Origin of the sequence: Mesorhizobium sp. M1D.F.Ca.ET.231.01.1.1 (assembly GCF_003999155.2) — a bacterium.
Classification (GTDB): domain Bacteria; phylum Pseudomonadota; class Alphaproteobacteria; order Rhizobiales; family Rhizobiaceae; genus Mesorhizobium.
In genome coordinates this window covers 509,420-624,762 of the sequence record NZ_RZOZ02000002.1, presented here as the reverse complement: position 1 = coordinate 624,762, position 115,343 = coordinate 509,420, and the positions used below count along the sequence as shown (strand labels likewise).

At 59.6% G+C, this 115,343-nt stretch carries 89 protein-coding genes and 17 pseudogenes (1 of these 106 cut by a window edge); 44 read left to right on the top strand and 62 right to left on the bottom strand.

Annotation, left to right across the window (positions count from 1 at the left end):
• The 6 genes from EN874_RS09405 to EN874_RS09380 all read right to left on the bottom strand — a co-directional run.
• Positions 1-289, bottom strand: partial view of a prolyl oligopeptidase family serine peptidase gene (locus EN874_RS09405; RefSeq protein WP_126097363.1) — the 5' end (the start) only. The gene continues 1,874 nt to the left of window position 1, outside the view; only the first 289 of its 2,163 coding nucleotides appear in the window; the start codon lies at positions 287-289; its stop codon lies beyond the left edge, outside the window.
• A gap of 213 nt (positions 290-502) precedes the next feature.
• Positions 503-1,417: a hypothetical protein gene (locus EN874_RS09400; RefSeq protein WP_126097364.1), complete on the bottom strand. Its 915-nt coding sequence runs from the start codon at positions 1,415-1,417 to the stop codon at positions 503-505.
• Positions 1,418-1,782: 365 nt separating this feature from the next.
• Positions 1,783-2,457: a hypothetical protein gene (locus EN874_RS09395; protein ID WP_127275150.1), complete on the bottom strand. Its 675-nt coding sequence runs from the start codon at positions 2,455-2,457 to the stop codon at positions 1,783-1,785.
• A 108-nt stretch (positions 2,458-2,565) separates the two neighbouring features.
• Entirely contained in the window at positions 2,566-2,988 is a 423-nt protein-coding gene (locus EN874_RS09390) for a hypothetical protein (RefSeq protein WP_126097366.1), read from the bottom strand.
• Between the two features lie 334 nt (positions 2,989-3,322).
• A complete protein-coding gene (locus EN874_RS09385) occupies positions 3,323-3,640 on the bottom strand; it encodes a hypothetical protein (RefSeq protein WP_126097367.1) in 318 nt (105 codons plus the stop codon).
• A 29-nt stretch (positions 3,641-3,669) separates the two neighbouring features.
• Positions 3,670-4,779 carry an XRE family transcriptional regulator gene (locus EN874_RS09380; protein WP_126097368.1) on the bottom strand — a complete coding sequence of 370 codons (1,110 nt, stop codon included), beginning with the start codon at positions 4,777-4,779 and terminating at the stop codon, positions 3,670-3,672.
• A 140-nt stretch (positions 4,780-4,919) separates the two neighbouring features.
• On the opposite strand from EN874_RS09380, the gene EN874_RS09375 reads away from it, so the two are divergent.
• Together EN874_RS09375 and EN874_RS34355 are read left to right on the top strand one after the other, a co-directional pair.
• Entirely contained in the window at positions 4,920-5,594 is a 675-nt protein-coding gene (locus EN874_RS09375; protein ID WP_126097369.1) for a hypothetical protein, read from the top strand.
• A gap of 453 nt (positions 5,595-6,047) precedes the next feature.
• Positions 6,048-6,365, top strand: coding sequence for a hypothetical protein (locus tag EN874_RS34355; protein WP_245458613.1), 318 nt, complete (start codon positions 6,048-6,050; stop codon positions 6,363-6,365).
• A 719-nt stretch (positions 6,366-7,084) separates the two neighbouring features.
• Here the strand turns inward: EN874_RS34355 and EN874_RS09365 are convergent.
• Together EN874_RS09365 and EN874_RS09360 are read right to left on the bottom strand one after the other, a co-directional pair.
• The gene (locus EN874_RS09365) at positions 7,085-8,278 is read right to left on the bottom strand and encodes a TlpA disulfide reductase family protein (protein ID WP_245458614.1); all 1,194 of its coding nucleotides are present in this window, start codon (positions 8,276-8,278) and stop codon (positions 7,085-7,087) included.
• A gap of 110 nt (positions 8,279-8,388) precedes the next feature.
• Complete coding sequence (locus EN874_RS09360) at positions 8,389-8,664, bottom strand: hypothetical protein (RefSeq protein WP_126097371.1); 276 nt, start codon at positions 8,662-8,664, stop codon at positions 8,389-8,391.
• A 331-nt stretch (positions 8,665-8,995) separates the two neighbouring features.
• On the opposite strand from EN874_RS09360, the pseudogene EN874_RS09350 reads away from it, so the two are divergent.
• A pseudogene (locus tag EN874_RS09350) lies at positions 8,996-9,317 on the top strand (hypothetical protein); the annotation flags it as partial.
• Here the strand turns inward: EN874_RS09350 and EN874_RS09345 are convergent.
• From EN874_RS09345 to EN874_RS34920, 4 genes and pseudogenes are all read right to left on the bottom strand, one after another.
• A pseudogene (locus tag EN874_RS09345) lies at positions 9,314-10,213 on the bottom strand (aldehyde dehydrogenase family protein); the annotation flags it as partial. The pseudogenes EN874_RS09350 and EN874_RS09345 overlap by 4 nt on opposite strands.
• A pseudogene (locus EN874_RS09340) lies at positions 10,204-10,829 on the bottom strand (type II toxin-antitoxin system HipA family toxin); the annotation flags it as partial. The pseudogenes EN874_RS09345 and EN874_RS09340, both read right to left, overlap by 10 nt.
• 269 nt (positions 10,830-11,098) lie before the next feature.
• On the bottom strand, positions 11,099-11,650 hold the full coding sequence (locus tag EN874_RS34925; protein WP_335930839.1) for an insulinase family protein: 552 nt from the start codon (positions 11,648-11,650) through the stop codon (positions 11,099-11,101).
• A 49-nt stretch (positions 11,651-11,699) separates the two neighbouring features.
• Positions 11,700-11,756, bottom strand: a pseudogene (locus EN874_RS34920) (hypothetical protein); the annotation flags it as partial.
• A gap of 604 nt (positions 11,757-12,360) precedes the next feature.
• Between EN874_RS34920 and EN874_RS09330 the strand changes: the two are divergent.
• The 6 genes and pseudogenes from EN874_RS09330 to EN874_RS09310 all read left to right on the top strand — a co-directional run bounded on the left by EN874_RS09330 (position 12,361) and on the right by EN874_RS09310 (position 17,122).
• Positions 12,361-12,699: a helix-turn-helix transcriptional regulator gene (locus EN874_RS09330; RefSeq protein ID WP_167498459.1), complete on the top strand. Its 339-nt coding sequence runs from the start codon at positions 12,361-12,363 to the stop codon at positions 12,697-12,699.
• Positions 12,689-14,005 (top strand): HipA domain-containing protein, encoded by a 1,317-nt coding sequence (locus EN874_RS09325; protein WP_126063913.1) that lies wholly within the window; start codon positions 12,689-12,691, stop codon positions 14,003-14,005. Before EN874_RS09330 ends, EN874_RS09325 begins: the two co-directional genes overlap by 11 nt.
• A gap of 1,200 nt (positions 14,006-15,205) precedes the next feature.
• Positions 15,206-15,391, top strand: coding sequence for a hypothetical protein (locus tag EN874_RS34350; RefSeq protein ID WP_245460175.1), 186 nt, complete (start codon positions 15,206-15,208; stop codon positions 15,389-15,391).
• Between the two features lie 54 nt (positions 15,392-15,445).
• A pseudogene (locus EN874_RS34345) lies at positions 15,446-15,979 on the top strand (IS21 family transposase); the annotation flags it as partial.
• A 10-nt stretch (positions 15,980-15,989) separates the two neighbouring features.
• A pseudogene (locus tag EN874_RS34340) lies at positions 15,990-16,300 on the top strand (ATP-binding protein); the annotation flags it as partial.
• A 192-nt stretch (positions 16,301-16,492) separates the two neighbouring features.
• Positions 16,493-17,122: a hypothetical protein gene (locus tag EN874_RS09310; protein ID WP_126097373.1), complete on the top strand. Its 630-nt coding sequence runs from the start codon at positions 16,493-16,495 to the stop codon at positions 17,120-17,122.
• 403 nt (positions 17,123-17,525) lie between these two features.
• Here EN874_RS09310 and EN874_RS09305 read toward each other — a convergent pair whose 3' ends face one another.
• Complete coding sequence (locus EN874_RS09305; protein ID WP_126097374.1) at positions 17,526-17,999, bottom strand: hypothetical protein; 474 nt, start codon at positions 17,997-17,999, stop codon at positions 17,526-17,528.
• A gap of 98 nt (positions 18,000-18,097) precedes the next feature.
• Positions 18,098-18,553 (bottom strand): transposase, encoded by a 456-nt coding sequence (locus tag EN874_RS09300; RefSeq protein ID WP_281015810.1) that lies wholly within the window; start codon positions 18,551-18,553, stop codon positions 18,098-18,100.
• A gap of 793 nt (positions 18,554-19,346) precedes the next feature.
• Between EN874_RS09300 and EN874_RS09295 the strand changes: the two genes are divergently transcribed.
• The gene (locus tag EN874_RS09295) at positions 19,347-19,862 is read left to right on the top strand and encodes a DUF2285 domain-containing protein (RefSeq protein ID WP_245329899.1); all 516 of its coding nucleotides are present in this window, start codon (positions 19,347-19,349) and stop codon (positions 19,860-19,862) included.
• A gap of 787 nt (positions 19,863-20,649) precedes the next feature.
• Here EN874_RS09295 and EN874_RS09290 read toward each other — a convergent pair.
• The 7 genes and pseudogenes from EN874_RS09290 to EN874_RS09260 form a co-directional block, all read right to left on the bottom strand.
• Positions 20,650-22,125, bottom strand: a complete 1,476-nt coding sequence (locus tag EN874_RS09290; RefSeq protein ID WP_126102500.1) for an NAD-dependent succinate-semialdehyde dehydrogenase — start codon at positions 22,123-22,125, stop codon at positions 20,650-20,652.
• A gap of 405 nt (positions 22,126-22,530) precedes the next feature.
• A pseudogene (locus EN874_RS34915) lies at positions 22,531-23,256 on the bottom strand (pitrilysin family protein); the annotation flags it as partial.
• Positions 23,257-23,805: 549 nt separating this feature from the next.
• Positions 23,806-25,110: pseudogene (locus EN874_RS09280) on the bottom strand (pitrilysin family protein); the annotation flags it as partial.
• Between the two features lie 1,950 nt (positions 25,111-27,060).
• On the bottom strand, positions 27,061-28,389 hold the full coding sequence (locus EN874_RS09275) for a HAMP domain-containing sensor histidine kinase (RefSeq protein ID WP_126063917.1): 1,329 nt from the start codon (positions 28,387-28,389) through the stop codon (positions 27,061-27,063).
• Entirely contained in the window at positions 28,386-29,045 is a 660-nt protein-coding gene (locus EN874_RS09270; protein WP_024505389.1) for a response regulator transcription factor, read from the bottom strand. The genes EN874_RS09275 and EN874_RS09270 overlap by 4 nt, the downstream gene beginning before the upstream one ends.
• Positions 29,046-29,664: 619 nt before the next feature.
• A pseudogene (locus EN874_RS09265) lies at positions 29,665-30,097 on the bottom strand (helix-turn-helix domain-containing protein); the annotation flags it as partial.
• 244 nt (positions 30,098-30,341) lie between these two features.
• Positions 30,342-30,800 (bottom strand): response regulator transcription factor, encoded by a 459-nt coding sequence (locus tag EN874_RS09260; RefSeq protein WP_224570033.1) that lies wholly within the window; start codon positions 30,798-30,800, stop codon positions 30,342-30,344.
• 754 nt (positions 30,801-31,554) lie between these two features.
• Here EN874_RS09260 and EN874_RS09255 point away from each other — a divergent pair.
• On the top strand, positions 31,555-32,676 hold the full coding sequence (locus tag EN874_RS09255) for a DUF418 domain-containing protein (RefSeq protein ID WP_024505387.1): 1,122 nt from the start codon (positions 31,555-31,557) through the stop codon (positions 32,674-32,676).
• Between the two features lie 794 nt (positions 32,677-33,470).
• On the opposite strand, the pseudogene EN874_RS34335 reads toward EN874_RS09255, so the two are convergent.
• Positions 33,471-33,687, bottom strand: a pseudogene (locus EN874_RS34335) (transposase); the annotation flags it as partial.
• Positions 33,688-34,211: 524 nt separating this feature from the next.
• On the opposite strand from EN874_RS34335, the gene EN874_RS09250 reads away from it, so the two are divergent.
• Positions 34,212-34,424: a cold-shock protein gene (locus EN874_RS09250; RefSeq protein WP_008874821.1), complete on the top strand. Its 213-nt coding sequence runs from the start codon at positions 34,212-34,214 to the stop codon at positions 34,422-34,424.
• 228 nt (positions 34,425-34,652) lie between these two features.
• Here EN874_RS09250 and EN874_RS09245 read toward each other — a convergent pair whose 3' ends face one another.
• The 6 genes from EN874_RS09245 to EN874_RS09220 form a co-directional block, all read right to left on the bottom strand.
• A complete protein-coding gene (locus EN874_RS09245; protein ID WP_024505385.1) occupies positions 34,653-35,123 on the bottom strand; it encodes a MucR family transcriptional regulator in 471 nt (156 codons plus the stop codon).
• A gap of 894 nt (positions 35,124-36,017) precedes the next feature.
• The gene (locus EN874_RS09240; RefSeq protein WP_081714429.1) at positions 36,018-36,560 is read right to left on the bottom strand and encodes a tetratricopeptide repeat protein; all 543 of its coding nucleotides are present in this window, start codon (positions 36,558-36,560) and stop codon (positions 36,018-36,020) included.
• Positions 36,561-36,613: 53 nt separating this feature from the next.
• Positions 36,614-38,677 carry a type III secretion system export apparatus subunit SctV gene (gene sctV, locus EN874_RS09235; protein ID WP_024505383.1) on the bottom strand — a complete coding sequence of 688 codons (2,064 nt, stop codon included), beginning with the start codon at positions 38,675-38,677 and terminating at the stop codon, positions 36,614-36,616.
• A gap of 232 nt (positions 38,678-38,909) precedes the next feature.
• Complete coding sequence (locus EN874_RS09230; RefSeq protein ID WP_024505382.1) at positions 38,910-39,800, bottom strand: hypothetical protein; 891 nt, start codon at positions 39,798-39,800, stop codon at positions 38,910-38,912.
• 117 nt (positions 39,801-39,917) lie between these two features.
• Positions 39,918-40,160, bottom strand: a complete 243-nt coding sequence (locus EN874_RS34330; RefSeq protein ID WP_224570034.1) for a nodulation protein NopA — start codon at positions 40,158-40,160, stop codon at positions 39,918-39,920.
• Between the two features lie 71 nt (positions 40,161-40,231).
• Positions 40,232-40,561: a hypothetical protein gene (locus EN874_RS09220; protein ID WP_081714433.1), complete on the bottom strand. Its 330-nt coding sequence runs from the start codon at positions 40,559-40,561 to the stop codon at positions 40,232-40,234.
• A 1,348-nt stretch (positions 40,562-41,909) separates the two neighbouring features.
• Here EN874_RS09220 and EN874_RS09215 point away from each other — a divergent pair.
• Complete coding sequence (locus EN874_RS09215) at positions 41,910-44,024, top strand: hypothetical protein (protein ID WP_245454733.1); 2,115 nt, start codon at positions 41,910-41,912, stop codon at positions 44,022-44,024.
• Positions 44,025-44,549: 525 nt separating this feature from the next.
• On the opposite strand, the gene EN874_RS09210 is transcribed toward EN874_RS09215, so the two are convergent.
• From EN874_RS09210 to EN874_RS09155, 12 genes are all read right to left on the bottom strand, one after another.
• Positions 44,550-45,353: a hypothetical protein gene (locus EN874_RS09210; protein WP_024505378.1), complete on the bottom strand. Its 804-nt coding sequence runs from the start codon at positions 45,351-45,353 to the stop codon at positions 44,550-44,552.
• A 356-nt stretch (positions 45,354-45,709) separates the two neighbouring features.
• Positions 45,710-46,747 carry an EscU/YscU/HrcU family type III secretion system export apparatus switch protein gene (locus EN874_RS09205; protein ID WP_024505377.1) on the bottom strand — a complete coding sequence of 346 codons (1,038 nt, stop codon included), beginning with the start codon at positions 46,745-46,747 and terminating at the stop codon, positions 45,710-45,712.
• Entirely contained in the window at positions 46,744-47,562 is an 819-nt protein-coding gene (gene sctT / locus EN874_RS09200) for a type III secretion system export apparatus subunit SctT (protein WP_024505376.1), read from the bottom strand. The genes EN874_RS09205 and sctT overlap by 4 nt, the downstream gene beginning before the upstream one ends.
• An 8-nt stretch (positions 47,563-47,570) precedes the next feature.
• Positions 47,571-47,846: an EscS/YscS/HrcS family type III secretion system export apparatus protein gene (locus EN874_RS09195; RefSeq protein WP_024505375.1), complete on the bottom strand. Its 276-nt coding sequence runs from the start codon at positions 47,844-47,846 to the stop codon at positions 47,571-47,573.
• A gap of 2 nt (positions 47,847-47,848) precedes the next feature.
• Entirely contained in the window at positions 47,849-48,514 is a 666-nt protein-coding gene (gene sctR / locus EN874_RS09190) for a type III secretion system export apparatus subunit SctR (protein ID WP_029354851.1), read from the bottom strand.
• Positions 48,507-49,535 carry a type III secretion system cytoplasmic ring protein SctQ gene (gene sctQ / locus EN874_RS09185; RefSeq protein WP_095769044.1) on the bottom strand — a complete coding sequence of 343 codons (1,029 nt, stop codon included), beginning with the start codon at positions 49,533-49,535 and terminating at the stop codon, positions 48,507-48,509. The genes sctR and sctQ overlap by 8 nt, the downstream gene beginning before the upstream one ends.
• A gap of 89 nt (positions 49,536-49,624) precedes the next feature.
• The gene (locus EN874_RS09180) at positions 49,625-50,137 is read right to left on the bottom strand and encodes a hypothetical protein (RefSeq protein ID WP_032899688.1); all 513 of its coding nucleotides are present in this window, start codon (positions 50,135-50,137) and stop codon (positions 49,625-49,627) included.
• Positions 50,113-51,471, bottom strand: coding sequence for a type III secretion system ATPase SctN (sctN, locus tag EN874_RS09175; RefSeq protein ID WP_024505372.1), 1,359 nt, complete (start codon positions 51,469-51,471; stop codon positions 50,113-50,115). Before sctN ends, EN874_RS09180 begins: the two co-directional genes overlap by 25 nt.
• A complete protein-coding gene (gene sctL, locus EN874_RS09170) occupies positions 51,468-52,091 on the bottom strand; it encodes a type III secretion system stator protein SctL (protein ID WP_024505371.1) in 624 nt (207 codons plus the stop codon). The genes sctN and sctL overlap by 4 nt, the downstream gene beginning before the upstream one ends.
• Positions 52,088-52,774 (bottom strand): nodulation protein NolU, encoded by a 687-nt coding sequence (locus EN874_RS09165; RefSeq protein WP_269470858.1) that lies wholly within the window; start codon positions 52,772-52,774, stop codon positions 52,088-52,090. Before EN874_RS09165 ends, sctL begins: the two co-directional genes overlap by 4 nt.
• A complete protein-coding gene (sctJ, locus tag EN874_RS09160; protein ID WP_024505369.1) occupies positions 52,719-53,582 on the bottom strand; it encodes a type III secretion inner membrane ring lipoprotein SctJ in 864 nt (287 codons plus the stop codon). Before sctJ ends, EN874_RS09165 begins: the two co-directional genes overlap by 56 nt.
• A gap of 9 nt (positions 53,583-53,591) precedes the next feature.
• Complete coding sequence (locus EN874_RS09155; RefSeq protein ID WP_024505368.1) at positions 53,592-54,101, bottom strand: nodulation protein NolB; 510 nt, start codon at positions 54,099-54,101, stop codon at positions 53,592-53,594.
• Positions 54,102-54,288: 187 nt separating this feature from the next.
• Here EN874_RS09155 and EN874_RS09150 point away from each other — a divergent pair, with 187 nt between their 5' ends.
• On the top strand, positions 54,289-54,987 hold the full coding sequence (locus EN874_RS09150) for a secretin N-terminal domain-containing protein (protein WP_024505367.1): 699 nt from the start codon (positions 54,289-54,291) through the stop codon (positions 54,985-54,987).
• A 301-nt stretch (positions 54,988-55,288) separates the two neighbouring features.
• Complete coding sequence (locus tag EN874_RS09145) at positions 55,289-57,223, top strand: HrpF/NolX family T3SS translocon protein (RefSeq protein ID WP_127427540.1); 1,935 nt, start codon at positions 55,289-55,291, stop codon at positions 57,221-57,223.
• A gap of 1,137 nt (positions 57,224-58,360) precedes the next feature.
• Here EN874_RS09145 and EN874_RS33660 read toward each other — a convergent pair.
• Positions 58,361-58,561, bottom strand: coding sequence for a hypothetical protein (locus EN874_RS33660; protein ID WP_024505365.1), 201 nt, complete (start codon positions 58,559-58,561; stop codon positions 58,361-58,363).
• A 100-nt stretch (positions 58,562-58,661) separates the two neighbouring features.
• Between EN874_RS33660 and glyA the strand changes: the two are divergent.
• The 9 genes and pseudogenes from glyA to EN874_RS09090 all read left to right on the top strand — a co-directional run bounded on the left by glyA (position 58,662) and on the right by EN874_RS09090 (position 69,832).
• Positions 58,662-59,982, top strand: a pseudogene (gene glyA, locus EN874_RS09130) (serine hydroxymethyltransferase).
• Between the two features lie 57 nt (positions 59,983-60,039).
• Complete coding sequence (gene metK / locus EN874_RS09125; RefSeq protein WP_063169265.1) at positions 60,040-61,215, top strand: methionine adenosyltransferase; 1,176 nt, start codon at positions 60,040-60,042, stop codon at positions 61,213-61,215.
• 100 nt (positions 61,216-61,315) lie between these two features.
• The gene (locus EN874_RS09120) at positions 61,316-62,329 is read left to right on the top strand and encodes an adenosine kinase (protein ID WP_126063919.1); all 1,014 of its coding nucleotides are present in this window, start codon (positions 61,316-61,318) and stop codon (positions 62,327-62,329) included.
• A gap of 65 nt (positions 62,330-62,394) precedes the next feature.
• The gene (gene tdh, locus EN874_RS09115) at positions 62,395-63,429 is read left to right on the top strand and encodes an L-threonine 3-dehydrogenase (RefSeq protein WP_126063920.1); all 1,035 of its coding nucleotides are present in this window, start codon (positions 62,395-62,397) and stop codon (positions 63,427-63,429) included.
• Positions 63,430-64,143: 714 nt separating this feature from the next.
• Positions 64,144-64,312: pseudogene (locus EN874_RS34325) on the top strand (transposase); the annotation flags it as partial.
• 812 nt (positions 64,313-65,124) lie between these two features.
• Complete coding sequence (locus EN874_RS09105; protein ID WP_024505585.1) at positions 65,125-65,811, top strand: response regulator transcription factor; 687 nt, start codon at positions 65,125-65,127, stop codon at positions 65,809-65,811.
• Positions 65,812-65,882: 71 nt separating this feature from the next.
• Positions 65,883-67,304 carry a type II and III secretion system protein family protein gene (locus tag EN874_RS09100; protein WP_050580548.1) on the top strand — a complete coding sequence of 474 codons (1,422 nt, stop codon included), beginning with the start codon at positions 65,883-65,885 and terminating at the stop codon, positions 67,302-67,304.
• A gap of 12 nt (positions 67,305-67,316) precedes the next feature.
• Positions 67,317-67,877, top strand: coding sequence for a CpaD family pilus assembly lipoprotein (locus tag EN874_RS09095; RefSeq protein ID WP_063169261.1), 561 nt, complete (start codon positions 67,317-67,319; stop codon positions 67,875-67,877).
• Between the two features lie 83 nt (positions 67,878-67,960).
• Positions 67,961-69,832, top strand: coding sequence for an acyltransferase family protein (locus tag EN874_RS09090; protein ID WP_127427541.1), 1,872 nt, complete (start codon positions 67,961-67,963; stop codon positions 69,830-69,832).
• Positions 69,833-70,314: 482 nt separating this feature from the next.
• Here EN874_RS09090 and EN874_RS09085 read toward each other — a convergent pair whose 3' ends face one another.
• Positions 70,315-71,454 (bottom strand): porin, encoded by a 1,140-nt coding sequence (locus EN874_RS09085; RefSeq protein ID WP_126063922.1) that lies wholly within the window; start codon positions 71,452-71,454, stop codon positions 70,315-70,317.
• Positions 71,455-72,136: 682 nt separating this feature from the next.
• On the opposite strand from EN874_RS09085, the gene EN874_RS09080 reads away from it, so the two are divergent.
• Entirely contained in the window at positions 72,137-72,493 is a 357-nt protein-coding gene (locus EN874_RS09080; RefSeq protein ID WP_024505577.1) for a hypothetical protein, read from the top strand.
• A gap of 470 nt (positions 72,494-72,963) precedes the next feature.
• A pseudogene (gene hemN, locus EN874_RS09075) lies at positions 72,964-74,290 on the top strand (oxygen-independent coproporphyrinogen III oxidase).
• 234 nt (positions 74,291-74,524) lie between these two features.
• On the opposite strand, the gene EN874_RS09070 reads toward hemN, so the two are convergent.
• From EN874_RS09070 to EN874_RS09025, 10 genes are all read right to left on the bottom strand, one after another.
• Entirely contained in the window at positions 74,525-76,168 is a 1,644-nt protein-coding gene (locus EN874_RS09070) for an MFS transporter (protein WP_126063923.1), read from the bottom strand.
• A 173-nt stretch (positions 76,169-76,341) separates the two neighbouring features.
• Positions 76,342-77,325 carry a beta-ketoacyl-ACP synthase III gene (locus tag EN874_RS09065; RefSeq protein WP_126063924.1) on the bottom strand — a complete coding sequence of 328 codons (984 nt, stop codon included), beginning with the start codon at positions 77,323-77,325 and terminating at the stop codon, positions 76,342-76,344.
• Complete coding sequence (locus tag EN874_RS09060; protein ID WP_126080683.1) at positions 77,322-78,587, bottom strand: adenosylmethionine--8-amino-7-oxononanoate transaminase; 1,266 nt, start codon at positions 78,585-78,587, stop codon at positions 77,322-77,324. Before EN874_RS09060 ends, EN874_RS09065 begins: the two co-directional genes overlap by 4 nt.
• Positions 78,587-79,222 (bottom strand): dethiobiotin synthase, encoded by a 636-nt coding sequence (bioD, locus tag EN874_RS09055; RefSeq protein ID WP_063169254.1) that lies wholly within the window; start codon positions 79,220-79,222, stop codon positions 78,587-78,589. Before bioD ends, EN874_RS09060 begins: the two co-directional genes overlap by 1 nt.
• Entirely contained in the window at positions 79,219-80,358 is a 1,140-nt protein-coding gene (locus tag EN874_RS09050) for an 8-amino-7-oxononanoate synthase (protein ID WP_024505572.1), read from the bottom strand. The genes bioD and EN874_RS09050 overlap by 4 nt, the downstream gene beginning before the upstream one ends.
• On the bottom strand, positions 80,355-81,323 hold the full coding sequence (gene bioB / locus EN874_RS09045; RefSeq protein ID WP_245454882.1) for a biotin synthase BioB: 969 nt from the start codon (positions 81,321-81,323) through the stop codon (positions 80,355-80,357). The genes EN874_RS09050 and bioB overlap by 4 nt, the downstream gene beginning before the upstream one ends.
• 174 nt (positions 81,324-81,497) lie before the next feature.
• The gene (gene nadC, locus EN874_RS09040; RefSeq protein ID WP_024505570.1) at positions 81,498-82,379 is read right to left on the bottom strand and encodes a carboxylating nicotinate-nucleotide diphosphorylase; all 882 of its coding nucleotides are present in this window, start codon (positions 82,377-82,379) and stop codon (positions 81,498-81,500) included.
• 1 nt (position 82,380) lies between these two features.
• A complete protein-coding gene (locus EN874_RS09035; RefSeq protein WP_024505569.1) occupies positions 82,381-83,922 on the bottom strand; it encodes an L-aspartate oxidase in 1,542 nt (513 codons plus the stop codon).
• Positions 83,919-84,893 (bottom strand): quinolinate synthase NadA, encoded by a 975-nt coding sequence (gene nadA, locus EN874_RS09030; RefSeq protein ID WP_126063925.1) that lies wholly within the window; start codon positions 84,891-84,893, stop codon positions 83,919-83,921. Before nadA ends, EN874_RS09035 begins: the two co-directional genes overlap by 4 nt.
• 62 nt (positions 84,894-84,955) lie before the next feature.
• Positions 84,956-85,918: a hypothetical protein gene (locus tag EN874_RS09025; RefSeq protein WP_126063926.1), complete on the bottom strand. Its 963-nt coding sequence runs from the start codon at positions 85,916-85,918 to the stop codon at positions 84,956-84,958.
• 171 nt (positions 85,919-86,089) lie between these two features.
• On the opposite strand from EN874_RS09025, the gene panB reads away from it, so the two are divergent.
• The 4 genes from panB (at position 86,090) to EN874_RS09005 (ending at position 89,374) form a co-directional block, all read left to right on the top strand.
• Positions 86,090-86,926, top strand: a complete 837-nt coding sequence (gene panB, locus EN874_RS09020; protein ID WP_126063927.1) for a 3-methyl-2-oxobutanoate hydroxymethyltransferase — start codon at positions 86,090-86,092, stop codon at positions 86,924-86,926.
• Positions 86,923-87,831, top strand: coding sequence for a pantoate--beta-alanine ligase (panC, locus tag EN874_RS09015; protein ID WP_024505565.1), 909 nt, complete (start codon positions 86,923-86,925; stop codon positions 87,829-87,831). Before panB ends, panC begins: the two co-directional genes overlap by 4 nt.
• Before the next feature lie 98 nt (positions 87,832-87,929).
• On the top strand, positions 87,930-88,649 hold the full coding sequence (locus EN874_RS09010) for a LuxR family transcriptional regulator (RefSeq protein WP_126057768.1): 720 nt from the start codon (positions 87,930-87,932) through the stop codon (positions 88,647-88,649).
• A 92-nt stretch (positions 88,650-88,741) separates the two neighbouring features.
• Positions 88,742-89,374, top strand: coding sequence for an acyl-homoserine-lactone synthase (locus EN874_RS09005; RefSeq protein WP_126057769.1), 633 nt, complete (start codon positions 88,742-88,744; stop codon positions 89,372-89,374).
• Positions 89,375-89,740: 366 nt separating this feature from the next.
• Here the strand turns inward: EN874_RS09005 and EN874_RS34320 are convergent, their stop codons facing one another.
• A complete protein-coding gene (locus EN874_RS34320; protein WP_063169245.1) occupies positions 89,741-89,989 on the bottom strand; it encodes a DUF6074 family protein in 249 nt (82 codons plus the stop codon).
• Positions 89,990-90,632: 643 nt separating this feature from the next.
• On the opposite strand from EN874_RS34320, the gene EN874_RS34315 reads away from it, so the two are divergent.
• Both EN874_RS34315 and EN874_RS08990 read left to right on the top strand, forming a co-directional pair.
• Complete coding sequence (locus EN874_RS34315) at positions 90,633-91,058, top strand: hypothetical protein (protein WP_245513518.1); 426 nt, start codon at positions 90,633-90,635, stop codon at positions 91,056-91,058.
• A 301-nt stretch (positions 91,059-91,359) separates the two neighbouring features.
• The gene (locus EN874_RS08990; RefSeq protein ID WP_063169243.1) at positions 91,360-91,605 is read left to right on the top strand and encodes a hypothetical protein; all 246 of its coding nucleotides are present in this window, start codon (positions 91,360-91,362) and stop codon (positions 91,603-91,605) included.
• A 189-nt stretch (positions 91,606-91,794) separates the two neighbouring features.
• Here EN874_RS08990 and EN874_RS08985 read toward each other — a convergent pair whose 3' ends face one another.
• The gene (locus EN874_RS08985; protein WP_024505560.1) at positions 91,795-92,184 is read right to left on the bottom strand and encodes a hypothetical protein; all 390 of its coding nucleotides are present in this window, start codon (positions 92,182-92,184) and stop codon (positions 91,795-91,797) included.
• Between the two features lie 707 nt (positions 92,185-92,891).
• On the opposite strand from EN874_RS08985, the gene EN874_RS08980 reads away from it, so the two are divergent.
• Complete coding sequence (locus tag EN874_RS08980) at positions 92,892-94,091, top strand: cation:dicarboxylase symporter family transporter (protein WP_306462679.1); 1,200 nt, start codon at positions 92,892-92,894, stop codon at positions 94,089-94,091.
• A 6-nt stretch (positions 94,092-94,097) separates the two neighbouring features.
• Here EN874_RS08980 and EN874_RS34310 read toward each other — a convergent pair whose 3' ends face one another.
• The gene (locus tag EN874_RS34310; RefSeq protein ID WP_245454735.1) at positions 94,098-94,667 is read right to left on the bottom strand and encodes a hypothetical protein; all 570 of its coding nucleotides are present in this window, start codon (positions 94,665-94,667) and stop codon (positions 94,098-94,100) included.
• 611 nt (positions 94,668-95,278) lie between these two features.
• Between EN874_RS34310 and EN874_RS08970 the strand changes: the two genes are divergently transcribed.
• Complete coding sequence (locus EN874_RS08970; protein WP_126059319.1) at positions 95,279-96,280, top strand: zincin-like metallopeptidase domain-containing protein; 1,002 nt, start codon at positions 95,279-95,281, stop codon at positions 96,278-96,280.
• 157 nt (positions 96,281-96,437) lie between these two features.
• Here the strand turns inward: EN874_RS08970 and groL are convergent, their stop codons facing one another.
• The 3 genes and pseudogenes from groL to EN874_RS08955 form a co-directional block, all read right to left on the bottom strand.
• Complete coding sequence (gene groL, locus EN874_RS08965; protein WP_126057772.1) at positions 96,438-98,093, bottom strand: chaperonin GroEL; 1,656 nt, start codon at positions 98,091-98,093, stop codon at positions 96,438-96,440.
• Between the two features lie 65 nt (positions 98,094-98,158).
• A pseudogene (gene groES, locus EN874_RS08960) lies at positions 98,159-98,452 on the bottom strand (co-chaperone GroES); the annotation flags it as partial.
• A gap of 62 nt (positions 98,453-98,514) precedes the next feature.
• A complete protein-coding gene (locus EN874_RS08955) occupies positions 98,515-98,862 on the bottom strand; it encodes a hypothetical protein (RefSeq protein ID WP_063169239.1) in 348 nt (115 codons plus the stop codon).
• 1,010 nt (positions 98,863-99,872) lie between these two features.
• Here EN874_RS08955 and EN874_RS08950 point away from each other — a divergent pair.
• The 7 genes and pseudogenes from EN874_RS08950 to EN874_RS08920 all read left to right on the top strand — a co-directional run bounded on the left by EN874_RS08950 (position 99,873) and on the right by EN874_RS08920 (position 107,840).
• Positions 99,873-100,196, top strand: coding sequence for a DUF736 domain-containing protein (locus EN874_RS08950; protein ID WP_024505644.1), 324 nt, complete (start codon positions 99,873-99,875; stop codon positions 100,194-100,196).
• Positions 100,197-100,377: 181 nt separating this feature from the next.
• Positions 100,378-100,647 (top strand): helix-turn-helix domain-containing protein, encoded by a 270-nt coding sequence (locus tag EN874_RS08945; protein WP_024505645.1) that lies wholly within the window; start codon positions 100,378-100,380, stop codon positions 100,645-100,647.
• Positions 100,648-100,715: 68 nt separating this feature from the next.
• The gene (locus EN874_RS08940; RefSeq protein WP_245455338.1) at positions 100,716-101,192 is read left to right on the top strand and encodes a S26 family signal peptidase; all 477 of its coding nucleotides are present in this window, start codon (positions 100,716-100,718) and stop codon (positions 101,190-101,192) included.
• Positions 101,180-101,863: a lytic transglycosylase domain-containing protein gene (locus EN874_RS08935; RefSeq protein ID WP_024505647.1), complete on the top strand. Its 684-nt coding sequence runs from the start codon at positions 101,180-101,182 to the stop codon at positions 101,861-101,863. The genes EN874_RS08940 and EN874_RS08935 overlap by 13 nt, the downstream gene beginning before the upstream one ends.
• 178 nt (positions 101,864-102,041) lie before the next feature.
• On the top strand, positions 102,042-104,012 hold the full coding sequence (gene rlxS, locus EN874_RS08930; protein ID WP_024505648.1) for a relaxase/mobilization nuclease RlxS: 1,971 nt from the start codon (positions 102,042-102,044) through the stop codon (positions 104,010-104,012).
• Positions 104,013-104,367: 355 nt separating this feature from the next.
• Positions 104,368-105,354, top strand: a complete 987-nt coding sequence (locus tag EN874_RS08925) for an ATP-binding protein (RefSeq protein ID WP_126057775.1) — start codon at positions 104,368-104,370, stop codon at positions 105,352-105,354.
• Positions 105,355-105,371: 17 nt separating this feature from the next.
• Positions 105,372-107,840: pseudogene (locus EN874_RS08920) on the top strand (S8 family peptidase).
• Positions 107,841-108,072: 232 nt separating this feature from the next.
• On the opposite strand, the gene EN874_RS08915 reads toward EN874_RS08920, so the two are convergent.
• Genes EN874_RS08915 through EN874_RS08900 form a run of 4 tightly spaced genes read right to left on the bottom strand, consistent with a single transcriptional unit; the run spans position 108,073 to position 110,997 of the window.
• Positions 108,073-109,602, bottom strand: coding sequence for an E2 ligase fold family C protein (locus tag EN874_RS08915; protein ID WP_126057776.1), 1,530 nt, complete (start codon positions 109,600-109,602; stop codon positions 108,073-108,075).
• A 3-nt stretch (positions 109,603-109,605) separates the two neighbouring features.
• On the bottom strand, positions 109,606-110,094 hold the full coding sequence (locus EN874_RS08910) for a Mov34/MPN/PAD-1 family protein (protein ID WP_126057777.1): 489 nt from the start codon (positions 110,092-110,094) through the stop codon (positions 109,606-109,608).
• Positions 110,091-110,708: a putative metal-binding protein gene (locus EN874_RS08905; RefSeq protein ID WP_126057778.1), complete on the bottom strand. Its 618-nt coding sequence runs from the start codon at positions 110,706-110,708 to the stop codon at positions 110,091-110,093. Before EN874_RS08905 ends, EN874_RS08910 begins: the two co-directional genes overlap by 4 nt.
• Positions 110,701-110,997: a DUF2604 domain-containing protein gene (locus EN874_RS08900; RefSeq protein WP_126057779.1), complete on the bottom strand. Its 297-nt coding sequence runs from the start codon at positions 110,995-110,997 to the stop codon at positions 110,701-110,703. The genes EN874_RS08905 and EN874_RS08900 overlap by 8 nt, the downstream gene beginning before the upstream one ends.
• Positions 110,998-111,308: 311 nt before the next feature.
• On the opposite strand from EN874_RS08900, the pseudogene EN874_RS34050 reads away from it, so the two are divergent.
• From EN874_RS34050 to EN874_RS08890, 3 genes and pseudogenes are all read left to right on the top strand, one after another.
• Positions 111,309-111,548 (top strand): annotated as a pseudogene (locus EN874_RS34050) (hypothetical protein); the annotation flags it as partial.
• Positions 111,537-112,460 (top strand): annotated as a pseudogene (fni, locus tag EN874_RS08895) (type 2 isopentenyl-diphosphate Delta-isomerase); the annotation flags it as partial. The pseudogenes EN874_RS34050 and fni, both read left to right, overlap by 12 nt.
• Positions 112,461-112,975: 515 nt before the next feature.
• Positions 112,976-115,282: a S9 family peptidase gene (locus EN874_RS08890; protein WP_127427542.1), complete on the top strand. Its 2,307-nt coding sequence runs from the start codon at positions 112,976-112,978 to the stop codon at positions 115,280-115,282.
• The last annotated feature ends 61 nt before the right edge of the window (positions 115,283-115,343 follow it).

Sequence of the window (115,343 nt, the reverse complement as noted above, 5' to 3'; positions counted from 1 at the left end):
CGGCAAGGGTGGTCCGGCGCCACAGTCCGCGTGGATTTCCGGCATCTCGCCAGTAATTGTGGAGGTACTGACCATGGCGCGCGATCAGGGGAAGGTTGTCGCGATTGTCGAAAATGGCTGTCAGAGCCGCGCGGTCGCGCTCGAACTGCGTTCCACCGAAGTGCTTTAGGGTCTTTGCCGACTGGCCGGCGGCCCAGGCAAGTGCCCGCTCGCCCTCTACATTTTCAAGCCAGAGATAGGGATCGTCGTCGGGAGCATCCAGCGTTGGACGGACATCAAATGCGTTCATGTCCGAACGACCTGAGGAATGAAAGTGGAATGGCTTCCGTTTGATCGGGAACGCTCAGTGTTGGTAGCGGCGCCCACATGTTCGAAAAGCGTGATCATTGATGAGTTCTTCCAGTCGGTGCGGCATCGCAGTGCTTTTGCGCATAGGACCGCAACCGACGTGCCAACTGGGAAAATCGTTTCGGAACAATGCGATCGCTCTGGAAGCGTTGTGTCACATGTCCGACATCGTCGAGAATCCGACAACGAGTGCTCCTCCTAATCCCGGGTCAACTCCGGCGCCAGTCGGTGACACCGTGCAGAATTCGAGCAGACGAGCGCCCCCAAGCTCGCGAAGCGCATTGAAATACGTGAGCACTGTCAGATACGGATCGGCGGCATCTTCCCCTTCTTGCGTCGGGCTGGAAGTCAATGCCTGCGCGCCTGCCAGCAGGGTCTGCATGCTCCGAAGAAAGAGGAGTTTAAGCCCGCGACCCTGACTCGCCACACCGACGTAGAGGCGGGCTGGCTCTCGTGCCGATGGCACAGTGCTGGCGAAGAAGCTGTCGGTACGGTGGATGCCGGGTGGCGGAAATACGGCCGTCTCCGAACGATCGAACAAGGCTGCGATCTGTTTCTCCGCCCTTCGGACGGTCGCGGTCGAGGCGACGATTTTTGGACGAATGAGTCCATGAAGACCCGGCCGCGACGACAGCAGGTCGATCGCTGTTTCGTAGAGTGCGGCCGCCGTTCCAAGCGGGCCAGAGATCAGGTGCAGTTCGTCCTGGATGACAAGATCCGGCGGATCGAGCCGATGCCCGTTTCCGAAGGGGCGACCTTCGCCTGGCTCAGACGCGCCGAAGAACCCCTTGTCCGGATCATGCCGATCTACGTGTCCAAAGAATGCGCCGCTCTTGCCAATCCATGGAAGGGAGGCAAATTTGTCCACCGTGGCGATGAGAAATGCGGGAAGACGGCGGTAAATTGGCTCGTCCACCACGAGCACCGGCAGGTGTCGATCCCGCGTGAAGTCGCATTCGGCGTTCTCGCATTTGAGCACTAGATTCTGCGGAGCTGTCCTGTTGGGCGTGAAGTGGAAGCTCTCTGGCTTGAAGGGCTCACCACACCAGGGACATGCCTTCAGTGGCACCGGGGTTTCGTCTTAGGTCTGCTCTGGTACCGCTTCAGCCAGGTCGTCGCGGCGTCCTTGCCGGAAGAATTTCGCGGCTGGATTGTTCGGTGAGGCTGCGCCGCCCACCCAGAGTCCAATCTCGATCGGCCATTCGCCAAGCGTCTTCCGGCCATTGTCATCATGGGTCCGCAGGAGTTCGAGCGCGCAGACGAGACCAGCGGCGTGAGCAGGCGTAACGTGTAGCGCATGATGACGCTGATGCCCGCACCCAGCACGCCAGATCCGCGGAGCCGCCTCGGCACAATCGCATAGGCGGCAAGTCCAAGATATGCTTCCGTCTTGCCGCCGCCGGTCGGAAAAAAAGCAGGTCGACGATCTCGCGCTCACCACTGTTTCGGTCGGTCACGCCAACGAGATTGAGGAGGACGAAGGCTAGCTGGAACGGCCGCCATGTTGGCGGGTCTACATCGCCCGGCAGCTTCTTCTGCCTCGCGCCGGCGGTTGGCCATCGCCATCGCCGTATTCATCAGGCCGAATGCTTCACGCGCCATCGTATCACGCTTAAGGAGATCTATCCCATCGCGAATCCTGCTGCCGGCGGTGTCAACATTTTCCAGAAGCGCCTGGCCCGTCTTTAGCCGTCTCGGCGCAAGCCCTGTCATCAGTCCTTCCTGACTCCGCCGCCACTCGGCGTAAAGTTCAGGCAGTGAATCCAAGGCTGCACTGACCGCTTCGGCTCCGGAAACGGCAGCCCGAGCGAGAGCCTCCATGCCGAACTCGACGCCATCGCTCCTTGCCGGGACGACACGTTCCACCTCCTGCTGCGGAAGGAAATCGGTCCAAACACGCGTCACGGGGAGCGGATCGTTCGTCGCGTCAAGCCGTTCTTGCCAGCCTGCAGATGTGTTGCGACCAACGGCATATTCGCGGACATCGCGATAATGGAGATCGCCCAGCCTAAGGTCGAAATCATCGGACTGGTAGGTGGACAGGTCGCTGCGCGGATAAAATCCATCCGCACATTCGAGCTCGATCCGGGTCTGGAACGCGTAGGCCACGTCCTTGTACGGAGCCTTTGTGCTCCGTCGACGGTTTACCAAGAAGACGGTGATGACGCGCAGACGCTCTTCAGCCCCCTCCGGAGTCTTTTGACGGAGCACACGGTGTCAACGGCGACTTCGATGCCGCCGCCCGGCCTCTGAGTCAGCGCTTTCCGGCAGCAGGATTCCGGACTGGTTCCGAGTGACGTCGAGGACGATCGCGGCTTCGCCGGGAACCCGAACCCAACGGAGGTTCTCGGGCTTTTCTGGCTTTGGCTTGCCCTTTCCCGACAGTTCGGGAATGAGGAGCGCATCGGGCAATGGGGGCTCCGTCTTATAGTTCCCCCATGTTGCGCGCAGCGTGACTTGACTCACCGTTTGCGGAAGAACCACCGTCAACCCTATCGACGACGGAAGAAACCTGTCCCGCGGTGGTTGGTCAGTCGAATCCTTCTCCTCGACCTCCCCCTCGACAGCGGAGTCCAGCATCTCACTGGCGAGAAGGTCGTCGGCGGTTTCTTCGATGGTTTCCTCGCCGTCAGGTATCACAGGCGCAACACCGTCGTAGGCGGGAACGATAAAGCCCCCGGCGTCCCAGCGATTGCTTCTCGGTCAAACTTCGCGTGCGAGATTCTGATCAAGGTCAGGATTCGGGCCGACTAGGTCGCGGCGGAGGATGTCGATCAGCTTGTTTCGTACCTCGAGCGAATTCGTCATGGTGTCGGTCTCTCAAGGTAAAGCTGCGCAGCGTCTGGTCGAGCCATTTTTGGGTATAGGCATCTTTAACAGGACCTTCGGACGATGGCCGATATCGGCGAGGAGCCGCTCCAACGAGACCAGTCTGTCGCGCAAGCCGAGGCGCAGCCCAACGCGAAGACTCGCCTTATCCGGACCGCAAAGGAGCCAAGCGTCGCTGCGCGTGATGGTGTGTCCAGAGCATCTGCTCTCCGGCGTCCAGAAAGCGCATATGGTCGTCACGCAATAGCGCGCTCGCGCGTTCAATGTCGCTGACCGGATGTACGGCTTTAAGTGTCTCTCTCAGAACATTAGCTTCGATCTGCTGTTCGGGCCGCCGCCTCTGGAGCCCTGTCTGGGTTTCGATCTCACACATCTCGACCGTCTCCACCGGGTACCCGCTCGTCAGCGCCTTCCATGCCGACACACGCCAGCACTCGATGATGACGTTGGTATCGACCAGCAACGAACTTCGGTGCCGCGGCATTCACCCGCCTACAACTCGTATGGCGCTTCCACGCTGTGAACTGCAAAGAGGTCCGCAAGATCGTCGATCGAGATGCCGAGCAGGTGCAATACGCGCCTCATCGCCACACGACCCTCATTGACAGCCTTGCCGATCACCTCGACGAACGTCGGGGAGAACAGCGGAAGCAGCGGCTCTTCGGCGGGCTTGCTACGGCCGTTGTTGCGAAGGCGATCTTCGGCGATACCCCTGCCAATATCCTTGTCGATCCAGTCAAGGCCGACCAGCCGCCAGCGCAATGCGGAAGCCGTGACCCTCAATTCATCTGCGACCGCGTTCAGCCGTACGATGAGTTCGTCGCCTGCCAATTCGGACCAATCGCCAACCTTGCCAAGCACAGTTGAAGGCATGAGGAGAGCCGAGGCGAAATTGTCGGCGAGTTGCTCGACCCGGCTACGTTTCTTGGGCACGACATCTTCGACATGATCCGGCGGCATCGCGTCCCAGGTGAGGATGTGGAAAAGCTCGTGAGCGAGGTCGAAATGGCGGCGACCCGCAACCTCGCGGCGATTGATCAACACGACATCCAGTTCCGGCAGGCGGCAGGCGGCGCCCGACACGCCTTCGATCGGATCAACCATCAGGACCAGCATTCCGAGATCCCGCTCCATGACCTCGGCGAGGCGAGCGGCAGGCACGTTTCCTAGCTTATATTCGCCGGCGAACCGGTCGCCCGCAGCCGATGCATCCTCGTAGCTGGATTCTTTTGAAAGACCGAGCGAGCACCTCAGCAGCGGAGCTTCCCTGCCCACTTGTGGCGCGAGCGTACGGAATGCCGCGATCACGCGGCCCGCGTCTTCTTCGTAACCCAGTAGGGCACGACCGATGACGCCGTTCTGACGCCAGGAGAACTTACCTTCGCCGACGAGCAGAAACGGATCGGTGAAAAAGTCCAGCGGAACGCGAAAGATTTCGACGGCGCGAACGAGTTCCTCGGCCGAAAGTCGCCGCTCGCCCGTCTCGATGGCGGAAATGGTCTGGCGGTCCTTGAAGCCGAACAGACGCGCGGCCTCCTCCTGCGAGAGGTTGCGCTGTCTGCGCAGCGCTTTCAAACGGATGCTGATGGTGGGAGTCGACATGTCGCACCTCCGCAATCGCTATAATCTTGCGAATTTTGAAATGCAAGGATATGTCGCGATTTGGACCAGCAAAGCCCCCGTGAGGATCGTGGCTGGCCGTTGATCGGAAACGAATCGGAGGCACCTTCAGGTAACGCACGATGAATTTCACCATTTCCCTTTCTGATGCAGCTCGTCACACTATTACGCTTGCCACACTGGAAGCCTATGTTCTCGGAGATGGTCGTCCGCGCCGAACAAAGCTGGAAACGCTGGGGTATCTTTGGGGCTTCAGTCGCGAGGACTCGAAAGGAACGACCCATTTCCATGTCGATCTTATGAGTCTCAGCATTTCAGCCGAGCGATCACGGAACAGCGTGAAGCCCAACAATCAGGCTGTCCGCCTGAAGAGCGAACTGATGGATCGATGGGCACCACACTTGACGCTCATCGGTGATTTCCACAGTCATCCCTATGAAAATCTTGCCGAGGTACGGGACAGTAGTGGATTCGAGTTTTCGGATGCTGACGAAGCAGCATTTCTAGACGACGACTTCCTGTGGGAGCGGGCTAACAGCCAGCCAATCATGCTGGCAATGACAATCTGCAAGCTGGCGCGGGTCCATGAAAAGCATGCCGCTGAGACCATACGCTCGAACATTGCGCATTTCGACGTGGGTGAATTTCGGTTCTGGTTGAATGCCGCTGTTGGATTCCTAGACGCCTCCGGGTCCAGACGCTGCACTGGGAATCGGCCTTCAAACGTGGAACTCAGAATTGATTCTCGCTTCTACAATTTCTCGAGAGACAGGCTCGTCGTTGCTACCGTGCATTGATTTCCTCGCCTTCTCCTATGGGACCTTAAGTTTCGTGCGGAAAAAACGATTATCAAGAACTCGCCGACGTAAGTCCGGAAATTGGCACGCTACAGGGAGGCCTTACGGTTGGAATGATAATGACACTAGAGCTCATCTTATGACTTGCGAGTCGGTTTCCGATGTAACTACGCGAAATATCAATTCGTCACAGCTATGTCCCTGTGGTTCATGACGGCGGTTTCGGGGGACTATTCTTTTGCAGAACGCTTCTTCGACGCGACACCGCCGAGTGGAAAAATCTCTGAGCGTGTTTCCGCTCCAGAAGAGACGTTGGTTGGAGCCGACGCAAGCATTCTAGACTTCATCCGAGACGCCGACCAAAGGCCGTGTCGGCTAGTTGTTTCCTGACGCCAGACCGAAGGTCTCGTCAGCATTTCAGACATGCAGAAATTGCCAGTGCGAGCAGCGTCCATGGCGGATGCGATAAGGAGACGCTTCGAAACGCCGGGCCGCTGGCTGGAGAAGCTTAGCGCCGAAAGAAGAAAGAAGATTTCTCAAGTGATCGCCGATGCGAAGAGTGATGATGGATTTGTGGACGAGATCCTATTCACTCAGTTCTGCGACAAATCTGATGTTGTTCGAAAAGGAATAGAGCTCCCCCGGAGCGCGACATCGGCCGCCGACGTGTTCCGGCGAGCTGAGAAACTTAGAAATGCTGTTGCGCATGGAAATGACTGTGCCTGGCTCCTTCCGCCGCGAAAAATATCGCAGTGTTGGTCACAGATATGATGATTTTCAAAAGGGAGATTGATGGATAGAAGGCTTGCTCTGCACAGTTGCCTTTTTGGTGCGTTGGGAGACTGTCGACAGCGCGGCCCTTGCGTGTTGGATAAAGCCGCAAACCGGTTGCAAGAAATTCCGTTCGGATCGACGAAAATGACGGTGGCCGCCATCCCATGCACCTGCATCATGCCATTCAAGGCCGAGGCTCTGGTCGAGGTCACCTCATTGAGGATGACGGCGGCCTGAATTGCCTGGATCAAGCAGCCAACCGTGGTACGCGACACCTCATTTATTGAATTGAGGGTGGGTCCGGTGTTCCGGCATTGAAGTCCTGATATCAATTGTGCGACAGGCTGCCTCATCGAACCGCTGGCGGAGGCAAGCGTGGGCTGCAGTACCAGATCACAGGCATGCCGCCAGCGAGGCCCTCCCATGTGCTTAATGGCCATGCCGCCAAGATCGAATTCGCTACCGGCATGAAACCTTGGTGTGGTGGAGGTGTTGAGAGGCACCTGCGCCAGGCTGGCGAACGGTTAGTAGCGGGCAAAACCCGTAGCTCAGCTCATAGCCCGCCTAAACAAAGGCGGGCATCGTACAAGGCCGCAGTCCTTCGGACTTAGGTCCAAAAGAGCGGCCCAGGTGATTTCGCAAGCCGGGCGGGGTTTGCGCCGTTCGCATCAAGAGCTGTCCGCCCGGCCAGTTCTGTCCCTCACATAAGCTGGCGGTCAGCCGCAAACGGTATACCAGCTGTCGAATCGGCCATTGTTTGGAACCGCACACAGAGCGCCGTAACAAACCTTCTCACCCTTGAAGTAGGCCAGGAACTGCAGCAAATGGGATATTTCGCGCTGTTCATCTTCGTCCCGGATAAGCTCCGGACCGCCCTGCGACTTCAGTGCCAGTTCGATCAACTCGATCGCCCGATCTTTGTTGCCGCTCTCGTGATAGTAGAGGGCTGCCAAACGATAGGGCAGGAGCTTACGTTTGTCGCTTTCCGGGGGATTCAGTGCCAGGATGTGTTCGGACAGCTGTTTTCCCATCGCCAAGCGCTCAGCAGACGGAAAGTGCGAATGGTCATAGTTCGGAAAGAAGAGCTCGTCTAACGCCGCAACCATCCAATTCTCGGAGTTTCTGTTGATCGCGTCGCGAACGAATTGGCGCATGACGGGCAAGCCGACCTGCATGTCCTTCATTTTGTGAAGCAACAGATTCACATGAGAACGGCGGAAACCGAGGTTGTCCGGCATCAAGGCGATGCCTTCTTCGATCGCCGAGAGCGCCGTCCTCCAATTCTTTTTCTCCACCGCCGCCCGATATCTGTCATTGATCGGCTTCTTCAGCGCTTGTTCGCGCGCTATGGGTTCGCCTTCCGCGATCCGCTCCGCATCGGCGGATTTTGCTTTATCGCTGGTGCGCCAGCTGCCGTTAAGCACCTTCGGCAAGACCTCATCGAGTTCCGTCGGTGCACCAATAAAGGCGATGCAGCCGTCTCGGTCGACCACGAAACTGGTGGGAATCCAGAAAGAAAAGCTGGGCTCCATCCAAAGCTTGTCCATTTCGCCTGTCGAGTCGAATGCGATCCGATAGTTCAGATTCGGGAACTTTTCCGTCAACCAAGCGTCCAACGTGCTTCGGGCCTCATCGGCCGTTGGAGCGCGTTCACTAGCCGCGACTCCTACGATCTCAACGCCGCTTTCCCTGTATTTCTCCTGCAGCTGCATCAGATGGGGCATCCCGTCCACACACGAACCGCACCAAGTTGCCCAAAATTCGACGATGTACACTTTGCCAGGCTCGAAGCTGGTGAGGGGCTCGCCACGCAGCCAGGTTTCCGCTTGAATCGAAGGAGCCGGGGACTCGATCTGCAACACCACGTTGTTCTCCAAAGCCGTTGTCAAAGGTTGTGAGATTTTCTGCACGAGCTTATTTCCCTCTCAGAGACGGCACACGGTTCAGGGGAGAGAACATCCTCGTCTGCTCCATTGCATACCGTCCTGCTGCAAGCGTTGCAAGGTCCATGCCAGCGGGCTCAGCGCGCAAGTGCATGAATATGCTTTGAAAAACCTCCGTAGTGCCCGGATGGCGGTTGGATTGAACCTGACAAATTTCTGCCTTTGTCAGGTTTTGAACGCGCATTGCCCGTGTTTCGCGCCGCCAGAAAAGCGTGGCCCATCCGCACGATCCTGAAGCCCAAACCGTCGAACCCGTGCGACACCGCCGCAATCATGTCGCGCCATGCATCGATGCCAAGCGCCTCGGCGTTGAGCTCGCAGCACGCCAGAGACATCATCGACGAGACGTTCAAGCTCTACCCGGGAACGGGAAAACGGCCCGAGGTTTGGCCTTGGTCGGGACGGCCGAACGGCAATATCGCCGAGAGGGAAAGACGCAGAAGAAGATCATCACACCCGGCGAGCCGAAAGTGTCGGCAAGCCATCGCAGAAGGCAGCAAACATGCAGGCCCAGACGTATCGCTGGGCGATCTGAGGGAGTGGCATACGTCGCGCGCCTGGTGCAGAAATTGCTCGCATCATGCCGAAGTAAGGTCGGCCGCGCTAATCCGCCGGTATGGCAAAGGCGCGCTATTCAGCACGGTCGAGGGCACTTGGTTGCCCGGGAATTGAACCGGCTCATCACTGGTCAGTGACAATGCCAGCGAGTTCATCTCGAACGCCATCCTCTCCTGCGCGGATCAGAACCGGTCGAATGGCATTCCATGCGCATGGCAAGCATCGCTATCGCCTGTGGCGCGCCGACTGCAACACCGCGCGGCCGCACTCCCAAATCGCCTGGCAGACATCGGCCGAGTTCGCCACCACCTTCAACCCGCGACGGTCGCTCGCGCTGCGCTATGCGAAAGGTTCCGCGCCAGCGCCCGTCGCTTCACCCGCCCAGCAGCGCACAACCCACGCCGGAAACGAACCCAAAACTGGAGAAACTCGGGGCGACGTCATTTAGATTCCACCCATGCAGAGGTACTTCATTCCGAGGTAGTCTTCGAGCCCGTGGCGGGAACCCTCCCGCCCGATGCCGGACTGCTTCAAGCCGCCAAAGGGCGCCGCTTCCGAAGACATACGCCCGTATTGATGCCAATCATGCCATCCAATGCCTCGGCCACGCGCCAGACACGCCTCAGGTTCGAGGCATGGAAATAGGCGGCGAGCCCGTAATCGTGTCGTTTGCCTCACAGATGACCTGATCCGCATCGTGGAAGCGGATGATCGGCGCCAACGGCCCGAAAGTCTCCTCTTGCGCAACCGCCATGATGCTGGAGATCTCGGTGAAGACTGTGGGTTTGAAAAAGGTGCCATCCTTGCCGATATGTTCGGCCGCGCATCGAATTATCCCACCTTTGGCAACGGCATCTGCGATGTGGGACTCGATCTTGGCCAAAGCATGCATGTCGATGAGTGGTCCGACGTCCACTCCCGGAGCGAAGCCGTCGCCAACCGATAAGTGCCGGACTTTCTCCACGAACTTCTCGACGAACTCATCGTGAACGCTCGATTGGACGTAAAGCCGGTTCGATGAAACGCGCAAGTCTGGCCGGCATTGCGGAACTTCGCCTGGATCGCGCCGTCAACCGCAGCGTCAATATCCGCGTCATCGAAGACGATGAAGGGCGCATTGCCGCCGAGCTCGAGGCTGACCTTCTTGATCTGGTCCGAGCGCTGGCGCATGAGCAGTCGGCCAACCGCGGTGGAGCCTGTAAAGCTGATCTTTCGGACCTTGGCATTGGAGCAGAGTTCGCGGCCCCACGCGACCACCTTCGGTCGCATAGACCCAGGTTGACGACGACGTCAGGAAAAGCCGGCTTGCTGCGCGAGGGCAAACATTGCACCTAGCCGTGCCACGCCACGATCAGATCGAGCGCGGCTTCGTTGCGTGCGGGTTCTGTGGTCAGTGGAGGGCGGAGGAAAAAGCGCTCGGCGTGCTCGCCCTCGCGATACCGCTGGTTCGCGCCGGCAAGCGCCCATGTCGCGTCGGCAGCGCCCTGGGCGCTGCCGTATTGTTCTATGAGGCGGTTCGCGATTGCCTCGCGCATCGTCTCGCCGATGGATGCCGCGTGTTCGCTGCGCAGGCGGAAAGCTTCGAGGAAGCGCTGGCGCATCGAGGAGACGTCGATCCGGAATTCTCCCATTCCATCATCGACAACCGCTTGAGCGACTGATGGGTGGTCGGGAGCTGCGTTCTGAATGATTTCCAGCAAGCGCAAGCGCGTGCGCTGTATTCGTCGCCCGCTCAGGAACAGGCGGCCATCCCGGGTCGGGCCGAGAAGCACAGCGCTCGCCGCCGAGAGGTAAGCGTTGGGATACAGGTATTTGGCGATGGCGTGCTTGAGTATCATGGCCTCGATATCCTCCCCGGCATCGAGATAGATGCCGCGCATTAACTGGACGAGCTTGCCCGTTTCAGCCTGATAGTGGCTGCGGGTTTTATCGATGTTTTCACAACGAGGTGAAGGGCCATTTCTAAAGTTCCCTGAGATACGGGAAAGCTAGCATAATCATCATATTCAAGAGTTTCTAACTTTCCCGTATTTGGTATACGCAAAAGTTAGAATACTTTCTCGGAACGACGGCATTCTTCGGGGCGGGAAATCGAATCACGGGAGAGAACCTGGTCTGCGAGGGCGCGCAGGCAGTCTCAAGGCGTTCATTCTGCCACACCATAATCGGATCAGCCACACGTAGTTCGGCGAGTCCTTCAGCTATTGTAGAGCGTGGGATTATTCGCTGTCACGGGCCAACGCCCGGCCGAAAGCAGCTTCTTCGCCGCCGCCCTGCCTGGTCGAGGATCACCTGCTCGATGAGGGCCGGGCGGCGCTGGATGTAGTCCATGCCGAGTTTGTCGAGCTGCAACCCGACAAGCGTGGCGGAAATCGACCTGGAGGAACCCAGATTGTCGATAGCATAGGCGCCGATCAGATACTTCTTGCTCGCTTCGAGTTCGGCCGCTGTTGGGCCTGTGTCCACCAGCTCGTTGATTGGTTGTGTTATCAGGTCGAGCGTCTCGGCCGCCCTGTCGGCGCGCGTCGACGTCGTCACGACAAGCATGTTGGAATGCTGGTAGCCTTCCAAGCTGGACGAGACACCGTAGGCAAGGCCGCGCTTTTCGCGCACTTCCTGGAACAGACGTGAGGTAAATCGTGAGCCTCCGACTATATCGTTCATCAGCTGTCCCGCGTAGAATTCCGGGTCGTTGCGTCCAATGGCGGGAAAGGCCAGCTGGAGCGAAGTCTGGTGGAGGGCGTATGCGACCTGCGTCCGCTCGGCGCTTCGGGGTGACATCAGGTACGGGGGCGAGCGCCTGTTTCTGAGGCAAATCGCCGAACAGCTGGTCGAGCCTTGCTCTCAGGGCTTTGGCATCTATGTCGCCTACGACCGCCACATGCAGCCCGTCGCGGGCGAAAGCGGCTTTGTGGAAGGCGCTTAGATCGGAGGGCGTTACGCTGGTCAGGCTCCCTTGGGCGGTCTCGAATACGCCGTAGATTCCGCGCCGCCAGGCCAGCTCGGCGATCGCGTGAGGTTCGCGCTCATTGGCAATGATTTCGGAGAGAAGCTGGGCGCGTATGCGGTCGAAAAGTGCTGGTATAGCCGGCTGCGAGTCCCGCCGCCGAGGATGTCGGCCAGTAGTCGAGCGCCTCGGCCTCGCACCAGGGACCGCCCATCGAATGACTCATGCGAGGCGTCTCAAGGCTGTCCGCGATCCAGCGCCAGATCTCCGCCTCGCCCGAGGCGCGCAGAGCTGGCCGGTTGTGCAGGAGCCGTAGGCAATATTCGCCTTCCTTGTTCGGACGTGTAACGCTTGCGTCTCCCGTCGCATTCTACCTGGCTTTCCGAACGTAGCCGTGATGCGAACTCTTGCTGCATATAAAGTCGAATCAGGGGGATTGAGTCATACGATACGGAGTCTTGACTTTGGCAGTCGCTCTGCGACATTACCTATATAAAGGTCGAAAGATGGTGATATGGATCATGCATAGGTCACGGAGACCCGAATGACGGCAGCGCATAAACGCACCTATTCGCGCTACGCGATGGAAGCGCTTGGCCTTTTCGGTAAGACCATCCGGCTGGGCCGGATGCAGCACCGATTAACCGCACAGGAGTTAGCCGAGAGAATCGGTGTTTCACGCAGCACCCTGCAGCGCATCGAGAAGGGCGATCCCAAAGTCGAAATCGGACTGATGTTCGAAGCTGCTGCCATTGTCGGTGTGAAGCTGTTCGATGCCGACGGCAATGGCATCACAGCCCTCACAGGCCGCATTGACGATCGCATCGCGCTGCTGCCGAAGCACGTCTACAAGGCCGGCAAGCAGATCGTCGATGAGTTCTAAGGTCCCCAAGTACGACGAAGCCTATGTCTGGGTCTGGCTGCCGGGCGAGACCGCGCCGGTTGTCGCCGGGCGGCTATATGCCCATGACGGACTCGTCAGCTTCAACTATGGCAGGAGCTTTCGTGAACTGGGCAGCGCGATCCCGCTTTATCTCCCGGAACTGCCCCTGAAGGCAGGCGAATTGCCTTTGCTTCCTGGCCTAACCATGCCGGGATGCATCCGCGATGCTGCCCCCGATGCCTGGGGACGACGGGTTATCCTAAACCGCAAATTCGGTGTGAAGGGCGATGAAATCGCGCGGCTCGATATTTCAGAACTGACGTTCCTGCTGGAATCAGGCTCGGACCGCATCGGCGCGCTCGATTTTCAGTTTTCGCCCACGAATTACGAGCCGCGCGCACTGGCCAATGCCACTCTCGAAGAGCTTGTCCAATCGGCGGAGCGGGTAGAGAAAGGTATTCCGCTCACCCCCGAATTAGATCAGGCGCTGCATCACGGCAGCTCGATCGGCGGCGCAAGGCCAAAGGCGCTGATCGAGGATGACGCCGTCAAGCATGTCGCGAAATTTTCCTCGTCTGCCGACCTTTACAGCGTCGTCAAAGGAGAATTCATAGCCATGCGGCTTGCCGCCTTGTGCGGCATCAGAGCGGCATCCGTCTCGCTCGTTCGCGCCGCAGGCAACGACGTGTTGCTCGTCGAGCGATTCGACCGGATCAAGGTCACGGGCGGCTGGCAACGCAAATCCATGGTCTCAGCGCTGACGATGCTCGCGCTCGATGAGATGATGGCGCGTTACGCCAGCTACCAGGATTTGGCGGAGATCATTCGCCACCGATTCACCGCGCCGTCGGAAACTCTGCGCGAGTTATTCAGCCGCATTGTCTTCAACATACTTTGCGGCAACACCGACGATCATGCCCGCAACCATGCGGCATTCTGGGATGGGGCTAAGCTCACCCTCACGCCTGCGTACGATATTTGTCCGCAGGCCCGCAGTGGCCAGGAGGCCAGCCAGGCCATGCTCATCAGCGGCAATAACCGCATGAGCCGGATAGCGTCCTGCCTTGAAGCCGCGCATCACTTCCTGCTCAGCGCGCCGGAAGCTCTTGCGATTGTTGAAGGCCAGCTCCGATGCATTGCGGAGAATTGGCCGCGTGTTAGCGAGGAAGCTACGCTATCCGGCACAGATCGCAATCTGTTCTGGGGCCGACAGTTCCTCAATCCCTACGCTTTTACGGCGCTGGAAGGAAGCGCCGACGTTCTCCGCGCTCTGGCTGACGAACTACGCAACAGTGTTCACGCCTGATCCGGCGCTGGATTTCGGACAAGCTCGGCAAGCGTAAGACGCCCACAATATGGACAACCCTTGCCGTGCCAGGACGAAGATTGAACAAACGGCTCTTCAACAGTGACAACGTGCACTGCGGAGAGATGTGGAGCTGACATCGCAAAAGCCCAAGACGCGCGACTTCCCGCGATACAACTCCACATAACTGAGCGTCTACAAGCGGTGCAGCCAGCCAAACATCCAGCCATCAAAGCGATGATCGTCTGATCTTTTGCCGATGACATCACGTCGGGGAAGACTTGTTCGAGCGCTTGCCGCTTCATATCGATACCGGCCTGGGCGTAGCGCATCGTTAGTTCAGCCCGAGTGGCCTGGCCATCGACTGATGGTGGCGATGTCAACACCCGCCTTGACGAGGTGGATGGCCGTCGTGTCCCGCAAAGGGCGATGATGGATGCTTTTTTCCGCCAGGGTGGTTCCTTCGCCCGCAGCCATGTGTGCGCAGCAAGTATCGAACACCGAACCGGGTGAGCAGTGTGGGGCGGTCGTTGCTTTGCTCGGCGGGACAGGGCGATACCAGACGAAGGTCACAATCGAAGAGTCAGGATCCCTGAACTCGTGCATCCGTATTGAACATCAGCGAAAACAGAGCGTAATCCCGCTGTCCAGAAGGCGTGCGGCGGTCGATACGCGCCAGGACGCTCTTGATTTCCGGGCTCATCGAGATATTCGACAGGTGCCACCCACGCGCTCTCTTGAAGGGAAGTGTCACCACCAGTTGCAGCGTATCCTAATATTCGGGGTGCTCCGAAATCAGGAACCGCGCAAAGGCATGCATCGCCGCCAGCCTTGCATTGCGGGTCGCAACTGCCACGCTCGACCTCAAGTGATGTGAGAAAGCTGCCCATCCTGTCGGTATTGATGTCGGAGACCGCTTCTTTCAAGAATATCTTCCCGCTCTCCCGCGGCATGAGCCCGTGGCATGCTTCGGCCCAATGCTGTGGATTGATGTTTCTTCATGCCACAACCTCGCTGACGAGACCGCCGAAAGGCCCTTCAAAGCGGTCGGTGGCGATCTCTCGCAGCTTTGGAAGGTAGTGCATTGATTTTTCGTGGAATGGGGACCCTGTTTAAAGGGTGATTTTCGTCCAAACGGGACCCTTTAACGATGGGGTCATCAAGATGCCTCCGGCTTGATCGGAGGCATTTGTGTTTTGGATGTTGGTTTTAGAGACGATTGCAAAGATACGTCGGCTGTCGCTGGTCCAGGGGAAGTCGATCAAGGCGATCTGCCGTGAGCTGAAGATCTCGCGCAAGGTGGTGCGCAAGGTCCTGCGTTCTGAGCAGACGGAGTTCCGCTACGAGCGCAAGCACCAGCCCTCCCCGCATGGGAGCCTGGCGTGAGACGCGGGACCGGCTGCTGTCGGCGAATGCGGCCAAGCCGCAGCGGGAGCGGCTGCCGGTCGCTTCGACGGCTTCCATTGCATTCCCCCGTCGGTGTCGAAGACCTGCACGGTGCGCTTCGACAACAACAAATACTCGGTGCTGTCGAGTGCCGTCGGTCGGCCCGTCGAGATCCATGCTTATGTCGATCGGATCGCATCCGCCAGAGGATGGCGTGGTCGTGGGAGAACACGTTCGCTCCTTTGGCCGCAACGAGGTCGTCTACGATCCCTGGCACACGGCGCGCGCCGTTCCTTAGCTGGGTCCTGCGGTCGGCAATGGAGAAGGTGCGGCGCAGCTCAAGGCGGTTGATGACGTCGACCGGCAGATGGTGTTGATCCTCACCTGGGTGCTGACCGACGGATTGAGCGCGGTCGAGGCCGCCTGTCAGGAAGCCATCGAGCACGGTGCATCGTCGGCGCCGGTGATCCTCAACATCCTGGCCCGCAGCCGCGATCCGGCGCCGGGCACGATCCTTTCCATTCCCCAGGCGCTGAAGCTAGCTCACGAGCGGTCGCCGACTGCGCCCGCTATGACAGTCTCAGGAGGACAAACAGCCATGGAACGCACCGAGGTACTGGAACTGATGGGAGCGCTGAAGCTCTACGGAATGCGCAGAGCCTATGACGAGATCATGGGCGCGTCGCCATCAAGCGACGGCACGAGCCCAGGATTGTCGGTGATCTCTTGCAGGCCGAGATATCGGAGAAGCAGGCCCGCTCCATCAAATACCAGTTCGCTGTCGCCAAGTTGCCGCTGGCCAAGGACATCGACGACTTCGACTTCGCCGACACGCCGGTCACCCCCTGATGCGCGATCTCGCCCGGCGGCGCCTTCGTCGCCGATCAGCGCAACATCGTCCTGGTCGGCCGCCTTCACGGGTCACCCAACTCGCGCGGAAGGTCGACCGCATTGCGACGGGCGCGTGTCGACTTCCCAACAATGTCAGACAGGAGGCACAACGCTATCGGAGCGATCGCATTGCCCGAAACGATTTTCCCAGTTGGCACGACAATTGCGGTCCTATGCGCAAAAGCAAACTAGACCTGAGAGCCGCACCGCATGAATGTAGCCTCCCAATATCTGCCGCTTGTGGCGCATCACGAAGCCGGGCACGCGGTGGCCGCCATCGTTTTGCACCGTCAGGTGTTCGACGACGACCGTGAACTCCCTGCTTTCTCAAGTGTTAGTATTTACCCCGACGCCGGTGACGGAGAGTGCGGTGGTGTTGTCGAAGGCGCGGGTTTTTATTCAGCGCAAGGAGTCACCTCGAAGCGAAAGCCGATTTTCGAGGACGATATGGATCGATATTTGAAACGCGATTGTGCGATCCAAGAGATAGTTGCGTGTCTGGCAGGTCCTTTTGCAGAATCCGCATTCGAAGGCTATCTGGACCCGCGCGATATGGCGATGAATGCGTCCGATGGGAATGACGGGAGCAGCGACTACGCGGATGCCAAGCGAATCTATGGTGAGTTGCGGTTCCTGATGCCGCGCCGCCCCCGTTGGAGGCGGATCGAAGATCGCACGGCCCGGCTAGTACTCGATCACTGGTCAGCCATCGAAGCATTGGCCGCGCATTTGCTGGTCAAGCATGATCTCCAATTCGATGAGGCTCTGACGATTGTTGCGCCGCATCTTCCGCCCATGCCAGCAGCTACGCCGCCAGAGCGTCATCCGCAGCCTGCTTGATCAGCCATTCGATGTGATTTGACCACATCTGCAACACCTCGCGCCTCTCCTTGACGTTGCTAAAGAGATTGTAGATTTCGCCAATGTCTCAGGGACGACGCCTTGTGTTCACTATGTGCTCGATGACGTGTGGCAATACCTGCCGCCTGCCGAGATTTGTCGCGAGCGTCCTGCGCAGATCGTGAAGGGTCCCGTTCTCCAAAGCCACCCCGTCAACATTGACCTTGCCGTCTCGAGCCTTCTTGCCCTTCGCGTAGCCTGAGAAGTGGCTTTTTTTGTTGACCCTGGCAGGGAAAACAAACGTGTCATTAGTCTTCGGTGCCGACTGGGGGACCGACACCGCCAGTGTGGACAGCGGAATAAGCGTAGGCTCTTCGTTCTTCGTGCGGTCACCCGATAGTTCTCATGTTCCGGCTTCAAGGTTGAGTTCAGACCAATGCATCGCGGCAACTTCCGTACGCCTCTGTCCGGTCAGCATGAGCAGCTTGACGATGGAGCCGAACGAATAGCCGATATCGCCCGGTTCGGGCTCACAGCCCGTCCATATAGCCGCCAGTTCGGCATCGTTCACCACTCGCTTGCGCTTGACGATCGGGGCCGGATACCTAATTTTCCAAACCCTCGCGGGAAACCGCGATGAGCCGTTGCGGCGGTTTGCGATACCAGTTGAAAATGCCCGCATATACCAGAAGGCCGTGTTAGCCCTTTGCGGGTGACCCCCGGCGACGATCTTCTTGGTGATGTTAGCAATGTCGGTGTCGATCACATGGTGGATAGAGCGACTCCCGAGGGCAGGCACAAGATACCGGTTCAGGCTGGCCTCGACCAGTGCGGTGTTTTGAGGGTCGTTACTCGGCGGCCTGGAGGTGATCGCCATCGCCGTCCTCGGTATCGTCAGCGCTGATATGCGCCTGATCGGCAAGGAAGGCTGGCAGTTCCGATGGAGCTATGCTGGAATTTGGGCGACGAGGCTGATCAAGCGGCGCTCTGCGGCTTCGTTTCGATGACCTGGATTCCGTCCAGGAACCTGGCACCTGCGATGAGTTTCGGCAACTGATTTTGTCCTTTCAATCGTCGCCACTTCCTGGCCGCGGCCAACAGCTTGAAGACCATCAGCTGGGCGGTTTTCGAGGATAGCGAGCCCTTGGTGCGAACCGTGCGATAGCGAACGGTTGCAAAGACGCTTTCGATGGGATTGGACGTTCGCAGATGATCCCAGTGTTCGGCGGGGAAATCGTAGAGCGCCAGCGACGCATTCTGATCTTTCGTCAGGCAGTCGACCGCCTTGGCATACGCCTCGGCCTCCATCTCGATCGCATGCGCAAGCAATTTGCGCGCGCCGCTGCGAAGTACATCCGTCAGGGTATCATCGATTTCGTCGGGCTGACGAAGGCGAACAATGTGTTGATAGTCTCGTTCATGGCGTATCACTCTCCTTGAGAGGTACTGGCAGGCTTCATCACCCGCCTCGATACGCCGCTCTCCTCAAGCCGCCATCATCCAGTTTCCGCCATGGCTCCCCCTGATTGATCCGCTTCACCTGTGCAACTGCACAGGCTGCCCTAGCGGGGAGATTGGCCTCCAATGGCGAAAACTTGCCGCAGGAGACCCTCCGATGACCGTGCCTATGGCGCCGCCGCTACGACAACTTGCCGACAAGCAGCGTGCGATCCACTGCCGCGCTACTGCGCCTTCAAGGGACGTCTGGATCGCGACGCAGGAGCCGATGACCGTTACGGGATCAATTCCAGGTCGCGCTGGCCGTCGCTGTGCCAGTTCGACGGTCTGGTGGCAATTTGGGCACATCTTCTGTCGCCGACAGTGGCGATGGCTGACGCTTCAACGAAACGGGGTCTTCGACGTCTGCTGCCTTCGCCGATGCTTTGCGAAGTGGCATAATGTTTCGACGCACGCAGGCGCGGGCAGGGGATGTCAGTCATGAATCTCCTGACTGGCGCGGATCAGGCCGATTGGCGGGATGAAAGATCATACGACTACACCGCTGGCCTGACGCTGCGGGAGTGGGCTTGGGAGTTCTTACGCCGCAATCCAGCGTTCCAGCGCGATCTGACCGCTGCGCGCCAGCATTGCAAGACTTGGTCTCTCCAATCCTTTCTCGATATGGTCGCGTCGGCCGGCGACCTGTCACGCTGGGGTGTTCTGTTTCGCGGAGTCTTGTGGCCGCGCTTCGGTCGTATTCTGGTGTCCGCTCTGGTGCGTCCATGTGCTGCCGGTCATTGCGGAACGGTTGCCTGCCTCGTCGCCGACACCGCCGTTCGAACTCTCGGCATTGCCCTGTCGTGCAACCGTCCTGCTGGCGCCCGACAAGAGCCAGCATGTTCTTCTTCGCAATGCGGACCACGCGCTGCAGCTCGCCGTCTCGGGCGCGAATATCCTCCACCCTGTTTGCCTGCATACGCAAGCCATCTGGCCCGCGGTGCTTTTAAAGCATCGACTGAGGGGACTGGAGTGCCTCAATGCTCTCAGTCTAGGGCAACAGTTGCCCCCCCGCTTGTTTGCGCCGGAAAAGCGCGGCGTCCGTTTGTCCTTCGTTCTTCGTGCGCTCGACGGTTCGCTCGCCGGAGCACCTCATCGCGAGCTCGCCGAAGTTCTCATCGGTCAACGGCGCGTCCATGCCGACTGGGCGGATCCTCGCGATCATCTGCGCGACCGCATCCGTCGGGCCGTCTCGCGTGGCCGCGCGCTCATGAATGGTGGCTACAGAGATTTCCTAATTTGAAAAGCGACAGTCCGCGCTGTGCGTCGGTGGATGAACGTTCGCTCGCAGCTGTACCCGTCACCAACAGTTCGCCCGCCGACAGGACTGCATGGCGCCTTGCAAGGTGCGCTCTGGTCTAGCTTGTCGATGCCGCAATGAGATGGGCGAGGGTGCCAAGGCGGTGGTTCATTAGGGCCGGCCTCGACCTGGACGCACATCATTGGTCGGAAAGCGGCGTGCACCGCAATGTCGCCATAGCAGCCAAGATCCTTTGAGTCCGGACCTGCAGTCCTGTTGGACCGGCGGGTGCAACAATATGGAGGGATTTGAGGCCTCACACCGCTCCCTGGTCGACAGCTCGGTCAGACATAGCACCCACCGCTTGATTATGGAAATGGTGTGCCTGGAGTGCAGCGAGTAGCGGCTTGCTGCGCACTGTCCTAAGAACAGCAGTCATGACCCGTCTGGGGGTCTGCAACACGACGATTCAACCGCTTGGGCATTGTCGCATATCCCCACAATGTAGAATGCGCAACAGGGCAAAAGCTGATCCATCGGCGGTTTATCAATGCTTTTTGGCTTGGCACGGCACATGCAACGCAATCGGCAAAAGGCGCACGAACTGAGTGGCCCATCGGCCCTAGGAGCGCTGACTTATGCCCTCCCAAGGCATGTCCGGCCCGGCAGCGAGCTCAGTCTCCTGCCGGGCATCCGTGTTTCAGGTCAACGGCGTTTGGAACTTCCAATTAGGTGGCGGCATTGGCCGCAGGCCGCCCCCCGGTGGGGCGGAGAGACAGTGCAGCAGGTTTCAAATCCCGCCCATGCAAAGATATTTCATTTCCAGATAGTCCTCGAGGCCATGACGGGAACCCTCCCGCCCGATGCCGGATTGTTTGATCCCGCCAAACGGTGCCGCCTCCGAGGACATGCGTCCCGTGTTGATGCCAACCATGCCATATTCCAGAGCCTCTGCCACACGCCAGACCCGCTTCAGGTTTGAGGCATAGAAGTATGCGGCGAGGCCGTAGATCGTGTCATTGGCCTCGCGCACGACCTGATCCGCATCGTTGAAGCGAATGATCGGCGCGAGCGGCCCGAATGTCTCCTCTTGCGCGACTGCCATGACGCTGGAAATCTCGGTGAGGACCGTGGGTTCGAAAAACGTGCCATTCTTGCCGATACGTTGGCCCCCACATCGTATTGTGCCGCCTTTCGCAATGGCATCTGCGATGTGAGACTCGATCTTGGCCAGAGCATGCCTGTCGACGAGCGGTCCGATGTCTACTCCGGCACCGAATCCGTCGCCAACCGACAAGTGCCGGACTTTCTCCACGAATTTCTTGACGAACTCATCGTGAACGCTCGATTGGACGTAAATACGGTTCGCCGAAACGCAGGTCTGGCCGGCATTGCGAAACTTCGCCTGGATCGCACCGTCAACAGCAGCGTCGATGTCGGCATCATCGAAGATGATGAAAGGTGCGTTGCCGCCGAGCTCAAGGCTAACCTTCTTGATCTGGTCAGAGCACTGACGCATCAGCAGCCGCCCGACCTCGGTCGAACCGGTGAAGCTGATCTTGCGGATCTTGGAATTGGTGCAGAGTTCACGGCCGACGCGATCACCTTCGGACGCATAGATCAGGTTGACCACGCCATCGGGAAAGCCGGCCTGATGGGCAAGGGCGAACATTGCGCCAGCCACGAGCGGCGTCTGTTCAGCGGGCTTGAGCACGATCGTGCAGCCCGCAGCCAAGGCCGGCGAGATCTTGCGCGCCACCATGGAGGCCGGGAAATTCCATGGCGTGATCGTGCCAACAACGCCGATGGGCTGCTTGATCACTAGCATTCGGCGGTCTGTCGAGGGTGCCGAGATCGTCTCGCCATAGACGCGATTGGCCTCCTCGGCATACCATTGCAGATACGCCGCCGCATGCGATACCTCTGACACGGCTTCGGCAAGCGGCTTGCCCATTTCCGCGGTCAGAATCGCGGCGAGATCGCCTGCATGGTCGATGATCAGCTGATGCCATCGCCAAAGAACGTCGCTACGCTCTCGGGCAGTCAACGCGGCCCATCCCGACTGCGCAACATAGGCCTTGTCTACCGCAGCACGTGTCTCCTCCACGCCCATATCGGGAAGCTCTGCCAAAACTTCGCCGGTCGACGGATTGACGACCTCGAACGTCTTATTGCCAACCGGTCTGCCGAGTGCCGGCAGGCGGTCGATGGCTCCAAACAGGTGCGGGGATTTCAGACGGCGGATCATCGGCAGGCACAGGGGCAATACCGGATTCCTCCTCAACGCAGCGAACATCCAGGTCGACAGGCCGTCGGTGTGTATTCTGCACCAGCGGGTTCGTCCTAGGGCCTCGGCAAAGCAGTTGGTAGACCAAACATACGACAACAGTTCCGTTAGTTTGAGTGCCCGCGGTTCATCAGTTGATGGATTGAGCAGCCGGATGTTTGCTTCATCCACCCGCTGCCTGCTGGTGGCGTGCGAGTGTATTCTGCAAAAGGCGGCATGCATGCTGAGGAGCGCCTTTTCGGCGAGAGGCCCCTGGACCGCCAATGCCGCGCAAGGCCCGCGAAACGACTCCGCGGGTCTGCATGATCTGCTTGGCCCACCGGCCTCCATATTCGCTCTTCCCACGAGAAGCCCCAAGGAAGAAGGAAGGCGAGATGAGTTTCTTTACTCATCCTTGCCGCCCAGCGGCGGGCCGACCACCAAAATGGCGGGCTCGGCCGAAAGCAGCTTCTTGGCCGCCGCCTTGACCTGTTTGAGCGTCACCCGACCGATGCTGCGGGCGCGACGCTGGTTGTAGTCGACGTCGGCATTTTGAATCTGCAAATCCAGGAGCCGGTCTGCAATCGAGCTGGTCGAGCCCAGACGGTCAATGGCATAGGTGCCGATCAGGTGCTTCTTCGCCGCCTTGAGCTCGGCCCCGGTCGGTCCTTGCTGCGCCATCTGCTTTACCACCTCTCGCACGATGCTCAGCGTTTGGGCGGCGCAATCCGAGCGTGTCTCTGTCGTAACCAGAAGCTTGTCAAGGGTCAGTTCAGAGCTGACGTGATAGGCAAGGCCGCGTTTTTGGCGTACCTCCTCGTAAAGGCGGGAAGTCAAGTATGAGCCGCCAAGGATGTCGTTCATCAGCACGGCGGCGTAGAAATTCGGCGCGCTACGCTTCACGCCAGGCCAGGCCAACGTTAGCGAAGTCTGCGGCAGGTCGTAGTTCTCCTCCACCAGTTGACCGAGTTTCGGCGCGACATCGTAGACGGGGACGAGGGTTTGTTGCTCAGGCAAATCACCAAACAGCTGGTCAAGCCTTTCCCTCAACGTGTTCGCGTCAATGTCACCCACCACGGCAATATGGAGCCCGTCGCGAGCGAAAATGGCCTGGTGGAAGGCGAGGAGGTCGGACGGCGTGATGCCGGCGAGGCTCTCTTTTGTGCCTTCTCCCGGCCTTGAACAAGGATGCGCGCCGTAGATCGCGCGCAGCCATTTGCGCTGAGCGATTGCGCCAGGGTCTCGCTCGCTGCCGACGATGCCGGAGACAATCTCGGCGCGGACGCGATCGATCGGCCCCTGGTCGAAGCGCGGCGCGTTCAGCGCGAGCCGAAGCAGGCCGAACGCGGCGTCCTGCTTTTTGGAAAGCATGCACACCGATCCGTAGATGTCGTCGCTTTGCGCGTCCAAACTCATTTCGGCGCCGGCATCGTCGAGCTTCACCTGGAAGGCATCGCTGTCGTAATGGCCAGCGCCTTCGATGAACAGGCCGGCCATCAGTTTGGCCATCCCCTCCTTCCCGACCGGGTCCTGCGTGGTGCCGCCGTTGAAGGCAAAGCCGATGTTGACGATTTCCACTGTGTGGTCCTCCACCAGCCAGGCGATGATGCCCTTTTCGGACTTCACCTCCTGGATGTTCATCGCAGCATGGGGCTGAGCGCCGAGCGTCATCTCTTGATTCTCCGTCTTGGGCAAGAGATAGCCCGTGGTCGAACGGTCGAACGCGAGATAGCGGGCGGCAACTGCTTTGATTTGCGCGGCGGTAACCCTGCGGATGCGAGACGGCCGTTCCTCGACATCTTTCACGGTGCCGCCGGTGGCCAGCGTCGAGCCGTAGATGCAGGCGAGGTCGTCCTGGTCGTCTTCGGCAAAGATCATATCGCGCACAAAGCGCTCCTTGGCCTTGCCCAGTTCCTCGCTGCTGACACCATCCTTGGCAATGCGAGCGACTTCGGCAGCGGCCGCCGCTTCGAGATCGGCCAGCTTGGCATCGCCGCGCGGCGCGCCATAGATGGCGAACCTGGTGTCGTCGAGCATGGTGCCCTGGAAATAGGCGCAGGCGCTGGAAGCGATACCTTGCTGGACAGCGAGCGCCTGGTAAAGCCGGCTGCGGTTACCGCCGCCGAGGATTTCGGACAGCAGGTCGAGCGCTTCGGCCTCGCCCGGCTTGGCGGTATGGTAAGACGGCACCACCCACTGCGTCGAAAAACTGGGCACGCTGACGCGGGCGTCGGAGAGCGTGACGGTGCGCCTGGTGTTCTGCTCGGGCTCAACCGGCCGGATGCGCGGCGGCAGGTCGGGCCCGCGCGCCACCTTGCCATAGGTCTTCTCGGCCAGCACCTTCACCGTTTCCGGCTCGACATCGCCGGCCACGATCAGCACGGAGTTGTTGGGCCAGTAGTATTTTTCATAGAAGGCGGTGGCGTCGACGCGGTTCAGCTGCTCGATCTCCTGCATCCAGCCGATGATCGGGATGCGATAGGGCTGGTTCTGCCACAGCGTCGCGTCGATCTCCTCATGGAGCACGTCCTGCGGGTTGGTGTCGGTGCTTGAGCGGCGCTCCTCGATGACCACGTCGCGCTCGGTCTTGACGACATCGTCGGTGAGGATGAGGTTTCGCATTCGGTCGGCCTCGAAGCTCATCATCAGCTCGAGCGCCGACGGCGCCACTGTCTGATAGAAGGCGGTGTAGTCGGAGGAGGTGAAGGCGTTGTTGGAGCCGCCGATCTCGAACACTGCGCGGTCGAATTCGCCGCCCGCATGGTTGGTCGTCGCCTTGAACATCAGATGCTCGAAGAAATGGGCGATGCCGGATTTGCCCGGCGGCTCGTCGGCGCTGCCGATCTTGTACCACACCATGTGGGTGACGATCGGCGCCCGGTGGTTGGGAATGACGACCACCTCCATGCCGTTGTCGAGCACGAAATCCCTCGCCTTGCCGTCCTCCCATGCGACGGGGATCGGAGCCGGCCCCGCGCCGACCAACTCGGACGCAACGGACGTCCTGCGAAGCCCATGAGTGCGGGGCTTGCTTGGTAGTTCTGGTAGGGAGAGTGGGGTTATGGGCTGCGTTCCTGGCAAAGTGATCTGTTCCTCATTTTGAAGGATCTATGTCTCCCGAACGCCTATTGGGAGAAAGTGGATCGGCACGCGACGCCGAGCCACATGAGCCGTCAGCGTGTTGCTGGGCCTGACGCGAGCCTCATCTTTGGATGCGTCCGGGAAACTTTCGGCATGGTGAGGCCATGGGAAGTCTGCTCGTTATCCATTGGGTGTTTGCGGATACCTGAGCATGCCCCGTGCCAAGTAAGAAAGCCCCGATTCGCAAGGTTTGATCCAACCTTGATACTTGCGATATCCGACATTGTCGGGCATCCGACAGAAAGCGCCTTTCGCCGGCGCGCCGGCTATGACGCTCGCCTCCTCCGGCGTGACGACGATCCTTTGGCGGGCGCCGCGCACACCGATCTGCCCGCCTATCAGCACCGCGACATCGAAGGACAGCGCGATCGTGACTGGATGGGTCTTACGCAAACATGCAGCAGTGCCACCGCGATCAGGACTTCATCCGCCCCACAAAGACCCGAGCGCGAGGGACGACGTGTAAGGCAACATGTCATCCTCGATAATGATGCCGCGCATAAAGAGGTAAGGTCCCTCGTCGTACCGGCGAGCCCCTTCGCTGGGTCTCGCGAGGGTCTGGTTTGCGAACGTCGACCGACAGCATCACGGCATGGGCGGCCCCATCGGTAGGCAAGCATTGACCGTGCCATCAGCGTTGAGGCAGCGCAGAGCCCAATTTCCCGGTGCCAGCCGGTACGTTGGAGCTTCAACTGTGGCCAGCCAAGCGGGCCGAGGCCGTGAAACTCCTGATACCCTGGACCGTCCGGATTGCAACGCACGACGCCTTGGTCTCGCGCCAACGTCCATTGACGCTCAGCGAAGCATCATGCGGACGAGCTGGGAAAGCTTGGCCGGGCCGGCGCCTTCCCAGGCGCACGGGACGCGCGACGACCCATGTGGACCTTGGATTTCACTACGCACTTACGCTGCTTTGGCCTTGTCAGCAGCCTGAGCATAAAGCGTGCTCAGCTTTCAGGGCGAGCCTCTTTCATGTTGATAGCATCTGTCGTCATTCAGGATCGCCCCATTTTCGCATGCCGCTTGCAGCTTTCAGACTGTTGTCAGCCAGGGCCGCCATAAAGGGTCTCGTTTAACGCATTCGGGAGGCTTCATGACTCGACCACATTAATTTCGGGCGGTTCGCCGGCGCTCCGAATGGCACTTAACACCAGATCCTCTCCAAACCCGTGATGATCCAAGAGGAAAACGAAAAATCCCTAAATCAGAAAAAAGCACCGATACGGTCGGCTCCAGGCTGATGAAATTGCGGTCTCACTGGCCACGCACGATACTTGCGATGGCGATGGCCATTGCAAAGGCCGGTCAAGCACCCAAGACGCTGACAAGCACGCCTCCGACCAAAGCTCGATCGTTGGCAGCCTTTCTAGCCGTATACTTGGGGCATTTTGGGCCGGCGATCCGGACGCCGATTAAAACCTGCCGGTCGTCTAAATGGAATGGTTGGTCCGGGTCCTTACTGGACCTGCGCCAACCCGATCGGGCCGGCGCACAGGGGCACCCAGACAATTGGACACGTCGCCTTTGCGCGGCGGCTTGCACTTTCTCGGATGGCCTCTTTTCTCCCCGGGCGAAATCGAGCGAGCGGTGAGGCGGAGCCTTCGATTTTGCCGATCATGTCGTGTCGCTTCGATCGAACTGCTCAGACGATGATAGCGGCATTGATTGCCGCGGCCGAAATGCGTTGTGTGAAGTACGATTTCTACGCCGTATACATACTGCCGTACAGTTCGCCCTGTCAGCAGCCTTGCCAGCAATCCGCCCTGTGTCCAACTGTCGTCGAATTCACCGGTGTCATTGAGGAATTCGTATGATCGCCTCGAAACCATCATTGCGACCGCGGGCGGGCGACGCAAGCTCTAGACTGCCACCGATCCGCTGGATAACCATGTTAGCGATATGTAGACCAAGGCCTGAGCCCGCAGCAGGAGTAGCACCACGACTAAATCGCTTTGTAAGCCCTTCGAGGTCGGGGAGGGGCACCACCGGTCCGGCGTTTGCAATAGCGATGGTTCCATCAGTTTGGACGGAAACTGTTGTCGGAACAGTGGGCAGTCCATGTATCAGCGCATTCTCGATCAGGTTACGAAGGAGGATCCCAAACGCATCGACATCCACTTTGCGCATCAAAGTGGTGCAGCCGTCGACGTTAAGATGCAGGCGTCCGGCATATTGCGGCTTTTTCCTCAGGTCGTCGATTTCCAGCCGAACCGATCGGACAAGATCGATCGCGTGATCCGCCATGCCAACCCCCGATTCGGCTTGAGCGAGCTGAAGCACTTTTTCGACAAGGCGGCCAAGGCTCGACAGCGCTTGCTCGATGCCGCGCGCACGCATTTTGGCCGACCCATTGGGAAGCTCGGCCACTAATCTCTGCATCTGAGCGATTGAACCTGCGATCGGCGTGCGCAGTTCATGCGCACTGTTTGCGGCGAACTCGCGTTCGGCCTCGAGAGCCGCCCGCAGACGATCGAGAAGCCGATTGACGGATGCCGCGATTGGAGCCAACTCTGCCGGGAAATCGCCCAAGTCCATTGGTGACAGATTGCCGCCGTCGCGCGATCCGATCTGCTGTCGCAGTACCTCGATTGGCCGCAGCGAGCGCCGGATCACGATCCACCAAACAGCTAAGCTAAAGGGCAGGAGCACGAGTGTCGGAAGGAAGACAAAAAGTGCGCCCTTCGCGATTGTGGTACGGCGGCCATCAAGCGGTTCGGCCAACTGATGATACACGCCGTCTTGGATCTCCTCTGTGTAGACGCGGTAATCAGCGTTTCCCCAAAAGCCGTTACTCAGGGGAGCATCAGGGAAGGGCTGCTGACCCTCTTCCGGTTCGGAAATAAGCACTACCCCGTACTTATTAATAACCTGCTCACGATAGGTCCAGTACTTTTTATAAGTTGGCAAGTGGTTATTGTATTGATCAACGTGTTTTCCATTCAAGACCTTGATCAGCTCTGGTTCTCTGTACTCTGCGCTCGCCTGGAGCAAGTCATCCGAACTTTCGTTTACATTATTGCAAAAAATGAACGCAGCAATGGTTGGGGCGGCGATCCAAACCAGGAGCGTTGCCCCGCCTAACCACGATATCAGCTTTCTCGTCATGCTGTTCGAGTTCGTCATGTGACCACGAGCCTGTATCCGGAGCCACGCACGGTTGCTATTCTATCCCCGCCGATCTTCTTGCGGAGCCGGCTGACATAAACCTCCACTGTGTTGCTCTCGAACTCCGAATTGAATGAATAAAGCGCGTGCTCGATCCTCCCCTTTGAAACGACCGAACCGGGCCGGCGTAGAAGGCAGTCGAGCACCGCCCATTCGCGTCCAGACAGGTGGACCTCCTGCCCGTCGCGGAAGAGGCGTCGCTCGGCTGCCTGTATGGAAAGCGTCCCAACCGAAAATTGCGGCTCCGGAAAATGCCCTTGGCGACGTGCCACTGCACGGATGCGTGCCGAGAGTTCCCCCAGATCGAACGGCTTGACCAAATAGTCGTCGGCGCCAGCGTTGAGCCCCTCGATGCGGTGCGAAATCCGATCGCGGGCTGTCAGAATGATGACCGGCGTTGTATCAAGCCCCTTGATCAGCTCCCGCAGATAGTCGATGCCATTGCCGTCCGGCAGGTGAACGTCGAGCAAAATAACGTCGTAGCCGGCCACAGCTGCATGACCGCGCGCTCCGGACAGGCCCTCGGCCCAGTCGACCGCGTGGCCACCAGCCACCAAATGATCGTGCACAGCACTTCTAAGGTCGTCGTCGTCTTCAATGAGCAGTATTCGCATCAGGCTGCCGAGCTCCGGTATGAGGGCAAGGCTCCTGCCTTATTGATCGAAGCTGACAGTAGGCTGAACCGGCGCCAGCGAATATCTGGGGGCTTTCAGGCTGCTGTCAGCTACAATTGCAAGAAAGGGGTCGTTAACAAAGCCAAACGAAGAGGCCTTATGAAACCCCTCCTGATCTCGGCACTTTTGCTCAATGTGACCACCGGCGGCTGTACACTGGTTGGCGGGCAATTCGACGTGGCGGTCAACGAATGGCAGCCGCGCCACGCGTCAATGTCCAGGCTTGAAACTGACAGGTGTCTTAAATACGAGGGCACCGTAGCGGGTGCCTCCAGTTATCGAACAGTGCCTAGCAGGTCAGAAGTGCACTTTGACCATAGGGGTCGTCCGTATTTTCGGCGCTCGCGAACAGAGTCGACGGTCAATCGATGCGCCACTGCCAGAGTCTGGAACGGTCAAGTGTTTGTTATCCCCCGTCCGGGCCATATTCTCTGCCGAGGACCAAGAAGGCCCTATTTTCGGTGCCCACGAACAGAGCCAACGGTCAATCGATGCGCCACTGCCAGGGTCTGGAACGGTCAAGTGTTTGTGATCCCCTGTCCCGGCCGTGTTCTCTGCCGAACTCGCCCTTGTAGTCGGCACACCAAAGATCGTTAGGGCGACAGCCGTTTGAAAGTGGTGTCCCCGTCGCCCTGTTGCGCCTGCGCTTGCGGCGCTCGACCATGCCGGCGGTCGAGCACGGCATGCACGGTCGAGATCGCGGGCCGGTGCACATCCGGATACAGCCGGGCCAGCCGCTCGCGTATCTTCGGCGCACCCCATGTCGGCTTGTCTTGCTTGAGGCGCACAATCAGCTTCTCGATTTGAAACGGAAGCTGATTGGCGTGGCGATAGGGCCGCCGCGATCGGTCCGTCAGCCCCTCCAGGCCGCTGTCGTTGTAGCGCGTGAGGATCTTGTAGCCGGTCTTGCGCGAGATATCGAACTCCCGGCAAAGCACCGCCATCTTCTCGCCGTCCAGCAGCCGGGCGACGAACTTCAGCCGCTCTTCCATGACGTTACACTCCTTCCAAGGCACCTTGCTCTCCTTGCAAAGGGCCGAAAGTGTAACCCATCTATCCGGAATGAACTGTCACCCATCTTTCGGGAAGGGCAGTCATGGCCAAGGCAACTGGAAGCCGAATTTTCTTTTAGAGTATGAATCAGCGCCGTCTGCCGAAAAGCGCGTCCACGATCTTCCCTTTTGAAACGACCGTGCAGGGCTGGGGCAGACGGTAGTCGAGCACCGCCCATCCGCGTCAAGTCAGGTAGACCTCCTGCCCGTCGCGGAAGAGGCGTCGCTCGGCTGCCTGTATGGAAAGCGTCCCAACCGAAAATTGCGGCTCCGGAAAATGCCCATGGCGACGTGCCACTGCATGGATACGCGCTGAGAGTTCCCCCAGATCGAACGGCTTGACCAAATAGTCGTCGGCTCCAGCGTTGAAGCCCTCGATGCGATGCGAAATCCGATCGCAGGCTGTCAGAATGATGACCGGTGCCGATTCAAGTTCCTTGATCAGCTCCCGCAGATAGTCGATCCCATTGCCGTCCGGCAGGTGAACGTCGAGCAAAATAAGGTCGTAGCCGACCACAGCTGCATAATCGCGCGCTTCGGACAGGTTCTTGGCCCAGTCGACCGCGTGGCCACCAGCCACCAAATGATCGTGCATAGCACTTCCAAGGTCCTTATCGTCTTCAGTGAGCAGTATTCGCATCATGCTGCCGAGCTCCGGTATGAGGGCAAGGCTCCCATCTTATTGGTCGAAGCTGACAATAGGCTGAACCGGCGGCAGCGAATTATTTGGGGAGCTTTCAGGCTGCTGTCAGCTACAACTTGCAAGAAAGGGGTCGTTAACAAAGCCAAACGAAGAGCCCCTATGAAACCCGTCCTGACCTCGGCACTTTTGCTCAATGTGACCCCCGGCGGCTGCATCAGCAAATTGATTTGGGAAACAGGCGCGCCGGTTCTAATGACCGACGCAGGCCGAGGTCTGGAACAGCTGGACCAGCGAACGGCGTCTTCGGTTTTTCAGGCAACAGCCACATGGAAGAATATGATTGGCTCGACCATGCGCCGAGCTTTGTCGAACGGATTGGTCGCGGGCGCACTACCACAGATTATGGCAGGTTTACGCCCTGGCCTTGACACCCGGGGTGATCGTCACCGGCGGAGCCGCGGCGTACTGATCGGATATCTAACGTCGCTGAGTCTCTCGTCGGTGCAGTGGATCTCTCGGCTTAGCCATCATGCAAAAAACGACGGTTCCGCGACACCACTTTTCAGGTCCGTGACACAGGCTTTGTGAGCCGATCTGTTGTTCTTACCCCAGGCTAATGGCTGAACAGCTCTGTCGCCGGCTCGATGCGCCAGATGGCGCGATGTTTTGAACCCTTTCACGAGGCGACGGCAGCAGCCGACCGGCTCTCCTATCGCGGCTCCCGCGATCCACACACCCAGCAAGGGAATCTACCATGGTAATGAAGGCACCGGTTGCCGACGCTAGGAATGGGTCGGTAGTAGATCGGCTGGTCGGCATCGACCTCGCTCGGGGCCTGGCTGTCTTCGGGATGTATGCCGCCCATCTCGGTCCCGACCCCGGCGAAGGAGGACTAGTCGGGTTTCTGATGGAACTAACCCATGGGCGGCCGTCGGCCCTGTTTGCCGTATTGGCCGGTTTTTCAATCCTCCTGATTACAGGTCGCAAGGCGCCGAAGTCGGGGATAGCCGGTAGACAGGCCATCGCCAGAGTCGCAATTCGTGCCCTTGTTTTGCTCGCGCTTGGCTCAATCCTGGGCTGCCTCGGTACCCAGGTCGAAGTCATCCTAGAATACTACGGAATTTGCTTCTTGTTGGTATTGCCGCTCCATCGGCTCAGCGCATATCAGCTGGGCTTGATCGCTGCCGCTACGGCATTAGTTCTCCCGCAAGTCCGTTCCTCCCTTCTGTCGGTTGCCCCCAACCTCCTCGACCCGGTCTTCAACCTCATGGTCAACGGCTACTATCCCGCGGTGACCTGGGTTCCTTTCCTCATCGCTGGCATGGCCATCGCGCGCCTTAATCTTAATACGCTAGCAGCGCATTGGCGCCTTGGTCTGGCGGGGGTCGCGCTGGCCGTGTTGGGCCATGGGGGATCCTTGCTCGCGCTGAGTTCCCGCGCTTTGACTGAAACCTCCTTGTGGTGGTCTGACGTTGACGGCGCTTTTGAGCCTTCCAAGTCGTCATTTATAGTCAAGTCGTCATGGATAGCCGCACCTCATAGCGAAACGACGCTTTCGATCGTGGGCAGCACCGGTTGCGCAATGATCATCTTGGCGGCTTGCATGCTCGCTGTGGATGCGCTCCCGCGTCTGCGAAAGCTGGTCTGGCCAATAATCGCAGTCGGCTCGATGTCTTTGACGGCCTATGTGCTGCACATTGCGGGAATAGCCTATCTTATGAAGATAAACATTTTCAAAGACGAGAGCCTGTCCACGCTCTTTGGCTTCGTTGTGGTTATCAGCACTTTTGCGGTGCTTTGGCTGCGCGTCTTCCAGCGAGGACCGATGGAAGTGCTGATGGGTAGGGTCGCAGATCTCGCGCGTCACATCCGCTGAGCACCGCCGCGCCCCGGCCTCCCGATCACATTACGGACAAGGTGGGGCTTTGTCCAAAGCTTGTTCGCGGCAGGGGAGGGTACTTCCTCCCACCCTGCCGCCTTGTTGATGGAAGCTAAAACGGTCGCGCAGGCGCTAGAGTTGCATCGGCATAATCAGCTTAAACTCGCGAAGTTAAACCCGCGGTTGGTCTATCTCGGCCCGCCTCACCTGAAAGGCTAAGGTATCCGTTTCGGTCAAGGGTTTTAGGGGCCATTTTCGCTGCGCCTTGAGGAGAGCGTTTGCTAGGATGAGGAGCTTTCGCAACAAGATGATGACCTTTGCGGGTTTGCCTGCCGCCTTTAGCGCCTGGTATTTTGCCTTGAGGTCGGGGTTGAAGCGCAGGGCGAAGGGCCGGGCATGTAGAGGGCCTGGCGAACATTGGCCCGGCCGCCCAGGCGCGGCCGCTCCATTTTGCCGAGGCCGGCGAGGCTTGCGGCCTTTGGTTCCGAGTTCCGGCATGTCGATGGTGAGTGTGCAGGCGGTGGCATCCGATGCGCCATATGCTGGTCAGGATTTCGCGGCGCTGGACAGCGTCGGGATCGGCTTTCATGAGGGTAAGCATCGTCTGATCGATATCGCTGAGTTCACGTGGATCTGCTTCCAGCCACTCGTTGTTGTGGCGCCTGAGCAAGGCAAGCGGTCAAGGTCTGGCTCTGGTGCTGGCTGCGGTGCGATCCCCGCACGGGCCAGGTGCCGATCGTGTCGACGATCCACCTCGCCGCGACCAGAGAGCTGCTACTCTCTTCCGCTGTTCATTCTGGCCTCTTCGCAATGAATGTCATAAAATCACCTGTCGCAATTAATGGTTTTTGATTTGGCTCCAGCAGCTGGCAGATATCGCCGAGAGTTCCGCAGAGAGCGTCGAAAGTTTTGGCCGCCTTCTTCCGCAGCCGCGCCTTGAGTTTTGAGCAGACCTGTCTTGATCGGGTTGAGATCGGGCGAGCATGGCGGCAGGATCAGGAGCCAGTGCCCTTTGGCCAACCAGTGGGCGGCGCGTACCTTGCCGACAATCTGGGGTTCCGAACCCGACAGTTGGTTTTCAACCCGACAGTGGCCCGCCTCAGAGCAGGCTACCGCCCTTCGGAGCAGGCAGAAGCTAATCGAGGTTCGCGGGTTCCGGTTTGAATGTGCAGGTCGCTGCGCGCCTGATCTTTCGGTCTGGCGGCACATGACAAAAACCCTCATTTTGGCCGACGATACCCGGTCAGGAGCGGGTATCGCAGTCGAGAAGCGACCCGAGCACGTCCACAAGATGTGCCGAGTTTGCAAGGTGTGTCATTGTTTCTGTCAACGTTCGAGCGACAGCGCACGACGAAACGTCTGGCATACGCCTCGTCTGGCACGCGCCTCGCATATGTTGCAGTTGCTGCTGGAGATCAGGCGATCGAGTGGGCCTTGCAATTTTCCGATTTTGATGCGCCTAAAGTCTCGTGTACAAATCAGGCTGGCGTGAATGGCCTGCCTAAGTTGCGACTTATTACAAAGGAATGGATATGGCGACTGGAACGGTGAAGTGGTTCAACAGCACGAAGGGTTTTGGTTTTATTCAGCCTGACAACGGCGGTCAGGATGTCTTTGTCCACATTTCCGCTGTTGAACGAGCGGGCCTGTCGACCCTTAATGAGGGCCAGAAGATCAACTACGAGGTGGAACAGGATCGCCGCACGGGAAAGTCCTCTGCAGGCAGCCTCAGCAAGGCTGGCTAACGGTCCGGGAAAGCCTTGGCAAGGTTCGTCATCGCCGGAACGCATTGACGGCTCGAAACCCGGGCCGGAGCATGCAAGTTAATGCCGCGGCAGGGATTGCTGGAGCCATCATGAATTACTCTGGAAATGAGGCTCTTGGACGGGAAAGGCGGGGCTCATCCCCGCCCTTTGATTCCGCGCAGATTGGGCCAACGGCTGCTGCGCGTCCGAACGACTGTTGATACGGATTTAGGCTGCGACCTTCTTGCGGGTCCGTTTCGCCGGCGCCGTGGCTGGGGCTTCCGGCTCTTTCGGTTTGCGGCCGAGTCCCATGGTCTTGGCCAAGGCGGAGCGCGCAGCGGCGTAATTCGGCGCCACCATGGGATAATCCGACGGCAGACCCCATTTGGCGCGATATTCGTCTGGGGTCAGACCATAGTGCGTCGCCAGATGGCGCTTTAGCGATTTGAATTTCTTGCCGTCTTCAAGGCTAATGATGTAGTCCGGTTCGATCGACTTTTTGATCGGGACAGCAGGTTTTTTTACAGGCACAGGCTCTTCTGCCGGTATGAGTCCAGCCGTGCCGTTTAGAGCCCCGTGCACTTGGGCGATCAGGGCAGGAAGCTCCCCCGCCGGGACGGGGTTGTTGGAGACGTAGGCTGATACAACATCGGCAGTGAGCTCGATGAGGATGTCGGTCTTGTGGGGTTCTTCTGTCATAAACTTCTCCGGGCAGCTTGAAACACAGTTGGGCGAAGTGTCGCTTCATAGTGGCGGTTGCCGCTGAAAGCAAATGGATCGACGGGTGCGCTGCTCCTCCACCATTGAAGTCTCGGCGACGCATCCCGTCATCGTCCATCGCTAAAGGCAGCGTATTGAATTATGGGAGCGGTCGCGCCCGCCCCACCATAGCGATACAGCAAGACAATCAAAAAAGCCGGTCTTTGCTTGGCCCCAAATCTTTTCTCCTTTCGTGAACGCTGAGCTGCCAAGCTGCTACAGTTCACCTCGCGGGGCAACCGTGCACAACACAGGAGTCGCCCGAGCGATACATTCTTCACTTGCCGCTTATCAGCGCTGGTGATTGCACTTTGCAGCCTGCCTCCGGACCCGCAGCGCTCACGCTGTTGGTTTTGCGCCTGCAGGCGTCGGAAGTCGGATCGCCGCAGCTAATTTCCTCAGGCGGACGAATTCAACAAATCGATTGTTTGGATCGAAGGCATCCACACCATCGATGCCTCTAGAATAGGATCCAGCTACAATCACCGTGCTGTAATGGCAGGGACGGCCAGCACAAGCGCGACACGATCCGGCGGGTCCATCGCTGCGTTACGTATTCATGGCTACTGCATCGGGCGCTCGGTCGACCGCCTTAAGCCAGGTCGCCGCATTGCGAGACGGTGACCGGCGAGGGAGAGGGCGCTCTGGCAACGAAGCGAGGCGGGTGGCCTTGCGGGTGGCCGCGTGATGTCATCCGGCTCTCCTGCCGATCTCTGCCGGCCAGATCTGGAGCAACTGTTTTGCATAGATATGGCTCTCTTCAGGGGGCCATCTATGATGGGAGCCGAGCGCGTGTTCGAGCCGGGGAACAGGCTGCGCATGCACTGTGCCCACCTATTGCGATCGTGCTAACCTTGGTTGTTTGGACTTGCCGTTAAAGGCAAGCGACAGATTGAAGTTATGCTGCACCATCTGATTGCCTGGCTCGTTTTCGAGAGCTCGCCGATACAGGGCCTGTGCCGCGTCATGCCGCCCCTCAATGTCCAAAATCACGCCCTTCGCATTCAATGCACGTACGTTTCCTGGGGCTGCAACCAAGACGCTGTCGAGCACCTCAACCGCTTCGTGCGGGCGCTTCTGGCCCACCAAGGCATTTGTAAGTCGTATCGCCGCATCAACATTGTCCGGGTGCTGCTTCACCTCATCCCGCAAAGCCCGCTCTTGAACATCCTGACCAACTTCGCGCAAAATGCGTTCGCGCATAGCCGGATCGATTTGATCGGCGCTGAGCAACTCGGGGGAAGATGTCTCCTGCACGGAAAGAGCCGGCTTTTGCCAGCTGGCGCAACCGCCCAAAGGCAGAATGGCGAGTACGGCAAAAAGAAGTGAGTTCCGGCGCAGAAACATAGGCGATGGAGAAACTGTATTACTATTCATGTTATCTCTCAGTTATCGGGGAGGCGCGTGGCGTTCAGTTAGGAAAGGTGGGACTACTCTAACAATCCGCTGTTCGATCCGTGCGGGAGTGTGACGGATCCTGCGGGGCGAATTGTAAAGTCGGAGGCGAGGTCTTGATAAGACAGCACGGCGAGATCAACCCCGTTTCGCGTCAGAAAGCCGCGGACGAAACGTCGGACATCCATCGACGTCAACAGAATAGGGCGGGTTTGACCCGGTTCTGCGTTCGAAAGGACCTGACGTATCTGTGATAGCATCGCTTCGCTTTGCCGATCCTCCAGTGCGAGATAGGGGCCTGCATCCGAATCTCGAACCGCGCCACGCATCACATCCTCGCTCTCGCGCTCGACGACCAGGGCGGACACGATGCCCTCCGTGTTGGCATGGCGGTGGCAGATCTGTCGCTTCAAACCAGAACGGACATATTCCGTCAGCAGGGCAACGTTCTGCTCACGCTCGCTCCATTCGGCCAATGCCTCCAACACGAGACGGGTGTGGCGGATTGGGATACCTTCCTCCAGGAGGCGGCGCAGAACATCGGCAATCCGAGGAATCGGCGTCGTGCGTAGCACCTCTTTCACAAGCTCAGAATATTCCTGCTCCATTCGGCCCAGGAAATGTCGGGTCTCTTGGATGCCCACCAATCGCGGTGCGTAGCGGGTCAACGCTGCATGGACGCGCAAGGCGAGGAGTTCGCCGGGAGCCCTATGCTCCGTGCCGGCGCCCGTAAGGGCCTTTGCAGGGGTATGTTCAACCGGGAGTGTGTCCGTTTTCGGCTCACGTCTAAGGGGGACACCGCTCGAGTCGACGTGCGCTACATCGGCTCGGAGCGCCATCTGGTTTGGATCTAAGGCGTCCTGTTCGACTGGCACGCCCTCGACATCAATTCGGAATTGCGATTCAGGCAGCTGCTCGTCAACCAAGACAGGGATGCGAGGAACGATAATGCCCAGATCGGCTGTGACCAGGAGCGAAACGCGCCCAATATGTTTTTGCAATTCGGCTTGATCGACCGCCTGCATAAGATCTGGCGCTAGAAAAAATGCGATCGGGAATTCCTTCGCAGGCGCGGCTTGCTTAGGCTCCGCTGCAGTTCCACCTTTCGCATCGGCAGTGCCGGCGCCCAGCACATCAGCCTTGACAATGCTTACCGCAGCGAACACTGCGGCCAGCATCAGAAAGACGGGGAGGGGAAACCCAGGAACGAACCCCATTACAACCAGGACGCCGGCCGCCAGTCGCAAGGCTCGAGTGCTGGCCGTGAGCTGACTGACCATTTCTGTACCGAGGTTGATCCTCGCCGTCCCAGTCACACGGGTGACGATGGTCGCCGCAGTAATGGAGAGCAGAAGGGCCGGAATCTGCGATATCAATGCATCGCCTATCGTCAGCAGAGTGTAGTGATGCAGTACCTCGCCGAAGGACATGCCCTTGGAGAGCAGGCCGATCGAAATTCCACCCAGCATGTTGATGCAGATAACCACCAGCCCGGCGATGGAATCGCCCTTCACAAATTTCATCGCGCCGTCCATCGCGCCATAGAGTTGGCTTTCCTTCTCCAATTCGGCGCGCCGCCGGCGGGATTCGTTGGCATCGATGTGGCCGTTGCGTAGCTCTGCGTCGACCGCCATTTGCTTGCCCGGCAGAGCATCCAGCGTGAAACGCGCCGCCACTTCTGCCACCCGTTCGGCACCCTTCGCGAGGACCATGAATTGCACCATGGTGACGACCAGAAATATGACGAAACCCACCACGATATTGCCTGAAATGACGAAATCGCCAAAAGTATGAATAATGCTGCCGGCCTCCCCCTCGGCCAGGATCAGTCGCGTCGTTGCGACCGTGAGCGCGAGACGGAATACAGTGGAAATCAAAATAACGCCGGGCAAAGAGGAAAAATCAAGTGGAGTACTGACATACAGGGCAACCATCATCAGCAGTATGGCCAACCCCATATTGAATCCTATCAGGGCGTCGACCACCACGACCGGGATAGGCATGACCATCATCGCGACAGCCAGAAGCAGCATCAACGCAACCATTAAATCCGGGCTGGCCGGCGCACGCTTGATGAAGTCACGCAGGACGTTGGCCATCGAGACACCTTTGCAATCGGTTGAGACTTACTCTGCTGTTACGCCATGAAACGTGGCTTTCGAACTCCGAAGGCGCCTCAGCCTTGGCCAGCGCGTGACCCTGCATGAGAGCCACAAGCAGGCGCGAAATGGCTGGGCAGCAAATGTTTCCAACGCAGCCAGCTTGTCAGCACCGAGCGCGACAGGATGTTTGGCTGGCCATAGAGTGCTGCTTGATGGGGCCTGCGAGCTTTCAATATTGGAGAGCAGCAATGCGGCCATTCCTGCTCAGCAGCACACGGCTGTCCTCAATACGTTCGACCACCCATCCATCAGCCAAAATGGCGCCGACAAAATACTTCTCGCTGTCGATGACAATATATGGTTGGACCCCATGCCACACAGCTTCGACCGCGATTGCGGATGGCGCCTTCTCCTCTTTGATGAGCACTCCGTTCACCAGTGTTAGAGTACCCTTGGTGCGACGATCGAACGATTGCTGAAGCTTCTGCCAGCTGATGACCGATTCAGACGTGACGGTGCCTTCGGCGGTCACAACACCCTTTGCCGACCCAATCTTGACGTCGAGAAGACCCGCTCGATCGACTTCCTCCTGCAGCTCTTGGGCCGCTGCCTCCGTAAGTTCATTGTCAGCGCGGTGACTGATCGTTCTGGACGCGACTTCAGCCCGAAGTGAATTGGGGCTCGATCCACTTGCATTGCCAAGATAGGAGATCGTGCCTGAAAGCGCGCCGATCCCGAGTGAGCTGATTATGACCATGGCGAGCACACCGATCGGTAGGCGCGGTATGCCGGTCGAACCAGGCGGCTCTGCATCCTGCACGGACAAAGCAATGGACATCTCGCCTACGAGCAGGACGACAGGAAGGGGCACAACAACGGACTGGCCTGCGGCGATATTCCGGTTGCCCTCGATACTGAGTCCGGGTGCAAGCGCCTCCAGTTCGATCGACTTGCCAAGAAGAGTTACACGAAGGTGATGCGGTGCCAGTCCCTGCTCGACAAAGACCAAATCGGCATCGAAGCCGCTGCCGATTAAACACTTTTGAAGATCCGTCTTGCCGGTCAGACCGCAATAGTGCCCCGAACGCACTTCGAAACGGAGGGAAACGGCGTCATCCACAGAGCATCTCTCAAACAGGATAGAAGCCGCATGGCAATTGCCATGCGGCTCATTTCGGGACTACGTCGCGTCAATAAGGAGACGCGCTAGGGGGCAGTCTAAAACCCGCTTCCGACATTACGAAACGCGTTCGTCGGCGGCCTTCTTGATGGTCTGGAGATTGGTCGTTAGAGTGCGCAACTGGACACTCCTTTTCGTCGCCTCCAAGCTAACATTGGTTAGTTCCTGCACTTGCGCCTGAAAAGCAGTAGCATCAGCTCCGCTTGTATTGCCGGGAGTGCCACTGTTAGTTTTATCGGTATTGCCGGCGCTACTGGTATTGGTATTGCCTGATTTTTTATTATTATCAACTGCAGCCATGATCATTCCTTTTTCTGTTGGAGTTGTGCCGTCAATAACGGCCTGTATGACCTCACGCCGGATTTCCCGCGTCAGGCATCTTCTGTGTCATCCAAAGCTTCATCGGCCTCAGCCATCGCATCGTTCGCGAATTGGAACGCGAACGATCGCAGGATACTTTGGAAGGCTTCACTTTGTGCTGCAGACTGTGAGTTGTCTTGAAGTTGATCATTTGAAACGGTCCGGTTATCCGCCCGATCGTTCCCGCCAGCTGCCTTGCCATCATTCCCACCAGCTGGCTTGCCATCATTGCCATCAGCCGGCTTGCCATCACCAGAATGCTCGGATTTCGAATCCCCATGGCCCTTTCGGATCAAGGAAGTCCCGAGGTTGCCAACTCCACTCCCAATTGCTGCTATCATCAGGTACTCCGGCATTTGCCATTGGCGGCGACGTGTTAAAGGTTAGCCTCGATCAAGCTAAGGGCGGGAGCTTTCGAGAACCTGACGGCTTTTGACAAAAACCGGCCAGCGCAAAAACGTATGCTCTGCAGGATGTTGCTCTCGCATCGAACAGTCGACCACGATCTCGGCTGTTCGGCCAATCCCGCCGTCCACGCATGCCGCGACCGAATGGCAGCCGCAGCAGCTCGTTTGCATCCTCGATGCTGTGGTGTCGAACAGGAGACACGGTCCACGTGCTGCATGACCGCAATGACCGTATTCTTGCTGGCTCCACGGGCGCACGCAACGAGCAGGAACTCGGTCTTTGCATCACCATTCTCTCGCCTGCACATCACGGCCCGGCGCGGTGAGCTCATTGGCTTCGAGAAGGTCGGCGACCGTACGAACATGGGATGGTCTGCCGGCTTTGGGAGGCCGGTGCGGATCCTCTTCTCACCATATCGAAAGCTTGAAGCGGTCGGATTTTCTTGCCCTGTTCGTGAGAACTCCCATCGTCAGCTAATCGTCAGCCAAGCGGTCTATCTAGGCCGGCCGTGCCTGACCTTCGGATCCAAAGGTCCCGTCTCGACACTTTTTGTAACTATAGATCGAAATGGTCCGCGTGATACGCAACGCACACGCTTCTCTGAAGCAAATGTGTGACTTTGTCGGTGGCGAACGAGAGGAGTGACGCATCAATAAAATCGTCAGGCACGTGTCTAGGAAGGGGAGCTAGCCGAGTTGGTCTGATTTCATTCGCTGTTCCTGGAAATCGGCGGACTGAAGCGCTGATAATCTCAGGACATCGATGGCAACGTTGCGAAAGTCCTGTGAGCTCGGGCCAATCTTGGCCTGCTACTGAGAAGCACTTTGGCGGGAACATTACGCCGTCGCGGGTCTGGCTGACCGTGACGTTAACCGAAAGATGCCGCTGGTCTCGTCAGCCGCCAGCACAATAGCAGCACATTCTCGCCTACTACGGAGACGCAATATGAAGGGCATTGGCCGACCACGGAAATCGCAGGCTGAAACTGGAGCCAGCCGCGCGGGGCGGGCGAGCAGTTCCCTTTCGCAATCAAGTCTTGCTGCGGGAGAAGGTGGACAGTCATTCGATTCCGTTGTGGAGCAGATGCGCTCTGGGGACGCCGATAGGAGGCCCTCCTCCCTTCCAGTTGCGCGCGGTCCAGGCGATGCCCGCGAAAGTCTGCCAGGCGCCTCGATTGGCGAAGATCAAATCCTGAACACACCGCGACGTGGAGCCGCTGCGCCACCACGCGGAACCGTAGCGCCACGTGGCGCAGCCGCAAGGCGGCGCGGTTCTCCCTCCATGTCTGAGGGCGAAGCCATGGCGCCGGTCGGTAGCCAACTATCAACCGCGCAGGTGGAAGGCACCAGCTCATCGTCAAATGAAGATATCAGTCCGACACAGCTCAGAATGAACAGTCTTGTTCAACAACTGACTGATTGCGAGGCTGCGGCCAGGAAAACCGACGTCCCCGAGGAGGCGGTGGAGCTGATCAGTCGGGTCGTCGATGCAGCCTCAGCAATTCTGGAGTACCGCGCTAGCCTGCCTGCGGCTGAGGCGCAGACAATTATGCCAGACGACAAGGTGCGTAGATGTTGCCAGATCGTGTGCGACGCCGCGAATGAAGTAGACAAACTTGGCCTGTCGACGATCACGAAATTGGACAAAAAGACCAAGAAAGCGGCAGGTATGGTCGATAAACTCTACTCCTACTCCCAGGCGGACCGGCAGGAGCTGTTGATTTTAAATGTGGAGAACCACCATACGGCGGCAATTAAGTGGTGGGAAAAAAAGGCATGGCGCTCCGAACGGCAGCGATCCGCCTGCGCTGCCACCGCTAGCCTATCCAGTGGAACGCCCGTGATGCGGGAAGCCGAGCGGTGCGCACTGCGGCTGCGTGCCGGCTCGGTACTGAGTGTCAGGATCTGGCTGGTCCGTGAGCGGATCGGTCTTGCGCGGGCCAAGATTGAACTGCGGGCGAGCAGGTTCGAGCCAGATTTGAAGGAACTCCTCGTCGGTCGAAATGGAGTGGTGCAGCTGATGGCAAGCGCCGCTCAAGAAGCTCTTCGCGCCCTCTCTTTGGCGAAGGGCATAATGGATGATGGCAAAACACTCAACGCTCATGATTGCGCGGTTGTAGAAAAAATCATGGAGCGGCTTTCGGATTTTGGATTGGCGTTGCACGAGGTGCATACCAAGCTAAGCCATACCTACCCAGATGCCGGCCTCCCATTGAAACTGTTCGAACGGATCGTGGACGATGCATGGATCACTGCGCACGATGCCATGCACTTGTTGAACCTGCAGTCTCCGCCGTCAGCCATCATGGCGCCACAGGCCCAGGCGGGCGCTGCGATGCCGGCCAGGGCAGGCGCTGCGATACCGGCTGGCACTGCTGGTACGGCTGCAGTGTCAGAAGGCACTACAGCGCGAAGGAAAGGGAAGTCAAAGCATAAGTCGGCAGCTCGCGCCGGGACTTCTGCCGCCGGGCAGCCATCAACACCAGTCGCTGCGAACGCCGGCACAGTGCCAGCAGCCAAGGTTCTCGCGCGCTCGGATCAAGTTGCGAGTACACAGGTGAGAGCGCAAGAGGTGGCTGCGAGTTCGTCGGGGGCAGGCTCGACAATCGGGGGCGCCGCGTTGTCAATGGAGGTATTGACGGAGCGGCTCAAACGATTGGACGAACTTTTGCAGTTCGATCTGGCCGGTCAGCAAAGCGTCGTCTCCCAAGTGCGCCAGATGAAGCCTGAGGAGGCCGGTAAGGTCGTGGACGATGTGGCCCAGTACCTGCGAGCCCAGGCCATTGAGATGCAAACCTGTCTCGCCGGGTTGCAGGGGCGTAATGTACGCCTGCTACTCACCTCCACCCAGCTACCCAAAGTGCACGAACGCACAGACCAGCTCAAAGGGTTGCTGAACATGGTGCTGGGACAGGCCAACGCATTGAATGAAGGAAAAGCCGGCATTACGACTGATTGCATGAAGACCTACGCATTTCCGGCGCAAAAATACCTGGAACATTTGTGCAATGCCGACGAATTGATGCCGCCGGAGGCACCGGTCGCGCTGCGTGGCGAGCCAGGAAAGCTGTTTGAGATGAAGCTGCAGCCCAAGATGCTGGTCAATGGTGCGATGCCGAGCCCGATGTGGGTGCACATCCACACGAGTCGCCCCGTCATGGCCAGAAACTTGGAAGGGCTGGCTGATTCCGAATTCACCGCTTGCCACGTTAAATCCAACGAACAGCGCGGCTACAATCGAGAGCGAGAGGAAGCCGATGCTAGGTCCGGTCGCGAGAAGGTCATAATTCATCGCGGCAAACTCACCCCCGCTTTCTGTAAGTCCTTGTTGACCTCAGGGCTTGGCCGCCAACCACGCCATTCGCGTGCCGAGCTCCCGTCGGCGCAGGCTGCATGACAGGGCACTCAGAATGCGGCCGGCCACGCTGTGAGTCAGCGAGCATTTCTCCTGGCCAAACCGCGAATGCCGCTGCGCGAGTTGCGGTCCGGCGATTGGAGTCGATCGGCTACCGTCAGGGCCGATTTGCGATGTCGCGTTACCGGCTGTTGACGTGGCGGCGTATCTTGCCTCCCATCCAACTTATCGCCGAGATCGCGCCGCCAAGATCGAGGCGGAAGGTCTTCCTGCGAGCGCGGAGCAGGCATAGCCGATCCGATCGGGATCGGCGCATCGCAACGACCCAACGGTGTGGTGGAGAAAATTGGATTCGGGAGAGCTCGGTTCCAAGAGGCGGAGTTCCGGCCCGAATACAATCCGCTCGCAAGCACCCACGATGCGCATCCGCAGTTTATTGTCTGGGAGATGGGCTGGATTGCTCGGCGGCGCTGGCGCTAAGGCGGGGCTGTCGCCGGACAATTAGCATTCACTGCCAACAGCCTTGCAACCGTCACCAGTTGCAAGGCTCGGCGGCGGGTCGACAAATCACATGAAATCGTCGTCGGACCCGCTATCGCTGCTGTCGCTATCCTCGGTTTTGTGGAGATAGAGTGGAGGTTTGCCTGCACGCTGCCACTCACCGGCACTGTTCTTCGTCCATTTGTCGGGATGCTGCGTAGGGTCAAGCACCAGGTCGCCATGATCCACTTCAACAAACCCCATCGTCTGCGCGCGCGCTTGTGCTTCCGGATTAGCCGCACGCCAATTCAGCAACGGTCGGTCGCCGTCTATCCGAAGTTGATGCTCCAGCAGAATATCGCCCGCATTTTCGACGAGCGGATGGGCGACTTGAAGATCCACTATGGAAGTGACCTCAGTTCGACCAGGAAATTGTTCCCGCCAACTTTCCGATTCGAACTCGTTCATGCTGAATCCGCCTTCCATTCTCAGCAGTCCGGCACTCCGGTCTCCCAATTGGTAACTGAAATATCGCGCGTGCTCCGTATCTCGACGGATGCCATATTGCTGAGCAACGTCCGCGGTGCGCCTGGCTCGTGACGATACGAACTCCGAATACTCTTGAGGATTGTCGGCGATGTGCGTGATTTCATCACCATGAAATTGCCTCACCTGTCTCCTGAAGGAAGTCCTGTTGATCTCCACCACAGGAGGTCGGGAATTGAGGGAGTATGCTTGGGGAGCCGCCGATGATGAGGCGCCGCTACCTTCCGATCCGGATAAGTGCATTCGGGCAAATGTGTCCGCGAACCCTTCGCTTCCTGCATCCGATTGCTCGCCGGCATTATGCGCGCGGTAACTATCGGATGAGCCACCAATTCGACCATACATGACGATTCGTACTCCTATGTTTCGCAACCGAGCTCAAGTTAGCACGGCTGTTCAACATAGGGCGCTTAGTTGACGACTAGCTGACGAGGGCATTCCAACGGCTGCACCAATCAAATCCGCACTGCCGGCCTCAAAACCTCGGACTGCGCCACGCACCGGCCAGCAGAGGCTGCAAGGTCATGCCCGGAGGACTTGCCGTAGTTGCTGGGTGGCAGATCCGAGGGGAGTGATTGCCCCAGGCCCGCGGTTGCGCGGTTGGCCTGACAGAGACACTGGGGCACGGATGGCCAGCCGACATTTGCCACTAGCATGGAGCCAGGTCAGTTTTGAACTGGGCAGTCGTGGACTTCCAATGACTAGGCCAAGCCTGCGGCAAAGAATGCTTTCGCGACAGGCTGGAAATATTGCATAGGAACCGCGTGGCCGAGTTTTGTAGTGCCTATCAGCTGACGCGCTAAGACATGGTCATGGACGATCGTCAGGCGTAGTGCCCGCGCCTCGCTCAACACATGTGAAACGCGCTCACCTTCGGCACGGCAAACTAAGAACGGCACCCCGGTTTCACCGCGAACGTAACGCAGACCGATCAGGACCGCCCTTCCTGTTAAGACCAGCGTGGCGCGATGCACGCCAAGCGCAGGCTCGTCGGCCGCCTCCTCGCGGATGCGACGCTGTTCACCTTTCAACTCTGGCGCTCCTTGCTGATCCTTCGACTCGCGCGTCACTTCGGTATTGGTCATGCGCATTTCGCGCAGATACAACGCGCGCTGGAGCAGAAGATCGATCAGTCCGCCGACCAGCAGTGCGCCGGCGCCAATTCCCATCAGCAATTTTGTCTCCATAAAGATGAGGCCAACACAGCCCATGCCGCAGATCGGCAGAGGGACCATTGTCTTCCACATCCCGAGAAGGACAATGGAAAAGGTTGCGCTGAGAACCAATACCTTGAACATGGTCTTGCAGACTTCGACCATGGAACGAGCAGACCCCAAGCGCTTCAGCCCTTCAAAGGGGTCAATTTTCTTAAAGCTGAGCTTCATCGGCTCCAGAGAGAAGACAAATCCACCATTGGCTAGCAGGCTGGCCAAAATCACCGCGGCGACAAGGGTTCCAAGCAGCGGGCCAACAGCCGCGACTGTGAGTTGGACGAGCACAACCAATGCCTGCGGCACCGCGGTATCGAAAGGTAGGCTCTGCAACTTGGTGGCTAATAGGAGCGCTTCCCGGCATTTGTCCTCGATCACGCTGCCTCTTAGCCAAAGGTAGCCGAGCCCAGCGCAAGTCCCGACCGCGCGGACGAAATCGGAGCTACGTGGCAGCTGTCCTTTTTTGCGCGCTTCACTTAACTTCTTCGGGCTGGCGGCGTGTGTCTTCTCTTCACTTGTGTCGCTCATGGCAGCAATTTGTCGAACCACTCCAGCACGCCGTTGGCACGTGTGACCTCCAGTTTCATGCTCTCCACCAGATAGGCAGCGTAGGTGACCATGAGAACTGGAAAGACAATGTTCTTGATTGCCGGAGACAGTTGGCTCGCCTTAAATTGCGGGGCAAAGCGACGCAGCAGCATCATCGATATATCAATCAGTATCAGGAAGAACACGACAGGCCCCGATACCAATAATGCCGTGCGCATTATGCTGTCGAGAAGCCCCAACAACTCCATTGCTCCTGGCCCACTCAGTGTCGGGTGAAACTGATACACCGGCCAGATCAAGTAGCTGCGGTACAGGACACTGATCAAAGTTTCCAGGCCTCCTGATCCGACGAATATGGCAATCGCAGTGATCCCCAGAAAAACGCCCATCGCGGAAGCCTGACTGTTCGTCGCGGGATCGGCCGAAGCGGTCGGGCTGCTGATGCCGCGTTGGTTGTCGATAAGCTCCCCGGCAGCCTGAAGGCCCCAAAGCGGAATGCCAAGAAAAGTGCCAAGGAGTACACCGACAAAAACTTCCTTGAATCCGAGCAGGGTTAGCTGGATCAGGCGCGTATCAGGATCCAGCGCCGGCAATCCGCCGCTGACGTGTGCCAGGCATGGTAGTGCGAAGCCAACAGCCAAACAGCCCCGGATCAGCCCACTGATCTGCGAGCGTGTGAATACGGGAAAGATCAGCATGATGCCCATCGCGCGGGCTGCCCCAAGACCTGCCGCAACGACGAGTTCGAGAGCCGTCTGGATCAGAATTTGAATATCGGCCGATGGCGCGTCCATGGGGCGGACTAGTAGCTAAGTGTCATTGCGGGAAACTCGGTGAAGATCTGATCGGCTAGCTCTATGAGCGGGGCGCTTAGCACAGGAGCAAACAGCCCAATCACCGCGACAACGACCAGAAGCTTCACGGTGAGCGGCAAGCTTTCATCCTGGATCTGCGTCGCCGCCTGGAGGATGCCGATGACGAGGCCGACAACCACTGATGCAATGAGCGGCGGTAGAATCCAGATCATGAAAACCACCAGTGATTGGCTCATAAGAGTAATGATGCTGGATTCAGTGATGATCAGCCTCCCGGTAACGTATAACTCAGCACAAGCCCATGCATCAATTTTGACCAACCATCAATGGCAACAAACAAGAAGATCTTGAACGGGACAGATATAACAGTTGGTGAGACCATCGACATACCCATTGCCATCAAGATAGTTGTCACTATCAGATCTATAACAATAAAAGGCAGATAAAGTAGAAATCCTATCTCAAATCCGCGCTTCAATTCTGATAGCAAGAAAGATGGTACAAGTATTGCAAAGTCATCAGGCGTGGCTGCAGCGTGCATTTCCTCTGGCCAGACCTTTTCTGTCGAAGATAGGAAAAATCGCCGCTGCTCTTCATTTGTGAATTTCTTGAGATGCTCGCGCAAGGGCTCACTTCCGGCTTTAGCGGCGCTTACCCAGTCGTCGAATGTCTGATAGTGGAGCTTGGGATCCGACATGCGGTCATAGGTCTGCTCAGCAACGGGCGCACTAACGAACATAGTGAGGATCATCGCCGCGGCGTACAGCACCACATTGGGTGGTATGGTCTGGGTCCCGAGCGCATTGCGGACGAGGAAAAGAACAATTGATACCTTTACAAAGGCCGTTGTCGTGGCAACTGCTAAAACCAGCAGACCGAGTCCGGCGGTAACCGCAAGAAGCGCCAGGATTGTCGGCTGAGCTTCACTCATTGCATGCAAACCCGCCACGGAGCCTGATGCCCAGCTCTTCTCCGATGCGGACAATGTCGCCACGCCCGATACGCTGACCATTGGCCACTATGTCGACCGGGCCGTCGATCGGCCATCCAAGTTCAAAAATATGCCCTTCGCCGGCACTTCTTAATTCCCCAAGAGAAATAGGCCAGCGGCCGCATTCAAAGACAAGCACGATCTCGACATCGTCGAGATCCTTAGTAAGCTCCAGTTGCGATCCGGGTTGTGTCATATGCGCACTCTCCAAAGGACACGGTCGCGGGCGGAAAGGCCCCCGCAAGATTAATTCATCGCCGTCAAGATCCGCCTCGGCGCACAACTGGCCGACAGCTAGGGTGATCTGGCCGCGGCCGAACGGCGCAATATCGGGCAACAATGCATCACCGACACATGCGCTTCGAAGAAGCGCCGCAGGAAGGCGAAGCGTGCCGACCTCTCCTGCAACAATGAGCGGGAGCTCTGGAGGCAGCCCGCCCAGCTGCCGCGGCAACTGGGCAAGCAGTTCGCCTAGCGCGCGAAACGCAGGCGGTACTAAGCCGTCAAGTGGCGTGAACAGGAATAGACGGCCCTTGCCCTTGACCGCGCCGAAAATGATGTCGAGTTCAAGATGAGGAGCCAGCATCGTGGCTTCGCATACCCGCACGAGTTGCACGTTCAGACGCGTCGTCTCCTCCAGTCGAGTGACAAGCGGCTCCAGAGCGAGTTCGAGAATTAGCGAAGCAGTTGGCTCGGAAGGGAAGGCCAAGCCGTTCTGCACTGTCGTGATGAACTCCTCTACGAGCGGGCGCGACAGTGACAAGATGACCGTTTCGGCTCCCACTCTCCAGACGCAGTCAAGCATCGGAATGGCAGCAGGTTCCTGCTGCCAGACAAGCCCTGCCGTTCGCACCGATAGCGGCACCTCGTTGATCCGGCTTTGAAACGGCGTGCGCGGCGCTGCTGTATCATTGAGCCACGAGACAACCGTGTGGGACAGTTTCAGAACTGGTTCGAACATGGCGGGTGTGACCGCAGCGCCTATCAAAGACTGCACGGTCGTGTCATTCGGACGACCTCTTGCGACCGTCGGATCCGGTTGCGCGGCATTTAGGCAAGCGACCCCCTCGCATATTTCAGCAGTATCTCATCGTCGGCCTCGATCTCGGCTGCGGCCTCCGAATGAGTCTCGACGGCGCGCCGCACGTCGTCCTCGATTTGTTGCCATTTGTCCCTTGCCGCCGAACATATGACCCATAGCTCCCTCGTCCTGGACGCCGCCATCTCAGCCTCCTCTTGAGCGATTTGGGTATCATCAAGCATCTGCCGTCTGGAATTGATCTCAGCGGCAAGTTGTTCAGTGTGAAGGCGGTGACGGTCGAGCGCTGCGCTAGACAAGTTGTCGAGTGACATCAGATGCTGATAGAGCGCTGCTTCTTTTCTTGAACAATGTTGCTGTATCATTGCAAGCTCCCTAGAGGCATTTTGTACGGCTGAGGCGGCCACATCGCGCTGGGCTTCCTTCTTGGACAGCTCGCCAAGGGCACGACGCTCTTGCATTTCCTTCAGAAGCCGTAACCTCGAAGACTGAATCCAGTTTACGCGGTCAGACGCGACATCCATGCGACCGTCTCCTCGAAATCTGACGCGTCATCTTCGCTCTGGCGCAGAAACTCCCTCAGTTCGTCGATTGACGCGACAGCCCGGTCAGTCAGGGGATCTCCACCTGGCTTGTATTCGCCAACATTGATCAAGAACTCGGTCTCGGCATAGCGCGACAGGAGCTCGCGGAAAATGGATGCTGCCTTGCGATGTGTCCCCGAAACGACTGCATCCATGACGCGGCTGCGACTCTGCAGCACATCAATAGCGGGGAAATGCGATCGCGCCGCAATAGCGCGTGAGAGGATGACATGGCCATCGAGAATACCACGCGATTCCTCGGCGATTGGATCACCCGTGCCATCACCCTCTACAAGCACCGTATAGAAGGCCGTGATTGAGCCCCGCTCACCCATGCCGGCGCGCTCGAGCAGGCCTGGCAGCATGCCAAAAACGGAAGGAGGAAAGCCCCGTCGCGTCGGCGGCTCACCCGCAGCAAGGCCTATTTCGCGCATAGCGCGGCAGAAGCGCGTCAGCGAATCCAGCATGAGAGCAACGCGTAGGCCTTGATCGCGGAAATATTCCGCGAGCGCAGTCGCCATTGGAGCGCATTGCGCACGCTCTACCGCCGAGCGGTCGGATGTTTCAACCACGACGACCGTACGGAGAAGGCCCTCTTCACCAAGATTCCTTTCGATGAATTCACGAACTTCCCGTCCACGTTCGCCTATGAGCGCCACTATGACGACGTCAGCGGCGGCACCCTTTACGATCTGTGACAACAGCGTCGACTTGCCACCACCTGGCTCGCCATAAATCCCGATCCGCTGGCCCTCGCCGCACGTCAGCAGACCATCGAGGACACGGACCCCAAGCGGGAATGGCCGCTCAATCATGCGCCTCGTCATCGGATTGGGGGCTCTGCCATGCAGGGGCCGAGTTTCGACGGTCTTGATTTCGCCTTTGCCGTCCAATGGGCGGCAACGACTGTCGATCACGCGACCGAGCAAATCGCCGCCGACGGGCACCTCACGCATTCGGCCAGTGGCCACGACCTCTGCGCGGCTGGATAGGCCCACCAAGTCCCCGATCGGTGTCAGCAATACACCATCACCCGACAGGCCGATCACCTCGGCCTCGAGCGACAGCCCGGTTCGCGGGTCCTCTAGGAGGCAAAGTTCCCCAATACGAGTGTCTGGCAAGACGGCATGAACCAGTGTGCCGATAGCCCGCGTGATCCGACCGCGCACCGCACGCGTGTCAATTCGCTTGGCCGCAGCCCTCAAAGACGAGATTGCTGGAACGAGAGCTCGAGTGTCGGCGTCAGCGTTATGTTCTGGGACGGGCTTTCTCATAGCTCGCCTTTCTCACAGAGCGTCCCGAAACCAAGGCGCAGCGCGCGCATCTGGGCGTCAAGTCCAAGGTCAACATTGCCGTACTCGCTCCACAGCACGCAGCGTTGCGGCGACAATGTCGGGTCGGGCTCGATCCGCACCCTTGGTCGACCATCCTGGCCGTCGCATCGAGCAAACTCTCGTGCAAGCATGTCGACTTGCATGGGAGAAACATGAAGGCAAACGTCGGCGCCGCTGTATTGACACTCTATGGCGTGACGAACAGCCCTCACCAATAGCTCGCCCGGATCGAAAGCGCCGATAAGATCGCTCAATATTTCCATCACGAGCTGCGGCAATTCCTGCTCCAGAGCCGCCTTTCGTCGCGCGATTTCGGAGATTGTCTCCGCAATCAACCCTGCCATCTCCTCGGTGCCTGCATTCGAGCCCTCCATGTGGCCGCGCGCCCACGCCCGCTGGTAAACCGCGCGTGCCCAGTTTCGAACGCGCTGCCGATGCCGTTCTGCCGCGGCAAGGGCTTGCGCGGCGCTGTGCCAGGTTTCGAGCTCGCTCGCGGGTATCAGTGGTCCGACTGGACGCATCTGCGGCGCTATTGGCCCCTCGGAAAGTTCGACTGTCATTTCACCGGGGTCTCTGTCTCAAAATGAGCTACTACAAGTGAAAGCAATTGGCCGGCGGCGGTCCAATGCTCATGTGCTGGAGTCTCCGCGGCAGTCCCCTCGGGCAATCGAAGAAGCACGCGGTTACGCTCGGTCGCTGAACTGTCCTGGAGCCAAGCTCCAAGACATGCGTGTCCATCGTATTCGATTTGCTGAGCGAGTTTTTCTGGGTCCGAGATCAGTCTTTTGTCAACAGCATGCAGCAGGTGTCGGATTCCGAATGCGTGTGCATCCACGCCGATGCGTTTAACAAGGATGGCAAGCTCAGGCTGAGAGACAAACGCGACCAGCGAACGGGCATGCCAGATACTACCAGCAAGAAGGGCCGCTCGATATGGATCATGCCCGCGTAGAAGGTCCGGCCTGCAGCCGATGTGGTTCAGATCCACGTCATCGTTGCCCAGCAATTCTGCCAGCCTTGGATGCAGTCTGGAACACTTCTGCAACTTCACTAACGTTTCGGCCGATAACGCTGGATCAAGACGCGCCGCAAGACGGGTTGGATGGGCCGAAGCCGCAAGCTCGCTCGCGCCCGGAAAGTGCGGACCATCAGGTCGGGCGGTCTGTATAGGCATTGGCAATGAGATGTCACCCACGTCCAATTGCAGGCATTCTTTTGCGAATGGCCTCGACAGCAGAAGCATCCCGGCGCCCCTCGACCTTGGAAACGCCGGTTGATTGCTTGCGCCGACGCGTAACAACGCCGATCAAGAGATAACAGGCCACGGCGAATACGGCTGCGGCAAAACCTGTTACGGTCGCCAGAAGTGGCGCAGGAAGAGGTAGTGATGCTTGTGGCAAAACAGCAGTCGGATCGGGCCGTTGCTCGTGTGCGGACCGTTCTACCGGCACCAAAACCACTTCCACCTTATCGTAGGACAGGCCTTCGATGCTGTCGGCTACAAGCATCTTTATCTTTGGCAGCAGAGCCGCGACATTTGTTTTTGCGTCGTGCCTGATAAACACCGAGGCCGAGGATGGCGTGGCACCGGCTCGCACAAGGTCGTTATGCGGCAGCACGACGTGAACACGTACAGAAAAAACGCCATCGATATCGCTGATCGTCCGCGACAACTCTTCGCTCAGGGCATACACGTAACGGGCACGCTCTTCGGTCGGCGAGGCAATCAGGCCTGATCCTTGGAATATCTCACCGAGGTTCTTGAAGGATTGGCGCGGCAGCCCCTTGGCGTTCAGAAGGTTGATTGAGAAGGCGAGCAGCTTTTCGTCAACCTGGATCGTGCTGGTTCCATCCTTGGCGACCACCCGGATCGCGGCGACCCCGTTGTCTTCAAGAAGTGCGAGCATTTCATTTGCCTCACGCTCTTGCAATTGCGTGTAGAGGTCGGCTTTGCAAGCAGTGAGGGCGACGAGAACTGGCAGCATGACAAGTCTAACCGACCGCCACCCTGACAGGCCACGCATGATTTCGCCCTCGGCCAAGCCAATCATGCGCGCGGTTCAGCCTTCCTTCAAAAGTTTATTCACGGATGATGTGACGCCGCTGACGCCTTTGGAGATAAGCGCCACCTGGGTGACGCCGTTGTAAACATCCCGAAGACCAGCCATCATCGTTTCGAAGTCTTGCCCTTGTTGGGGAATGCCCGAGATTCCGGTTCCCGCCTCACCTGGAACGGGAAGCTTCTGCGCCGGTCCCGGTAGAGCGCCCTTCGAAAGGGCTATGTCATGGTCGAGCGCGGGGAAGGAAACAGTGTTGTGTGGATATAGGGAGGAAATCGTCTGCAACACGCGATCGCCCATGCCGCTCGTCGGCGCAGCCGCGCGCTGAACATCCATCGCCGCAGCAACTGGCGCCGCACTCGCTGGCCCCGCGGCGGCATCGTTTTTCAGCGAGTCGGCTGCATGCCCTAAGGCGCGCTCAAACTGGGCCTGCTCGACAATCGACGGTGATCCGACCCTGGGGAGGCCAGCCGTTAGAGTGGCAGAGATCGACGTGACAGGCATCATCATGTAAGGACTCGGTTGCTCTCTCTGACCGGGCGAGCCCCGCCCATTCATCACCCGGTGTCGGCGCAACACTCCTAGGGGGGCAAGCTGACAACAAGCTGACTAACGGCGGCGTCATTTCGACAATCTAAAATCTCTTCGGCAATTTAGTCACTTGTGATGATTTCAGCGTTTGGTTTATCAGTGCGACATGCCGAGAACGCTTATCCAACCCGTCACCCTGCATGTTTTGAGACTTCTTTGTGCCGGGTTTTTTCTGTCCACCGGGATTCACCCGGCGCATGCAGTCCCGCTGTCCCTTCCGGCGACACCCTATAGATACACGGTTCTGGATCAGGAGCTCGCTGCAGCGTTGCAGGAATTCGGCAACAACCTGAATATCAGGGTCAACATCAGTCCTGCGGTGAAGGGGCGAATTCGCGGACGTATGCCTGATTTGCCACCGCGCGCGTTCCTCGACCGCTTGACGAACCTTTACGGTCTACAATGGTACTATGACGGCCTTGTGCTCTATGTGTCTGCTGCACAAGAATCGCAAACTCGAATGCTTTTGATGACGTCGATTCGCTTCGATGCGTTCAAGGGGGCTCTCGACAAGCTTGATATCTCCGACGAGCGCTATGTGGTCAAACCCGTGCCAGGCAATGGCCTCGTCTTCGTTTCCGGTCCACCGCGCTTCGTCGCACTCGTGGAGCAGACCTTTAACGGCTTGGTGGCGCAGGCGCAGGCGCAGACTCACATAGCGGCAACGCCAAAGGAATCAGTGCTGATCTTGTTTCGCGGCTCCTCCACTACGGTCGTTCGCGACGGACGACCGGATGCTTCTTATTCTTCTGACATCCCACAACAGGATAGCGTTGGCGGGAAGCCTGAGCTGGGCAAGAAATGAACATTGAGGATTTCCCGCAGCTCTGAAGAACATGACTGCGGCTACCCCTTTGTGAACTCTTCGCAAACTCGTCAGTTTCTCGAAAGCTAATCCGCTCATGATGAGTCCCGGCAGCTCTCGCGGTGACTCCGGCCATTGTGTTGGACCGAACCTTGGAGCCGGCCCGGAACACAGCAATTGAAGGCAGGGCAGGCGCATTCGTGACCTGCCGACGCTTGGAATTGTCGAATTTTGTGAAACGCAAGGGATCTTCTGTCGGGGTCTCTTGTGGGGATTTCAACGTCACGTCTGAGGATGCATAATGTCGGCCAGTAATCTTTCAACTTTCTACCGCTCAAATTCGCTACAGTCCGCAAGGGGTTGGCCGGGCCTGAAAGTTTCCCATTTTGCGACCCAGCATCAGCAAAGTGCATCGTGCTTCGAAGCGATGCTGTCCACTTGTGTGCTGGCAGACAAGCCCGGCTCTTTCGCGCAAGGGGATCTGCCAGCGTCGAATCTTGATTCGACAATGGATAAATTGCGGCAGGACCCTTTGGGCCATCTGGCACCGGATGTCTTGACATTGAATGGCTTGGAGCAACACCCACTGGATCTGCTGCCGCCAAATATGAGGGCGGCTCTCAAGGAGGACCAATCGCAACGCTCCAAGGCGACTGAAGCCCAACATCTGCTCGGCGTCACTCCGAAGATCGAGCCGGCTCCCAGGCCGAGCCCCGGAATCACGTGGAACGGTGGGTCGCTGACCACGGCTGAGTTGCAGATTGTTGCGGTACTCAACCGTCACAAGGACCAATGCCCGCTTACTTGGAAGTCGTTGACCGACAAAGCCAATGATCCCTCTACGCCACCGGATCTGAAAGCGGCGATCCGGGGACTGCAGCAGGATTCGGGACTTTTTTATGCGATTGGCTCGCAGGGCGACGGCCGCTGTGGAGGCAAGATCAACGCCAAGGACTTGGCCGGATTTTCAAACCACCACCCACAAGTTGCTGCATTTCAGGAAGCCCAAGCGCGAAGCTACGAGCAGAACTACATACCATCCGACGGCAGCGGAGGTTTGCAGCCTTCGGTCATGACCTTGAGCGATGCCTTGCGGGAGTTTTACCGGTACTCCGAAAATCTGTCCAAGGACCTGAGTCTGGATGAGTTCAAGAAAATGGTCGGCGGCGAATCGAAAAACGGCAAATTTCCGCCCCAGGTCATTGCGGCGGCGCAATATTTCCTCGATCACCCCGATGCTTGGAACCAGTTGTGCGGTGGCTCGAAAGGGAAGATGCACAAAGAGGATTTCCTGCAAGTCGCCTCATCGTCGATGAGCCTCACGCAAACTGAGCTGAATACGGTCGAGATGATCAAGGACCATCAGGACACGTTCTTTGGAAGCGGTGTTCTGACTCGCGACAAACTGGCGAAAATGAAAGACGACAAGAGCCTTGATCCGAAAGTGCGGGAAGCAGCCTCTCAGCTCCTTTCAGATCCTCTTCTGTTTGGCCTCCTGAACAATTCGATCACGGGCTATAAGACCCATCATAAATTCTTCGACTTTGGCGGCGGGCATACGGTTGATTCCGGCAATATCAGCAAAAAAGACTTTGCCCATTTTTGCACAAACATGTCGTCTGCGAACCGCAACGTTCAGCAGCCAATCACCCACGGCGCCCAAACCGCAGAAGAGCAGAATGCCGTCGCGGACATGAAGATGGGCCTGATGGACCAGCCTGACATTAAGTCAGCCAAAAAGAACGGCGGGGCCGTCATGCACGTCGTCGACTCCGTGCTCAAAATCGAGACGAAAGTGCTCGACTTGGCGGCAACGGCGGTGGGACTGCTCAGCTTCATTCCGGGCCTCGGACAAGTAGCCGATCTTGCCTCGATGGTTCTCGAGGCTGAGTCGCAAGCAGCCAATCTCCTGCGTACGGCCATTAACGGAGGCGATATGAAGCGAGCGCTGGAGGAAGCTGGCCTCAATATGGCCGCGCAGGCGATCGGCCTTATCGCAGGCCCCGAGGTCAAGCTGGCCATTCGAAATGGGCTCGTAAAGCACCTGATGGAAGAGGCCTTGGCGGCAGGCATTGATCTTTCGGTCTCGACGGCGCAGGACTACGCAGAAGGCTATGTGAATAACCTCAAAGCGCGCCTTGCAGGCGGCCCTGAGCAAAGCCTAGGCCTTCCGAGCATGCCATCATTCCAGAGTGTGGCAAGCAATGTGCCCTTCGTCGGCATTGCCTTATCCTAGCCGTCGCCTTGCGCGGAAGCTTTGGCTCGCGCGCTGACATAAGGGTCATTGTGGCACAAGCAGGGGTTCATCCGCATCAACGCAGCGGTGTTCCTGACGCCATCTGGATCGGACTGTGAGGGGGATGTCCGAAGTCTGTGAAGGCTTCGGTATATGACGACTTCAGAGTTACGCTGAGCCCAGCCATCTCGAGCCGGTGCGCCGGGTCGAGGTTTTCACGGGCGCCGGCCGGCAGCGGGAATGGTCTCCGGAAGGCACGGCGCGGATGGTGGCGGAGCGGCGCAGCCGAAGGAACGGCTGTCGCGCGCCCAGGGCGGCCTCCCGAACAGCAGACGATGATCTCCTGCCTTGGGCCTATATCCTTGTGCCCACGCTCAAGGCAGTCGGCTGAAAACAGCGCTGATTTAAAACAGCATTATCCTGCACTGCACCCTCGATCCTTGCGCTCACCGATCGCTCGTCGACACGCACGCGGTCAAGTCGTTATCGGCGCTATGCCGATGGGCTTCGAGAGCAAGGTGGACGCTGAGCGGTGCGTCAGCCTCAGGGCGCGGCTGGCCAGCTTTGGGTCTCACGCTCTATGACGGCAACACCCGGCTGATCAACTTGGCCTGTTCGCGGGCTCCCGGCAGCGGCGCGGAAGCCACGGTCCGCCTTCCTCGGCTTCAGGCCAAAGATACCGCAGCATGCTCCAGAGCTATGTCTGCCGCCTCCGCCCCATCGTCGCTGGTCATGTGGAAAGGACAAGCAGGCTACGCACCCCATAATCCCGTCGGGCAGGATTCGACAGTCGACGGCGAGACATTCGCCAAACCTCACCCTTGATTCTCAGCAACGTTAAAAAAAATTCACATAATGTTCGTGAGTGTAGTCTCCTGTCAGGTGGTACATTAGCCCCAATATCTGGCGTCTTAGTCGTAGAAAGGACTGTGATCCATCTTCCATTAGCATCCATACCAGCGGATTTACAGCAAATGACGAGAGAGGTCTCATGCGGATTGATGGGGATAGAAGGGCTAGCGGCTTGCTGCATCCCGTCCGGGTTGATGCCAACCAATGTTGACACTGGTAAATCGCCTAAGGACGGCAGCGCATCTTGATCGCCTTCGAATCCTGGGCCTTTGCGCGCATGCGGATCTAACCGTCGGCGAGCTGGCCGATATTACCAGTCTGCCTCGCGAGCAGGTTCGACGCCACGTTCGGCGGCTGGGCAGAGCCAACTTTCTTTGCTGCAACGAACAACGTCCGCAGTCTTCGTACCATATGCAAGCAGGAGGCAAGGATGGCGGGCTGGCTCAATTGGTGGTCGATCTCCTGCCCCACGATGATGGCCATCATAAAAGAGACCTACAACGCCTGGAAGCAATACAAGACGCGCGGTTGAAGGGACCGCCTGCTTGATCGTGAAATAGATCAGTCCAAATGGAGCGCGACTACCATGGATAACTCCGCCGGCGGCGCCATCGCGCAGCCCGACACTTACGGGCGGCCTCACTTAGCCGCCGTCGACTCCCGCGTTCACGAACTGCTTCTAAGACAGGAGCGTCAGGAGCGGACAACTCTCAAACTGATCGCCTCCGAGAACTTTGCCTCCTCGGCGGTGTTGGAAGCGACCGGGTCGATTTTCACCAACAAGTATGCCGAGGGATACCCCGGTGCGCGCTACTACGCCGGAAACGAGATCGTCGATGAGCTTGAGACCCTCGCGATCGAGCGCCTGAAAGCGCTATTTGGCAGTGAACACGCCAACGTCCAGCCTTATTCAGGCTCGCCAGCCAACCAGGCTGTCTATCGCGCGCTTTTGAGCCCCCGTGACAAAGTCATGGGCTTGCCTTTACCCGAAGGCGGCCATCTGACTCACGGTTGGTCCGTCAATTTTTCCGGCAGCGATTATCAGCGCGTCCCGTACAGGCTGCACGAAAAGACACAGCAAATTGACTATGACCACTTGCGCGAGACCGCCAAGCGGGAACGCCCGAAGCTAATTTGGGTCGGCGGAACTGCTTATCCGCGTATTTTTGACTACGCGGCAATGGCCGAAATTGCTTCGGAGGTGAACTCGTATCTGGTGGCTGACATCGCCCACATCTGCGGCCTGGTTGTCGCAGGAGTGCATCCGAACCCCGTGTCCCATTGCGATGTGGTCACCAGCACCTCTCACAAGTCGATCCGCGGTCCCCGGGGTGGCTTCATTTTATCAAGGAATGAAGACCGTTATCAGCCCCTCCATCATCCGAAGAGCAAACACAATCTGCGCCGTGTTCCCTCTTCTGCAAGGCGGACCGCATATGAATACTATCGCCGCGCTTGCCGTCGCTTTGCAGGAAGCAGCGAACTCGTCCTTTCGTGTCTACGGTCAGCAGATCGTCCACAACGCCAAGGCTCTGGCCCAGGCGCTTCTGGAGCGAGGTTATGAACTCGTCACTGGGGGCACTGACAATCACATGCTGATCCTTGATCTTCGGGACCGGCCGCTGTCAGGCAAAGCCTATGCGGAGCGCTTATCGCGTGCAGGCATCATTGCGAATTTCAATATGGTCCCGGGCGACCGGCGGCATCCGGCGCTGACAAGCGGCATCCGCTTAGGGACACCAGCGGTGACGTCCATGGGCATGCGCGAAACGGAGATGGTGCAGATCGCCGCTTTCATCGACTCGGTCTGCCGCCAGCCCGATGACCAGGAAGTTCATGCGAGCGTACGAAGAGACGTTGCCGACTTCTGCACTGCGTTCGATGTTCCCGGCATCCGCGACCGATAAGCCACCCCAATCCAGAAACTCCTCACTAACTCCAGCACTTGAAGCGAGGGCATTTTTATGACCAGGCAGTTCGTGTTCTCTTCCGAATCCGTCGGCGCGGGACACCCCGACAAGATGGCAGACAACATCTCCGATGCCATTCTCGATGCGGTCCTGCGCACCGATCCGAAGGCGCGCGTCGCCTGTGAAGTGTTGGTGAAGACGGGGATGGTCGTTGTGGCTGGCGAGATCACCAGCCATGCCCACATCGATTACAGCCAAGTCGCCCGCGATACGATACTCGATATTGGCTACGACGATGATGCGATTGGCTTTGATGGTCGACGTTGCGCCGTCGTTCTGGCCCTCACCGAGCAGTCGCCCGACATAAGCCAGGGCGTTGATGAAGGACGAGGGCAGGATCTCGGGCAAGGGGCAGGGGATCAGGGCATCATGTTTGGATTCGCATGCAACGAGACGGATACATTGATGCCCCTGCCGATCCAACTCGCTCACCATTTGACGAAAAGACAGGCCGAGGTCCGGAAAGCGGGACAGCTTGGCTGGCTGCGTCCGGACGTGAAATCTCAAGTGTCGGTACGCTACGAAGGGCTCCGCCCGGTGGCGCTGGATACCATAGTCCTGTCAACGCAGCATGACGAAGCGGTCTCACAAGCCACGGTCCGCGAAGGCGTCATTGAGGAGATCATAAAACCGGTCCTGCCGGCCCACCTGGATACTTCGGGGATCAGATTTCTGGTCAACCCAACAGGGCGGTTCGTGGTCGGTGGGCCTGCCGGCGACTGCGGCCTCACAGGACGGAAGATCATCGTCGATTCCTACGGTGGGACCGGGCGTCACGGCGGCGGTGCCTTTTCGGGCAAGGACCCATCCAAGGTTGACCGCTCGGCGGCCTATGCCGCCCGGTATGTCGCGAAGAACATCGTTGCCAGCGGCCTTGCAGAGGTCTGCGAGGTTCAGCTTGCCTACGCGATCGGCGTGGCCAGTCCGGTTTCTGTCATGGTCAATACCTTCGGAACCGCAAGGATCGAGGAAAAAAGGATCGAGCGCCTTGTTCTCGAGGTTTTCAATCTCCGACCGAAAGGCATCATCAAGATGCTTGATCTCTTACGGCCGATATACCGCAAGACGGCGACATACGGACACTTCGGGCGTGAAGAGCCTGAGTTCACTTGGGAGAAGACGGACAAAGCTGACGATTTGCTGCGTGAAGCCGGACCGGCAGCTGCGTGAGGGCGGCTGGATCAAGCGCATGCGGCAACCCATTTCAACTCGCGAGACCACGCCCGGCCGGCGTGGCAAGAAGCCGGCTCGGGTTTTGGCGGAGATTTTGATGCCGGATTATGACGTGCTTTGCATCGGCAATGCCATTGTCGACATCATCGCCCAGTGCGACGAGGAATTCCTCGAGACCAACGGCATCATCAAGGGCGCGATGAACCTCATCGACACACAACGCGCCGAACTGCTCTACAGCCGCATGGGTCCGGCGATCGAAGCGTCCGGCGGCAGCGCCGGCAACACGGCGGCCGGCGTCGCCAGCTTTGGCGGCCGCGCGGCCTTCTTCGGCAAGGTCTCCAACGATGCGCTGGGCGAAATCTACGCCCACGACATCCATGCGCAGGGCGTCGCCTTCGGCACCACGCCGCTCAAGGGTGAGCCGCCGACGGCGCGCTCGATGATCTTCGTCACGCCCGACGGCGAGCGCTCGATGAACACCTATCTCGGCGCCTGCGTCGAGCTTGGCCCTGAGGATGTCGAAGCCGACAAGGCGTCCGGCGCCAAGGTCACCTATTTCGAAGGCTATCTGTGGGACCCGCCGCGCGCCAAGGAGGCAATCCGCCAGACGGCGAAGCTGGCGCACGCGGCAGGCCGAGAAGTGTCGATGACGCTATCGGATTCGTTCTGCGTCGACCGCTACCGCGACGAATTCCTCGACCTGATGCGCTCGGGCACGGTCGACATCGTCTTTGCCAACAGCCACGAGATCAAGTCGCTCTACCAGACATCGTCGTTCGACGAGGCGCTGGCCCAGATCCGCAAGGATTGCCGGATCGCCGCCGTCACCCGCTCGGAAAAAGGCTCGGTGATCGTGCGCGGCGACGAGACCGTGGTGATCAAGGCGACCGCCATCAAGGAACTGGTCGACACGACGGGCGCCGGCGATCTCTATGCCGCCGGCTTCCTGCATGGCTACACGCAAGGCCGCGACCTGCAGACTTGCGGCGACCTTGGCTCACTGGCAGCCGGATTGGTGATCCAGCAGATCGGCCCCAGGCCCCGTCAGAATTTGCGCCGCGAGGCCGAGCAGGCGGGGCTGACCATTCCGGACGTTCAAACGAGTTAGTGGCCTACCTTCCCGTTGTGCAGGCTATCTCGCCAGAAGCGCAATCACGGAATAGGGAAATCCTGATGTCGAACATGATGAAGGCGCTTGTGAAGGCCAAGGCCGAACCGGGCATCTGGATGGAAGAGGTGCCGGTGCCGGAAATCGGCCCCAACGACGTGCTGATCAAGATCAAGAAGACGGCGATCTGCGGCACCGACGTGCACATCTACAATTGGGACCAGTGGGCGCAGAAGACGGTGCCGGTGCCGATGGTGACGGGCCATGAATTCGTCGGCACCGTTGCCGATTTCGGCGCAGCGGTCACCGAATACAAGGTCGGCCAGCGTGTATTGGGCGAAGGCCACATCGTCTGCGGCCATTGCCGCAACTGTCGCGCCGGGCGAGGGCATCTGTGCCGCAACACACTCGGCGTCGGCGTCAACCGTCCAGGCGCCTTCGGCGAGTATCTGGCGATCCCGCAGCACAATGTCGTGCCGATCCCCGACGATGTGCCCGATGAGATTGCCGCGATCTTCGATCCCTTGGGCAATGCCGTCCACACCGCATTGTCCTTCGATCTGGTCGGCGAGGACGTGCTGGTGACTGGCGCCGGGCCGATCGGCATCATGGGCGCGCTCGTCGCCCAATGCGTCGGCGCGCGCAAAGTGGTCATCACTGACATCAACCCGGTGCGGCTGGCGCTAGCCAAGAAACTCGGCGTCCAGCATGTCGTCGACGCCTCGAAGGAGAAGCTGCGCGACGTCATGCCGGTGCTCGGCATGACCGAGGGGTTCGACGTCGGGCTCGAAATGTCAGGCGCCGCCCCCGCTTTCCGCGACATGATCGACACCATGAACAATGGCGGCAAGATCGCCATTCTGGGCATCGCGCCGACCGGCTTCGAGATCGACTGGAACAAGGTCATCTTCAAGATGCTGCATCTCAAAGGCATCTACGGCCGCGAGATGTTCGAAACCTGGTACAAGATGATCGCGCTTGTGCAGGGTCCGCTGGATGTCTCCGGCCTGATCACCCACCGCATCGGCATCGACGATTTTCAGATCGGTTTCGATGCGATGAAGAGCGGCAGTTCCGGCAAGGTGGTGATGGACTGGTAGGGATTGCCTTGGCCGCTATTCAGGAAAAGCTGACGACAGCACCTCTGGTCCGCCGGACATTTTCCAACTAGGGGAACATGGCTGGGTGGAGAGCTATGGCTCCGCTACGTGCGCTCGCTAATCATACACGGCGACGTATCGCGGCCCACCCGGTGACGGTCGATGGGGCAATTCGCTTCAGTCGATGACGGAAACCCGGTGAACCGATGCTGAGGCCCCGACGCGATCGTCTATTTCCTATGATCTGCGATTGAGGTCGAGGTGTTGCCGCTTTCAGCGGGTAAAATGCGATAGACGACTTCCGGTACCCTTCCGGTCAGCGAAAAGGAAGGCAACGAGCCGCATTGCCTCAAGCAAAATGTTACCAATAGTGTCCTGTTCCAAAGGGGATGGACAGGTCGTGCCATTCCGGTTCGGGGGAAGGATGGCGCGGCTCAGCATGGCGACACGGTGAAGCGGCGATCGTGGAGCTTTATTGCGGCGTTGACAAGCGGCGCATTCTGGATGAGTTCGAGGCGGTAACCGGCTATTATTCGCAAGCGCGCGATCCGTCTTATGAACCGTCGTGAGCAGAGGCCGTCTGCGGGCAAGAGCCGCAGCCGCTGTTACGGCAGCGATGTCCGCGACGCGCTCATCGTGTTGTGGGAGGATTCGGAGCGGCTGGGTCCGCATCGACGCTCGCGGCGGCCAGCGCCGCCGGGCAGGAATGAGTTCGCAGTTCGCCGCTCGGTGCCAGCCCGCACCTTCGGCGATTGGAAAGATCCGCCGCCCGGCTTTGTTGAGCGCATTCGGGCACGTCTTCGTCAGGGAGCTTCGTGCAGACGATGGTGCTGACCGGATTGCCGCCGGCTGGACCGATTGCATTCCGCTCCGCACGCGCGACAGCGGCAATGTGATCATGGCGATCAAGCAGGCCCGCTCCCGGTTTCGCTGACCCTGTGCTGCTGTTTGCCGGCATCCGCCCGCACAGGAAGAGCTTGTAAAAGCGGTCGGTGCGGAAATCGAGGAGCCGTTGGTCGTCGATCTTCAGCCTGAACGCGGTCGTTTGCTGGTGCCGCAAATCGGCTGTTGCATGTACATCCCTGTCAGACGTCAGTTTTCCTCGCCTATTTTGGTGTCGAGCGCGAAGTGCTCCAACCAGATTGCAAGGCTTTTTGGAAATGAGAGCGGCTTTGCGCAGGGCGCTCCGTTGTTGAGCATTCAAGCTACCAAGCCAATGACGCGCAGGTTCCACCAGGCTCGCCAGCCTTGAAGGACAGCGAAAAAAGCAGAGCACGACAGACACAACAGTGCATCAGGACGCCGCAGTCGTTGAAGATGGTGCGCTGCATCCATACCGTGGATGCATTCGATCCAAATAATCGATTTGTTCAATCAGTTTCTCGAAAGCTAACCCTACCCTCTGTGGGAATCGGGCTCTGAGCCGCGACGCTGCCTTGCGAGCGCAGGGGCTGCACGTAGGAGAGATGATGCAACGAGAAATCGCACGCGGGTTGCTGGCCTCGTGGGTTCGCCGACCGGCGTATTTGAGCCCGTCAGTTGGTCCTCACCCGCGCCTATTGCCACCGAGCGACTTGCATGTCCCTCCGACTCGGACCAGTTCCGAGAGCTGCGACGAGTTGCGCGCCGTGTGCTCCGATCAGATGGCCGCCGGTGACGCGTTCGATGGGCCGTCCCTCTTCGAGAGGAGATGAAATGCGAACGCTGCTCGTGGATCATCATGCGGATCTTGCGCGCGCCATGCGACTTGCGCTCGGGGATGGCGGCTTCGTCGTTGATGTCGTTGGTACTCTGGAACTGGCTTCGAGTGCATTTTCTTGCGCCAGCTATGAAATTCTCCTGCTGGAATTGGCTCTGCCAGATGGCGATGGCTTGGGTTGGCTGAGGCAGTTGAGGACCCACGGGCATTCAGTTCCTGCCGTCATTATGAGCAGCCTTAACGATCTCGATAAGCGAATTGCGATCTTCAACGGTGGTGCGGACGACTTTCTGCTCAAACCCATCTCTACCGATGAGCTTATTGCCAGAATGAGAGCCATTCTGCGCCGGGCGACACAGATGACCGACCTGAGGCTCGTATTTGGCAATCTCGACTTTGATCCGGTCGCCCGCCAGGTTTTCGTTGATGGGCACCCAATGATGATCGCACGTCGCGAACTCTGTATTCTAGAGCACCTGCTTAACCGGGCAGGCCGCATCGTGCCCCGTGCGCAATTGGAAGATCACCTCTATTCATTCAACGACGACGTGTCTGCCAACGCGCTTGAAGTCGGAATTTATCGTTTACGGGGACATCTGACCAGATCAGGTGCAACGCCACGGATCAAGACCATCCGAGGCATTGGTTACATCCTAGAATTGACTGACGCCTCGTCCGCATAGTTTGTCGAATCGAAAGAAGATCTATTTTGCTGATCCTTCAACATCCTTGCCATGCGCTCAATTGGCGGGCGATCGCCAACAAGGTTACAAGACCTGCAGTTCCCCGTTACCTGGGCCATCTCCTCTGCGCGCTTATTGTGACTTTCCCACTTGGTGTCGCGGCGCAAAACAAGCAGGACAAAGGCCCGCCGCATGCGGCTTCGAATAGCATCAACGCCACGCTGACCCTTTCCTCTTCGCTCGGGGAGACCGTTCATCTGCCCGCGCCAGCCACGACCATCTTTGTTGCTGACCCCACGATCGCGGATTTTCAGGCGCCATCGAGCAAAACAATCTTCGTCTTTGGCAAGAAATCGGGGCGGACCAGCCTATTCGCCTTGGATGGCAATGGCGAGCCTCTCGCCGAATTGCGTATCGTTGTCACGCAACCGATCGGGGATTTACGCGCCATGTTGCGGGAGCAGGTCGGCGACTATCCCATCCGCGTCAACTATACGCCGCGCGGCGCAATCCTTAGCGGGACGGCGCCCGACGCAGAGGTCGCCGACACCGCAAAAAGAGTCACTGAGCAATATCTGGGCGACGGAGCGCAAGTCGTCAACAACATCAAGGTCGCTGGATCCCTGCAAGTTAACCTCAGCGTGCGCGTAGCCGAAGTCTCACGCAGCGCCATGAAGTCACTCGGCGTCAACTTGTCCGCCTTCGGTCAAATCGGCAATTTCAAAGTGGGCGTTCTAAGCGGAAGCGCTGCAAGCGCTGGGTCTGGTTCAACCCAGGGTGGCGGTACAGCAGAAATCGGATTCGACAACGGTGCCGTCAACGTCAGCGCGGTTCTCGACGCGCTCGCCAAGGAGCATATAGCTTCCGTCCTGGCTGAGCCGAACCTCACCGCTATGTCGGGTGAAAAGGCCAGCTTTCTCGCGGGCGGCGAATTTCCCATTCCTGTCCTGCAGGAAAACAGGCAGGTATCGGTTGAATTCCGTCACTTCGGCGTCAGTCTGGAATTTGTGCCGACAGTTCTCAGCAACAATCAAATCAACATTCACGTAACGCCCGAAGTCAGTGAACTGTCGACGCAAGGTGCCGTGCAAATCAACGGAATTTCCGTGCCGGCAGTTTCCACGCGCCGAGCCGATACGGTCGTCGAACTCGCCAGCGGCCAGAGCTTCGCAATCGGCGGTCTAATCAGGCGGAACGTCAACAATGATGTCAGGGCCTTTCCCTGGCTCGGAGAACTGCCGATCCTGGGACCGCTTTTTCGCTCGACCTCGTTTCAAAAAGAGGAGTCAGAACTGGTCATTCTAGTTACGCCTTACATTGTAAGACCAGGCTCCAACCCAAACCAGATGAGCGCACCGACCGAGCGGGCGGCACCGGCTTTGAACGGAGGGGGCGCTCCGACGAATTCCGTGACAAGTCCCCCGCGAGACCGCGCTGCTATCCGTGCGGGCGCGCCAAGCGCCCAGGGCGGTCTCGGCTTCATCATCGAATAGTGTCATCCAAAGATGTTGCGTTTTATAATCCTCTTTGTCGCTCTGGCACCAAGCGTAAGTGGCTGCACAAGCACTACGCCAGTTGATGTCGAACCATCGGCACCAATGCTTGTCCGAGAGGAGACCACCGTCCTGACGTTGCAAAGCCTGCGCGCTTCCGAACGGCAGCGTTTGCGTGTTTTCCTAGACAAGGCCAGTCGCGGCCGGTTCGATGCCATCCACCTCCTCATCAGCGGTTCGCCCCAGCTCAGCGCAGGGGTAGCCCATCAGGCCAGGCAGTTGGCAATCGAAGAAGACAACATTCAATTGCGCGATCAACACGACGCCGGCTCAGTGCGAATTGAGGCGATTGTCTATCACGCCCGTCCGCCGGTCTGTCCCTCATATGGTGCCTTACCCAATGAAGAATCCTTCAAACAGCCGCTTGGTTGTTCGACAGGACATAACCTGGCCGTGATGGTCAACGATCCGCGCGATCTGCTCGACAATCAGGCCGTCAAGGCCGGCGATGGCGATCGTGCTTCTGTACCAGTTGCAACTTACAGAACATTCGGGACGGATAAAGGTGGCTGATACCGCCCTTATCTCGGCAGCACTCCTACCGGAGATTGAAAGCTTCCAATCGCGTCCTGATCTAAAATAAAAGGAACCGCTGGATGCAATATAGGCGCTATATCGAGGGCCTTAGGGCCGTTGCTGTACTTCCGATCGTACTCTTTCATTTCGGAATTTCGGCGATCCCGGGTGGCTTTAGCGGGGTCGATATCTTCTTCGTCATCTCCGGCTACCTAACCAGCGGAAGCCTCCTGGATGACCTTGAACGCGGCCAATTTTCCATCGTCAACTTCTACTGGCGCCGTGCCCGGCGCATTCTGCCGGCGCTCGTCTTTGTGATGCTTCTCACCTGCATTGCAGCATTGTTCATTCTTCTGCCACCGGATCTGCGCGGATTCAGTCTTAGCATCATAGCTACCTCGACCTTCTGGTCGAACGTTTTCTTCTGGAAAACGTCAAGTTACTTCTCTATCGATGCCGCGCTTCTACCACTGTTGCACACTTGGCCGCTTTCCGTAGCGGAGCAGTACTACATCTTCGCACCAATCCTGATGTTCCTAATCTATCGCTACATCGGGAAGCGCTGGCTGACGACACTTCTTCCGATAATTCTCTGCAGCTTCGTAGTGGCGGTGATGGCGACATCGCTGGCACCCACCGCCGGATTCTATCTGCTGCCGACCCGAATCTGGGAACTCATGTTGGGCGCCCTGCTCATGCTCAAATGCCCCTCGCCGCTGGGCAACCGATTCCTGATGGAGTCGGTGGGGGTGGCCGGATTTGGCCTTCTCGCCATCGGGTTCTTCGCGATTTCGGCGAGTGATCCGTTCCCAGGCTACAACGCCTTGTATCCATGCATCGGAACGGCCCTTCTGATCTATGTTGGCCAAAATACCCCCTCGACGGTCGCCACCCGCATGCTCGAAGTCCGGCCGCTGGTCTGGATTGGGCTCATCTCGTATTCGTTGTATCTTGTTCACTGGCCTCTCAATGCGTTCGCGCACTATCTTTCGTTCCAAAAACTCGATCCGTTGATGACCGGTGCGATGTTGGTGGCAAGCCTCGCATTGGCTGCATTCTCCTGGAAGTTTGTAGAGCAGCCGTTTCGACAGAAGAGGGCCTTCACCTCCCCGGGGCCTATCTTCGCCTTTTCAGCGCTCGCGATCGTTGTCCTTTGTGCCGGCGGAGCGGCGGGGGCGCTCGGCAATGGCTTTCCGCAACGGTTTCCGGACTATGTCCAGCGGCGCATTTCCGTCGGGGACTGGAGGAATGGCATCTGTTTCAACGAGGGCACCAGCCGGATCGAAAGCTGGAATATGGAGGATTGCACGCGCACCAGCGGTTTTCCAACAACGGTTTTTTTGTGGGGCGACTCCTTCGCCGCGCACTATGTTTCCGGCTTGGGTGCTAACATAAATCGATTGCAGGCGAACATCGTTGAATATACGTACGCCAGCTGCGCGCCGATACTCTATTACTACCCTTACGATCGTCTTGATTGTGTCCGGTTCAATCGCAAGGCCTTGGACGTCATCTTGGAAGCGGACATCAAGACGGTTATCCTCAGCGGTAGATGGAGTGACTATGAGGTCAGAGGTTTCGACGGTCTTCAGCAAACAATCGCTACGCTTCGTGCCCTGGGCGTGCGCGTGTTTGTCATCGGCCAGTCTCCGCAGTTCCCAACTGACGTCCGGAAAATTGCGTTCTTCGCCAAGCGCCAAAATCTGGACGATACGTCCTGGCCGATCGCGATGGACCCCGACATCAACGAACGTGTGCGCTCATTTACCAAAGGCGCCACATTCATCGATCCGCTGAAATTCCTGTGCAGCGCAGGACGCTGCGCCTATTCCGATAGAGGAGAGTTTTTATATTTCGACTATGGTCATTTCTCTTCAGCCGGCGCCACACTGGCAATCTCGAAATACTGGCCGGCTTTTGGCAAGGACAATGCTCTTCCTAAGACGAAGTAGCGGCTCAGCGGCTGACAAGCACCAGTACGGGTCCCAGTGATAGCTCCTGCTTCCGCAGCAGCCGCGACGATGGAGCTGTTCAGGTTTAAGGCCCCCCGATAGTGACCTAGGATGGGTGCTGCCACGCGGCTCGGACTCAGCGTGCATTATCACGTAAATGTTGAGAGAATGAATGGCGCCGCGAAGGGCAATTCCAGCCGTCCAAAGCGACAGGCGTGTCGCGGCCTCGACATTGCAGTGGCGCTTACCTAACACGGCCTCACACTGCCCTCTAAGCGGCCCCGAATTTGAACTGACGGCCCCTGGCCGGTTCATCGGGCAGGTCAAGGGCTAGGTGTAGTACACAGGGCTCATAACTTTCAGTTTCTAGTTGGTACGATGGGCCGTGGACGGTCGATGCAGACTTCAAGATGGCGAACGAAGCTCTCCATGCGTGCGTTGTCGAGGCAAGTGCCTTTGCCATGCTCGCGACTGGAGAGATTTCAAAATGAGCCTTGTAAGCGGAGAATGCCGCCGACGCTGTTCGGCTTGCTCGTGCCCTTGACGGCGGTAGGCTCGGCAGGGCCGAGGCCAGAGTTGCCGTAGTGGTCGTAATCGACCTCGGCTGTGACCGTGAAGCCGGGAACGACCATGTAGGCGACGTTTGCAGCCACACCAGCATCCTTGAGCTGATCACCCGAGACCTGAAGGTTGAACGAAGTTTTCTCGTCAAACTCGTAGGTGGCGCCCGCCCAGAAAGCCCACTGGCCGTTCCAGATTTTGTACGAGCCGCGCCCATGATTGGCAATTGCGCCGTTTGAGTCCTCGTTGAGACTGGCATTGGAACCGTAGCCGAAGAGTCCAAACAGCGACAGCTGGTTTGTGACAGCGACGTCGACGCGGATCTTGCCGGCAAAAGCTTCGTAATTGCTGTCATAAGCCGCGACGCCGGTGATCGAGCCCCAGCCTTGCGTGTATTTCAAGCCGGCGACAACGTGCGGAATATAGCTGTCGATAGTACCGGCTGAGCCCGATCCTTGTTCGAGCGAAATCACAGTCGAAATGCCGTTGCCGGCGTCGAAGTGGTACTGAGCCACGTTGGTGTCGAAGCCGGCCGACGGAACGAGCATACTATCGAGAACGTCGCCAGCGTAGCTTACAAACGTATCGAAGGCCGACCCCTCCTTGCCAACTCGCAGGCCTCCCAGCTCGACCCAGGCAGAAGCCAGTGCGAGGCCGCTGTTGAAATCATAGTTCTGAGGACTGTCATGCGAGTTAGCGCTGTTGCCAAAATTCACGTGGGTTTCGGTATAGGTCGTCAACGCGCCGAGCTCGGTCTGCTGGCCGGTCCAAGTTTTGAACGTGAAGCGTGTGCTGTTTCGCCAAGTGCCTTGGTCCTCGCCAGTTCTCACGTCCGAGGTTCTTGCGCTGTCATACGATCGGACGTCACCCAGGCCGATATCGTAACGGACATAGCCGCCGATGCGCAGGCAGGTCTCGGTGTTGGGAATATAGGAATATCCCGAGCCGAGGACGTCGCAGATCTTGATGTACTCGGCCGGTTCCCGCTCGGCGCCAGCTGCTCGACCGACGGAAACGGTCATCAGAGCAGTTAAGCCGAGAAGAGGACTCTTGATGTACATGTCTAGATCTCCATGAAGGAATAAAAAGGATAGAGGCGAAAGAGCAAGCTTTTCCTCTAAATTTTGTGCGTGTTGTCTCCAATATGTGGACGCCAAAGCGCTTGACACGAGAGGTGAGCCAGCGTAAAAGCCACATGTACTTATAATAGTGTTTTCTGTTAGGAGATTCATTATCGTTTACATGTGAAACACTCCGGTCGGACCGCTGCAGCTCTCCGAAATAGAGCAGCAAGCGACATGCCAACCTGAAGCGTAAATGCGGCCGACACCAAAATCGGGCCGACGCGCCTTCGTCTCGCTGGAATCACTTTTTTTGAGGGTCACTGCGAAAAGCAATGTGCGACACGGTTCGCCATGTTCGATATGTGACAGTCTCGTTTAACAGCGACGGCTTCCCGTCTGACCGCAACGGAGGCCGCGCCATGCGCTACCGAGAAGGATCACTGCGCGTACGCTCCGCAAGGGCTGCGCCAGGAACAGAGGGCGTGCGCGTCCGAGGCGTCGCATGGTGGCCGCAGCACCTTTTCGCCGCTGTAAGTTCGCCGTGCAGGTACATTGCGCGGCCGGAAGCGAGAGGGAGCGCACCCTGAAACGGCTGCCTACGGCTCGCCTCGAGTAATTGGCGATGAACAGCATTCTCGAGAACTTAGTCTCGACGGAAAGAGCAACGAAAGGAAGCCGCTTGGACGAGCACGATCCGAAGGAAGAACCGATCGAGACCATTTTCCGCAACGGCACAATCACTGCCGTGGGTATCCTGCTTGCCTTTTCGCTCGGCTTCCTCACTCATTGGGCCGCGAACCCCTTGCCATGGCAACTCTACGATCTGTTCGCCGTAGTGCCGATCCTGCTCGGCATCGCACTGCAGATGAGAGCGCTGTCCATGCTGCTCGACATGAGTTCCTTGCGGCGCCCCATCTACGAACGCGCCAATCGCATTTTCATGGTCGGCCTCATCCAGACCGCGTGTGGCGTCGGCATGGCCATCTTGGTCGATCTTTTCGGGATATCGGTAGGGGGCACGCTGCCCGGCGCTTGACGACAAGCCACACCGCCGCTCTTCGCTCGAAGCGACGTCAAGCCGGGGAACCTTGTGCACCCCCTAGCGGCGTCCTCCTTTCATCAAATGAGCCGACGTCAGCTTTAGAGCGTCTCGGTGGCTAAAGCCGGTATGGTTTTTCGGCCGGCAGGGAAGGCCGCTGGCTGGACCTGGATGGCGTCTGAACGAGGCTTGACAGGTCCGTTGCGTCGGACATGAATTTCGCATTGCAAAGTTCTTCCGCAGACGCCTCAAGCACACTGCACTGGCGTCACGTACTACTCAGACGTTGAATGCGGCACCGCACCATCACCTCAGGCGCAACCATGGCACGCGCGCTCCCCGGCGTGGTTGACCCCATCCTGTCCAAACGAGACTGCGACATAAGCGGGACGCACTGACTTAGGTCAGAGACCAGGACGAGCGCGCAACGAAAGAATGATGGATCAGCGACGTGGGATGACAGCTCCTTGCACACCTCAATCCTGACAAAGTACCGGGACCCCCGGCCGCCTTGGTATACCATCTATCCGACTGTGCCAGACTTCTCTGCGGCAGTTGGTGCTGACGATTATGAGGAATGGCTGGGGGGCCTCCCGGCCGACGAATCGGTGTCGCTCTATTTCCACATTCCGTTTTGCCGATCCATGTGCTGGTATTGCGGCTTCCCTACCGCGGTCATCCGTCGCAACGGCCCGATCCTTAATTATTTAGCGGTGCTGCGTCAGGAGATCAGTTTGGTGTCGGAGCAAGTGCGGCAAGGGCTGCCGGTGAGCGATGTGCATTTCGGCGCGGAACGCCTCACCTTATCGGGCCAGCCGAGCACTTGGCGCTGATGGAATTTCTACGCCGCCACTTCGCTTTCAGCAAAACTGCTGCGATCACCGTGGAGATCGATCCCCGAACGTTCACACCGGAAATGGCCGAAGCCTTGGCAGCTAACGGTGTCAACCGCGCGAGCATCGGCGTGCAGAGCTTTGATCCCGATGTGCAAAGGCGATCAATCGGATCCAGAGTAAGGTGCAGACGGCCGCTGCAGTCCAAAATCTCCGCCGGCATGGCGTTGGCCATATCAACTTCGACCTCATCTTCGGTCTACCGAAACAGACTGTGCAGTCCTGCATCCAGACCGCGATGGCTGCGGTCGCCATGCGCCCCAACCGGCTTGCGGTGTTCGGATACGCGCATATTCCTTCCGTGATAAAGAACCAGCGCCTATCGAGCAGGCAGGTCTACCGGACGGCGATCTTCGCGCCGAACAGGCTGCAGCTGTCGCCGAGACACTGGTTGGCGCTGGCTACCGGGAGATCGGGCTCGATCATTTCGCTCCGCCGGACGACGAACTCGCGCTAGCGCAGAAGACCGGGCGCGCCTACGGCGTAATTCGCTGGGATACTCGGCCGATACTTGCAAAACGTGATCGGCTTAGGCGCGTCGGCTATTGGCCGAGTCCGCGAGGGGTATGTTCAGAACGAAGTAACACGGGATTCTTACGCCCGGCACATCGCAAGTGGACGTCTGGCGACATCAAAGGGTCACCGTCTGACCGACGATGACCGGGTGCGCGCAGCGATCATCGAGCGACTGATGTGCGATTTGGAGGCCGACGTGCCGACCATCTGTGCCGCCCACGAAATCGAACCAGCTCGTTTTCTCGATTCAGTTGAGAGTTTGGTGACGCTGGCTGAGGAGGGGATCCTGGACGTCGAAAACGGCTTCATCCGCGTGCGGCCGGAGCACCGCTTTGTTGTTCGCGCCGTTGCTGCTGCATTCGATGCTTTTCTCGCGAATCGATGAGTTGAGGCCACGACGCCGAAAGGCATCAAACCTTGTTTGGCGCTCGTCGGCATGGGCTCTCGCAGAAGACTCCGCAAGCGTATGCAGGGGACTTCCACTTGACGCCGCGTTCACCATCATCTCGCCTGGGTGCGCGCGAAAGCGCACAACCCGGAGCACGCTGCTCTCGGTGTGAGGCTGTGCTCTGCAAAGCACCGGTGATCCACCCTGTCCCTGGACAGCAGCTTGATGGCGTCATCTTGGAGGACGAGAAAAGATTGTCGAGGTACGGGTACGAATTGCCTCGGTCGTCCGTTCAATCGAAAGCACTGTCTGCGGAGGCACCTCTCCTTCATGCAGTGACAGGAGATGCTGGGCGACTTCCTTATCTGCTGCGGTGAGTCGATGATTTAGGCGGAGAAAGTCCATCCAGGTGGGGGTGCGGAATGTCTCCGTCCAAAGTGACGGTGTTTGCAGATTTCGCTGGAGCGTCCAGTTTCGTGCACCGGCACGGCTCTGGACGTGTCGCCGCGTGCGCATGGAGCCCAGAAAGGCCTCGATATTTTCCTCCGATATCAAATACTCGACCTTGGCCACGATAGGGCCACTTCTGGGTTTCAGATCGAGAGCCACGTCCGGCGGATGAAAAACTGAACTTTCTTGATCGGTTTCTTCCCAGGGACGGACCGGCAACACGATCCCCGCTGCTGCAACCAGCAACAGAGCGCCTGCGGCGCCCTCCAATGCTAAGGTCAAGGAATAGTTTTGCGCGACAGAACCCCAGATCCAGCTGCCAGCAGCCATACCGCCTGCGCTCAAGGCGTAGTAAATGGAGAGCGTGCGGCCTACAACCCACCTTGGGCTTGCCAACTGCACCGACACGTCAATGCCCGTCCAGGTGATAAGCCAACCCGCTCCGCCGAGCGCCAGCGAAATGGCCGCCACAGGAATCGACGATGTAAGGGCAAGGGAGAGGCAACAGACTGCACAAGCCACAGAGGCGAAGGCCACCAGCCTGTTTTGAGACGTGACCTTCCTCAAGAAGCCGTTGCCCATGCCCGCGATGAAAGCACCCATGCCGAAGCCGGCCAATAAGATACCGTAGACAATTGGCCCACTCTTCAACTGATCCCGGACGACGAGGGGGAGCAACGCCAGAATGGAGATGCTTGCCAATCCGAAAAGAGCGGCTCGGGCGGTCGCTGCCCTGATCTCCAAAGACATCGCAGTAAAGCGCACTCCGTCATGAATTGCCGTCGTCATTCTCTCACGAGGGAGAGGCGAAGAGCGGACCTCCCATTTGGTGCGCCATATCGCGCTTATGGGCGCCAGATCACTCACCGCAGCCAAGGCGAAAGCGGCCAGCGGCCCAAAGACGGCCAGGATCACGCCCCCCAAGGCCGGACCAACGCTGCGCACAATGTTGTATCCGACGGACATAAGCGTCACTGCGGCCGGAATGTCGCGTTTGTGAAGGATATCGCCGACCGAAGCGTGCCAAGCCGGATCATTCAAGGCAAAGCCGCAGCCGGCCAGGAAACCTAACCCGAGAATCAGCCAAGGACTGACAAATCCCAGACCCACAGAAATCATCAGCGTCGTCGACGCCGATGCTATCAGGCAGTGTCCCGCAAACATCACCCACCGGCGGCTGAAGTTGTCGGCAATGGCTCCGGCGAAAACTGAGAGGAAGAACACCGGCAATGTGGATGCGGCCTGGACGAGTGCCACCATGAGGTCGGACGCTGAAATCGTTGCCATAAGCCAACTGATGGCGACCGTTTGCACTAGCCAACCGAGGCTGGAAATCTGGGTGGCCGCCCAAATTGAGCGAAACACCTTGTTTCGAAATGGGGCGAGCGTCTTTGAAACGGGCGGTTGAGGATTTTCGCTCTGCATGAGGTATTGCTGGCCTTCGATGAGCGCTGCGATTTGAGCAAGCGGGTCGATACTTAGACATCGCGGAGCACCGCACGGAACCCAGCTCTATGGAGCTTGCCGGCGACTATTTACGTATTGAGCCATTCTCATAGTCTCATTCATGAGCAGTCCTGTGCGCAAGCATTGCTTTGCTAAATTCCCACCACAAGCGCGCCGCCGCTGAGACCCGCACCCGCTGCCGCCAAGAGGACTTTCTCGCCAGGCCGAAACGGCTGCGCCCGATGGGCCAGCGACAATGAGAGCGGGATCGTCGCGGCGGAAGAGTTGCCATATTCGGCGATCGTCTTGACGATCGAGTGATCAGCGATGCCGAGGTTCCTGCCGACCGCGTCGAAAATGCGCGCATTGGCCTGATGCGGCACGAAACGATCGAGGTCTTGCGGCCTCAGTCGGGCAGCAGTGAGCGCATCTCTCGAGCAGGCGGTCATCATCTCCACGGCCTTGCTGAATACTTCACGGCCGTCAGTGATCGTCATCCGTGTCTGCGCGAGGTCGAGGTCGGCATGGAACGGAGTGTTGCTTCCCCCGGCGGGAATCTGGATTAGCCCGTAGCGCGAGCCGTCGGAATCCACCGAAGCGCCGAGAATGCCTCGATCCGGGTCATCGCAAGGACTGATCACCATGGCGCCGGCGGCATCGGCAAACAGCACGGCGCTGGCGCGCTCGGCCAAATTGATGCGGTGGCTGAGGATGTTGGCGGCGATGACAAGGCTCGCTTTGCCGTGCAGGCGGGTGAACCCGTCGGCGAACATCAGCGCATAGATGAAGCCGGCGCAGGCGCCGGTCAGGTCGATCGCTCCGGCGCGGCCTAGCCCCAGCCGATGTGCGACCAGCGGCGCGCTTGGCGGCAGAAGGTGATCGGGCGTCGACGTGGCGAGCAAGAGTAGACCGACGTCGCCGCGGTCGATACCGGCATTGGTCAGCGCCATGTCGCCGGCAGAGGCGGCAAGGCCCGACAGCGTGTCTTCGTCTGTTGCCCAGAAGCGCGAGCGAATTCCGGTGCGCCGCTCGATCCAGCCGGGCTCAAGCCCGAGCCGGTCTTCGATTTCCGGGTTCTCGACCTTGCGCGCCGGCGCATGATGGCCGAAGCCGAGAACGCGCGACGATAGGTTCATGGCCGCGAGCCGAAGCGTTCGCCGGCCTCCTCTATCGCGTCATAGAGCCCGCCCAATTCGTCGCTGGTGATGCAATAGGGCGGTAGAAGATAGAGGACATTGCCGAGCGGGCGCACAAGTAGCCCCCGCTCAAGGAAAAAAGCGCGCAGTTTTGGCCCGATCTCGGCCAGATAACCGGCTGAGCCGGTGCGTAGGTCGAGTGCCGCGATGGTGCCGGTTGTCCGGCAGTCGGTGAAATATGGATTGACCCGGAAGCGTTGCAGCCCGGCGGCCTGCCTCGCGCTCAAGACCGCGATCCGCTCGGCCACCGGCTCGTCACGCCAGATCTCGACATTGGCAAGTGCTGCCGCGCAGGCGATCGGATTGGCGGTGTAGGAGCTCGAATGGAAAAACGTCTTCTTGCGATCCTCCGAAAAGTGAGCGTGGAAGATGGCATCGGTGGCGATCGTGGCGGCCAGCGGGATGGTACCACCGGTCAGACCTTTCGAGGTGCACAAGATGTCGGGCGAGACGGACGCCTGTTCGCAGGCAAACATGGTTCCGGTGCGCCCCCAGCCGGTCATCACTTCATCGGCGATCAGCAGCGTGCCGGAGGCTTCGGCGATCCTCTTCAATTCGGCAAGAACCCAGGCCGGATACATCAGCATGCCGCCGGCGCCAAGCACCAGCGGCTCGACGATCAGCGCGGCTGCGCGCCGGTCGCGGCTAACGGCCTCGAACCGATCCAGCGTTTCCTGCTCGCGCCCGGCGGCCGGGAAGGGGATGGCGTCGACCTCGAACAGCAAAGGATCATAGGCGGCGTTGAAGACGCCGCGGGCGCCGACGCTCATCGCCCCGATCGTGTCGCCATGATAGCTGTGCTCCATGACGGCGATGCGCGAACGCGGCGCGCCGATGTTGCGGAAATAGCCGAGCGCCATCTTCAGCGCGACTTCGACTGAGGTGGAGCCACTGTCGGAATAGAACACCCGGTCGAGGCCGGCGGGTGCGATGCCGATAAGCGCCTCGGCCAGCCGTTCGGCCGGCTCGTGGGTGAAGCCCGCGAAGATGATCTGGTCGAGGCTCGACGCGGTCGTCTCGATGGCCTTCATGATGCGGGGGTGGCGATGGCCATGGGTGACGACCCACCAGGAAGAAATCGCATCGAGGATGCGGAAGCCGTCGGCCTTGTGGAGATAGGCGCCTTCAGTCAGCACGATTTCAGGGACCGAGGGCTCTAGCGCGTGCTGCGTGAACGGATGCCAGACTCGAGACTCCGCCATCAGTCGCCTCCGGCAATCATGGCCAGGTCGAAGCCGGAAATCATTGCATCTCTCAACGTTTCACCCGTCAGCGGACCGAGGTGCGGCAGCCTGCCCAGCTGCGGCACGCCGCCGAATTCCACGATTGTCCTTTGTGTATCGGCCACCTCTTCGCCAATGAAGGCAATGCCGATGAGCGGGATGGAGCGGGCTCTCAGGGCCTCGATCGACAACAGCGTATGATTGATGGTGCCAAGCGCGGTGCGGGCGCACAGTATGACCGGCAGCCGCCATTGTTCGAATATGTCAATGAACCTTGTCTGTCGATTGAGCGGCACCATCAGCCCGCCGGCGCCTTCGATGACGAGCGGTGTCGGCAGGACCGGAAATGAAAGATCGTCGGCCTCGATCGCGACGCCGTCGATTTCGGCTGATCGATGCGGCGACAGCGGCATCGTCAGTCGATAGACTTCGGGCAGCACGCGTCCGTCGGGCAAGCCGGAAAGCCGGGCGACGACCTCGCTGTCGGTCTCCTCGTTGAGGCCCGATTGCACCGGCTTCCAGTAGAAGCCGTCGAGCAGCCCGGCAAGTCCGGCCGAAAACACTGTCTTGCCAATTCCAGTGTCTGTTCCGGTGACGACGATGCGTTTGGTCATGCTGTGGCCAACACTCCGACGAGAGCCTCGACCATGGCGGAAATGTCGGCTTCGTCGACGTTGAGAGTCAGCGAAATGCGCAGGCGCGACGTACCCTCAGGCACTGTCGGCGGGCGAATGCCGCGTATGTCGAAGCCGCGTGCCTGCAGTCCTGCCGCCACCGCCATGGTGCGGCTGTTATCGCCGATCACAAGCGGCTGGATCTGCGAACCGCTGGGCATCACGCCGCAGCGTTCGGCCAATTGCCGGCTCGCGAAAGCGACACGCTCGTGCAACTGAGCACGACGCATAGGCTCGTCAGACAGAATAGTCAGCGCCTCACGTGCCGCGACTGCCATCAGCGGCGATGGTGCGGTCGCATAGATGAATGGCCGGCACCGGTTGATAAGATAGTCGCACAGTGTTCGCGGTCCGGTAACGAGCGCGCCGGATGCGCCAAGCGCCTTGCCGCATGTGTGGAGCGTGACGATGTTGTCGCGGCCTTCATACGCGGCGGCCAGTCCCCGGCCGTCCGGTCCCCAGACGCCGGTGGCATGCGCTTCATCGACGACGATGAATGCCTGGTACCGATCAGCCAGCGCGACCAGGCTCTCCATCGGCGCACGGTCGCCATCCATGCTGTAAAGGCTTTCGAAGGCGATCCACACCCGCCCCATGCCGCCTTCGGCGCGCCAGCGGGTGATTGCGTCCTCGACAGCGTCGACGTCGTTGTGCGCGGCCAGCTTGAACTCAGCGCGCCCGGCCTGGGCACCCTCATGCATGCTGGCATGAGCGAGCTCGTCGAGGACCAGCAGGTCGCCTTTCTGCGGCAGGGCCGTCAGCAGAGCGAAGTTGGCGATATAGCCGCTGCCGAAGAACAGTGCACGCTCGGCTCCGAAAAATGCCGCTGCGTCCGCCTCCAGTTGCTCATGTTCCGGTGCATTGCCGCGCAACAGCCGCGATCCGGTGGCGCCCACTGGCGTGCCCCGCGCAATCGCCGTCGAAACCGCATCGCCCAGTCTTTTGGAGGCGGCAAGTCCGATATAGTCGTTCGACGAGAAGTCGAGCCCGGCGCGCGGTGCGAGCGTCCGCAACCGGTCCTTGCGCCCCAGTCCCCGCAAGGTTGCGTCATAGCGGGCAAGAATTGCCTCCTTCATTGCGTGGCGAGTTCCATAGGCTCAATGCCGAGGCGCCGGAACAGAAGGGTATCCTTGTCCTCGCCGGGATTTCCCGCCGTCAGCAGCGTGTCGCCGACAAAGATCGAATTGGCCCCGGCAAAGAAGCACAGCGCCTGCGTTTCGTCGCTCATCGCCGTCCTGCCGGCGGACAGCCTTACATAGGATTTCGGCATCATCACCCGCGCGAGCGCAACGATGCGGACGAAATCGATCGGATCGATGGCGTCGGCCGCGGCAAGCGGCGTGCCTTCGATGGGAATAAGCATGTTGATCGGCACGCTTTCCGGCGGCTCGGGCAGGTTCGCGAGCGTGACCAGCATGTCGATGCGATCGGTCTTTTCTTCTCCCATCCCGACAATGCCGCCGCAGCAGACTTTCATCCCAACCGCGCGCACGTGCCCAAGCGTTTCCAGCCGGTCGGCAAAAGTCCTGGTTGAAATAACCTCGCCATAGTAGCGCTCAGAGGTATCGATGTTGTGGTTATAGTAGTCGAGACCGGCCTGCTTCAGGCGAGCAGCTTGCTCAAGATCGAGCATGCCGAGCGTCATGCAGGTCTCCATGCCGAGGGCCTTGACGCCCTCAATCATGGCGACCACAACCTCCATGTCGCGCTCCTTGGGACTTCGCCACGCCGCGCCCATGCAATAGCGCGTTGCGCCGCCATCACGCGCCATGGCCGCTTCGTCGATGACATGCTTGACGTCCACCAGCTTCGACGCCTTCACACCGGTTTCGTAATGCGCAGACTGGCTGCAATAGCCGCAATCTTCGGGGCACCCGCCGGTCTTGATGCTAAGGAGCCGCGACAGCTGCACTCGGTTTCGATCGAAGTTCTGGCGGTGGATCGTCTGAGCTAGGAACAGCAGATCGTTGAATGGCATGCCGTAGATGGCCTCGGCCTCTTTGCGGTTCCATCGAGGAGGCGTTCCATCGACCGATTGCATGGTCTGGTTCACGTCGAACTCCGAGTTCATTCCAATCGTCATCGTCAAACCTTTGTTTGCTAGTCCGGTACGCCTTCTTGGCTTTGGGGCGCACTCGCTAAAGGCGAGCTGCGGCACGTCTTTCCAGCACCTCCTACGCCTGCCGAGCTGATGTTGCTCCTCACGCCGTAATCCTCAGTTCAAGTGCTTGCAGATGTTCTGGTGGTCCGGCATGTCCAGGCCGATGTCGAGGATCGGGGCGCTGTGCGTCAGCCAACCCATGGAGATGAGATCGACACCGGTCGCCGCAATCGCCGCCGCCGTTTTCGGCATCACCCGACCGGACGCCTCGGTGATCGTACGGCCATCCACTATAGAAACCGCGCGGGCAAGATCCTCGACCGACATATTGTCGAGCAGCACCGCGTCAACACCAATCGCGAGCGCTGCATCGAGCTGCTTCAGCGTGTCGACCTCGACCTCGACCTTCACCATATGCCCTGCTGCGGCGCGCGCCCGCTCTATTGCTGTGCGGATATCGCCGGCGATCGCGATGTGGTTGTCCTTTATGAGCACGCCGTCATCGAGGCCGAACCGGTGATTGGCACCGCCGCCGACGCGCACGGCGTATTTCTCCAATGCCCGCAGCCCGGGCGTCGTCTTTCGCGTCGATACAATCCTCGCCTTGTGACCGCGCACGGCCTCAACCATGGCCGCTGTGGCAGTGGCAATGCCGCTCAGCCGGCATAAGAAATTGAGGGCCGTGCGTTCGGCCGTGAGCAGGCCTCGTGCGGGTCCGGACAATCTTGCAATGGTTTCCCCGGCCCCAACCTCGCTGCCATCAGGGCGCCAGATCTGGATGTTGATCGCCGGTTCCACGAGAAGGAAGGCATACGAGACCAGATCGAGCCCGGCAACGACGCCCGCCTGCCTCGCTTTGAGCACCAACGTGGCAGTGCAATCATACGGGATAACCGCATCGGTGGTCAGGTCGCCGGATCTGCCCAGGTCTTCGAGGAGCGCAACGCGCACAATCGGTTCGATCAGGGTCGCGGGGAGGGGGGAGAATGAAGTCATATCAAGTGCTCCGTATGGTAGCCCGGCAATCGAGTGCGGCCGCGGCCCGCATTGCGCTGTGCAGTGTCAGCCGTGATGGGCGCACGTTGGCATCGTGGAGCGGGAAATCGGACCGACAGTGCGCGCCTCGACTCTCTTCCCGCCTCAGGGCCGCCGCGGCGATCATCAGTGAGACCAAAGCCGGACCAGAGGCAGCGACACTATTGGCTGCGATCGGCAGCAGGGTCGCCACCGCTTCGCGCATTGCCTCGCCGTCGCGGATGATACCCAGGGCGGCGGAGACAATCGGGCGGACCACGGAAGCGTCTGGTCGTGGAGGGACGAATGTGGAGCATCTGCGCGGTCGCCGGGTATACGACGTGCCGGCAACGCTTTCGGCAACCCAGCTCGCGGTGACCGCCGCTTCGGTGAGCGAGTTGCTGGCCAGGCGGTTGGCGCCGTGCAGGCCGGTACAGGCCACCTCACCGCAGGCCCACAATCCCTCGATGGAGCTGCGGCCGGCGCTGTCTACGGCGACGCCGCCCATGTGATAATGTGCCGCCGGGCGCACCGGGATCAGGTCGGTCGCGGGGTCGATTCCTGCGCTCCGGCACAATTCGGCGATGCCTGGAAAACGCTTGCCAAATCTCGGGCCGAGACTTTGCCGTGCGTCCAGGAATACGCGGCGTCCAACGGCAAGCTGGTGCCAAATGGCGCGCGCTACGACGTCGCGAGGCGCAAGTTCACCGCCAGGTGTGTCGGCGAGGAAGCGCTCTCCTCGCTCATCGATGAGCACCGCGCCTTCGCCACGCACGGCTTCGCTCACCAGCGGCATCGGCCGGCGCGGACCGTCGAGCGCAGTTGGATGGAACTGTATGAATTCCAAGTCGGCGAGTTCCGCCCCCGCCCATGCGGCGAGCGCCAGCCCGTGACCCCATGAGCCAGCGGGGTTTGTCGTGTCGCAAAACAGCCCGCCGACGCCGCCGGTCGCCAGCACCGCGCGACGCGTGGGCAGAGCGAGCGCGCCGGCTCGTCCTGCTGCGACCACGGCGATGACCGACCCGTCCTGCACGACCAGCCGGCGGACCTCCACATTTTCGATAATGGTGATCGAGGCTGTACGCCGAACCGCGGCGACGAGCGCGCGCACCAACTCGCGACCGGTGGCGTCGCCGGCTGCATGCACAATTCGCCGTCGCGAGTGTGCCGCCTCGAGCCCAAGTCGCAACGCGCGGTCAGGGTGCTGGTCGAAGTCGACGCCGAACCTTTGGATCGTCCTAATCGCTTCGGGTGCAGCTCGTACCACTCGCCGCACCGTGGCCTCATCGCAGAGTCCGTCGCCGGCAGCTATCGTGTCGCAAAGGTGAAAATCTGGGCCGTCGTCGCCCCCGAGACTTGCCGCAAGACCGCCCTGGGCAAGTTCACTGCAGGCTCCGGTTCCAAGCGGCGCGTTGGTCAAAAGCACGACCGGTTCCGGCGCCAGATGAAGCGCCGTCATCAGGCCGGCAATGCCGCCGCCGATGACGACCGGCGCCCCGGCGATGTCGCGAACCTCCAGACTCATAGGGAAAGCATGCGCTCGACCGCGCGGCGGGCGGGGCCGGCAATTTCGGGATCAATCCGGACCTCATGCCGGTTCTGCTCGAGTGCGGCGCGAATGTTGGCCAGGTTGATGCGCTTCATGTGCGGGCACAGATTGCATGGGCGAACGAACTCGACGTCGGGATGCGCGACCGCGACGTTGTCGCTCATCGAACATTCGGTCAGAAGGACGACACGCGTCGGTTTCTCACGCTCGACATAATCCGACATCGCCGCGGTCGAGCCGGAGAACTCCGCCTCCGCGACAACGTCTGGTGGGCATTCTGGATGGGCCAGCACGATGACGCCTGGATGGGCATCGCGCAGTTCCCGGATGTCTGCTGCGGTGAAGCGCTCATGCACCTCGCAATGGCCTTTCCAGGCGATGATCTCGACGTCTGTATCGGCTGCCACGTTCCTCGCCAGATATTCGTCCGGGAGCATCAGCACACGCGCCACGCCAAGCGATTCCACCACCGCCTTGGCGTTGCCGGACGTGCAGCAGATGTCGGACTCCGCTTTTACGGCGGCGGAAGTGTTGACGTAAGTAACAACGGGGACCCCCGGATACCGCAGCCGCATTAGCCGCACGTCGTTTGCCGTGATCGATTCGGCCAGCGAGCAGCCGGCGCGGAGATCCGGGATGAGCACGGTCTTGTTCGGATTGAGCAGTTTTGCCGTCTCGGCCATGAAATGAACGCCGGCAACCACGATGATGTCGGCGTCGACCGTCACCGCCTTGTGGGCCAACGCCAGGCTGTCGCCGACGATGTCTGCCACGCAATGAAAAATTTCGGGCGTCTGGTAATTGTGCGCCAGCACCACCGCATTGCGCTCACGCTTCAGCGCTAAGATGGCTTCAATATCGCCGGCGAACGCGAGCCATTCAACGGGTGGGATCACCCGCCGGACACGCTCATACAGGGACGCAGCCATAGGTAACGCCCCAGTCATTGGCGCCTCGATTATATTCGGTTTGACAATAAGGGAATATATCTACCTTGACTATAAGTATGTCAAGCCCGCGCCAGCGGTAATTTTGTCCCGGCGATAGCCCTGTCGTCGAGGACGGCATGCCGGAAGCGATAAAGCTTCGCCGGTCGGCCGCCCGTGTCGAGGGAGGTCTCCCCGGTCTCCTCAACAAGTTCCTGCTGCTCGACCAATCTCCGGAAGTTCGGCTTGTTGATCAGCCTGCCAGCCAAAGCTTCCACGGTTCGCTGCAGTTGCAGCAGCGTGAAGGAAGGCCGCATAAGCTCGAACACGACCGGCCGGTATTTGATCTTCGAACGCAGCCGCGCGATCCCGGTTGCCAGAATACGACGGTGGTCAGCGACCATTGGTTTGCCAGCCGCGGCCGCAATCGCGTCCCTGCCGCCACCGGCCTCCTCAATCAGACCAGCTTCATAGAGCAACTCGTAGCGTTGGAGCGTGAGTTCCTCGTTCCAATGGCGGTCGTCGAAGCCGAAGGCTATCGCAGCGCGCTGCCGGCGCTCGCGTTGAGTGGTCGGCTCGCTGGCGCCGCCGGCCCACTCAATCAGGCGGGGCCGCAATCTATCGAGCAGCACAGGCGGCGTGCCGAAGCGGTGGTCCTCCCAGGGAAAATATTCGTACCAACTTTGCCAGCCGCACGCGGCCGAGTTCGTTGCCTGTTCCTTCCTGGTCAATGCGAGATAGCTGATTGAGATGACGCGCTGGTGGCGCTCAGTGCCGATGCGATCGCGATCGGCGAAGGTGTAGAGTTGCTCGATGTATCCAAGTGCATGGCCGGTCTGCTGCTCCACCCACCCCCTCAAACCCGACTGCAGTGATCGATGCTCAAGGGCAAAAGGTCCAGAAGGGAGGGTGTCCGCATGACCGACTGTGAGGACACAGGGCTCACTGTCGTTTACGGCGACCACGACGGCAGTCAGGTCCACTTTGGCTTCGTCAGCTTTGACGGCGGCTTTGCCTTTCTTGGTTCTTCTTGTCTGAGGATCCATGTTTGCGAAAGCGGGTTGGCCCAACGGAGCGCCTTAATCGATTGAATGTAACCTTGGAAGCCAGCACGTCAACACCAGAGTACTCAAGCGCTGTTTTTAGCTCTTCGCAGTCGCACAAAAATATGCCAAACGCGACACCCGCTGTTGGTAACGTAAGGGAAGGGGCCTCGGTTGAGCGCGGCTGGTGAGATAAAAGGGATGACTCCTCCAGATATTCGATCGCGAAAAGGCCAGACGCCACTTGTATGCTTGACGGCCTACACCACGCCGGTCGCGAGGCTGCTCGATCGCCACTGCGACATCGTTCTTGTCGGCGACAGCGTCGGCATGGTGCTGCACGGCCTGTCGTCGACGCTGGGGGTCACGCTCGACATGATGATCATGCACGGACAGGCCGTTCGCCGCGGCCTTGAACACGCGCTGATGGTCGTCGACCTGCCCTTCGGTTCCTACGAGGAAAGCCCAGAGCACGCTTTCGGCAACGCTGCGCGCGTGATGGGTGAGACCGGTTGTTCAGCGGTAAAGATCGAGGGCGGCGAGACCATCTCGGAAACCATCCGCTTCCTTACCGCGCGCGGCGTACCTGTCATGGCCCATGTGGGCCTGACGCCGCAGGCGGTAAACACGTTTGGAGGCTATCGTGTGCAGGGCCGGGGAGCCGATGCAGAGCGGATCAGGCGCGACGCCAGGGCGGTAACCGAAGCGGGCGCCTTCTCCTTGGTGCTGGAAAAGATACCGGAGCAGCTTGCACGGCAGATAACCGCCGATATCGACATACCCACAATCGGCATCGGTGCCTCGCCAGCTTGCGACGGCCAGATTCTGGTGAGCCACGATATGCTCGGGCTCTTCACCTCATTTCGGCCGAAGTTCGTCAAACGCTATGCCGAGCTCGGTGAGCAGGCTGAGGCGGCAATCGCCGCTTACGCCACCGATGTGCGGAACCGGCACTTTCCGGCGGTCGAACATCTCTATGTCAACGCCTTGAAGGCCGGTGACTTCACATGAGCGTGCCGATCGCTCGAACCGTGAGCGAGCTGCGCGGCGTCGTTGCGCAATGGCGTCGCTCGGGTGCCACGATCGGTATTGTGCCGACCATGGGAGCCTTGCACGACGGGCATCTGAGCCTCGTGCGGAAGGCGCTCGAAAGGGCCGAGCGGGTGATCGTGACGCTGTTCGTAAACCCCAAGCAGTTCAACAGCCCCGCCGACCTGATTGCCTACCCTCGGACGGAAAGCGACGATGCTGCCAAGCTCGCTCTGCTGGGCACGCATCTGCTCTATGTGCCGGACACAGAGGAAATGTACCAGGTGGGCTTCGCCACGGCCGTTTCAGTGTCCGGCATCAGCGAATGCCTTTGCGGCGCATTCCGGCCCGGCCATTTCAATGGCGTGGCGACGGTCGTGGCCAAGCTCTTCCTGCAGGCCGGCGCTGACTTCGCCTTTTTTGGCGAAAAGGATTTTCAGCAACTTCAGCTTGTCAGGCGCTTGGTCCGGGATCTCGACATTCCGATCACTATTGTGCCCTGTCCGACAGTCCGCGAAGCCGATGGTCTTGCGCTATCGTCGCGTAACGTGCGGCTCTCCCCAGCCCAACGCGCCATTGCCCCAAAACTAGCATCGGTCCTGCTCGATACGGCCGAGCGGCTTGCACGCGGCTCCCCCATCCTGCCTACGCTTGATGAAGCGCGTGCAGCAATTCTGGCTGCCGGCTATCGCGAGCTCGAATACCTGGAGCTGCGCGGAGAAACAGACCTGCAATCGTTAGCAAGCCTTGACCGACCGGCACGCTTGCTTGCTGCGGCTTGGCTTGGCGACACGCGGCTCATCGATAACGTCGCAATATCACCCATCGGTAGTTGGTCAGGTGGGCGGAGCTCTCTCCAATCGGAAGCAGCACAGCAATTGCGGTGATGACGGCGGCGCGTCGTATGCCCTGCAGGGACAGGCCATCATTTAGAACCACGTCTCCGTCGGCTTCCAGCAACCTCCGCGAGGTACGCTAAGCGCAGATGCATCGCGTATTTGAAACCTTGGTCGAGCAACTCTCTGCAAGCGTCGATGCCGTCGATCTCCATGAGGCAATGGCGTCCGCCGCAGCCGGGTTCGACTTTCCGCTCTTCGCTTATTTCACCTACCCATCCGCTTCCGGCGACAGGCCGCGATTGATCTCGAATTATCCATCATCATGGACATCACATTACCTGCAACAGCGCTACCACAGCGTGGATCCCGTGATCCTGCGGGGACTGCGGGGCTGGGATACCTTCGACTGGGGTGTGGACCGCGATCACCGTTATTTGCCGACCTCTCAGCAGGAAGTCCTGGAAAAAGCAGCTGAGTTCGGCATTCGCGGCGGACTGACCATGTCGATGCATGATCATCGCGGCCGGTTCGCCGCACTGACCTTCGCCTCCAACGAGGCGCATCCGCCATTTCTGAGGTCGCTGACGCGCTACGAAAAAGCAATGCAACTGGTTGCGATCAACGTTCATATCCATGCCCGGCGCAGGCTCGCCGAAGATTGCGTGGTAGATGGCATAACGCTCACCCGGCGGGAGTTCGAGTGCCTGAAATGGGCGGCGTGCGGCAAGTCGGCCTGGGATATCAGCCAGATTCTCGGTGTCTCGAAACGCACCGTGACCTTCCATCAGGAAAACGCCAAGGCGAAGCTTGGCGTGCGAACCATCAACCAGGCCGTAGTGCGGATGGCTGCTCGGGCGAGATCCTGATCCTCTCCAAGTCTAGCTGTAAAGGTCTACAGGCTGCATTCATGACGGCTTTGCCCTTCGATTGCGTGGACACATCCCGCACGGAGACGACAATGATGCAGCTGATAACACCCGACTGCTACGCCGAGTTTGCGAGCGAACTCAAGGAAATGCACGGACTTAGGTATCGGGTTTTCAAGAAGCGGCTCGATTGGGAAGTGCAGACCGAAGGCGAAATGGAAACGGACCCGTTTGACAGCCTGAACCCCGTCTACCTGCTTCTCAAGGGGTCCGATTGGCGAACTTGCGGCTGCGTCCGCCTTTTGCCGACCACCGGACCGACAATGTTGCGCGATACGTTTCCGACGCTGCTGGATGAGATGGTGGTCCCTGCGAGTGCCGATATCTGGGAGAGTAGTCGTTTCGCGCTCGATCTCCCTGCGACAGCGCCGAAGGCAGCTGGCGGCCTGGCCCAAGCAACCTACGAGCTCTTCGCGGGGATCATCGAATTCGGCTTGGCCAACAATCTCTCCGGGATCGTAACGGTGACAGATACGCGCATCGAAAGGATCCTTCGTCTCGCCACCTGGCCGTTGTCACGTATCGGACAGCCCAAGCAGGTCGGCAACACCGAGGCAGTCGCCGGCTTCCTCGATATTTCCTACGCCAGTCTCTTGCGCATCCGCTGGAGGGGACGCCTCAACGGGCCGGTGTTGTGGCAACCAGTTCTCATCCAATCGGCATAGCGCCTGCGGATGCTCAGCCGTGACTTGAGTTAAGTCTGCTCACGGCCGCCACCGCCGCCGTGAGGGTGAGCGGACCCGCCCCCACGAGCTTTCGACTGTTCCGGTCGATTGGCTCGCGCGGCCGGACTTTGGATTTCCGTAGGCGCAACCCGCAGTCCAGCGTGAGCACGCCAAAATGGCGCCCCTCCGCTTCGTCCAAAGAAGCCAACGTGGCTTCTGAGGTCGTCTTAGAATATTGGACCGGCCGCCGTGAGCGATCGCAACCTCAAACCTTTGCCGGTATGCCGGTTTGGCCGGACCGTCGGCCAGTCGGAGCAGTCCCCTGATAAGGACCCGAGCTGACGCGCGGTCCAACAGCGCCCGAGCCTATGCTTTGTGCATTACCGTTCGGTTGGCCATGTCGTCCAAGACCGCATGAAGAAGGCTTCCAACCTCCTGCGCAGCGAGCTCTGGCGCAATTCCTACATCGGACAATTGAATGAGCATTTTCTTGGCAGCACAGCGCCAGAACGCACTCGCCGCCTCGCCGTTCTTGGTCTCGAGGGCCTGGGCGATACTTTCGACCAATATACGTCGCCGATGCAGCGGAAATACGCAAATGTTTGATTCATGCATCAATCACCTCACAGATTCAGTTCCACAAAGAAAAACACCGGCGTCTTCAAAAGAGCCCCGCTAGCGCGGTGACGGTTCGCGGCGACATGACGAGTTCCACTTCCCCATCGACAAGCTATTGGGAGATGAGCCGCCGGACCGCATATCCGGGACCGCACATAAGGTGAACCACCATTGCTCATCCGGCTGCATTTTCCTGGGCCGTTCGACGAGGCGTTCCAGCCGAATTGACGTCCAATGACTTGATCTCTGAAAGGGCAGGGCGGTACGAATCACCCGATTGTTCCGCTGCTTACATTCCTGCGAGCTTGTGTATGAACGATTAAAGCGTGCCCGAGCCGTTCTTGGTGGCCGCCGCAGAAGGGAATCATGTCATCCGCTGCCTATCGTAGGCGGCGCGACTTCTAGCATGACTGCACTGCCCCGACAGGGCTTTGCAATCGCGCGTTTCGAAGCCTATGCTTTGGCATCGGCCGGCATTTACTTCGGTGCAGCCGACAGTAAGACGTACGCGCTCTTGCCCCGTTGGAAGAGAGCCTTGCCCGATCCCTCTTTCGCGACCAGGTGCTGAAGCCCTCACCCCGCAGGACTTCGCGCTTTTGCGACCATCGCTGCATCACGTCGAACCGGCATCAAGGACCAGTTGGAGGTCGCGCATCAGCCGATCAAGAACGTATATTTTCCCGAGAGGGGCATCGCGTCGGTGGTCGCCACCATGACCGGCGGGCGGCAAGGTGAAGTCGGCATTGTCGGCTATGACGGGATGAAAGGAATTGCCGTCATTCTCGGAAAGGAAAGCACTACCTGGCGCCTGCCGGTTGAAAACCTTCGCCCTGCGATTAGCCCGTCGCTTCGCACCTCAGTGCTGGATTATGCCCACGCGTTCCTCGTCCAATCATGCCGGACGGCACTGGTCAATGGCCACTCCAAGATCGAAGAACGGCTGGCCCGCTGGCAGCTGATGGTCCACGACCGTGCGGAAGGAGATAAGATCCTCCCGACGCATGAATTTCTGGCGACCATGCTCGCGCCCACCGCCCGGGGTCACCACGGCCCTGCAAATGCTTGAGTATCGAGGACTGGTGCACGCCAAGCGCGGCGAGATCACGATCATCGACCGTGCCGGATTGATAAAGCTCACACATGGCGCTTATGACAAGGAGGAGCAGCGTTATTTCGGCCTGGCCGCTGCCTGAAGCATGTCGGTTGAAACGGGTTCAGCCGACGTCTCCTTGCCCCTCACCAGGTCGCCCAAAAGCATCAGCGGTTTTGAACGAATCGCAGCTATTGTCCGCAATCGGACATAGGCTTGAAGGCGGTCGAATTCGTGCCATAAGTCGGGTTGGTCAGGGTTCAGGGAGGAATTCGTCATGACCAATTCGTTTCACACCGTCACCGTCGAAAAAGCCGCAGAAGCCTATGTCCTTTCCAGGGGAAGGGTCCGCTTTCTCTCCATGGCGCAGGCGATCCGCGCCATCCGAACACTAATGCCGGCATGCAAGGCCACCGACCGCGAGTTGGAGGAACTGTTGGCGGCCGCTTCCTTCGTTCATGGCGTGCCCGTCGCCTTCGACACAAAAACAGCCGATGGTGTAGAACCACGGCTGCATTCCTAAGAGGGCATGCCGCGCCATGCAGACTGTCAGAGGGCATTCGTCAGATGGTAGTCCGCTAACTTAACTGCAGAGTCTAAAGGACGTGTTCCAGCATTGCGAACTCACCGATCGCTTTGTTGCCAAAGCTGCCAGCAAGCGATCGCCTCATCCAGCCGTTTGCACCATCTCATCACAGACATCATCGCGATGCTACCTGTCCAGCATATGTCCAGCATTTCGCAAGGCGGCCAGAAGGAGCCTCGCATAGCCTGTGACATCGATCTGGGCCTGCATCGAAAGGGGCATGCTGGTCCAGTTCTCCAACGGTGCAATGAAAGGTGAGAAGGTGCCATTGACTAGGCAACAACAGCTAACAAGGCCCTCTCGGTCCAATGCCACCACACCGATCTTGTCGCCTGGATATCCAATGGCTGCGACTCGCTGGACCTCCAGGTCACCGTCCACCCGCACGTCAAAAAGAAGGCTACCACGGCTCCTCGTGGCTATCTCAGCCGCCTTCTCATCAAAGCTTGAAGAGAGCAAGCGGACGCTTTCCACCGCCATCTGGAAAATCACCAAATCCAGTTCATTCACGGCCATATGGGCATTTCCGCGCAACGGGTGGTGATTGCAATGACACATACTGCTTGTTCACAGATGTCGGTCACGAACGATCATTCGTCGGGTTCCGGTTCCGACCAACGGTGTCGCCACCTGATCGTGCTGCGGTTCGAACCTTCCGAACGCGAGCCGAGCGCGCTATGAGGTTGGAGTCTAGGTCTCGGACCCTGCCTCGCGGCCTTCTCATCTTTGGCAGACCCGTTGCAACGCCGCCGCGATGGCGCAAACGCCAGATGACGCTGATCCATCGCTTGATCGTGAACTGAGCTTCTGAACACCATTGGGACAGCAGGGTGGAAGGGCTTGACCAACGCTGCCCCCGTTTTCCAAGAGGACCCGTCCTCGATTGAATCTTTCGAGCCCCGTGCGGCGCGCAGCCAAATGATGACGATCTGGACTCAGCTCGCAGACCGCAAGGCAAAGAGGGAACCTTCCAGGCAGCCAAGCTGCTCGACGCAAAGAGCGGCCTTTGGAGTTCCCAAGAATCGACCCTTCCATAGTTGCGACAGGCAACCACTGCACGAGTGTGGGAGAGCGAATCGCAAGCATTGCGTGAGGTCCTGCGCGTTTTCCCCTCTTTGCTATTTGGCACATCGTTTGCGCCGAAGTGGGCGCAGCGTTCGACCGGAGCACTGCATGGGAGAGGGAGGAGCCCCACCCCGATCCGGTCAAGGAGAGAGACGGTGTTGGTTCCAAGAGTTCCCCGCGCGATCGCAGCGCCCCGCAAGCGCCATTTTGCCCGGACCTACGTGCAGGTACTTGCCGCCATAATCCTGGGTGCCGCAATCGGCTATTTCCATTTGGAGACCGGCCACAGCCTGAAGCCGCTCGGCGATGCCTTCGTCGATGTCGTCAAGATAATCACCGTACCTGTCATCTTCCTGACAATGGCGACCGGCATTGCCGGCATGAGCGATCTGCAGAAGGTCGGCCGAGTTGCCGCCAAGGCGATGGTCTATTTTCTCACCTTTTCGACGCTCGCTTTTGTTGTCGGGCTGATTGTCGCGAATATCGTTCAGCCTGGCGCCGGCCTCAACATCGATCCGGCCTCGCTCGATGTCCAAGCCGTTAAGGGCTATGTGGCCACGGCTCACGAGCAGTCCGTGACCAGCTTCCTGATGAACATCATCCCGTCAACGATTGCCAATGCCTTCGCGGAAGGCGACATCCTGCAAGTCTTGTTCCTCTCGGTCCTGTTCGGCGCGGTCTGCCGCTACAACGGCCGCTCGCTCTTCTCTCTCGTCCGATACATCAAGGACGAGCTGCTGCTCGCAATGTCCTCCTCAGAGGCCGCGCTGGCCTCGCTCATGGAGAAGATGGAAAGGGCCGGCGCCACGCATTCGGTCGTGGGTCTCATTCCATTCAATCTGGACGGCACGAATATGATGCTCGCCGCCCTTTTCATCGCCCAAGCGACGAAAACTGATCTCCCGATCGGCTGCCGGATCCTCATGCTGTTTGTCGCATTGTTCCCTTCGAACGGAACAACCCGCATTACCGGTGCAGGCCTCGTCACAATGGCTGCAACGCTCTTTCTTGTTCCGGCCGCACCGGTCACCTCCGTGGGGCTTATTCTTGGCGTCGATCAGCTTATGTCCGAATGCCACGCGCTGACGGTTTTTCTCCGCAGCGTAGCGGCAACGCTGGCTGTCACCCGGTCCGGGGCGAGCGGGATAAACGACGATTCGGGGAGCGCCTCACTAGCGGACCGTTCAGCGCTCCGGCGGTGGACGGTCAAGTCGCCCGGCGTGGTGAACACAATTCCCCGTGCGAACGACGCTCAGCTATTGGGGTGGACCCGATGGCGCAAAGCCGTATTTGAGAAACCGCCAGATCGCACCGGCACCTGTGCGCCTGTAGCAACTGCGGGGCACGATCAAAACTGACCCATTTTACACCAAAAAGGCGGCCGTTGCTGCCACGCCGTCCATGGATTGGAGACTCATGTCTAAGCCGACTGCCATCACTGTCGCAGCTCTTCTTTTACTCCTCGCCTTGCTGGCGAGCCAATATAGCGCGAACCTGCACCGGCAGGCGTGGTCGACCGACAGGCAAAAGTGGAGCGGCGCATTCGACAACGATCTCCTTCGCCAATCGCCGGCAACCCGCAAGGCGATGCCGTTCTGGTCATATTCAATGACTACCACAACTGTCCGCATTGCAGACTGGCTGATATCAACTACCAAAAAGCCTTCAAGCATGAACCCAATCTGAAGCTTGTGATCAAACAGTTCCCGGTCCTGGGACCGGATTCCCAATTCCCAGCCTTCGCCGCACTCGCCTCGAGAAAACAGGGAAAGTTCGACGAATTCCACCGCGCCCTTATGATTTCCCCCAGTTGAAGGGTCACTCTCAAGATCGCAGCGCGTGTAGGCCTTGACGTTGAGCAGCTCAAGCGGGAATGCAAGATCCGGCCATCGCAGATGAAATGCGCGGTCCGCGCACTCGCGAAAGGTCTGCACTTAGACGGTACGCCCGCGTTGGTGGTCGGCGATATAGTGGTCGCCGACCTTGTGGACATGGCCAGCTTGCAACGCTTGCATCGCCGATGCGCGCTCAAAGCGTGCTGGCTCTCGTGCGGGGCAGCATCTGTAGACCGGCCACGCTGTTGTTGCCGGAGCGTGCCGTTTGTGGCAGCTGGCTTTGCTGTCGCTCCTCGTAATCTTGTTGCGGTCATCCAGCTGCCGTGGGCGCCAACAACAATCCTGAGCGCCCGCGCCTGAAGTCGCTGGCCGGGTGCTCGTGAACCGAGCCCGCTTTTCTTCGGCAAGCTCAGGCGGTCTTGGCCCTGCGGCATCGCCCCCTGGCGCGGGGCAGCCTTCGGCTGCTGACGGTCGCCGGCCTGTCGGCCGGCGTCTTTCTATTGTGGCCTTCCCCCTGGCGCAGGGTGGGCAGCACTCCCTTCTAGGCCCGCCGCGGCGTCCCGCAACCCTTCGCTTGTCGCTTTCGGGTCCTCCACTCCGTTCCGGTCCTGCTGATGCAGTCCGCCTCCGACGGCGGGCCTTTCCGGTCGCTTTTGCCGCCCACCCCGCTTCCGGGGAGGGCGCGCGATTGTAGAGCGGAGGACATCACGATGCGTGCAAACAACAAACGTTGCGGCAGCCGACAGGCTGGCGCAGACAGTGGCGGGCGCACCGGCGCCAGCCTTTATCAGGAAATCACCGACCGCATCATTGCCGAACTGGAGCGCGGCACCGTGCCATGGGTCAAGCCGTGGGGCAGGGCAAGGACAGGCCTCGGCCTGCCGCGGAATGCGGCCACCCAGCGCCGATATTCCGGCATCAATATCCTGATCCTGTGGGGCGCGGTCATCGAGCGCGGTTTCCCCAGCCAGAACTGGCTCACCTTCCGGCAGGCGCTTTCGCTTGGCGGCAATGTCAGGAAGGGCGAGCACGGCACCACCATCGTTCACGCTGACCGCTTTGTTCCCAAGAACGAAAAGCAACGCGCCGACACCGATGGCGACGAACCGCAGGCGGTGCCCTTCCTGAAGCGCTTCACCGTCTTCGATGTCGCGCAGTGCGATAATCTGCCCGAACATCTTTACGCCGCCGGCGAGCCTCTGCCTGAGCGCGAGATGGTCCCGCAGGCCGAGGCGCTCATTCATGCAACCGGCGCTGATTTTCGCATCGGCGGCGAGCGCGCCTTCTACATGCCCGGCAGCGACACCATACAGGTGCCGCCGCAGCCGGCTTTCTTCCACCAGATCGACTATTACCGGACCTGCTTTCACGAGCTTGGACACTGGACCGGCCACCCGAGGCGACTCGCGCGCGACCTGTCCGGCTCCTTCGGGTCCAACACCTATGCGCGCGAGGAACTGGTCGCCGAAATCGCATCAGCCTTCATCTGCAGCAGTCTCGGCATCGAGCCGAGCGTGCGCCATGCCGACTACATCGGCTCATGGCTGACGGTTTTGCGCGAGGACAACCGCGCCATCTTCCGCGCCGCAAGCCATGCCTCGAAAGCCGCCGATTTCCTGCTTGGCCGCAATGTCGATGTCGAAGGCGAGGCACATGCCGAAACCGCCTATGGGAGCGCGCAATCCTCACACGCGACCGCCTTGCGCCTCTGATGACGCAAAGCCGCGCGCAACCAACTCGACAGTTCTTTTGAGGTTGCCCTAACGCCGATGGCCGGCGTTGGCGTCGATCGTTCATCGGACCGAGGTTCGCAAAAAAAGAGGGCGGCATTGATGCCGCCCTCTCGTTGCGAAAGCTGCCAGAGCTGGATTAGAAATCCATGCCGCCCATGCCGCCCATGCCGCCGCCGCCCATGCCGCCAGGCATGCCGCCGCCAGCCGACTCCTTCTTCGGAGCCTCCGCGATCATGGCTTCGGTGGTGACCAGCAGGCCGGCGACCGAGGCCGCGTCCTGAAGAGCCGTACGGACAACCTTGACCGGATCGACGATACCCATGGCGATCATGTCGCCATACTCGCCGGTCTGGGCGTTGTAGCCGAAGGTCGCGCCCTTGTTCTCAAGGATCTTGCCGGCAACGATCGATGCTTCCGCACCGGCGTTGGCCGCGATCTGGCGGGCCGGAGCCTGAAGCGCACGACGCACGATGTTGATGCCGGCGGCCTGGTCGGCATTGACGCCGGTGGCCTTGATGTTGGCCGAAGCGCGCAGCAGCGCGACGCCACCACCAGCAACGATGCCTTCTTCGACGGCCGCGCGGGTCGCGTTGAGGGCGTCATCGACGCGGTCCTTCTTTTCCTTGACTTCGACTTCCGTCGCACCGCCGACGCGGATCACCGCAACGCCGCCGGCGAGCTTCGCCAGACGTTCCTGCAGCTTCTCCTTGTCGTAGTCCGAAGTGGTCTCTTCGATCTGCTGCTTGATCTGGGCAACGCGGCCCTGGATCTCGGCCTTCTTGCCGGCGCCGTCGACGATGGTGGTGTTCTCCTTGGAGATCGACACCTTCTTGGCGCGGCCGAGCATGTTGAGGCCGACGTTCTCGAGCTTGATGCCGAGGTCTTCCGAGATGACCTGGCCACCGGTGAGGATGGCGATGTCTTCCAGCATGGCCTTGCGGCGATCACCGAAGCCCGGCGCCTTGACGGCGGCGATCTTCAGGCCGCCACGCAGCTTGTTGACGACCAGCGTGGCCAGAGCCTCGCCTTCGACGTCTTCCGAGATGATGAGCAGCGGCTTCGAGGTCTGCACGACGGCTTCGAGAACCGGCAGCATGGCCTGGAGGTTGGACAGCTTCTTCTCGTGCAGGAGGATGTAGACGTCCTCGAGCTCGGCAACCATCTTGTCGGCGTTGGTGACGAAGTAGGGCGAGAGGTAGCCGCGGTCGAACTGCATGCCTTCGACGACTTCGAGTTCGGTCTCGGCGGTCTTGGCTTCCTCAACCGTGATGACGCCTTCGTTGCCGACCTTCTGCATCGCTTCGGCGATCATCTTGCCGACCGAAGCATCGCCGTTGCCGGCGATGGTGCCGACCTGGGCAACCTCTTCGGAGGTCTTGATCTTCTTGGCGTTCTTGATCAGGGTCGCAACGACGTCGGTTACCGCGAGGTCGATGCCGCGCTTCAGGTCCATCGGGTTCATGCCGGCGGCAACGGCCTTGTGGCCTTCCTGGACGATCGACTGCGCCAGAACGGTCGCGGTCGTGGTGCCGTCGCCAGCGATGTCGTTGGTCTTCGAAGCAACTTCGCGGACCATCTGCGCGCCCATGTTTTCGAACTTGTCCTCAAGCTCGATTTCCTTGGCGACGGTGACGCCGTCCTTGGTGATGCGCGGGGCGCCGAACGACTTGTCGATGACCACGTTGCGGCCCTTGGGGCCGAGCGTGACCTTCACCGCGTCAGCGAGGATGTTGACACCGCGCAGCATGCGCTCGCGGGCATCGCGGGAGAATTTTACGTCTTTGGCAGCCATTTTTAGCTCCTGGCAGGGGCTTCAATCGAGCCCGGGAATTCAGTTGACGAAAGGGCCTGATATGAGCCGATGATGCCCATGATGTCGGATTCCTTCATGATCAGAAGGTCTTCGCCATTGAGCTTGACTTCCGTGCCCGACCACTTGCTGAACAGGATGCGGTCGCCGGCCTTGACGTCCAGCGGGACCAGCTTGCCAGCTTCGTCACGAGCGCCGAAGCCGACAGCGATGATCTCGCCTTCCTGCGGCTTTTCCTTTGCCGTGTCGGGGATGATGATCCCGCCAGCGGTCTTGGATTCGGATTCGACCCGGCGAACGACCACGCGGTCATGCAGCGGGCGGAACTTCGACTTTGCCATTTTCGGATTTTTCCCTGGTGCGCTGTTGAGGGGTTTTTGTTAGCACTCGCGATGGACGAGTGCTAACGCGATAGTGAGGTAGGCTGTAAGCGGGCACTCGTCAAGACGGACGAGGGCAGGCGAGGAGCTCTGGCCCCCTCCCCGGTGGAACCCAACGCATACGCGGCATCCGCGTTGATGGCTGCGAGCCCCACATTTCCATTGAATTCGGCGTCATGACGCCAACTTGCTCGCGCCGCTTCCAAGTCGTCAGTCGTGCTGCCGTCAGCACGAACATAGGGCTGCGCTTCACTTCCCGTCGAAGCCGCGGCAAGCAGCGTCGCCGTCAGCACGCTCCTTTGCAGATGCTTGCCAAAGGTGGACAGTGAGCGCACCTGCGCCGGGCTGTTGGTGCGAACGTAAGACGTCATTGACAACTCCTTTTTGCAAGTCGAGCCCCTTCTCCACCTTCGGCCGCCGTCGACGCGAAGAAGTCCGCATCGCGTTGAAGACGAGCTGCGAAAAAGAGAAAGATGTGTTTGATGGCTGCGGCCCCAACGGTGCCTTCAGATTTGAGATCACTTCCGCCGCGAGCGGCTGAAGCTCCTCGCAACGTCAAATCGAATCTGCTGCCAAGCCTCCAGGAAAGGAGAGCATTGCTCATCTCGCGCTTGTGCATGCAGTCAACCTTCGATCCGTGTTGCCACATCAAGAGCAAATGCCGTGCCAAAGCTCACTGGGAAGTGAACGCATGGCTCTCCCTGAAAACCTCACAAATCCAGCATGGTCAATTGTGCGGAACCCGACATGCGTCTTCTGCCACTGTCAGCTTTCGGACAGGCATGACGCGTTTCGCGCCGACCACCGGTCGATCGGTTTTGGGGCCGGTCTGTTCGCCTCATAAGAGCGCGTTACATTGCGTAGCGGTTTCCCGAGCGCCGCCACATGACACTGGACCTGCAGGTAGCACCGGCTTCTCATCCAGCCTTACTTTGGCCCCCTCGCGTATCAAATTCCCGCTGGCGAGCCCTGCTTTCATAGATCGCACCATGCCGGATGTCTGCTCTGGCGCCCGACCCGCTGGCACGATCTCGATCCGGCATAAGGGCGCAGCATCTTTGCAGGCCGTTTCATCCCGGCGTCCTGCTTGGCTGACAGACCGCACTTGGCGAGCGGTCTCCATGCTCTCTCCAAGGACCATCCCTGCGGCTGGCTTGTCGACCTATGGGCGGGTCCGGCCGCCCGAAACCCTCGCGCCATCAGCTTTTTTCCCCGCCGCCTGCGGCGGCTTCCTCGCGCCGCTTCGCTCACAAAAAAGCTGCCCGCTCGGGTCCTTCACTGTCGCTGCGGCCCTGTCGGATTCAGGCGGTCCTGACGCGCCCATTACGGTGCGCCATCGCAGGGGATGGTCCCCGGCGAAACCACAAAAGGAGACTTCGAAATGACCGCGATCGGTTACGTCAACAAGCAGGAAAACGGCGCCTACAAGGGCCAGTTCAAGACGCTCAGCGTCCGCGCCGACATCGATATCGTCCCCAACCAGGCCAAGAGCGCCGATAACCATCCCGACTTCCGGGTGCTTACGCAAGGGGTCGAAGTCGGCGCTGGCTGGATCCGCACCGGCGAGACTTCCGGCAAGGATTATGTGAGCCTGTCGATTGCAGCGCCGGAGTTCGGACCGCGCAAGCTCTACGCCAATCTCGGCCGAGCCGCCGGCCAGGACGATCACGACACCTACGCCATCATCTGGAACCCGGCCGACTGACCGGCCGAGATAAGAGCCTCGCGCCGCAGCCCCGGCGCGGGGCTCATTCCCAGGAGTTCCACCCAAACCCCGTCCGCCCTAAAGGGCGGCGAAAACTCTCCCCCGACTCTTCGCCCGTCCCCGAGACGATCTCCCTCGCCCATCCTCGCCCTCGCTTGTCCGAAGCGAAACGAGGATCATCATGGACGACGAAAACGAACGCGCGGCCCGCGCGAAAAAGGGCAGCCCGTTTCTCAGCACAGCCCAAGCCGCCTTCTATATCGGGCTCTCCCAGCGCACGCTCGAAAAGATGCGGCTCAAGGGCGGCGGCCCGAAATTCCGCAAGCACGGCCGCTATGTCCGCTATCACATCGACGAACTCGACCATTGGTCGAAAGGACACCCGCAGCACTCCATCGCCGGCGATGGCAAGGCCGGTTCCGGCCAGGGCGGCACGGGAGGCCGTTCATGAGGCGGCGCCCTTCCATCCATCTGATCGGCAGCCGCCTGAGGCGTGTTCGAGCCCGTAAGACGGTCGCCTTGGCCGCGGCCGGTCTCGGTCTTTTGGGCTTCACGGCGCTGGGAAAGCCCGCCCCTTGGCTGGTCTGGAACGCCTCGGCCAGCGCGCCGATCGGCCTTTACCGCATCGCTGCGGGAGCGCTGGCGCGTGGCGATCTCGTGCTCGTGCGCCCGCCTGAATACGCGGCGTATCTCGCCGCCGAGCGCAGCTATCTGCCTCGCAATGTGCCGCTGGCAAAACGTCTTGCAGCGCTGCCGGACGATAATGTCTGCGCCTTCAATGACGCCATCATCATCGGCGGCGACATCGTCGCGCGCCGGCTCAAAATCGACGCCGAAGGCCGACCTTTGCCATGGTGGAACGGCTGCCGAGCGCTCGGGGATAACGAGGTTTTCCTGCTCGGCAGCGACAAAAACCGCTCCTTCGACAGCCGCTATTTCGGGCCTGTTCCCACTCAAAATGTCATCGGGAGGCTCGTACCACTATGGACCGAGTGACCCTCCTCTTGTTGGGCATGATCGCCATTGCGCCATGCGCCTGTTCCGCCTCGACCGGCGCTGAGCCGGTCGCCATCTCCCAAAGTCCGCAGCTGCGAAAGTGGCAGACGTTGGTATCGGAAGCAAGCCGGCGCTTCCATATTCCCCAAGCCTGGATCTATGCCGTCATGGCTGCCGAAAGCGGCGGCAAGACAATGCGCGGCGGCCGCCCCATCACCTCCCCCGCTGGCGCCATGGGCCTCATGCAGGTGATGCCCGGCACCTATGAAGAGATGCGGGTCGAACACGGCCTTGGGCCTAACCCCCACGATCCGCGCGACAATATCCTGGCCGGCACGGCCTATCTCAGTGCCATGTATGACCGCTTCGGATTTCCTGGCCTGTTTGGCGCCTACAATGCCGGTCCCGAGCGCTACGACGAGCATTTGAAGCGTGGCAAACCGCTGCCAGAAGAGACCGTCGAGTACCTCGACCAACTCAAGGCGGCCGGAGTTTCGGCGGCCGACATCGAGGCGTTCGAAAGCCAATCTGTCGCTCCAAAGGCGCAAATCGCTCCTCTCGGACGGTCGCTGTTCTTCATTCATGACGGTGTTCACTCAGGCGTGCGAAACGGCGATCTCTTCGTGCCGCTCGGCAAGGACGGCGCGCAGCCGAAGGAGCCGGTGCGTTAGCCATGGCGGACGGGGGCGCGTCTGGCGGGGCTGGGCGCGGAAGGCAAGATAAAGGTACCGCCTCCAGGAGGCGGTTAAATCTTTGTCTGCACATCGTTTTTCCGGGAGGCTGCCGCCGGTGCCAAGAGGGTTTGACGTGTAAGTGTCTGATTTTGCTTGATATGTCTGGGAGGCTCGCATTAAGGATGACGAGTTCAGGCCGAAGCTCGGCAAAATCGGGTCGCGCGGCTCGAAGGCCGGCAAACGCTATGCCGGCCAGGTTCGTGCGGCGATCAACCGGGCTGGCGGCCGGCCGCAACGCGGTGGTCGCTTCACAGGAAGCCGGACAGGGCGCGGCGGGGCGGCCGCCGCACTGCTGAAATCGCGCGACCGGTATGCCGCCTTCCGCCAGCGCCGGGTGATCGTCAAGGCGCGGGTCGTCAAGCTCGCCGGCAAGGGCGCGGACGGGGCGCGTGCCCATCTACGCTATCTTCAGCGCGACGGGGTCACCCGCGAAGGTGAACCTGGCGAGCTCTACGGCGCCGACAGCGGCCGCGTCGACGGCAAGGCGTTCATCGATCGCGCGGACGGCGACCGCCATCAGTTCCGCTTCATCGTCGCTGCCGAAGACGGCATCGAGTACGACGACCTCAAGGCGCTGACGCGGCGGCTCATGGCGCAGATGCAGGAAGACCTCGGCACGAAGCTCGACTGGGTCGCGGTCGATCATTTCAACACCGGCCACCCGCACAGCCACATCATCGTCCGTGGCAGGGACGACCGTGGCGAGAACCTGGTCATCGCGCGCGAATATATCTCATCTGGCATCCGCGAGCGGGCGGCCGAGCTGGTCAGCCTCGATCTCGGTCCGCGAACCGACCGCGAGATTGAGCTTCGCCTGCGCCGGGAAATGGAGCAGGAACGCTTCACCAGCATCGACCGTCGGCTGCTCAGCATGCGTGATGATGACGGCCTGGTCTCGCCGGGCGGTCCCGACGCCATTCGCCAGACGCTGCACCAGGGACGGCTGCGCAAGCTCGAGCGGATGGGTCTGGCCGCGGAGGTCGGCGCTGGCTCCTGGCGCCTCGACGATGAGCTCGAAGCCACGCTGCGCCGCACCGGCGAACGCGGCGACATCATCAAGACCATGCACCGCGAACTGACCGGCAAGGGGCTTGCCCGCAGGGCCGCCGACTGGGTGATCCACGATCGATCCGGCGAGCCCGTCCAGTCTCTCGTCGGTCGCGTTGTCGCGCGTGGACTGGCCGACGAGATCAATGACCGCCATTACATGATCGTCGACGCCGTCGACGGTAAGAGCCATTGGATCAACATCGGTAGAGGCGAGGCGATGGAAACGATGCCTAATGGCTGCATCGTGCGTGTCGCGCCAAGGAACACCGAGCCGAGGCAGGTCGATCGTACCATCGCCGAAATCGCCGCCGCGCATGGCGGCCGTTACGACGTCGATATGCACCTGAAGCATGACCCATCCGCCACCGAGAGCTTTGCGCGAACGCATGTGCGGCGGCTGGAGGCGATCCGCCGCGCGACCGGCGGCGTCGAGCGAGAGCCGAACGGCACCTGGCTCATCGCGCCGGACCATCTCGATCGCGTCGCGAATTATGAGGGCCAGCGGGCCAGGGCCGAGCCTGTCGTTGCCGACAAGCTCTCCTCAATGGCGCTGGAGCGACAGGTCAGCTTCAACGGCGCCACCTGGCTCGACCGGGAGCTGGTTGCCGATAGACCCGAGCCTTTGCACGGATCCGGCTTCGGCCGCGACGTGAGAGAGGCGCAAGCTCGCCGGCGGCAGTGGCTGATCGCGCAAGGCCTCGCGCATAAAGAACAGGATGGGATCGTCTATCGAGCCAACATGCTTTCGATCCTGCGCCAGCGAGAACTGAACCGTGTTGCTGGCCAACTGTCGGAGGAACTTGGCCTGCCCTATGCCGAAGCGCGATCCGGAGGACGAGTAGAGGGTACGCTCCGCCGCTCCGTCGAGCTTGCCAGCGGAAAATATGCCGTCGTTGAAAAGTCGCGCGAGTTCACGCTGGTGCCATGGCGGCCGGTGCTTGAGCGCCATGTGGGCAAGGAGGTCTCCGGTGTCGTAAGTGGGGAGGGGATTTCATGGACCGTCGGCCGGCAAAGGAGCGGACCTGGTGTTTCGTGAGATGGTGTACAGCTTTTTAGCCAGCGGCGCGGGCAGCCATGCGAGCCCGCGTAGACCTTATGGCCGCACGCCCGCAATCGGTCGCATGGACCTGCCAGGCGGGGCGGCTTTGGAGCGTTCGGACCCGACACGCTGCGTGAGTGGCCAGACTTCGAGCGCTCGAAGATGCGGACTGTTGTCTGCTGGCCGGCGTTATTCCGGCTGGCCTATGACCGCGGCGCAACAGTTCACCGCTGAAGTTGCCACGGGCGAACATCGACAAGAGAAAAAACACCATTGCGCGATACAAATCGCCGTTGAAAGCGTTTAGGTTGCATGCGCTTCGCCAAGTAAACGGATACCCCAGAAGAGAGCCATGACCACGGCCCGCCATATCGTGACGCTGCTTAAAAGCCACATTGCCGGCGACGAGGATCGTTTCCTCTCTATCGCGATGCAGCTTGCTGCGCATGAGGCACGTCAAGGCCATGGTAAGCTTGCTCAGGAGCTCAAGGATCTGGTCGACGCAGCCAAGAGCAGGGACGCCCGGATTGTCAAGAGCAGTCGGCCGGTTCCCCTTTTTCAGCCAAAGGGCGAGCTCGCAGGGCTCCTGCATGTGCGCTATCCGGACCTGCGACTGACCGACATGATTTTGCCGGACAGTCTGCGCTCGCGCCTGCACCGCGTGCTGGGAGAGCAGCGCCAACAAGCAAGCTTGCGCGAGCACGGGCTTGTTCCCCGTCGCAAACTGCTTCTGGTCGGCCCGCCAGGATCAGGCAAGACGATGACCGCATCGGCATTGGCCGGGGAGCTTCATCTGCCCCTTTTCACGATCGTCCTCGATGGTTTGATCACCAAGTTCATGGGAGAGACTGCCGGAAAGCTGCGGCTTGTTTTTGATGCAATGCAGGCGACGCGGGGCGTCTACTTCTTTGACGAATTCGATGCCATCGGCGCGCGTCGAGGCGAACGCCAGGATGTTGGCGAGATTCGGCGCGTGCTGAATTCGTTTCTGCAGTTTCTCGAGCAAGACGACAGCCACAGCCTGATTATTGCGGCAACAAATCATCCCGAGCTGCTCGACAGAGCTTTGTTCCGCCGTTTCGACGATGTCATCGAATACGCCGTGCCCGATCGGCCGATTATAGAGGCGCTGCTTCGGGCTCGACTCGACCGCTTCGACACCAGAGGGCTTGCCTGGAACGAGGCGATCTCTCAGGCAGAGAGACTGTCGCAGGCCGAGATCACGCGCGCGGCCGACGACGCTGCAAAAACCATCATATTGCGGGGGGGGAAGCGGATCACCTCGGAAGCGCTCATCGACGCTCTGAAGGAACGCCGGCAGGCGTCGCTGTTTGAGTAGCGACAGCACAGATCATAATGGCAGACGATTTTCCGCGCGACCGCGCCCATATCCACCTTCGCAACAACGGCATTCGGGAAGCCTATCGGCGGCCCAACCAACTTATACATGCACCGCCGCTGCCGGCGCGTGATCGGGCGTCGCATGCTGCGGCCTTGACGCAATCCATCGAACAAGCGGTCGAAAGTGCACGCCAGCAGATTGCGGCGCGTGACCCCCAGCTGTCGGTCGGCACGCCTGGCTTTTACCTCGCGATCGATCTGCCCATGTCCGGACGGGCGGCCCTCGACCAGTTGGCCGATCGTCGCCAGCACATGGAGCTGGTCGCCGTCCATGAGCCAACTCAACCCGGTGCTCCCATCACAGCGTCGGTGTTCCTGCCGCAAAGCGCGCAAGCCTATTATTTGCGGAAAGTCGAGGCGTATCGAGACGTTGATACTGACCGCGGCAGACCGCGCAACGAGCCGCTCGTCTCCCGCATGGAGACAGTCAGGCTGGCGACTGCACGATCGTTGTTTACCGACCACGACGACCTCTTCCCCCAGGCCGCTGACGAGCAGGTGTGGTGGGAAGTCTGGCTGCGCGACGGTCGCCGCGAGAACTTCGAGCACATTGCCGAAGCCCTGAACATCACTTTGCGCACGCATGCGGTTAGGTTTCCGGAGCGGGTGGTCATGCTGGCCCTCGCCAGCACGGCAATGCTCGACCGCATGATTGCGCACAGCGATGTCGTCGCCGAGCTGCGGCGCGCGAAGGATACGCCGTCCTTCTTCCTGGGCCTTGGCGGCGCGGAGCAAAGGGACTGGAGCGACGAGCTTCTCGGGCGCGTCAGACCGCCTCAATCCGATATTGCGGTCTGCATTCTCGACAGCGGCGTGCGTCGCACCCACCCGTTGATCGAACCCGCACTTGCCGTTTAAGACTGGCACACCGTCAAACCGGCATGGGGCAGCGACGACACACCTGCGTGGAGCGGCCACGGGACGCGAATGGCAGGTGTCGGCCTGTACGGTGATCTGGTCCCGCTCCTGGTCGGAGGCGATCCAGTTCCATTGCCCTTTCGGCTGGAGAGTGTTCGTATCCTTCCGCCAGAAGACGAGGCAAACGATCCAGAACTCTATGGCGCGATCACCGCGGAAGCGATCGCCCGCGCCGAGGTGCAGGCGCCGGAGCGCCGCCGCGCGATCGCAATGGCTGTGACAAGCGCCAGTCCGGCGCGTGGAAGGCCCACATCGTGGTCTGCCGCTATCGACCAACTCTGTTTCGAAGAGGAACAGCGACGCTTGATCGTTCTCTCTGCCGGCAACATCGGCGATGACCTCATGCCGGCCGAGCATTTGACGCGCAACGATCTGGAAGCAGTCGATGATCCTTCTCAGGCCTGGAATGCGCTGACGGTCGGCGCTTTCACAGAAAAGGTCGATATCATTGACACCGACTTTTCGGGCTACGCTCCGATCGCGCCGGTCGGCGAGCTCTCGCCGCGCAGTCGCACTTCGGTCGTTTGGGACAGGCAGTGGCCGGTGAAGCCCGAGGTCGTCTTCGAAGGCGGCAATCTCGCCCATGACGGTGTGTTGCCCGGCGAGCCGATCGACGATCTGCAGATATTGACCACTTTCTGTCGACCCGAACTGCGCCACTTCACCACCCTCGGAGATACGAGCGCGGCAACGGCCCATGCCGCACGGATGGCGGGACTAATTCTATCAGCGCGCCCCGAGCTGTGGCCTGAATCGGTTCGCGCCCTGATCGTCCACTCGGCCGAATGGACTCCGGCGATGCGCGCACGCATCGATGCGTGCAACGGAGCGAAGGGCGAGATCCAGGCGCTCGTGCGGCGCTATGGTTACGGCGTGCCAGATCTTGGGCGCGCGCTTCTGTCAACGGTGAACGACCTCACGCTTATCGTTGAAGATGAGCTTCAGCCTTTCCAGCGCGAGGGCGGCGCGGCTGCCAAAACGCGTGACATGAAGCTGCATCGCCTGCCTTGGCCGAAGGAGCAGCTCGCGGCGCTCGGCGCTGCCCAGGTCGAGCTCCGCGTCACGCTGTCCTATTTCATCGAACCCAACCCCGGTGAACGCGGATGGACCCGCCGGCATCGTTACGCGTCCCATGGTCTTCGGTTCAGAGTAAAGTCAGCGACCGAGACAGTCGACGAATTCCGAGCCCGCATCAATCAGGCCGCTCGGGACGAGGAGGAAGGGGCGCCTGCTGGAGGCGGAGAAGAGTGGCTGCTCGGCACCTTCCGCGATCGCGGCTCGTTGCACGCCGATTTCTGGTCGGGCAGCGCCGCCGATCTCGCCGAGCGTGACGCGATCGGCGTGTTCCCGGTCGGGGGCTGGTGGAAGGAGAAGCCTTACCTGGAACGCGTCGACGCTCTGGCTCGGTACGCCCTGATTGTGACGATTCGGGCGCCTGGGGTCGATGTTGACATCTTCACACCCGTCGAAGCAGCCCTGACTGTCGAGACGTCGGTCGAGACCTGATGCAGCACTGTCCAAACCGGCCAACAACGGAGGTTTGACCAGCCTCTGGTGCCATGGCGGCTGGTGCTGGATCATCACGTCGGCACGGGATCATGCGCGGAGGACGATAGGCCGGCAAAGGAGCGGGCCAAGCGTGTCATAATGGCGCCCATGGTCACGCCCACAAGCCGCGCCCCCTGCGTCTACGGAGAGGTGCGCGTCTGCTTAGGCGGCCGAGACATCGCTTACCTGATCAACGCGCTCCGTATTTGCGCCTGTAAGCGGCAATGAAATCGTCGTCGCTACAGATGCAGCGGCCGCTGGAGTCCTTGGCCTTCGGATCGTGCAAGTGAGAGCCAAGGGGGCGCAGAAGATTCACCCGAGTGCTCGTCGTCGGGCTCATGGGAAACCCCGCACTATGCTTGACCAAATCCGCGGCAAGCATAATCCCGGCAAGCACCGACTGAAAGGCCATCGGAACCACAGTTCGAACGCGGCGACTTCCTTCGCTAAGCTGGAACACCAGACCGCCGCAGATAGCCTGCTGATAAAAGGAGCGCAGGGGCTGGCCGACAAACGGGGCTAGCGGTTCAAACGGCACAGCCATCGCTGTAGCCACGCGAACTACAAAGTCGTTGGGAACTCCGGCATTTGTCTGCAGGAGCGTTTTCACCTGCTCGTGTGCTTCCGGTATTCCGAGTTCCTCGGCAATCAGCTGGTGCTCGTCCTTGGATTTTCCGGATGGCAGGTACATGCAACAAAGGCAAGCCTGGCCGTCATCGAAACCATGCCGGGAGATACCGAGATCGTGCTCCTGCATCCAAGCGTTTGCGATCCATCGCGGCAGTGCACCTTGGACAGCCAGACGGTCGGCGGCGGTGTCAAGCGCCACACCCACTTGGTCTAAGACCCAATTGCCCCGGCGCGCAACATATTCTGCCCACGTCAGAGGGTGCGCCTCGACCTCAAGGCCAGTCGATCTAAGGGCGGTGGCTGCAAGAACCGCCTTGGACATACCAATCTCCGCCTGGCCGGCCAATGCGTAGCGCTGCAGGTTTGAGAGTTCGATCGCTTCGTGATCGATTACATGCAGACGACCCTTGAGATCGGGTTGTCTCGCTAGCGCCCAAAGCGAGCCATGGCCTATCGCACCGAGCCCAACGAGGTGGGTTTCGCCAAGGTCGACTGGGAAGTCGATCGGGCCAGCCTCCCCGGCTTTGGTCTTGTCGTAGCTGCATAGCGAGAGGTCGATGGTTTCGTCCAACTCGGCGCCGGTCAACTGGGCGGCGAAGATAGTTCGAAAGACGTTGGCGGCGCCGAAGCAACTGGCGGCGCCAGCTCCAAAAGGCAGCAGACTTGGGCCAGAGCCCACCGGGTCCGTACGCGACAGCTTTGCCGCCCAACCGTCCGATCCCACGAAAAAGATCGGGCACCGGAGTGATGGGCGCGTTACCCCTGCAACGACGCAGACGGTGGCAGACTTGCCGGAACGCCGGATGCCGACTTTTGGATTGATCGACTTTGCCAAGCGCTCCAGCGCTTGGGCTTGAGAGCTCGCCGCGCTGTCCAGCGGGAGTATCGCCAGAACCGGGTAGAGCCTAGCGAGCAATCTCACCGCAAGATCTAGTGTCGCCTGGCCTTCGGCGCAGGAAGCGGCCTGATGGTCGAAGGCGACTGCCACGACCTGCTTTTCAAGAGCTGCTTTGAAGTCTCCCAGATGAAAATCGGCCAGGACCTGAGATGCCGCCGTGGCGGCACGATCGATGAAGTTAGCGAATGCCATTGTTCAACTCGATATCATGATCATTCGCGACAGTGCCGCGGGAGGGAGCGCATTCCATTTGGCCTTTTCGTCAAGCCGATAGGCGGCGACCCGAGCAAAATCGAAAGGCTCGCGGGCGAAATTCGGCACTACCAGCGACAGACACCCAACCGTGGTAGCAACCGCATAAGCGTCGTCCGTCGTCGAATGGTAGGCGCGGCCCGGATGGCTGTGAATCTGGGCCAAGAGTTTCAGGCCGCTTTTGTAGAGCCAGACATTGAGCCGGTGCAGTTCTTCGGCCGCAACGATCACGCAAACGCCATCGTTTGTCCGAATGTGACGCTGCGCCGGGATAACCGTCTCTGTTACGGCAAAGTGCCGGTCTTGCTGAACGCCGACCCAGAGCGCCATCCCCTCATTGCCTTCGCGACCAACTGAGCGCAGATGCCCATGCGTGGTCGAGATGCAGCCGCGCGGGAGAGTCACGATCGTTACATCTCTCAAACCAGTCATTCTTGTATCGCCTGAGGGGATACCACCATTCCTACGATTGCCGGTGGGAGTTGAATCTGCAACTGCTCTATAGGAATGATTCCGTACTTGATGATCTTGTCCAGGATGAAGGCCAAACAGCCTTCGCCAGAACCCCGATGAAGTAGCCATGGATCACCTGAATGGGCTGGATTGTCGTGGTATTCCCGGACGCCCGCCATGCACAGGAATGGTTCGTCCTCGGGACTGTTGGCCTGGATGAAGTCCGTCAGCGGCACGGCGTTCTGCTGGATGAGAGCTCCTATCATCTCCGGCGGCGTTCCGGGCAGCGGCGGACGTCTAAGCATTTTCAGGTATAGATCTTTCCGGGCAATCGGATGACGCGTAAACGGATCGACGAAGACCACGGACGGTGGTCTTAAGTCGTAGTCGGTGAAGTCGACCTCGCTCGCTGCGCTGATCACCCGTGGTTTTAACTTGAGGCTTGCGAAAATGAAGAAAGCGCGCGGAAAGGTCGCCTCGATCAAGAAGCAGCCCTGAGCCCGATAGACATCAGCATATGGCCGGAACCGGCCGATCTCCCGATCAAACTTCGCTCGGGAGACCTCCGGATCCACACTTTGGGGTTTAGGCACCTGCGACGCCCGCCTTCAGGCTGAGGAACAGGGTCACAGTATTCGGGAAACCGAAATCGCCAAGCTTCTTGTCGACGTCGAGCAAGTTGCCGGCCTCATCCTTCAATTCCCAATTCTCGGCTGGTTGGGCGACATTCTGCGTGTTCTCAAGGGCTTTGGTACGAATGACGTGAAGCGGCTGGTTGGGATTGGCTTCGACCTGCGTGGGCTGGCCGTTCACCACCATCGTGATCTCGATCTTGCCCGGCCCGCCGCCGTGATTATCGCCCTTACCCGAATCCTTCGACATTGTCCTACTCCTGTGGCTTGCCAACCGTCCCACGCCCTGGCGCCCACCTGCGAGTGAGACCGGCGGTCTTCAATCGTTCACCCGGCGCCACGGCCGCGAGTACGCGAAAGACAGGGGATAAGCTACCGAATCGGTGCTTGCCTTCTTTTATGGGTGACTTGAGCCGCAAGTAAATGGTCTCAAATTGCTCCTCACAACTATAATCGATTATAGCAATGCGAAAATATTGGCGACACGCCTATTCATCTGCTCTCTCACTCGCCTGCTCCGTGCTTGGCAAGGGGAGCTTTGACTGCGTCACGCGTCCCCCAATCCTGCAACGCATTCACCCGAGCCTGCGCGACACCAGCGCCCGCACCGGCCGTGATCCGCAGAACGAAACGCTGATCGTGGCGTTCTATCGCGAACTGGCGCTGCTGTTCTGGCTAGACGATTGCAACGACGTTGGCCTGATCGCGCCGGAGCAGCTCGCCGCCGTGGAGCAGGCGCTGGGGCACGGCGTACCGTGCGTTCTCTCCGGATTCGAGGGCTGCGCTCAGCTGCGCGCTTCGCTGGTGCTGGATCGGCGAACGGCGCCGGCCACGGTGGCCGCTGGCTGGGAGTACATCCATTTCGAACACTGCGCACTGCCCGAGTTGGACCTGACGCAGATCGACCTGCGCGCCTCGCTGCTGGGCAAGGCTATGCGCGCGCCGCTGCTGATCAGCTCTATGGCCGGCGGCATGCCACGGGCCGAGGCCATCAACCGGCATTTGAGCGAGGCAGCGCAAGCCTTGCGGATCGCCATGTGCGGTTCGCAGCGTGTGAGCCTGCAATCCCGTAACTCCCAGGGGCTAACGCGCGCGCTGCGCCGCCTGGCGCCAGACATTCCCTTGCTGGCCAATATCGGCGCCGCGCAACTGCGGGAGGCCGACGGCCTGGACCTGGCGCGTCGCGCGGTGGACGCGCTGGAGGCCGATGGGCTCATCGTCCATCTCAATCCGCTGCAGGAAGCGGTACAGCCGGGAGGGCGACCGCGACTGGCGCGGCGTCCTGGCGCTGATCGCTGGCGCCGCGCGCATCGTGGGCGTGCCGATCGTGGCCAAGGAAGTGGGGGCGGCCTGTCCGCCTCGGTGGCCTGTGCGCTCGTCGAGGCGGGCGTGGCGGTAATCGATGTCGCCGGCGCCGGCGGCACCAGTTGGGCCGCAGTGGAGGGCGAGCGCGCCCGCAATGCCGCCGACCGTGCAGTGGCGATGTCATTCGCCAATTGGGGGATTCCCACCCTGACCAGCGTGCAGGCGGTGCGTCGGGCGCTGCCAACGGTGAAGCTGATCGCGTCGGGCGGGATCCGCGATGGCGTCGACGTGGCCAAGGCCATCCGCCTGGGCGCGGACATCGCCGGGCAGGCGGCCAGCGTGCTGGGCGCGGCGACAGTGTCCACCGAGGCCGTTGTCGCGCATTTCGAGATCGTCATCCGCCAGTTGTTGGGTCACCATCAAACCAATTTGACGCCCCGGGACAATATCGTCCGGCATTGTCCGGTGTGCGACGATGTTGGGGATGCGACATAGGCGGATTGCCGTGTATTAAACCGCTTTTCCTTTGGCACGCATATTGCGCCCTATCGGTAAACCTCGTCATGGGCCGGCGGCAATCGCTCGGAGATTGTCGAAATAGCACAATCTGCCGGGGTGACATCCGGCCCGACTAGAGCAGGACCTTTCAGATGATGCAGAAAAGCAAGCGGCCATACTCGCGGGGAAATAGTCGCGTCAGGGCTGCATGGACGCTCTTTCCTGGTTGTTTCGGCGACGGACGCCAACTCTTCAATCGGCACCCGAACCAGTGCCTGGATGTCCAAGGAGCGCCCCTGTTGCGCGTGCCTGGCTGCACCCGCGTGCTGGCTCTCCTCCAAGGCGACGCTCGGCGCTGCTGCAGACCGGCGACGAGAACCCAACTTCAAAATTAGCATTCCGAAAACCGAAAGAAGTGAACAGGTATGTCCAGGATCGGCGCTTTGACGCGCGCGGCATGGCGATCGGCAACTCAGACGCTGGCCAAGGGTTCGAAAAGTTTACACCCGACGCTAGCGCCGGCCGATTTCAAGCGCGCACTTACGATCAACGATCGATATGGCGGGCTCACTGTCAATGTCCCCAAAATGCCTTTCTGGCTGACCGGGGGTGAAGCCTTCGTCTACCGCCGGACTAGCCACGGCGAGCAGCAGTTCATGCAGGTCGATGCTGCCACGGGTTTCAAGCGGCCCGCTTTCGATCAGGCGCGTCTGGCGGCAGCGCTAAACAAGGTGAGCCATGAGAGCTATCAAGCCGGCAATCTTCCGTTCGACCGTTTCGAACTGAGTGAGGATGGTCGCAGGCTCGACTTCCAGATTGAAGACACCCGGTGGAGCTGCGACCTTGCAAGCTATGACTGTACCAGCACCACATTCGATGCAAGGAAAGGGGACCGTAGGGAGCTCAGCCACCGCTACACGCCGCCAGCGGAGAACAACCCCGACAAGACCAACGCGTCGCCCGACGGCAAATGGATCGCCTATATCAAGAACTGCAACGTTTTCCTGCGCAGCGAGGACGGATTGCAGGATGTTCCTCTGAGCCGGGACGGAGCCGAAGGCAATTGCTACGTCTTTTCGACGCTGAGCTGGTCGCCGGACTCGCGCCACCTCGCCGCTTACCTTGTTCGCCCCGGCTATAGGCGAGAGGTCCGCTACCTCAATTCATCGACGGACCAGTTGGAGCGGGAATATTCAACAATATTCTATCCCAGGCCGGGCGATGTCCTTCCGCTGCCCCAACCAGTCCTGTTCGACATTGCCGGCCGGCGCCAGATCGTGATTGACGGTGCCCTCTTCTCGAACGTCTTCGAACTTTCCCCTCTCCGGTGGTGGGCGGACAGCCGCGGCTTCACTTTCGAATATAACCAGCGCGGGCATCAGCTCTATCGCTTGGTCGAGGTAGACGCCGCCTCGGGCCGCGGGCGCTCCCTGATCGATGAGACCAGCGAGACATTCGTGGATTATTTGCCGCTGGGGCATGGCCAGGAGGATGCCGGAAAAATCTTCCGTTACGATGTCGATGACGGGAAGGAGATCATCTGGGCATCAGAGCGCGACGGGTATGAGCATTTGTATCTTTTCAACGGCCGGACAGGCGCGCTCGAAAACCAGATCACCCGAGGTGAGTGGGTCGTCCGGAGGGTCAACCATGTCGATCCGGTGAAGCGTCAGATCTGGTTCGAGGCGAGCGGGATGAACTCGCAGGAGGACCCCTATTGGGTCCATGCTTACCGCATCGGCTTTGACGGCAAGGGACTGACTGCACTGACGCCCGAACCGGCCAACCACCATATCGAGTTCTCGCCTGACAGGCGCTATTATGTCGATCTCTGGTCACGCATCGATCTGCCCCCGCGCATGGCACTCTACCGCGCCAGCGACAATGCCAAGCTCCAGCAGATCGAGACGGCCGACATTTCCGAGCTCGTCGCCGCAGGCTGGCAGCCGCCGCTCAGTTTCCATTCCAAGGGGCGCGACGGCAAAACTGACATCTGGGGTGTGCTCCACCTGCCAGCCAACTTCGACCCGACGAAGAAATACCCGGTTGTGGAGAATATCTATGCTGGACCCCACGGCTCCTTCGTCCCAAAATCCTTCTCGCGGTGGACAGAGCCGCTCACGCAGCTGGGCTTCGTCGTTGCTCAGATCGACGGCATGGGCACCAACAACCGCTCCCGCGCCTTCCATGATGTTGCTTGGAAGAATCTGAAGGACGCAGGATTTCCCGATCGCATTCTGTGGCACAAGGCGGCGGCCGCGCAATATCCATGGTACGACATATCCAACGTCGGCATTTTTGGCGCATCCGCCGGCGGCCAGAGTGCAGTCAGCGCGCTGCTCTTTCACCCCGATTTCTACAAGGTCGCCGTCGCCAAAAACGGCTGCTTCGACAACAGGATAGACAAGACCTGGTGGAATGAACTGTGGATGGGGTGGCCGGTCGGCATTGAATATTCGCAATCCTCCGCCGTTGACAATGCTCACAGGCTGCAGGGCAAGCTGATGATCGCGGTCGGCGAAATGGATGATAATGTCGATCCGTTTTGCTCGTTCCAGCTTGCCGATCGACTCATCAAGGCAGGAAAAGATTTTGACATTGTCTACGTTCCTGGTGCCAATCACCATACTCTAGGCACCTACACCGAGCGCAAACTCCTAGACTTCTTCGTTCGCAACATTCTCGGTCAGACCCCGCCCGACTGGAACAGCAAACCGATCGAGCTGGAGTAGCTTGTGGCTCTTGCAATTGTTAGCTCGCCTTATCGGCTGTAATCAGGGCGAGGCGCGAGCA

Excerpts from the sequence above, each read along its gene's own strand:
- EN874_RS09270 (WP_024505389.1), bottom strand. The coding sequence starts at position 29,045 with ATGCGAATACTGCTCATTGAAGACGACGACGACCTTAGAAGTGCTGTG.
- EN874_RS09245 (WP_024505385.1), bottom strand. The coding sequence starts at position 35,123 with ATGACAGAAGAACCCCACAAGACCGACATCCTCATCGAGCTCACTGCC.
- bioD (WP_063169254.1), bottom strand. The coding sequence starts at position 79,222 with ATGACCAAACGCATCGTCGTCACCGGAACAGACACTGGAATTGGCAAG.
- EN874_RS09035 (WP_024505569.1), bottom strand. The coding sequence starts at position 83,922 with ATGAGTCTGGAGGTTCGCGACATCGCCGGGGCGCCGGTCGTCATCGGC.
- EN874_RS09025 (WP_126063926.1), bottom strand. The coding sequence starts at position 85,918 with ATGGATCCTCAGACAAGAAGAACCAAGAAAGGCAAAGCCGCCGTCAAA.
- EN874_RS34925 (WP_335930839.1), bottom strand. The coding sequence starts at position 11,650 with ATGTCACCCCGAAGCGCCGAGCGGACGCAGGTCGCATACGCCCTCCAC.
- sctJ (WP_024505369.1), bottom strand. The coding sequence starts at position 53,582 with ATGATTGGCTTGGCCGAGGGCGAAATCATGCGTGGCCTGTCAGGGTGG.
- EN874_RS34330 (WP_224570034.1), bottom strand. The coding sequence starts at position 40,160 with ATGGCTGCAGTTGATAATAATAAAAAATCAGGCAATACCAATACCAGT.
- EN874_RS09105 (WP_024505585.1), top strand. The coding sequence starts at position 65,125 with ATGCGAACGCTGCTCGTGGATCATCATGCGGATCTTGCGCGCGCCATG.
- EN874_RS08910 (WP_126057777.1), bottom strand. The coding sequence starts at position 110,094 with ATGACTGGTTTGAGAGATGTAACGATCGTGACTCTCCCGCGCGGCTGC.
- sctV (WP_024505383.1), bottom strand. The coding sequence starts at position 38,677 with ATGGCCAACGTCCTGCGTGACTTCATCAAGCGTGCGCCGGCCAGCCCG.
- EN874_RS08985 (WP_024505560.1), bottom strand. The coding sequence starts at position 92,184 with ATGGCCGTGAATGAACTGGATTTGGTGATTTTCCAGATGGCGGTGGAA.
- EN874_RS09215 (WP_245454733.1), top strand. The coding sequence starts at position 41,910 with ATGTCTGAGGGCGAAGCCATGGCGCCGGTCGGTAGCCAACTATCAACC.
- EN874_RS09090 (WP_127427541.1), top strand. The coding sequence starts at position 67,961 with ATGCAATATAGGCGCTATATCGAGGGCCTTAGGGCCGTTGCTGTACTT.
- EN874_RS08955 (WP_063169239.1), bottom strand. The coding sequence starts at position 98,862 with ATGACGTCTTACGTTCGCACCAACAGCCCGGCGCAGGTGCGCTCACTG.
- EN874_RS08990 (WP_063169243.1), top strand. The coding sequence starts at position 91,360 with ATGACCAATTCGTTTCACACCGTCACCGTCGAAAAAGCCGCAGAAGCC.
- EN874_RS09380 (WP_126097368.1), bottom strand. The coding sequence starts at position 4,779 with ATGTCGACTCCCACCATCAGCATCCGTTTGAAAGCGCTGCGCAGACAG.
- EN874_RS09010 (WP_126057768.1), top strand. The coding sequence starts at position 87,930 with ATGCATCGCGTATTTGAAACCTTGGTCGAGCAACTCTCTGCAAGCGTC.
- EN874_RS09330 (WP_167498459.1), top strand. The coding sequence starts at position 12,361 with ATGACGGCAGCGCATAAACGCACCTATTCGCGCTACGCGATGGAAGCG.
- EN874_RS09240 (WP_081714429.1), bottom strand. The coding sequence starts at position 36,560 with ATGAATAGTAATACAGTTTCTCCATCGCCTATGTTTCTGCGCCGGAAC.
- nadC (WP_024505570.1), bottom strand. The coding sequence starts at position 82,379 with ATGACTTCATTCTCCCCCCTCCCCGCGACCCTGATCGAACCGATTGTG.
- nadA (WP_126063925.1), bottom strand. The coding sequence starts at position 84,893 with ATGACTGGGGCGTTACCTATGGCTGCGTCCCTGTATGAGCGTGTCCGG.
- EN874_RS09205 (WP_024505377.1), bottom strand. The coding sequence starts at position 46,747 with ATGAGCGACACAAGTGAAGAGAAGACACACGCCGCCAGCCCGAAGAAG.
- EN874_RS09220 (WP_081714433.1), bottom strand. The coding sequence starts at position 40,561 with ATGATAGCAGCAATTGGGAGTGGAGTTGGCAACCTCGGGACTTCCTTG.
- panC (WP_024505565.1), top strand. The coding sequence starts at position 86,923 with ATGAGCGTGCCGATCGCTCGAACCGTGAGCGAGCTGCGCGGCGTCGTT.
- EN874_RS09155 (WP_024505368.1), bottom strand. The coding sequence starts at position 54,101 with ATGATGATGCCTGTCACGTCGATCTCTGCCACTCTAACGGCTGGCCTC.
- EN874_RS09095 (WP_063169261.1), top strand. The coding sequence starts at position 67,317 with ATGTTGCGTTTTATAATCCTCTTTGTCGCTCTGGCACCAAGCGTAAGT.
- EN874_RS09325 (WP_126063913.1), top strand. The coding sequence starts at position 12,689 with ATGAGTTCTAAGGTCCCCAAGTACGACGAAGCCTATGTCTGGGTCTGG.
- EN874_RS34350 (WP_245460175.1), top strand. The coding sequence starts at position 15,206 with ATGTTGGTTTTAGAGACGATTGCAAAGATACGTCGGCTGTCGCTGGTC.
- sctR (WP_029354851.1), bottom strand. The coding sequence starts at position 48,514 with ATGAGTGAAGCTCAGCCGACAATCCTGGCGCTTCTTGCGGTTACCGCC.
- EN874_RS34355 (WP_245458613.1), top strand. The coding sequence starts at position 6,048 with ATGGCGGATGCGATAAGGAGACGCTTCGAAACGCCGGGCCGCTGGCTG.
- EN874_RS09165 (WP_269470858.1), bottom strand. The coding sequence starts at position 52,774 with ATGCTTCTGCTGTCGAGGCCATTCGCAAAAGAATGCCTGCAATTGGAC.
- EN874_RS09210 (WP_024505378.1), bottom strand. The coding sequence starts at position 45,353 with ATGTATGGTCGAATTGGTGGCTCATCCGATAGTTACCGCGCGCATAAT.
- EN874_RS09005 (WP_126057769.1), top strand. The coding sequence starts at position 88,742 with ATGATGCAGCTGATAACACCCGACTGCTACGCCGAGTTTGCGAGCGAA.
- EN874_RS08890 (WP_127427542.1), top strand. The coding sequence starts at position 112,976 with ATGTCCAGGATCGGCGCTTTGACGCGCGCGGCATGGCGATCGGCAACT.
- EN874_RS09070 (WP_126063923.1), bottom strand. The coding sequence starts at position 76,168 with ATGCAGAGCGAAAATCCTCAACCGCCCGTTTCAAAGACGCTCGCCCCA.
- EN874_RS34320 (WP_063169245.1), bottom strand. The coding sequence starts at position 89,989 with ATGCATGAATCAAACATTTGCGTATTTCCGCTGCATCGGCGACGTATA.
- EN874_RS33660 (WP_024505365.1), bottom strand. The coding sequence starts at position 58,561 with ATGATGGCCATCATCGTGGGGCAGGAGATCGACCACCAATTGAGCCAG.
- EN874_RS09120 (WP_126063919.1), top strand. The coding sequence starts at position 61,316 with ATGCCGGATTATGACGTGCTTTGCATCGGCAATGCCATTGTCGACATC.
- EN874_RS09375 (WP_126097369.1), top strand. The coding sequence starts at position 4,920 with ATGAATTTCACCATTTCCCTTTCTGATGCAGCTCGTCACACTATTACG.
- EN874_RS09250 (WP_008874821.1), top strand. The coding sequence starts at position 34,212 with ATGGCGACTGGAACGGTGAAGTGGTTCAACAGCACGAAGGGTTTTGGT.
- EN874_RS08970 (WP_126059319.1), top strand. The coding sequence starts at position 95,279 with ATGCGTGCAAACAACAAACGTTGCGGCAGCCGACAGGCTGGCGCAGAC.
- EN874_RS09305 (WP_126097374.1), bottom strand. The coding sequence starts at position 17,999 with ATGGCGATCACCTCCAGGCCGCCGAGTAACGACCCTCAAAACACCGCA.
- EN874_RS09060 (WP_126080683.1), bottom strand. The coding sequence starts at position 78,587 with ATGGCGGAGTCTCGAGTCTGGCATCCGTTCACGCAGCACGCGCTAGAG.
- sctT (WP_024505376.1), bottom strand. The coding sequence starts at position 47,562 with ATGGACGCGCCATCGGCCGATATTCAAATTCTGATCCAGACGGCTCTC.
- EN874_RS09050 (WP_024505572.1), bottom strand. The coding sequence starts at position 80,358 with ATGAAGGAGGCAATTCTTGCCCGCTATGACGCAACCTTGCGGGGACTG.
- EN874_RS09145 (WP_127427540.1), top strand. The coding sequence starts at position 55,289 with ATGTCGGCCAGTAATCTTTCAACTTTCTACCGCTCAAATTCGCTACAG.
- EN874_RS09085 (WP_126063922.1), bottom strand. The coding sequence starts at position 71,454 with ATGTACATCAAGAGTCCTCTTCTCGGCTTAACTGCTCTGATGACCGTT.
- tdh (WP_126063920.1), top strand. The coding sequence starts at position 62,395 with ATGTCGAACATGATGAAGGCGCTTGTGAAGGCCAAGGCCGAACCGGGC.
- EN874_RS08935 (WP_024505647.1), top strand. The coding sequence starts at position 101,180 with ATGGACCGAGTGACCCTCCTCTTGTTGGGCATGATCGCCATTGCGCCA.
- groL (WP_126057772.1), bottom strand. The coding sequence starts at position 98,093 with ATGGCTGCCAAAGACGTAAAATTCTCCCGCGATGCCCGCGAGCGCATG.
- EN874_RS09310 (WP_126097373.1), top strand. The coding sequence starts at position 16,493 with ATGAATGTAGCCTCCCAATATCTGCCGCTTGTGGCGCATCACGAAGCC.
- EN874_RS09260 (WP_224570033.1), bottom strand. The coding sequence starts at position 30,800 with ATGATGCGAATACTGCTCACTGAAGACGATAAGGACCTTGGAAGTGCT.
- sctN (WP_024505372.1), bottom strand. The coding sequence starts at position 51,471 with ATGAGAAAGCCCGTCCCAGAACATAACGCTGACGCCGACACTCGAGCT.
- sctQ (WP_095769044.1), bottom strand. The coding sequence starts at position 49,535 with ATGTTCGAACCAGTTCTGAAACTGTCCCACACGGTTGTCTCGTGGCTC.
- metK (WP_063169265.1), top strand. The coding sequence starts at position 60,040 with ATGACCAGGCAGTTCGTGTTCTCTTCCGAATCCGTCGGCGCGGGACAC.
- EN874_RS08925 (WP_126057775.1), top strand. The coding sequence starts at position 104,368 with ATGACCACGGCCCGCCATATCGTGACGCTGCTTAAAAGCCACATTGCC.
- EN874_RS08945 (WP_024505645.1), top strand. The coding sequence starts at position 100,378 with ATGGACGACGAAAACGAACGCGCGGCCCGCGCGAAAAAGGGCAGCCCG.
- bioB (WP_245454882.1), bottom strand. The coding sequence starts at position 81,323 with ATGCAATCGGTCGATGGAACGCCTCCTCGATGGAACCGCAAAGAGGCC.
- EN874_RS09065 (WP_126063924.1), bottom strand. The coding sequence starts at position 77,325 with ATGAACCTATCGTCGCGCGTTCTCGGCTTCGGCCATCATGCGCCGGCG.
- sctL (WP_024505371.1), bottom strand. The coding sequence starts at position 52,091 with ATGACAGTCGAACTTTCCGAGGGGCCAATAGCGCCGCAGATGCGTCCA.
- EN874_RS08915 (WP_126057776.1), bottom strand. The coding sequence starts at position 109,602 with ATGGCATTCGCTAACTTCATCGATCGTGCCGCCACGGCGGCATCTCAG.
- EN874_RS08950 (WP_024505644.1), top strand. The coding sequence starts at position 99,873 with ATGACCGCGATCGGTTACGTCAACAAGCAGGAAAACGGCGCCTACAAG.
- EN874_RS09255 (WP_024505387.1), top strand. The coding sequence starts at position 31,555 with ATGGTAATGAAGGCACCGGTTGCCGACGCTAGGAATGGGTCGGTAGTA.
- EN874_RS09275 (WP_126063917.1), bottom strand. The coding sequence starts at position 28,389 with ATGACGAACTCGAACAGCATGACGAGAAAGCTGATATCGTGGTTAGGC.
- EN874_RS09180 (WP_032899688.1), bottom strand. The coding sequence starts at position 50,137 with ATGGATGTCGCGTCTGACCGCGTAAACTGGATTCAGTCTTCGAGGTTA.
- EN874_RS09150 (WP_024505367.1), top strand. The coding sequence starts at position 54,289 with ATGCCGAGAACGCTTATCCAACCCGTCACCCTGCATGTTTTGAGACTT.
- EN874_RS08900 (WP_126057779.1), bottom strand. The coding sequence starts at position 110,997 with ATGTCGAAGGATTCGGGTAAGGGCGATAATCACGGCGGCGGGCCGGGC.